Consider the following 88,238-nt stretch of genomic DNA (forward strand, 5'->3'; position numbering starts at 1 on the left):
GCGAGATGCCGTTGTGGGCCAACGGCGGGTATTTCGCGCTGCGGCAGGAGGTGTTCGAGCACCTCCCGGAGAACGGGGACCTGGTCGCAGACGGATGTGCCGAGCTGGCCAAGCGGGGACGGTTGCTGGCGTACCCGCACCGCGGTTACTGGCGGCCCACCGACACGATCAAGGAACGCATCGCGCTCAACGAGGCCTACGCGCGGGGTGAAAAGCCTTGGGCACTCTGGGAAAACGACCGGGTGCCGGTCGGATGACCAGCGCACGGCTGACCGGGCTGGCCAAGGTCGCGGTGCTCGGCGCGCACTGTGACGACCTTGCGATCGGCGCGGGCGGCACCCTGCTGACGTTGTGCGAGGCCCGCCCCGGCGTCGAGATCGAAGCACTCGTCCTTTCCGGCGGCGGCACCGAGCGGGAGGACGAGGAACGGGCCGCGCTGGCCGCGTTCTGCCCGGGTGCGCGGCTCGGGGTCACCGTGCTGAAGCTGCGCGACGGCCGGCTTCCGGCGCAGTGGGAGGAGGCGAAAGAGGCGGTGACGGCCCTGCGCACGCGGATCGAGCCGGATCTGGTGATCGGACCGCACCCCGGCGACGCGCACCAGGACCACCGGGGTCTGGCGAAGCTGATCCCCACCGTATTCCGCGGTCCGCCCGCGCTCGGCTACGAGATCGTCAAATGGGACGGCGACCTCGGCCGTCCTTCGGTGTATCACCCGCTGTCCCCGGCGACGGCGGAGCGCAAGGTCGCGTTGCTGCACGAGCACTACCCGTCGCAGCGGCATCGGCCGTGGTACGACCGGGAGGCTTTCCTCGGGCTGGCCCGGATCCGCGGGATCGAATGCCGGACGCGCTACGCGGAGGCCTTCCACTCCGGCAAACTCACCCTCGACCTCGCGGGAGACTGACCGATGCGGGTACTGCTCACCGGCCACCAGGGTTATCTCGGCACGGTCATGGCGCCGGTGCTCGCCGCGGCCGGGCACCAGGTGACCGGACTCGACTCGGGGCTGTTCGCCGACTGCGTGCTCGGGCCGGAGCCGGTCGATCCACCCGCGGTCGTCGTCGACCTACGCGACGTCACGGTGCACCAGCTGACCGGTTTCGACGCGGTGATCCACCTCGCCGCGCTGTCGAACGACCCGCTCGGTTCGCTGGAGCCGGACATCACCTACGAGATCAACCACCGCGCGTCGACGAGGCTGGCAAGGCTGGCGAAGGCGGCCGGGGTCCGCCGTTTCCTCTACGCGTCGACCTGCTCGGTCTACGGCGCCGGCGGCGACAATCTCGTGGACGAAGACGCGCCGTTGCGTCCGGTCACCCCGTACGCGGAGTCGAAGGTGCGGGTGGAAGACGACCTTGTGGAACTCGCGGACGGTGACTTCACCCCGGTCTTCCTCCGCAATGCGACCGCGTTCGGGTTCTCGCCGCGGCTGCGCGCGGACGTCGTGGTGAACAACCTCGTCGGGCACGCGATCCTCACCGGCGTGGTGCGGGTGCTCTCCGACGGCACGCCGTGGCGTCCGCTGGTGCATGCGGCCGACATCGCGGCCGCGTTCGCCGCTGCCCTGGTCGCACCGCGGGAGGCGGTGCACGCGCGAGCGTTCAACGTGGGAACGGAGCGGAACAACCTTCGCGTGGCGGAGGTCGCGCAGGCGGTGGCGACGGCGGTGCCGGGGTCGGAACTGCTGATCACCGGCGAGGCGGGTAATGATCCGCGGTCCTATCGGGTGGATTTCTCGCGGATCCGGGCTGCGTTGCCGAGCTTCGACTGTCGCTGGTCGGTGCCCGCCGGTGCACTGGAGCTGGCGGCGGCGTACCGGGACTACCGGTTGACCCAGGACCCGTTCGACCGGCGGTTCACCAGGTTGGCGAGGCTGCGGGAACGTGGGGAGAGCGGCAGCGTCGATGCCGCATTGCGTCCGATCGCGGTCGGCTGACGTCGTGGTCAGCCCGGCACTGCAACCGCGGCCCGATCACCCGGCGCTGCGGTGCCGGCACTGCCGTGGCGTGGCGGGGGAGGTGGTGCTCGACCTCGGTGCGCAGCCGGGGTGCGAGCAGTTCGCCGGGGACGACGGGCCGGATCCGGTGTTCGGCCTGCGGATGTGGTTCTGCGTGGGGTGTGGGCTGGCCCAGCTCGCCGAGGATCCCGGCTGGCCGGAGACGACCGCCGGAGTGGAACCGCAGGCGATGCGGGACCAGGCCGAGCGGGTGCTGTCCCGACTTGACGCGGAGGGCTGGTTGCGGGCCGGGCAGACGGCCGCGGAGTACGGCAGCCCGCACGGCGGCGCGTGGCTCCCGCGTGTGGTGCGACGCGGGCTGAAGCCTGCCAATGGACGGGCTGACCTGGTGTTCGACACCTACGGTCTGCTACACGAACCGGAGCAGGCCGAGGCGTTGCTGACTCGGGCGGCGCGGGTGGCGTCCGGCGGGGCGCTGGTGCTGCAGCTGTTCAGCCTGGCCGGTGTGCTGCGGCACGGGCAGTGGGGCGAACTGCGGCACGGGCATCACGCGTACTGGTCGTTGCCGGCGTTGGACCAGGCGTTGCGCCGGTTCGGCCTCGGGGTACACCGGGCCTGGAACTATCCGCTGGCCGGCGAGACGCTGGTGGTGCTCGCCAACCACGATCCGCAGCCGGACGACGAGACCCGCGCGGTGTTCGCCGCCGAACTCGCTGCCGGGGTCACCGAAATCGACGCGCTCCGGACGCTTCAGCACCGCGCGGACACCGATGCGGCCGTGCTCCGGCGTTGGCTGAGCGGGCGGAAACGACGCGTGATCGGGTACGGCGCGGCTTCCCGTTCGGTGCCGTTGCTCTGTCACGCGGGGGTCGAGGTAGACCTGCTCCCCGCGGTCGCGGATGCGTCCCCGGCAAAGCAATGGCGACGGGTGCCCGGCACGCAGATCCCGGTCGTTCCGCCGGAATACCTTGGCCCGGGGCAACCCGCCGATGTGTTGCTGCTCCTGCCGCAGCTGCTCGACGAGGTGCGGCGCGCGCTGCCCGAGGTCGAGGACCGCGGAGGACGCTGGATCAGCGTGCACGACGTGCTGGCCGGGCGCGCGTGAGCACGCCGGAGCTGTCGGTGTTGATGGTGACCTACAACGCCGCCGCACACGCAGAGCGTACGTTGCGAGCGTTGACCGGACCGGCGGCTCCTTCGGTGCCGTTCGAGATCTTGGTGAGCGACAACGGCTCCACGGACGGCGTCGCGGACATTGTGGACGATGTCTGCGGCCGGGGAACCGGGCAGCGGCTGGGCTGGAACAGCGGCTTCGCGCACGGGGTGAACCGGGCGGCCTCGCGTGCTTCCGGGCGGTACCTGCTGTTGCTGAATCCGGACGCCGAGCCGAAACCCGGCGCGATCGATGCGATGCTCGAGCACCTGCGGGCGAATCCGGACCACGGCATTGTCGGCGGCCGCACTCTGGACACGGCCGGGCGGCCGGAGCCACGTAGCTGCTTCGGCCGGATCACGCCGTGGAGCCTGACCTGTTCCGCACTCGGTTTCTCGGTGCTGGCACGGGGTTCGCGGTGGCTCGACCCGGAATCCCTTGGTGGCTGGGCACGCGATTCGGTGCGGCAGGTGGACGTCGTGTCCGGTGGGTTGATGCTGCTCGGCCGGGAGCTGTGGGACCGGCTCGGCGGCCTGGACGAAGGATTCCGTATGTACGGCGAGGACCAGGATCTGTGCCTGCGGGCGCGAAAGCTCGGTGCCCGTCCGTCGATCACGCCGGCCGCTGAAGTGGTGCACGACGTCGGCGCGTCCTCCGGGGGCGACCTCTCCGGCCGGGACGTGCTGGTGCTGGCCGGGCGCGCCGGGGTGGTGCAACGGCACCTCGGGCCGTGGCGGAGGTACGGCCTGTTCGCGATGCAGGCGGGGGTTGCGCTGCGGGCGGCGGCGGAGCGGGTGCTGCGCCGGCGTCCACGGTGGGCGGTCGTGTGGCGGCGCCGGGCGGAGTGGGCGCAGGGCTGGCCGGGGACGCGGATTCCGGAGGGCTCGTGCGGAAGGTGATCGCCGCGGTGGTGCGTTCCGGGACCACTGTGGTGGGTTCGGTTCGCGCGGTCCGTACCGAGCAGCCGCATGCGGTGCTGACTTTCGACGACGGGCCGGATCCGGTGGGCACGGAACGGGTCCTGTCCGCGTTGGCGGCCGGTGGCGCGAGCGCGACGTTCTTCGTGCTGACCGAACGCGTTGCGCGATTCGGCACCCTGCTCAGGGAAACCGCCGCGGAAGGACACGAGATCGCATTGCACGGTCCCGATCACCGTCGGCTGACCCGGTTCGGTCCGCACGAGGTGGCGGCACGGGTGACCGCGTCACGGCGCCGGCTGGAAGACGCACTCGGCACGCCGGTCCGGTGGTTCCGCCCGCCGTTCGGCGCGCAGACTCCGTCGACTTGGCGCGCGATCCGCAGTACCGGCCTGGAACCCGTGCTGTGGGGGCCGACCGCGTGGGATTGGCTCGACGAACCCGTACCGGCGCTGGCCGCTCGCGCGATGGAAGGGTTGACGCGCGGCGCGATCCTGCTGTGCCACGACAGTTACGCCGACGACCCCGACCACCCGTCGGGCGCGGCACCGACGTTCGACCGCGGCGCGCTGACCTCGGCGGTCGTGGACGGCCTGGCGGACCGTGGGCTGCGTGGCGTTTCGTTGGCGGACGCGTTGGACGCAGGTGGGACTGCCGAACGGTGGGCGTGGTTCCGGCGTTGACGATCAGCCGGATTTCGCCGCTACGGCCAGGGTTTCCTCGGCCGCGCGGGACCAGGTGGCGTGCTTGATCACCGCCGGGGCCTGTGCCACGGTGCGTTCGCGCAGTTCGTCGTTCGCGAGCAGGGTGGTGATGAGTGCGGCCAGTTCGGCCGGGTCGTCGGAGGTCACCAACCCGCCGTTGTCGCCGGGGCGGATGATCTCCGGCATCGCGCATCGGTCGCGTCCCACACACGGCAAGCCGTGTGCCAGCGCCTCGACGAAAGCGATCCCGTAACCCTCGAAGTGACTCGGCAGCACGAACAGGTCGTGCGATGGGTAAAGCTCCCGCACGCGTTCGAGCGGGACGCGGCCGAGGAACGTCACACCGTCCGGAATCGCGTCGGGCAGCGGCCAGGTCGCCGGTCCGGCGATGGTCAGTTCCATTCCCGGATCCAGGTCGCGGCGGAGAATTTCCCACGCAGCCACTACCTGTGGGCCGGCCTTGGTGGGGAAATCCTTTCCCACGAACAACAACCGTCGCGGTCGCGTGGACCGGGGCGGCACGGTCGGCGCGGCGGTGGGCAGCGCGTTGCAGCCGGGGTTGACCACGTGCACCTTGTCCGAGGGCAGGCCGGACACGCGAACTAGATGCGCGGCAAGCCATTCGCTCATCGCGAGCACGCCGGCCGCGCCCGCGTAGATCTCCAGCTGACGTTCGCGCAGCTGCTCGATCCGCGCCGCGGACAGATGTGGGAAATGCCGTAGTTCCCGTTCTTCGCGCAGCAGGTCGAAGCTCAGATCCTGGTAGACGAGGTACGGCCTGCGCAGCCGTGCGAGATCGCCGATCTGCAGTACGAGGGCACATTCCGCGGCCGCTTCCGCGCGGCGCAACCGCTGCTGTGCCAGCGATTGCGTGACCGGATGGTGTTTCCAGCCGCTCGTCCACCTGCCGTCGTGGCGCCGTGCGGCGAGCGTCTTCAACGCCAGCCTCGCCGGTTGTGGCCAGCTGAGCCCGAGATCGGCCACGGTGGTCTGCTCCCGCAGTGCGGCACGTAGGTGCCACGGTGTGTACGACCAAGTCGGTTGCGGAGGGTCGTCCCACGCGCACGCGAAGCCGAGCACAGGTCTCGCGACACCAGACGGTGACACTTCTTCTGTCACGTTCAGGCTGCTTTCGTCGATTGACACAACGAGGCGGGTCGGGGTGACCCATCCTGACGGGCGGCGGAAGGGCGGGTCAATGGACCTCTTCGGGATTTTCCGGATCGCGCTGAGGCGGTGGTACGTGCTCGTCGCCGCCCTCGTCGTGACCGGACTGCTGGGGTTCGTGGCGGCGAGTCAGGTTGCGCCCAGCTACTCCGTGGACGGCGTGCTGGTGGTCAACATCCCGTACGCGCAGGACGAGACCGCCGCTGCCCGGCTGGCCGGAAACCCGTACTACGACACCAGGACCGCGGCGTCGGTGATGGGTTCCATCGCGGATTCGCCGGACCTGCGCGACTTCGTCGCAGGTGGCGGCGGAAGCCCGGATTACGTGATCAATGTGGACAGTGGACGGCCACTGCTGCTGATCACCATCACCGCGCAGAGTCAGCAGGCCACACTGAGCACCTACACACTGCTGTGGAAGGAACTCGAACGCCGGATGCAGGCGTTGCAGGACGTCAAGCAGATCCCCGGCCAGTTCCGGGTGACCGTGGACGACGCGTTGCAGCCGAAGGAAGCGGCCGAGTCGACGGGCAGCCGAGCGAAGGTGCTGCTCGCTGCGCTGGCCATCGGCGTCGTGCTGGCGCTGGGCCTCTCGGTGTACGTCGACTACCTGATGCGCCGCCGTGAACTCCGGAAAGCGGCCACCGACCAGCCCGAAGCCGGCGCCGACACCGACATCGACATCGAGGCCGAGGCCGACACCGAGGCCGGCTGGTCCGACGTCCGCACTGAGCACACCGAGACACCGTGGTCCGATCAGCCGACTCGGCAGTTGCGTCCGGTGCCCAACGGCCGTCCGGAGGGCGCGGTCCCGGCCGGCCTGCCTGGCGACGGCGAACGACCGCGGTGAGCCTGCTGCACCGGCCGGAGCTGCGCAGCAGGCTCGGGCTCGGCGAGTTCATCCCGATCGAACGGCGCATCGACCGCCATCCGTGGCTCGCTGCGGTCGCACTCGGCGGCGGGGTGCTCGCGGTGTGCGCCGAGGTGTTCGTGCCGGACCTGGCCTTCCTTGTGTTCACCGTAACGGTGTTGCTGGCCGGTTACGCGTTCTCGCCGAAGGACGAGGTCACCGGGCTGACCTTGTTGCTGTCGGCGACGTTCCTGTTACCGGCGAACCTCGTGCTCGCGCCGCTCGGGCAGGCGGGGGCGCCGAGTGGGCTGTTCGCCGGCGGGTTGCTGCTGGTCTGGTTCTGTCTGCGCTGCGCGCCCGACCTCGGCACCGACCGCGGGTTCCAGCCGCTGCGCGTGGTGGTGCTGTTCGCGGTGGTGAGCCAGCTGGCCAGTTATGCGGCGGGGCAGGTACGTGGGTTGAGCCCGCTGGAAGCGTCCGGTGCGAACGCCGGTCTGCTCGGCGAGCTGGGCGCGATCGGCGTAGTGCTCTACACCGCCGACACACTGCGTGACGTGCGAGCGGTGCGCCGGGTTCTGAGCCGGGTGACGCTGGGCGCCGCGGTGCTCGCGTTCGTCGCGGTACTGCAGTTCTTCGACGTCGTCGACCTGGCGAAGCTGATCCGGCTGCCGGGCCTCACCCTGCACGAGTCGACCGCGGACTTCGTGCAGAGCCGCGACGGGTTCAACCGGGTGGCCGGGCTGGCCACCCATCCCATCGAATACGGCGTGGTGCTGAGCATGGCGTTACCGCTTGCCCTGCAGCTGGCGTTGACCGCGAAGCGGCACAAACCGGCGCGGTGGCTGGTCGTGGCGATGATCGCCGGGGGGATCCCGTTGTCGATCGGCCGTTCTGCGGTACTCGCGACCGGTGTCGCCCTGCTCGTGTACCTGGTTTCCCTGCGGCTGCGGACGATCCTGAACCTGGCGCCGTTCGCGGTCGCCGGTGTGCTGGTGGTGCAGGTGGCCGCGCCCGGATTGCTGTCGAGCATCAAAAGCCTGTTCACCAGCGCGGGCACCGATCCGAGCATCGAGGGCCGCACGGACGACTACGCCGCGGTCTTCGGGCTGTGGCAACACCATCCGGTGTTCGGGATCGGACCGGGCACCTACGTGCCGAAGCTGTACCGGGTGCTGGACAACGAGTACCTGTACGAGCTGGTCACGCTCGGCGTGGTGGGGCTCGCCGTGGGGCTGGCGTTGTTCGCGACCGGCTATTGCCTGGCGAGGCGCGTGCACCGCACCGCACCGGATCCGGACGCCCGCGGCATGGGCCAGGCGCTGGCCGGTTCGATCGCGGCTGCCGCCGCGGCCGCGTTCACCTTCGACGCCTTCGGTTTCGCGATCATGTTCATTACCACGCAGGTGCTGATCGGGTGCGCGGCCGCCTTGTGGCGGGTCTCGGTGCGCGACGTGCCGGAGGCCGACCGGTTGCCGCCGACCTGGATCCGGCGACTGGCGAACCGCACGCTGCGGGTTACCTGACGGGGCCGCGTTCGGTGCCCCACGAGACGCTCCGGCCGCGCGTCCGGCGGAGCGTGTCGAGCACCCGGGCAGCGAGACTCACTGCGGCGAACACCGCCGCGTCGAGCGGCCGGACGGTGCCCTCGCGGGTCAGCCTCACCAGCACACCCAGCCCCGCGGTCCCGTTCTCCGCCGGCAGTCCCAGCTCGGTCAGCTGGCGGTTCCCGGCCCCGACGCGGATTCGCCGCCGGACCATGGCGCGGATCGTTCGTACCGGCGTGACGGTGACTGTCACCTCCGGCACCAGCACGCGCCGAGCCGCACCGATACGGCGTTCCACGTATCCGTCGTCGGCGATGAGTCCTTGCGGCAGCGGGAAGGTGAGCGCGTGGCCGGCTTCGGAAAGCACGTAGACGCCGCGGCCCGCACCGTTGTGCCGTACGCCGGGTAGCTGCTGCCAGGCCGCGAGGTAACGGCGCACCAGCCAGGACGCTTCGGCGGTGCGCAGTTGCAGACCGGGCACCGCGAGCAGTGCGCCCGATTCGGCCAGCGACTCGCCGAGCCGGAGCAGGCCTCCGGCGTCGATGGTCACGTCCGCATCCACGTACGCGCGAGGGAAGGTGGTGCAACTTCCGTCGCCGAGGTTCAGCGCATTCGCCTTACCGGGCAAGGCAGTGTCGAGCACGAGGTCGCCGGGACCGGCGGCGGCCCGCGCGGTTTGCGCGGTGCGGTCGGAGCAGCCGTTGGCCACGACCACGCAACGCACTCGCCGCGGTGGCGACGACCACCGGAGAATTGCTTGCCCGACCACGGATTCTTCGTTGTGCGCAGGGATCACCACGTCCACCGGAGCAGCCTACGGAATGTCACCACGACACCGGAAGACGGGCTCGGGCACAGCTTGATCAAAATACCGTGATCGGTTTACCGAAACTGTGGAAGATCGATTTTCGGTCTCGTGCGCGGGATGATTTTTTTCGCGACGAATACGCTGGTAAAAGCGGGTTTTTACGGGCTGTCACCGGATGGTGCCTTGCCAGGTCGGTCGAGGACATGCATAGTCGTCGTCGTTCCATCACGAAACGATATCGGTTGCATTTCAGCCAGTTCACTGGGAGGTGAGGCGCTCATGCGCCGCATCCTTGTTTCCGCGGGCGGGACGGCTGCCGTGCTGACGGCCGCGTTCGTCGCCGCATCCGGGCTCGTGCCGAGCGCGTCCGCCTCCGGCGGCTACGGCGTGCCCTCCGGCACTGCGCTCAAGAGCGTGCAGGACGTGACCGCCGATCAGCCGGGCCAGGTCCTCGACGCGCTCGACGTGCACGGCACGATCACCGTCACGGCCCCGGACGTGACCGTCAAACGCAGCAAGTTCACCGGTGCCGGCCAGGACTGGGCGGTACGCACCGCCGGCAGCGGTTCGGTGCACCTCGAGGATGCCACTCTCACCGGCGACTACTCGGACGCCGCGATCAGCTACCACAACTGGAGTGCCACCCGGATCGACCTGTCCGGGATGAGCAACGACGGTGGCAAGGTCGGCAACAACGTGTCGATCACCGATTCCTGGATCCACGACTTCACGCCCGCCTCCGGTGCACATTCCGACGGGCTGCAGGTCGTCGAGGACGTCGGCACCATCGTGATCAAGAACAACAAGATCGACATCGGCAAGGCGCCCGGGGTCAACGCGGCGATCTTCCTTTCGCCGGACCTCGGCCCGGAAAACCCGTCGGCGGGCCCGATCAGTGTCGACGGCAACACCCTCGGTGGCGGCGGGTACACCTTCTACAGCGTCAGCGGCCGGGACGGTGCGAAGCTGCAGGACGTGTCGGTGACGAACAACAAATTCGTCAAGGACGCAATTTTCGGTCCGGTGTACCCGACCGAATTCGTCGCGAAGAACGTTTCCGGGAATACCTACACCGACGGCACCGCGGTGAAGATGCCGGCTTGATCGCGATTCCGGTCCGGCGTCTCCCCAACCGGGGCGCCGGGCCGTATCGTCGAATGCGTGCGCCCGGTGAAACTGTTGGTGGCAGCGGCGGTCGTGGTCGCCGCCGCGGTGGTCGTGGTGGCGATGACCGGCCGGGGGAGTGAATCCACACCGCCCCCTTCGTCGTCGCAGCAGGCCGGTTCGATGACCGCGGATCGCGCCGGGGTAGTGCTCAGCGGGCTGGATCTGCACGGCATGCTCACCGTCACCGCGCCGGACGTGGTGGTGCGGCACAGCCGGTTCACCGGCGACGGCAGCACTCCGTGGGCGATCCGCACCGACGGCGCCGGTTCGGTGCGGATCGAGGACACCGTGATCACCGGTGACTACACCGACGCCGGGATCTCGTACGGAAACTGGTCGGCAGTCCGGGTGGAGATCTCGGAGATGACCAACGACGGCGCGAAACTCGGGCCGCACACGACGATCACCGACTCGTGGATCCACGACTTCGCGCCGGCCCCCGGCGCGCATTCCGACGGGCTCCAGCTCACCGAGGACGTCGGCGACATCGTGGTGAAGAACAACCGCATCGACATCGGCACCGGGGAAGGTGCCAACGCGGCGGTATTCCTTTCGCCGGACATCGGTTCGGAAAACCCGTCGGCCGGTCCGATCCGCATCGAGGGCAACACACTCGGCGGTGGTGGCTACACCTTCTACAGCGTCGGCGGGATGCACGGAGCCCGGCTGCAGGACGTGACATTGACTGGCAACACTTTCCGCCGTGACGCTCGGTTCGGCGCGATCTACCCGACGGATTTCGACGCGCACACGGTGTCGGGCAACGTCTACGCAGACGGTTCGTCGGTGCCAGTGCCAGGGTGAACGTGCAGCTTCGCACGGACGGCGGCGAGCAGCGCAGGTGCCGACCGATGCCGGTGGAACGGCAGCTCGAACACCGCCGCGAAGGCACGCGCGAACAGCACGGCGACCGGCGCCGCGATGGCTGTGGTGAGCAGAAATGCGGGAGTTCCCGCGGAGACGTGCGGGCCGAGCAGTAACCGGCTGACCACCGCCACGATCGGCACATGCACCAGATACAGGCTGTAGGAACAGGTGCCGAGGAAACGCAGGGGAGCGCTGTCCAGCATCCGTACCAGCCACGCCGGCCTGCCCTGCGCGATCCCGGCCAGCAGTGCTGCGGTGGGGAACGCGGCGAGCAGGTCGATCCAGAAGTAGTTGCCGACCGTGCGGACCGGACCCAGCGCCGCAATCAGCCCTGCGATCCCGGCACCTCCGGCCAGCGCCAGCCACGGCCACGGCATCCGGCTGGGGTGCCGGATCCCGGCGGTCACCGCGCCGAGCGCGAACAGCACCGCGAACTCGGGCGTCAGGTACAGCAGCGCGGCGAACATCGGCACGTGCCCGGACAACACCTGCACCAGGACGACGCCGGCGAGTACGCAAGCGACCAGAATGGTTGCACCGACGCGCCTGCGCAGCAGCAGCAACAGCGGGAAGAGCAGATACAACTGGGCTTCCACGGCAATGGACCAGAACGCGCTGTTCGGACTCGGCGCGGAAACCGCGTCCTGGACCAGGATTCCGTACACCAGCAGGGATTTTCCGGTCGGCACCACACCTGGTGTCTCGGTCACCAACAGCCGGGCGACGAGGAAACTGAACACCAGAGCGGCCCAGTACGCGGGCAGGATCCGCCACGCCCGGCGGCGCAGGAAGGTGCGGAGGCGGCCGAGTTGCCAATCCCGTCGCGCCGGTGCGACGGCCAGTGAGAAACCGGACAGCACGATGAACACGACCACCGCGAGATGCCCGTAGAGCAGGAAGGACAGCCACCACGGCCCGTTGTCGGCGGGGAACCCGGGATAGCTGAACAACCGGCAATGGTGCAGGACGACGAACACCGCGGCGATCCCGCGGAGTCCGTCGAGTCCGGCGAGCCGGGTGCGGCCGGACACCGCAGGCTTCGGTACCTCGGTCACGCGCACGTCGGTGGCTCCCCGGATAACGATGCTGTCATCACTACATCGGTGCGGCCGGCGTGGCCGTAACGCCGTCCGGTCAATTCCGATTCCGGTGGTGACCGGATCGCGGAGGGCGGCGCAGGCATGGGCGGTGTGGTGAAAGGCGAAGCGGGAACACCGCGGCCGTTGCTGTCGCTGGCGATGCCGGTCCACAACAGCGAGCGGTTCCTCGCCGAGGCGTTGGACAGCATCCGCGCGCAGGATTTTCCCGGATGGCGGTTGCTGATCTGCGACAACGCCTCCACCGACCGGACCGAAGTGATCGCGAAGGAGTACTGCGTACTCGACGAGCGAATTTCGTACGTGCGCCACGAACGCAACCTAGGTGCTGCACGCAACCACAACTACGGGTTTCACCACACCGACGGTGACTACTTCGCCTGGGTGCACGGGGACAACGTCTACCTGCCCACGTACTTCAGCCGCTGCCTGGCGGAGCTGCGTGCGCACCCGGAGGCTTCGTGCGCGCACACCGTCGCAGTGGACATCGACGTCGAAGGCAACCGCACGCACCGCTGGGACGAGCACCTGCGTGCCGACCACGCCGACGTCGCGCTCCGGTTCCGCGATCTGACCGAACGCGACCACATGTGCTTCGCGTGGTTCGGTGTCGTGGACCGCGATCTGCTCGCGCAGACGTCGCTGCATGCGCCGTTCGATTCGGCTGACCGGCTCGAGATCGTGGAACTCGCGCTGCGCGGGCCGATCCGGCTGATCGACGAAGAACTGTTCCGGCACCGTGAGCATCCGGGCCGGATCATGCGGCAGGCACCCACCGCGCGGTCGCGATATCTGATTCTGGACCCGGAGTGGCGCGGGCGGATTCCGTTCCCGGTGCTCAACATCGGACGGCAGTACGTGCTTGCGGTACTGCGCGCCCCACTGCCCACCCGGGACAAAGTACGGTGCCTGCTCCAGTTGCGTGGTTGGTTACGGACCAACTGGAAGCGGATTCTGCGCACGCTCGCCCGTGGCGGATACGAATACGCGAAGCTTGCCGTGCGAGGCAGGCAGTGACGACTGACGCGGAAATATCCCGCTCCACTGCTTCGGCCGCGGCGAAGGGCACTCGGTGGACTCTGGCGGCGATGGTCGTCCGGCAGTTCGGACGGCTGGGTTTCGCAGTGGTGCTGGCTCGCCTGCTTGGCCCTACGGATTTCGGTGTCGCGGCCGCCGCCACGGTCTACATTTCGCTGACCGCGGTGTTGCTCGAGGCCGGGCTGTCGTCGAGCATCGTGCAGAAGCCGGACCTGCGGCCACAAGACGAGGGTGCCACGTTCTGGGCACTGGCCGCGATCGGCCTCGCGATGGCCGGGGTGACCGTGCTGTTCTCCGACGAGATCGCGGCGTTTCTCGACGTGCCCGATCTCGGCCCGGTGCTGGTCGCACTTGCCGCGAGCCCGGTCCTCAAAGGTGTGTCCAATGTGGTCGGTGCGAAACTGCAGCGGGGGTTGCGTTTCCGCGCGATGGCGGTCACCGAGATCAGCGGCACGCTGGCGGGCGGGGTGCTCGGCGTGGTCGCGGCCGAGCTGGGCATGCGGTACTGGGCACTGGTCGTGCAGCAGGTCGGCACCGATCTGATCGTGCTGGTCCTGTGGTTCGCCGCGGCCGGGTTGCCGAAGCTCGTGGTCGACCGGGCGGCGTTGCGGCATCTGCGGACCTTCGCCCTGCCACTGGTGGCCGCGCAGATGATCGGATACGGCTCCCGCAACATCGACAACGTGGTGGTGAGCCGTTTCCTCGGCCAGACCGCGCTGTCGTACTACACGGTGCCGTACCGGATCATGCTGATCCCGGTGAGCCTGCTGGGAAACGTGGCGAACCGGGTGGCGTTCCCGGTGTTCGCGAAGGTGCAGGACGACCGGGACCGGGTGCGTTCGGTGTTCCTGCGGATCACCAGGGTGATCGGTCTAGTGGTGCTGCCGGCGATGCTGGGCGTCGCGGTACTTGCCGACGAGTTCGTGGAAACGGTCTTCGGCGCGCAGTGGCTGCCGTCGGCCCCGGTGGTGCAGGCCCTCGCGGTGACCGGGATCCTGCAGTCCCTGACCACACCGGGTGGTTCGGTGTTCATGGGACTCGGGCGTGCCGACGTCTCGTTCCGCTGGGCCTGGGTGCCCTTGACGTTCGTGGTGCCCGCCTTCTTCCTCGGCCTGCCGTGGGGAGTGACCGGCGTCGCGACGGCTTACACCATCGCGACGGTCGCGCTGACCCCGTTCCTGGTCCGGGCGATCGGCAGGCTGGCCGGGTTCGGGTTGCGGACGTGGGTGCGGTCGGTGCTGCCCGCGTTCATCTCGACGATGCCGGCGGCCGCGGCCGCCTGGGTCGTGCACATCGTGGCGCGGCAGCACGATTTTCCCGCGGTGGCGACCCTGATCGCCGGACTGGCCGTGGTACTGGCCGGTTATCTGGTGTTCCTGCGGGTGTTCTTCCCGCCGTCATTCCGCGAGGGACTGGCCGCGGTGCGGTTGCTCTCGACCGGAAAACTGATGAAGAGCGCGTGATCCGGGCACCGGCGACGGACCCGTGGAGCGGAGGACCCCTTGATCGGACAGTTGCTCGCCTATTTCCTGCTGTGCTTCCACTTCGTGGTCCTCGGCTTCCTGATCTTCGGCGGATTCCTCGCCTGGCGGTGGCCGCGCGTGCTGCTCGCACACTTCCCGCTGGTGGTGTGGGGAGTGCTCAGCTCGGTGTTCCCGCTCGACTGCCCGATCACCGCCGCGGAGAACTGGGCCCGCGGTATCGGTGGTCTCCCGCAGTACGACCGCGGTTTCGTCGAAACCTACCTCGCAGGGGTCGTCTACGACCCGGACCACGTGAACCACTTCCGCGCCGCGATGGCCTTGTTCGTGCTCGCCGGCTGGGCGGGGGCGTGGTGGTGCGCCCGGCGCCGCGCCGCCCGGCGGACCCCGGTTCCCGCCGGAACGGGCAACGGCCGGATCTCGTTGCGGTAGCCCGGAGACGCGCGCCGGATGGACGGCGGAAACCGCCCATCCGGCGCGGGACTCACAACCGGTCCGCCGCCGGGATCACGTCGGTGGCGAAGCGCTCCAGCACGGCCGGGTCCGGTACGCCGTGCGCCCAGCCCGTCGCGGCGTGGAAACCGAGATCGGCGAGCCTGCCGAGTTCGTCCAGCAGCGCACCGGTTTTCTCCCCACGCTCGCCGAGATCCAGCCGCACCGCGGCAGTTTTGGTGATCTCGGCGTAATCCCGGCCGACGTCCTCGCAGTGCTGCTTCAACACGTCGAGCTTGCGCTGCAGGTCGGGCCCCGGCAGCAGATTGCACAGGTCGCCGTACTGCGCGACGAGCCGCAGCGTCTTCTTCTCCCCACTGCCGCCGATCATGATCGGCGGGTGCGGACGTTGCAACGGCTGCGGCACGTTCAGCAGCCGCTCGGCGGTGACGTGGTTGCCGGTGAACGGTTCGGCGCCATCGGCCCACATCTGCCGGACGTAGCGCAGCGTGTCCTCCAGCAGTTCGAACCGCTCCTTCAGCGGCGGGAAGCGGAAGCCGAGGCCACGGGATTCCTCCTCGTTCCAGCCGGCGCCGATGCCGAGGATCGCGCGGCCGCCGGAGAGCACGTCGAGCGTGGTCGCGGTTTTCGCGAGCAGCCCCGGATGCCGGTAGTGCACGCCGCTGACCAGCGTGAGCAGCTTGACCCGCGACGTGTGCGCGGCCAGGAACCCGAGCGTGGTCCAGCCCTCGAGCATATCGTGCTCCGGCGGGCCGTACGCCTGGATCTGGAAGAAGTGGTCCATCACCGACAGGTAACCGAACCCCGCCTCGTCCGCGCCCCGCGCGACCTGTGCCAGGTCGGTGCGGAACCCGGACGGCCCGTTCGGCCAGGTCTGCTGCGACAGGTGCAGGCCGAGCTTCATGAGAGCGCGTTCGCGGCCGGGATGACCTCGGTGCCGATCTTCTCGATCAGCCGCAGGTCGGGAACTCCCGGCACGGCGCCGATCGCCGCGTCCACCCCGAGCCCGTGCAGCCGCTCCAGCTCCTTGACCAGCTCGCCGGTCTTCTCCCCGGACGGGCCGACGTCGAGGATGTGGTAGACGGTCTTGGTGATCTCCTGGTAGTCGCGGCCCTCGTTCTCGCAGTGCTGCTTGAGCACGTCGAGTTTGTGCTCCAGCTCCGGGCTGTTGAAGATGTTGCAGGCGTCGCCGTACTTCGCGACGAAGCGCAGCGTCTTCTTTTCGCCGCCGCCGCCGACCATGATCGGCGGACGCGGGCGCTGCAGCGGCTGCGGAACGTTGAGCAGCCGCTCGGCCTGGAAGTGCTTGCTGGTGAACGGTCCGTCGCCGTCGCCCCACATCTGCAGCACGTACTGGAGGTTCTCCTCCAGCAGTTCGAACCGCTCGGCGGTCGGCGGGAACGGGAAGCCGAGCCCGCGGGACTCCTCCTCGTTCCAGCCGGCGCCGATGCCGAGGATCGCGCGGCCGCCGGAGAGCACGTCGAGCGTGCTGATGGCCTTGGCGAGCAGGCCGGGGTGCCGGTAGAGCACACCGGTGATCACGGTCAGCAGTTTGGCGCGTTCGGTGTGCGCGGCGAGGTAACCGAGTGCGGTGTAAGCCTCGAGCATGTCGTGCTCGCTCGGGCCGACCTGCGGGATCTGGAAGAAGTGGTCCATCAGGGCGAGGTACTCGAACCCTGCCTCGTCCGCGGTCTTCGCAACCGCGGCGAGGTCGGTGCCCAGCGTGGCCGCTCCGCCTGCCCAGGTGAAGTCGGGGATCTGCAGTCCAAGTTTCATGTATTCGACGGTATACCTGGAGTTACCCCAGCTGGGTACTCAGAAATCGCGCACGATGGTGACCGTGCCGTGCAGCGGATCGGTCACATAGACCGCACGGGTCTGCTCGTCCACCGCCACCTCGCCGGGGTTGATGCCGAGGCCCAGTTCGCCGCTCAGCGTCCCGGCCTGTCCATCCACTCGGGACAGACCGTTCTGCCCGCCGTTGGTGTACACGGTTTCGGTGCCCTGGTGCACCGCGACCGAGGACGCTTCACTGCCGAGCAACACGGTCTTGACCTCGGTGCCGTTGACCCCGTCGACGATGGACAGGTGGTGGATCCCCGAGTTCGCCACGAACACCGTGCCGCTCTGCTGGTGCACGGCGATCCCGGTGGGTCCGGCGCCCACCGCGACGCTGCCGGTGAACTTGCCTGCGCCGAGGTCGCAGATCTCCACCGAATCGGTGTCCGGGCTGGTGCAGTAGGCCCGGCGGCGCCCGGTGTCGACGGCGACCCCGGCCAGTCCGGGCTTCGGCGCGGGCAGCAGGGTGCGCTGGGTGAGGCTGACCGTGTCGAGGATCGCGAACGTGCCTGCGCTGTTGCTCACCGCGTAGGCCAGCTGTGCGTCCGGGTCCACTGCCACCGCCGACGCGCCGGCACCCGCGTTGATCACACTCAGTGTGCGATGGGTTGCCCCGTCGATGGCCAGTACAGTGCCGCCGGGCGGGTTGGCGGCGTAGATCCGGTTGGCGGTCGTGTCCACCGCAAGACCGCTCGGCGCGCCACCCACGGTGAGCACTGCCACGACCTTCCCGGCCGTCGGATCGAGCACCGAGATCGAACCGGCCGTGGAATCGGCGGCGTACACCAGCCCGGTGACCGGATTCACCGCGATTGCGGAAAGTTCCCCGCCGACCTGGACCACGGTGACCCGCGGGGCTGCCGTGGCCGGGCTCGCGACCAGACCGGCGGCACCCGCCGCGACCAGCGCGAACAGGCCACGTCTCGGTAACTGCGGACCGCGCATCGCATCCCCTGCCCGGTAGCCGGTCGGTTCGGTTGCTCTCCGACCCTAACCCGGACGAGGATCACGTGAAGGAACTTCGGATCCCCCGGGCGCGTTGTTTCCGGTGAGTAACCGACTGTTGAGCGGACGGAGGCGAGCTGCGTGCACAAGCACCACAACGGGCTGAAGACGGCGCTGCTGCTCGGCCTGCTGTCCGCGGTCATCATCGCGATCAGCGGGCTGTTCGGGCGCGGGGCGCTGATCATCGGCCTGGTACTGGCGCTGGGCATGAACGCGTTCGCCTACTTCAACTCCGAGAAGATGGCGCTGCGGGCGATGCACGCGCGCCCGGTCTCGGAGGTCGAGCAGCCCGCGATGTACCGGATCGTGCGCGAGCTGGCCACCACGGCACGGCAGCCGATGCCTGCGCTCTACCTCAGCCCGACCACGGCGCCCAATGCGTTCGCCACCGGCCGCAACCCGCAGCACGCCGCGGTCTGCTGCACCACCGGCATCCTCGGGCTGCTCGACGAACGCGAGCTGCGGGCGGTGCTCGGGCACGAGCTGTCGCACGTCTACAACCGCGACATCCTGATCTCGTGCGTGGCCGGTGCGCTGGCGAGCGTGGTCAGCGTGATGGCGAACATCGCGTTCTTCTTCGGCGGCGACGAACGCGACGGCAACCCGTTCGTGTCCCTGCTGCTGGTGCTCGTGGGACCGATCGCGGCCGGGGTGATCAAGATGGCGGTGAGCCGTTCGCGGGAGTACCAGGCGGACGCCTCCGGCGCCGAGCTGACCGGCGACCCGCTCGCACTGGCCTCGGCATTGCGCAAGCTGGAGCGGGGCACCAGGGCCGCCCCGCTCGCGCCGGAGCCTGCCGTGGTGTCGCAGTCGCACCTGATGATCGCGAACCCGTTCCGTCCCGGTGCGGGCCTGACCAAGATGTTCTCCACGCACCCGCCGATCGAGGACCGCATCCGCAGGCTGGAGGACCTGGCCCGCGGGCGCTGAACCGGCTCACTCCCAGGTCGCGGTCTCCGGGTCGATCCCGTGTGCCGCGGCGTTTGCGAAGATCACGTCCCGCAGCCAGCCCGCGAGTCCGGGGGCAAGGCCGTCGTAGTAGCTCGCGAATCCCGGGTCGGTGGCGAACTTGCGGCCGAGGCACGCATGCATCGAGTGCGTGCAGTCGAAGTACCGGCCGAGCGACGCGCGGTGCCGCTCGGCCAGCGCATCTGCCTCGGGCGAACCGGGGACGATGCCGGCTCGCCTGGCCGCGGCCAGGTCGGCGTTCAGTGCTTCGTGCTCGTCGGCGACCTGCTGCCAGTCCGCCGGCGTCAGGTCGGCGACCCGCTCGTCGTACTGCGCCCACTGCAGGGTGTCGCCCCACTGTTGTTCGGCCTCCTCGACCCAGGCCGGATCCCAGTCGGAGCCGAAGATCTCGACCTGTTCCTGCGGGGTCAGCCGGATCCCGCGCCGGGTGGCCGCCATCATCCGGTCCACCGCGGAGACCATGTGCTGCAACCGGGAAATGCGGCCGAGCAGTTCCTCGCGCTGCTTGCGGAGGTGGGCCCGCGCGTCCGTGGCGGGATCGTCGAGGAGGCGGCCGATCTCCGCGAGCGGGAAGCCCAGCTCGCGGTAGACCAGCACCCGGTGGATGCGCGCGACGTCGTCGGCCGAGTACACGCGGTACCCGGCCGACGTCCGTGCGCTGGGCCGGGCCAGCCCGATGGCGTCCCAGTGGTGCAACGTCTTCACGCTGACCCCGACGAGAGCTGCCGCCCTGCCGACGGTGAGGCCGTCCTGCTCGGTCACCGCCCCAGTGTTGCAGTTCACGGCCGTGGAATGGCGAAACCCACTGCACGGAGCCGGTCGGCCACCGGACCGTCCGGGTCGATCGGTTGCGCGGCGGTCAGCACGACCTGTGCGCCCTCCGGCGTCCGCACGGTCAGGTCGAGGGAGTTCCACGGTGTCTCGTGCGGCCCGTCCGTGCAGCCCGGCACCAGGTCTTCGCAGCGCTTGCGGATCTCGTCGAGTTCGCTGAGCACGCAGGAGAAGCTGATCATCCCGGGAGCGGCTGCACCGAACCGGCCGGCCGGCCGGAGCAGCACGTCCTGGAACGCCCAGCGACGCAGGTGGACCACCTGGTCCGGAATGCTGAACAGATCGCTGAAGCCGAGCCCGCGGAGCCAGAACTCCTTCGAGGCGGCCAGGTCGGCGGTCGGCACGAGCGGGAACATCGGCATGCCGTAGATGCCGTGGTAGTTGCCCGGCGAGACCGCGTCGAACGCGGGCATCGGCACCGGGCTGCGGTATTCGTCCATGCCCCCGAGCGTGCAGCCTCCGGCAGGGTCAGGGTCAAGCCGCCTCCCCAGCCCATGGCGCGGTCCACACTGGACCCACCCCCGGAGACGTCTCGACCCGGCCGCAGCTGCCGGACGACATCACCCTCGTGGCCGGTTCGTGCTGGTCACGGGGGTGATTTCACTGGTGTGGCAGGTGAGGGATTCGAACCCCCGAAGGCTGAGCCGTCTGATTGCTTCGCCGTGACGGGCGATGTCAGTACGTGCGTTATCACGATGTACACACAACGGCGTCGCGCCGGAGGGTTGTCGGCAAGTTGTGAGGTTTCGACGCCTGACGCAGCAAGCGCACGCGTCTTAGGTTGCCGCTGCAACCGACCAAGGAGGCCCCGTGACCTGCGACAACACCATCGCCTCCGTCGTCTGCACCGTGTGTGGCGCCCGATTCAGCTCTGTCGCCGACAGCATCGGCCATACGCACATGACTGATGCGGCTGGCTGCACGCCTGACCAGCTCGACGAGGCACTGCGCGATCTTGTACGCGGAGCGTGCCGCAGGCTGAGAACCAGCAGGTGAGCGCCGAGGAAGAGACTTCCGCCAAGAAGAAGGCTCTCGACACTCGCACTGCCGAACGATGCGCTACTCAGACCGCAGTGGCGGTCACTGGAGCCCGTTGAGGGTGAGGTTGAGCGCGTCGATCAGGTTGGTTCGGTTGCCAGGGCCCATGTTGGCGTCGGGGCCTCCGTTGTCGGCCTCGCTGGTGAACGCGAGGATTCGGCCGGATCGACTGAGGTCGTACACCGTGAGCGGGGTGCTGCGGATGCGATCGCCGTTGTTGCGGACCGCGGCGTACAGCTTGTGCACGCCAACGCGTTCGGCGCGCATCAGGTGGCGCATCTCGTCGGCAGGCCCGGACATTTCCGAGAGCGGATCGGCGTTCGTACCGTCGAGATAAGCTTGCGGTACCCGCAGTTGAGAGATCCTGGCCGGCCGGTAGTCCGGCAAAGTTTCGACCAAGCTCACTGCCAGGTTTCGCGGCAGAATCGGGTCGAGCTGAATTATCTGGTGGTCGGTGATCAACCGGACGGCGTCCCGGCCGGAAGCGGCGACCTGGATCGCGCCGTCGTTGCCTGGTTGCGGGAAGTTGCTCCACGAGTACAGCTCTCGCTCTGCAGCGGCGAGAACCGTGAGCGTGGCCCGGTATTGCGGGGTGAGCGCACCGTCCGTGCTGGCCAAACCGAGCCGAGTGAGTATGTCGGTGCTGCCTCGCCGCAGTGCGGCGGTGGCCTCGGTGGTCCGGTAGGTCTGGTCCGGGCCCACGACGACCGGTGGTTCGACGAGCCGGGCCAGCTCCCACGACGCGAGGAATACGGGCCGGGGCATTCGCACCGGCTTGTCGATGATGCTCACGGGCTGGGTCAGCCCCCGATGGTCGGGGGAGTGGGCGGTAGCCCGGTTCGCGGGTCGAGCAGCCTGCCGCCATCGTCGTCGGTCAGGCTGAATGCAGAGTCATCGTCCATGCCGTACTTGCGCTGGTGCTCGGCGTCCTCTTCGCTTTTGCCCTTGCCGCCGGCCGCGCCCATTCCACCCATGCCGGACGAGCCGCGTGCACCGGTAGCCCCGCGCCCGGCGGCTGAACCTCGGGCCGTGCCTTCCTCACCGGCACCGATACCCGAGCCGCTACCGATACCCGAGCCACCGGACCGTGCACCACCGCTCAGCCCACGACCGGCTGCTCCCCCTCCTGTACCAGGCGAGCCGCCCGGGCCGAACCCGCCGGTGGTGAACCCGCCAGCCAGGCCGGGAGACCACGACGAACCACCACCGGTGCCTGACGAGGAGCCCGGCATCGAGGGAAGCGGCACCGAGCCGGGACGAGGATCGGGCAACGACGGCGGAACATAGCCTGCAGTCTGTGTCCCTCCTCCGGATTGCCCGTCCTGCCCTGGGGTCGTGGTGCCTGGCGGGACGTAGTGACTGCCCGGCGAAGGCCCGGTGGATACCGGAGAGCTGCTGGGCGGTGTGGCGGTGTACGGCGTGCCGACACTGTCCGAACGCGGCGACGAATGCCCGTTCGTTCCGCCGGTGGAGGTGTGGGCCGAGTGAGAAGTAGCGGAATCTTGTGGGGTGACGGAGACGTCGCCGTCAAACCCGGTCAATTGCCCGTAGTCGGCCTTGAGGCCCTGTCCACTGGTCTGCGTTTGCTGTGCATAGCCGTGGTAGTGGTTGAGGTTGTCCTGCGCCAGCTTGTTGTACTGGTTTATCTGGTCTTCGGTGTCGGTATCCCACCACGACGCCTCGTCCCAGAAGTTCTTGTGCGGCGGCGTGTTCGGCATTGGTTGCAGCGCTTTTTTCATCTCGTCGAACCCATGCGCGGTGTCGGTCAGGTTCTGTCCGTTGCCGGTATAGGTTTGTGCGGCAGCGGTGGTCACGTCCGAAAACGGCTTGATCCGCGCCTGCGCGGCATCCGCACCACCACCGGACCAGGCCGACTCCAAACCGGCGCTCAACTGCTGCACCCGCGAACCGGCGTCATCGTGCTTACCGGCCAGCTTCGTGGCCTGCTCGGCGCCCTGGTGCCAGCTTTGGGCCCCCTTGCTGGCCAGGATCTTCTGGACCAATTCCGGCGCCGGGACCGCCTGGTCGCCGAGGTTCCCGTGCCACGCGTCCTCGACCCATTGCTCCGCGTCGTTGAACCGGTCATTGAGCCACTTCGTACCATCGCCGACCCAGTCGAAGAATCCCATCACGAACCCGCCTTCTGCCGCAGATTCGTGACCACCATGTCGGCTACCCGCGCCGTCAACTCACACGGGTCGGCCTTACCCTGCTTGGCATCACTAAGAGTGAGCGAGGCATCAACCGTCAACTCGTCCGAGACGCCCACGGTCACCGCGCAGAAGCCGGTATCGGTGCCGGAGCTGAACGTCGAATGCGCGACCGCGGGAAACCCTTGAATGGGCGGTAGTTCTTTCCAGACCTTGGCCTGCGGCTTCGTGTTCTGGTACACCGCACTGAGTCCCTGGTGCGTCAACGTCCCGTAGTAGATCGTCACCCCGGCCCCGGAGTCGAGGTTGCTCCAATCGCACTTGGAGCCGATTCCGGGGAGAGTGTCTGGCTTACCTTGCGGCACCATGCCAAGGATCTCCGTGAGCTGGCCCGAGGTGAGTGCTTCCTGGCAGGGCTGCCCGGAGAGCACTGACGAGGGCAGTGGGTGCTCGACCTTCGGGGCACCACTGTGCGGCAGTGCTGCGGCAGTGGATGACGGTGCCTGTGGGGTGCTGGCCGGGGCGGCGGTTGACCCCCCAGAGCACCCAGCGATCACCGATACGGCCGCAGCCGTGCTGAGTACCGTCGTGAGCGTTCGGCGCGTCATCACGCGAACCCCCCGTCCTGCTCGCCGGAGGCCGCGTTTTTGACATCGGCTCCGGCCTGCTCGTCCGAGGACTCGGTGGTCCCTAATGCCTTCTCCAGGCGTTTCACCAGCTCGTCGGCGTAGGCATACAGCTGTTCGACTTGATCCTTGCCCGCGACGAACGCACCCGGCGGCTGACCGTCGTTGACCAGGAGCTTGTTATAGCCGTTGCTGCCCGGCTCGTCCGCCGGTGACGTCAGCCGGGTCAGCTGCTCCGCGTCGGTCCGCATCTCGCGGAAATCTTCACGGACGCTCTTGGCCAGGTTGAGCATGCTCATGGCGTCGTCGCGGCTGAGGGCGAATCCCTGACCCGAGGGTGTGGCTGCTCCGCCGGAGGCTCCGCCTCCGCCGCCTGTTTGGTCGGTGATCGCGAAGCCGAGCCCTTCGAGCCAGCCTGGCTGCTGTGCAGGTTGAGACACTGCGCTTGCCCCTCCGATGACGTATGCCCGCCCTGTAGACAGTCGTCCATGCTGTGGAAATCTGTCCACCGGTACCGTAGCGGAGCGGTCACGCAGGGGTGGCAACCTCACGGAAAGAGATGACCGTCACTAGGGGCGGGCGTCTTTGGGCAGCAGCTCCTGGTGGCGGCGGGTCATGGCCTCGTACTCGACGTAGGCGCGGGAGTTGTCCGGTCCGCCGGCGGCCATCATTTCGTCGTGGGCGATGCTCTGCGCAGCCGTTACGTCAGCCACTTGGCCCATTACCTGCCTCATGTGCACGGCCTCGTCACGCATGTCGGCTGCGCCTGGCGCGCCGTACTCGGCGAGCCTGCCGAACAGGTCGATCACATCGACTTGAAGGTCGGCGGCTCTCCGTGCCCATAGTGCGTGCTGGCGGTAGTAGTTCCCGTAACCCCGATCAGCGTCCTCTCCGGACTCACTCGGTCGGTCCATCTGTCCATGCTGCCACGACGGAGACGCCGAAAGGCGGGTACATCGTTCGTGACGTCCTCAGTTCGGCTGTACGACGAGCTGGTCGTACATGTCGTGACGAAGCACGCTCCGCGTACAAGAACGTCGGCGGCGTGGTTCGGAGGCGCGACAAACACGCTCAGGCGCTCGTATCGGGTGCCGTCAACGTCATGATCCGTCGTTCGAGGTCGCTGTTGCGTGCGGCCAGCGCGTCGTGAAGTGGGTCGAGGGTGTGGAACGCGCGTGACGACTGAAGCCCGTCGACTCCGTCAATCGCTGCGGACGCCAGCGCTGCCCCGGCTGCTTCGCCAGTTGTCGCGTGCAGCGCGGCGAGAGTGACCCGTGCTTGAGCGCCGTCGCGACGCTGCCCTTCGGCCCAAATGCGCACAGACGACGCGGCGAGGTGTTCTGCTTCTTCGAGGTCGCCGAGACGCAGGTGAATCTGAGCCAGCATGTGGTCCATGTCTGGGCGGTCGAACTGGTCGGAAGGGTCTCACCCGTTTCCCGCGGAAGAGATCAGATCGCGTGCCCGGCCGGGGTGGTCGAGCATCGCCAGCGCGTGCGCGGAGTCGACGTCCAGCCAGGCATTGAGAACCTGCGTGCGTTCGTGGCGGGAATCCTGCGTGGTCAAGTTGAACTGCGCGAGCTGGAAGAGCTTGAGCGCCTCGTTGGGCTTGTCGGACTGGACCGTCATGTCGGAGTGGTAGATGGCGTTCACCGAGCGCTACGCATCGCCGGCGGGCGTTGCCAATTCGATCGACCGTGCGAAGTGCGTGCGGATGGTGTCGGCGGGCATGTCCGAGTCGAAGTAGCACCAACCAGCCAACGTGTGCAGCTGGCCCAGCTCGGAGGCCACCGCTCTACGCAATGTGGTACCTCATGTCGCACCTTGGGCCTCGCCGAGGCGAAGCCTGCGGACCGGAGTGGACTGACGCTGCGTTGAAAGCAGAAATTCGGTCCGCGACTGTCGTCCGTCAGTTGATTACGGTGGATGGCCGGACCGTTGAAGACGCCCCGAAGTCGGACGCCGGGCAGTGCATGATCGCACTCGGCGGCGGAGGCGTCGCGGTGCTCAAAGCCCATCGCGCACGACTGTTGAAAGAGCGTCTTGCCTGGGGTGACGCTTGGGTGGACTCGGAAGGTCTTCACCAAGGAAGAGGTTCACCGCTCGACCCGGACTGGATCTCCGACGAGTTCGAGCTGCTCTGCACCCGATCTTTTCGCCGGTCAGACTGCACGATCTACGCCACGGCTCGGCCACGCTGATGCTCGCGGCGGGTGTGGGCATGAAGGTCGGACAGGAAACGCTCGGCCACTCGAACATCTCCGCGACCTCGAACACCTACACCCCGGTCTACCCCGAACTCGCCGCAGCGGCCGCCGACGCGGCGCATGCACTCGTGTCACGCAGGAGCGTCTGAGTTCGTCCGTACGCGCCTACTCGCCGGTCGCGCGAGTGGGGTTGTGCCGGTGACGACGTGCCAGACGCCACGAGCATGCTCAGTGCGCGATCACGTCATACAGAAAGTTGACCACGACGCCTAACGGCACGGAGAACGCCAGGCCCGCGCCGAAGAAAAGCCATTGCTGCTTGGAGCCTTTGCTCGCGGCTTTGCGCTGGGCATCGTTGAGAGTCTTGGACATGACCTCGCGCACAGCGTCTGCCTGAGCTTTGTTCAGCTCGGCGAGGCGCTGGTTCTCTTCGGCTTCGGCACGGATGCGGTCGAGTGCAGTGGTCTGCAACTGCAACTCGGCGTTGATCTCGTCGATCAGGAAAGCCGACGAAGCGAGGTTGTCACGAAGTTCGTTGATTCGATCGTTGAGTGTCGGGCGTTGAGGCTCGTCCCGCTCCTGGCCATTGGACGGCCGCTGTCGGATACCCAGCATCCCCAGAACCAAGCTGACCGCAGCACCCACGGCGGCCTCCAGGATGGGCGCAAGTGCTTCGCGCAGCACACCGAAGAGCAACACCGAACACGCCCTCCAAGTTGTTCGCCGACTGCATCGAGGGATCGCGCCGGGTCCACGTGATGTTGCACGCCAGGAACGCGCACTATCACACGGTGCCTGTGGCCTCGGGAGACGAAAACGCCCCTGACACGTTTTCGCATGTCAGAGGCGGTGTGGCAGGTGAGGGATTCGAACCCCCGAAGGCTGAGCCGTCTGATTTACAGGGAGCCGTCCTCGAGGCCCTGACCTGCATAGACGCAGATTTTGGGCTCGTTGCGTCCGCGCTATGTCCGCGCCGGGCGTGCTGAGCGCCCCCTGGAGCGGCTATGGCGACCGGTGCGCGCCAGTTGTCGCGTGCATGCCCGCTCATGGCTCTGGGGCGATCTGGTAGCCCATCTTCTGCCGTTACGAACGAGAGGAGCCCCACTCAGATGCAGCAAGCGAGCGATCTTCGGCAGCCGGTAGCGTCGAGCGCCATGGAACTCGTGACGGAAGCGCGGGAGATCAGCGAGAGGTTCGTCAAGCCGCTGGGGCGGCGGTGGGACCACGTGCAAGCTGTCGCGGGCCGCGCGCACGAGCTTGACCACGCTGTCTCTGAGGGGGAGCGGCCGGCGCTGATCGCCGCGGCATGGCTGCACGACATCGGCTACGCACCTGCGATCGGACACACGCACTTTCACCCGCTGGACGGTGCCCGGTACCTCAAGGCTGAGGGCTGGCCAGAGGTCGTGGTCAACCTGGTTGCGCACCACTCCGGGGCGAGATTTGAAGCCGAGCAGCGTGGTATGTCTGAGCAGCTTGCGGAGTTTCCGTTTGAGGATAACGCGCTTCTGGACGCGCTAGTAGCCGCTGACCTCACAACCGGCCCAGGAGGGGAACGAGTTTCGTACGACGAGAGGATCTCTGAGATTCTTTCTCGCTACCCGGTTTCTGATCCCGTTCATCAGACTTGGCTGATTGCCGGTCCGGTGATCCGTGCGGCCATTGAACGAACCGAGCACCGCTTGAGCGTAGCTCATCCTAAGTAAGGCTGCCGTCGGTCCGTGTCGAGGGCATGCGCGATTCGCAACCGCATTGACGGATGCATGTTGAGGCTTTTGATCTGCGATGGATGCACCCATTCAACTGCTTTGGTCTCTACTCCGTCCTCCCTGGGCTTGCCGCCGATGGCGCGCCCTTCGAAGCAAAGAGAGAACTGCTGTCGCACCTCTCCGTCGTCATAGGCAATTACATGGTTCGGGTTCGTATACGTCCCTGTAAGTCGGACGATCTCGACGTCGAGGCCGGTCTCCTCCCTGACTTCGCGGACCGCCGTCTGGGTAATGGTCTCGCCGATGTCGTGGCCACCGCCCGGCAGGGCCCACAAATCATTATCGATTTTATGGATAAGCAGAACCTCGCCTTCCATATTGCGTACTACCACGGTCACCGACGGCACCACACTGTTGGCGGGTGGCGCAGAGGGATCGTCCACGTAGTCAGTCCTGCTCATGATTACCTCTCGTCATTCTCTGGTGTGGCGATTTGCCACACCCGTTCAAATGACTTCATGTAGTGCTGCCAAATGCCACCGGACGGCTGGCGTTTGAAATGCATAACGGGACTCTGTCCTGCCAGTGCTCCGTGAGCGTGTGGATTCACGAGAAGCTGGTCGTCAAAACGATATATTGAGTTGTACAGGATTGTGCCGTGCGTGCGCACTTCGACGCCGTCCAGGTTCGCGACGTCGGCGAGATATCGACGCATGAGCTGAATTCGGCCCTCAAGACCGCCTGGTGTTCCCTCGTCGATTGCCCGCTGAATCACCGCTTCCGACTTTTCGTCGCCGACTAGAAGTCGGAAGCGGACGCCTTCCTGTGCCTTTTTCTGGATCAGTGGGATCAAATCGTATTGCTCGACCAGGAACGCGCCGGAGAAGACCAGAACGTCCATCTGCTCTGCGACTCCTGACAGGAGTTCCTGCCAGTTCGCGCCTGTGATCGCCGAGCGCGACGGGTAGAAGTGGACCAGCTCCGTCTCATCGGCCGCTGGCCGGGGCGAGTCTCGAAGCGACGGCCACAGGTCGGCCTCCCGGACGCCCAGCGCCTTGACGATCTGTGCCCTCGTCCCCGGATGCGGCACTCTCTCGCTCCGGATCCAGTGATCCACGCTCTTCGTGTGCTTGCTGACCTTCTCCGCCAGGGTCTCGACGGTCAGACCTGCCGCCAGCATGGCGGTCCGAAGGCGGTCGTTGGCCATGTGGTCTCCCCTCTCTCGCCTGGAACGTTTAGAGCGTTTTCGTGGGACGTTTGCGCTGGCCAAGACGTTCTAAAAGTTCTTCAGAAACGCGGTTACGACGTCCGCTGATCTGCGGTTTTCTGTACTCAGCGCGGCGAACACGCCGCACCGAGTCCCCCAGATCGGAGGCAACCATGATCGCCGAGCCGACCTCACGTCGCACTGGCATCGTCCTCGATTCGCTGGACGCGTTCGGTCAATTCGCGGAGCGAGGCCCGCAGCTCGGCAACTGTCTGCCCGAGCTCTTTCAGCGATGTGGGCGGCGCCTCGTTCGGCGGTTCGTCGGCAACGTAGACGCCGACCGATGCGCGAGTTACCAGCCACCCCTCGTCTTGCAGAAACCCGACGGCTTTTTGGAGCGTCGGCAGCGAGACGTTGTACTGCTCGGCAAGTACGCGATTCCCCGGGAGTCGCGTCCCCGGGGCTAGTTCCCCGCCTGTCACAGCGGCCCGGATGGCCGCAGCGACACGTTCATAAGCCGCGAGTCCTGCAGTTTGGTTCGGCATGCTCGCAAGTCTATCGATCTGACCAGTGCTGACCAATGCTCCACCCGGATGGAGTAGTGACCAGGTGACCAATGCTGACTATGGTCAGTATTTGTCAGGAGCACCACGGAAGGAAAACCACCCATGAGGAATGCACACCCCACCCGCCGCGAGCTGGAGATCAGGTTCGGGGGTCTGGACGAGGCGCTGGATCTGGCTGAGGTGCTGGCTGAGCAGTCGGAGTTCTTGCCGGTGCTGGTTGAGGTCGGTCCGGAGGGCGAGGACTTGGCGGAGTACGCGGAGCTGCTGGCGGACATCGATGGGGAGCTGGCGGCGCATGAGGCGGCGCAGGTCCCGGTTGGTGTGGACGCCGGGGGCTGGGCCGGGGCGGTGGATCTGTTTGACCGGAACTGGCTGGTCGGCGGTGTCCCGGGCCGGGGCAAGAACGTCGTGCATCTGGCCGTGGTGCTGGATGTCGAGGCAGAGAGCGAGGCGGCGTGATGTGCGGGCTGGTGGAGCTGAACGAGTTGCAGGCGGTCCGCCCGGCGGTGGGTGCCCCGGTGGGGGTGGTTGCTGCGTGGCATGAGCGGCGGGCGGTGGTGCTGGAGCACATGGCCGCGGAGGGCAGCGCGATGGCTGCGGGTGCGGCGTTGTCGGCGCACCGCAAGGCCTCCGGGCTGATGGCGGTTCCGGCGGCGGCCTGATCCCTCGAGTTTTTCTGACCTGGTTTCGACGGTTTTCCCACCCTGGAAAGAGGTTTGTGATGCACACCCAGACGTTCTCCCGCCGGTCCCGCTCCTACGGCAAGCACTGGATGATCGCGGTTCTGGCGTCCGAGCGGTTCCTCGACGCGAGCACGGGTCGGCAGCTGGTTCGCCCGGCGTTTATGGAGCCGTTGGTGGACGCGATCGCGAAGCGGCACCGGGCGGGGTGGTCGGTGGGTCGGCTGACGTTGTGGCTGCGGGCGACGCTGACTGATCCGCAGACCGGCGAGGTGTGCGTGGTGGCGCAGCGTTCGTTTGTCGCCTATGTGACCGGGCTGCTGGCCGGGGATGAGGCCACGGCGACGCGGGGCCGTCGTGGCGGCCCGCGCCCCCGCGCTGCTCGGCTGCGGGCCGCGGCGTGAGCCCGGCGCCGGAGAACCCGTGGGACTTGCACGACGCGATCACCACTGATCAGGAACGGATCGCCCGCGAGCGTCGCGAGGCGGCAGAGACGAAGGGGCTTGAGCGATGACCGACACCACCACCGACACGACCGATGACCGGACCCCGGTGTTCTACACCGCCGATGTGGTGCTGTTCGCCATGCGGGGGAACGAGCCGTTGGTGCTGCTGATCGAGCGCGGCTGGGACCCGCACCAGGGCAGGCTCGCGTTCCCGGGCGGTCATGTCGAGCCGGATGAGTCCAGCGAGGCGGCCGCGCGTCGCGAGGCGCAGGAGGAGACCGGCCTGGATTTGGCGGGGATCCCGCTGCGGATGGTCGGGGTGTATGACGAGCCGGGGCGGGATCCGCGGGGCCGGTACGTGAGCGTGGTCTACACCGCGACGCTGGCGAGCCTGCCTGCTCCGGTCGCCGGGGACGACGCGGCCCGCGCGTTCTGGCTGCCGCTGGCGACTGCGCTGCGCGAGGCGCGGGATGGGCGGTTCGCGTTCGACCACGCCCGGATCCTGACCGACGCGAGGGGTTGAGGATGCCCCGGCCCGGCGGCCTGTCCCGCCAAGAACAACGCCCGCCGGGCCGGGCCCTTGTCTGATCACCACGACGGCTTTCAGAAGGGAGCCTTCATGTTATCGAGTTTCGAGTTCGAGTCGCTGTTCCCCCAGGACGATTTCGTGGACGTCGAGATGACCGCCTACCTCAACGGGCTGGCTCCGGTTCCGGCGCGGCTGCTGTATGAGCAGGCCGATCCGTGGGCGGTGACGCTGGTGCTGGACTGCGCCGAGAGGGAGCGGGAGTGGTTGTTCAGCCGGGATCTGCTGGCCGAGGGGATGCTGTTCGTCGCCGGTGAGGGTGATGTGCGGGTGGTCCCGGACGGCGACCGGGTGTGGGTCGAGCTGGATGTGCCGGCCGGGCGTGCGGAGCTGGCGTTCGGCCGCGCGGAGCTGGAGAAGGCGCTGGATGCGGTCGAGGGCCTGGTGCCCTCGGGTGCGGAGGCGGAGTTCTTCGACTGGGACCGCGAGTGGGACCTGTTGACCGGGGAGGCAGCGTGATCCCGGGCCGGTCCGGCTCACGCGCTGCGGTGCGGTGAGCCGCCGGTTCCCGTGGGTGCTGGCGCCGGTGGAGTGGTCGGAGCAGGCCTGGTTCACCCGCGGGGTGTGGCACGCGAAACCGTTGTTTTCCCACCACACGGCCGACCGCACGGTGCTGGCGACGAAACGCCAGCTGCGGGCGATGGGCAAGCGGCCCGGTGGGCAGGACCCGTGCGCGTTCCTGTACTTCCGGTGCCGTAAGGCGGGGAAGCTGGTGTTCGCCAATCTGTACCTGATCGAGAAGGCGAAACCGGTCCGGCCGATGACCCCGGCGCGGCAGGCCGCGCTGGACAAGGCAATGGCCGCGCGCCGCACCTGCCGCGGCTGCGGTGAGACCGGGTGGGCCGAACTGCCGAAAGCGCACCGCACCTGCGAAGCCTGCCTGGCCGAGGCCGGGCTGGAGCCGGATTCGTACCTGCATGACTACCTGGTCGGGGACCCCACCCTGACCGCCGACGAGCATGCCGCGCTCACCGCGGCCATACCGCGGCAGGTCGGTGTCCGTCTCGCCGCCTGAGCACGGACCACGACCGGACGCGCCACCTGAATCTGTTGACGTGCAAAGGAAACCTTGCCATGACCATTGATCCTCGACTGGAAACCCTGGACACGGCCCTGGATGCGGCCTACGGCCGGGTGCGTGCACTGGACGAGTACGGGCGCCCCGCGGGCGGGCGGCTGCTGCCGTCCGACGCCATGGCCGCCGAACTGTACGAGCGGGCTGCGCGGCTGGCCGAAGCACTCGCGGCCGATCTGCGGATGGCTGCCGAGGCGTTCCGCCCGGCGCCGGGCCCGTTCCCGTTGACTTCGCTGTGAAAGGACACCTTCCTCATGAACACCAACTATCGGGTCGAGCCGTTGAACACCGCGCTCAACGCCATCGACGACCGCATCCGTGACCTGACCTACCAGTGGGACCCGGCCGACGGGATGCCCGGCGATGAGCAGATCGCGGAGCTGTATGCGCAGGCGGCCGCGCTGGCTGAGGCACTCGCTGACCGGTTCCGGGCGCTGGATCCCACGTGGCGTCCGGAACCGGCTGCCGTGGATGCGGGGGGCGGTGCGTCGTGACGGTGTCGGAGATCGCGACGCGGCACGGTTCGTGGCGGCTGGCGGGGTTCGCGTTGTCGGTGCTGCTGTTCCTGGCGCTGGGGTTGATCCGGTGGCCGTTGGTGGTGCTGGCCCGGCTGCTGACGTGGGTGCAGGCCGGGCTGGACGCGCGGATCACGGCCAGTTTCGCTGATCCGTTCGTCCCGAAACCCGTGACGTGAAAGGAGAAACGCCGATGGGTGAGATCGAACCCCGTCCCGATGCGCGGGTCGCCCGGGTACCGGGTGCCAGCCGCGCGGAGCGGGCGGTGGGGGTGCTGGGCTGGTGGCTTCCCGAGACCGTCGCGGCCGCCGCGGCGGCCGGGCTGGCTGGCTGGGTCGGCTGGTCGTTTCTGGTGCCGGTGATCGCTGCCGGGCTGCTGGCCCGGATCGCGTGGGAATGGCCGGCGGCCCGCCGCTCGGCGCGGGTGATCACCGCTCTGGTGACCGCGTTGGTGGCCGGGATCCGGCGGGTGCGGCGCCGTCGCCGCGCGCTCGACCCGGCCCCGGCTGCACCGGCCGCGGGCGAGCACGAGCACGTGCGTTCCGGTGAGGTCGCGTCGTGACGGCGGCCGGGCACCGGCGGGAGGAGGTGCGCCAGCACTGTCGGCGGTAAGCCCTGGTCAGGCGCGCTCGGGTTCTTGGCGGAAACGGCGCGCCTGACCAGTTCTCCCTATCCCTGCGAGAGGAATCGGAGTGTCCATTGTCCCTGCTGGGCAAAGTCGGCACGACCGCGGCACTGTTCACCGTTGCCGCGATCGCGGTCGGCTACATGAAAGACGCTGATGCCGGTGCCGGTACCGGCGGGCCCGGGGTGTCCGACATCCCGGGCAGTTACCTGTCCGAGTACCGCGCCGCGGCGGACGCGTGCCCGGACCTGGACTGGGCGCTGCTGGCCGGGGTCGGGAAGGTCGAAACCAACCACGGCCGACTGAAAGCCGCCGGTGTGCGCTCCGGTGCGAACTTCGCGGGAGCAGCGGGACCGATGCAGTTCCTGCCGTCCACGTTCCGCGCGGTACGGGCCCGGCATCCGGGGATCGGATCCGACATCTACGACCCGTCGGACGCGATCCCCGCGGCGGCCTACTACCTGTGCGATTCCGGCCTGTCGGCCGGGAACGAGTACCGGGCGATCTACGCCTACAACCACGCGGGCTGGTACGTCACGAAAGTCCGGAACCAGGCCGCGGCCTACCGCCGCGCCGCCTGACCCGCACCACCACTGCACCACTGCACGACCGCGGAGAGCCCGATGCTGCCGCGGTGTCTCGTCACGTCCATTTCCGTTACGACCCTTGGAGAAAACCATGATCAAGCTCATCGCTGCTGTCGTGTTCGCCCTGTCCGCGTGGCTGGCCTGGGGCGCGGGCAGCCTGCACCAGAAGGACCCCGCCCACTACACCACCAGCCCGATGCTGGCACTCGGCGCGATCGCCCTGATCAGCCTGCTGGTGCTGTTCTTCGGCAAGTCCGGCAGCAAGTCCAAGTCCAAGGCTCGCAGCTGACCCGCCACCGCGACACCGGGGGCCGCACCCACCGTGTGGCCCCCGGTGTCGCGGTAGCCACGTCTCGCATCCTGTTGCCGCGCAACCGAAAGGGCCTCTACGCCTATGCGCTACCTGTTCGCCGTGATCACGTTCGCCGTGCTCGGTGCCCTGCTGCTGTTGTTCCTCGGCTGGCGGGTCACCACCCCGCAGGTCGTGCCACCGCCCGCGCCGATCGAGTCGAACCCCTGCCCGCCCCCGACCACCACGCAGACGGTGCCGGGGCCGACGACCACCGTCACCGTGCCCGCCACACATGCGGTGTGGCTGCAACGCGGCTGCCCCGGCGACGTGCTGCCCAGCTCCTGACCTGCTGACTGACCACTGTGGAGGAACCTATGTCGCCGTATCTGGACAAGGCTGCCGAGCTGCTCGACCGCGTCGCCACCTGGAACGACACGTACTACGGCCGCAACGCCCGGCACCCGGCGTTCACCGCCTACCGGGACAACGTGCTCAAGCTCGCCGAGGCCTACGCGGCGCTGGCCGCGGTCGAGGCCGGTGCGGTCCCGGCCGGGCTGGTGCACACGATCCTCGACGCACTGCCAGACCTGCCCACCGAACAACCCCACCCCGTCTTCCTGCCCGAGGAGTGCTGACCATGACCGACAAGGTCGAACGCATTGCAACCCACATCGGCCAGGGCTTGGTCGAGCTGGATCTGTCCGTGGACGTCGCGACAGTCGAGATTTCCGCATCCGAGGACTACACCACCGCCCGTGTCTCGCTGACCCCGGCTGTGCCCGGTGACAAGGAAGCGGCCCGGCTGATCGAGGCCGCAACCACCGAGTCCCGCGGCGACCGTTTCACGGTGACCGTTCCCGGTTCGCAGGGCGCTGGTGGCGCGACCGTCTTCCGGGGGAAGGGAAACGTGGTTGTCTCCTCCGGGACTGTCACCGGCGAGGTGGTCGGCCTGGTCCTCGGCGGCGTCAACCACGGCGTCACCATCGTCAACGGAGAGGTCATCAGCGGTTCGGGCACGACCGTGCTCGGTACCGCGGGTGGCGGACTGCACCTGTTCGCGACAGTTCCGGCCGGATCGAGGATCGTCCTCACAGGCACAGCGCCGAACCTGACCACCCGCGGCCAGCTGGACCGGGTCGAGGCGGAAACCATCTCCGGGGACCTGTCCATCGCCGCGGCCGACGCGGTGGATCTGCAGACCACCTCGGGGGTCGTGCAGATCGGCGCGTGCGGTGATGTCCGGGCAGATTCCGTGTCCGGAACGGTCAGGGTTCGCGAGCTGCGAGGGGCCGCTTCGGTGCGGACCACCTCCGGGCGTATCGCGGTCACCGCCTACACCGACTCGACGGTCACCGCGGAGACCGTCTCCGGGGACATCGACCTGTCCGCCCCACGCGGTGTCGAGATCGACGCGCGCACCCGCAGCGTGTCCGGCCGTACCAGCAACCGCAGGTGGCCGGAGTGAACACCACGGAGGAGGGCACGCCGCACAGGCTCGACGTGGCGTGGCGACCCGGACGACGACACGGGTTGCTGATGCTCCAGACAAGCGATGCGCCCGAACGGAAGGAGGTACGTCCGTGAGCTGGCAACAGGAAGTCCGGGCGAACAAGGCCGCGAAAGCCGAGCAGGCGCGGCTGGATCAGGCTGCGACGACCGGGGACGAGATCGCCCGCTTGCATGCTGCGGGGGAGGAGACCCGCAAGAACCGTGAGGCCGCGGCGAAACTGGCCGCCGAGGCGGAGGCTGCTCGGCTGGTCGAGCGGGACCGTCGCCGTGGCGAGCGCGCCGCGCGGTGGGCGGCTGTCCGCGGGTTCACCGCGACACATGTGGTGGATGTGCTGATCTACGGGATCGCGGTGGTGTCGTTCGCGATGGCGGCCCCGGCGATGGCTTCCTATGGCGCCGACGTGTACGCCTCGGCGCTGGGCGGGTTGCTGCCGTTGATCACCGAGCTGGGTATGTGGGCGTTCGCGGTCGCGGTCCTCATTTCCCGCGTCCGGACCCCTGGCCGGCCGGTGTGGGGGTTGCAGGCGGGGGTGTGGGTGTTCGGGGCGGTCGCGTGCGGCGCGAACGCCGTGCACGGCCTGAACCGCGGCTGGGGCCCGGCGGTGATCATGGGTGTGGTGTCGGTGGCCGGGGTCATCGCGCACCAGCTGGCGATCGCGTCTCCGCCCCGGTCGCGCACCGAACGCCAGAGGGCCCGTATCGAGCGCCGCGCCGCGGGCAAGGCTGCCGCCGCGGCGCGGGCGGCGGTGCGCACGGCTGCCGCCCAGATCGATGCCGAGGGCCGCGCGCGGCTGACCTACACCCCGGGCACCTACCGGGTCCGCCGGGGCCGCCTGGTCGCGGCCCCGGCGGACCCGGACGTGCCTGGCCCGCCCGACGCGATCGACCGGGAGATCGCCGCGTTGCTGGAGAACGCGGCGACCGGGCCGCGCCCCGGAACCACCGGCGGCGGGGGAGAGCCGATCCACCGGGGACCGGTCGCCACCGCCGAACCCCCGGCCCCCGGCGAGGCCCCCGATCCGGCCCCGGAACCCGGATCCGAGCCGGGACCGGATGCGGGGGACCGCACGGCCGGACCGGCCGGTCCCGACCGTGGTCCGCGCCGGTCCCGCAAACGTGTGGGACCGGCTGGGACCAGCGGCAACACCGGGTCCGGGACACCCCCGCGTCGCAGCAGGGACCGGTTGTGGACCGAGTTGCAGGCCGCGGTCGTGGCCGGGGACATCGACCCCGCGACCGCGAGCGTGGAGGAGGTCCGTAAGACGCTGCGCTGCCGGAAGGAGACCGCGAAACGACTGCACCACGACCTGACCGGAAACGACTGACGCGACGGGGCCCGGGACCATCCCGGGCCCCGCTTCTGCTGGACCGACCCGAAGGGAGCCCTCGTGGCTGAGAACGACACCTCCACACCCGGCACCGTGGTGCCGTTCCGCCGCCCCGATACCCCCGCGGCGATCGAGGGCGAGGTGGTCCCCGCTGGTCCCGACGCCCCCGGGACCGGGCTGGCGGTCACCGAACCCCGGCAGACGTGGGGCACCCGGGTGGTGCGGGGGACCGGGCGGGTCCTGGCCGGCCCGTCGGATGCGACCCGTGCCCGGCTGGCTGAGCGCACCATCGACCTGTCCCACCACACCGGGACCCGGTTGCGGGCCGGGGCCGGGCACAGCAGCCGGGCTCTGGGACGGGCGAAACGGTTTACCGGGCGACACGCCGCGATCATCCGTAAGGGCGCCGACCTCGCCCACCAGCGTCACCGCGCCGACCGCGACCACACCGACGTCAAAACCGCCCGCGTGCTGGCGCGGGAGAAGGGCGACACCGCCCAGGTCGAGGCCCTGACCAAGCAGCTGAACGAGGGCCGTCACGTCCGCGTGGACGCGGCGAAGAAGTGGGCTGAGCTGGCCTGGTCGGCGACCTGGCGGTCCGGGCTGGTGCTGGCCGTGCTGTTCCTCGCTTCGGTGATCGTGGGCGCGGTCAACGGGTTCGGCCACTGGCTCGGTGTATGGAACGCCAACGACGCACTCGCCGTCTGGCGGGCCGTGTTCGGCGGCATGTATCAGGCCGGGGCGCTGCTGTTTCGGTTCTGGTGGTTCATCCCCACTGTCTACATAGGAGTTAAATTGTATCGATTCCACAAGGACGGTTCCCGGCTCGGTGAGCAGATTCTGCCCGCTCACCTGCGCAAACAGGCCAGCTCGACGCAGCAGCGAGAGCTGACCGACGGGATGGTGACCCAGGCGCTGGCCAACATTGGCAACACCCAGCTCAAGGGCTACATCAAGGAGGGATGGCCCAACCGCGACACCGACAACGCCTGGGTACAGCCGCCGATCGGTACCCCCAAGGGCTGGTCGGTGCAGATCCGGCTGCCGCTGGGGGTCGACGTGCCCGCGGTCCGCAAGGCCCACAACGTGCTCGCGCACAACCTCGGGTGCCGGGGTCCGGAACTGTTCCTGGATGCTGCCGAGCAGGACCCGACGGTGCTGGACCTGTTCCGGCTCAACCCCGGGGTCTTGCGGGAACCGGTGGAGGCGTACCCGCTGCTGGAGGACGGGACCACCGACTACTGGACCGGGTTCCCCATCGGGGTCACCCCGCGCGGGAACCCGGTGGTGACGCCGGTGTTCGAACGCAACTTCGTGTTCTCCGGGACCATGGGCTCGGGCAAGACCACGATGATCCTGGACCTGCTCTACGGGGCGATCCTGGACCCGCTGGTGGACATCGACGTGTTCGTGTTCGCCCAGAACAACGACTACGACCTGCTCAAGCCCTGCCTGAACACCTTCTCCGAGGGCGGGACCAGCGGCAACGTCGCGGCGTGCCTGGATCACATGGAGGAGTTGTACGCGGACCTGGCCAACCGCGGGCAGCTGCTGAAAAAGCACGGCATCAACAGCGTGAACCGGGAGGTCGCGGCCAAGGAACCGGGGTTGCGGCCGCGGATCGTGGTGATCGACGAGTGCCAGGCGTTCTTCCGCCAGGACACCCCGGAGGAACGCCGGCGGGTGGTCAACCTGCTGGTCAACTTCTACAGCGCGGCCCGCAAGTACGCGGTCAACGTCGTGTTCGCGACCCCGAACCCGTCGGACCAGTCGCTGCCGCGTGACCTGGTCGCAGTCACCACGAACAAGGCCTGCGGGGCGATCGGCGACAAGACCCGCAACAACGTCGTGCTCGGGGAAAAGGCCTACGAGAACGGCATTTCCGCCCTCGACCTGAAACCGAAAACGAAGACCGCGCTCAACGACACCGGCACGCTGATCACCATCGGGTTCATGGACGAGCCCGGCGCGGTCCGCTCCTACTACCTGACCCCTGACCAGCAGCAAATCCTGGTCGACCGCGCCCTGCACCTGCGCGGCGGCGTTGCCACGGCGGCACCGCAGCTGGTGGCCGAGCGGGACGTGCTCGCCGACATCCTCGCGATCACCAAGGAGGTGCCCGTGCGCGAGGATGAGCCACACCCTCGCGCCGGAGCGATCGCCGCGGCCCTGGCGAGCCGCTGGAACGCCTACCAGGGCTGGCAGATCAAGGACGTGACCGACGCCCTGGCCGAACACGGCTACACCGTTCCGACTACGCAACGTAAGTTCTGGGTTGATCCGGCGAAGGTTGCCGAAGCCCGCGCCCGCCGCGACACCACCGCCGACGAGTGAGCCCGAGCCGCGCCGCCCGCACACCCCCGAAACCGGGGCCTGCGGGCGGCCGGCGAGGCCAACTCACTCGGCTCACTCGGTTCACTTCGACTCACTTCCGCAGGTAGGCCCGATCTCACTCGCGGAATGAGCCAGCTCACTCCGATCCGACGAACTCACTCACCAACGCACTCCCAACTCACTCGCCGCGACCCCGCACGACATGGTCGCGACCCCCAGCCCACAGCCCGCCCGGCAACTACCCACCGTGGTTGCCGGGCGGGCTGTGGGCTGCCCGCCGGGCTCCACCCGTCACCGGCGGCCGACCGTGGAAGGAGCAGCCCGTGACCCGCACGCCCGGCCCGCGTCGCGACTGGCGGGTCGACATGCGCGCCGACTTCGCCGGGTCGGCGCCGATGGAGGTTGATCCGCCGACGCCGAACGGGCGGTGGCAGTTCGAGCTGACCGCCGGCCGGATCGACCAGGACGCCGAGGATTTCTTCGGACGCGGCTACTGCCACTGGCTCGCCGGGGCGATCCACTCGATGACCGGCTGGGAATTGGCCACCGTCGATTCTTCCGGGCCCGACGGGTGGGAACCGGCGCACACCGCGGTGGTCACCCCCAACGGATCGCTGCTGGACATCTTTGGTGAGCGCACGGCCGATGTGGTGCGTGCCGACCACAACCAGGGCGGCAGGGTCGAGACCCGTGTCCGCGACGTGTCCAGTGTGCACATGCCCGGCGATGTGATCACCGGCATCGACGATCTGCGCGGCGATCCGCTGTGGTGGGCCAACATGTTCGGCGACGACGACTCCCGCAGCGTGCTGTTGCACTACGCCCGCCTGGTCCTTCGCCAGAACGGCTACGGCGAGGACATCGCCGAATCCGCCCTGGAATCCACCGCGACATCGGTCGATCCGGCCCCCTCGCACCACCCGAGCACCAGTACCGCACCGTCCACGACGACATCGCCGGGCACCGGCGGAGGAGCAACGATGTCCAGCATTGAAGAGATCCGAGCATTCCTGTTCGGCAGCAACGAGAAAGCCACCGGTCTTCAGGGGCTGCTCGCCCAAGCCGCCGCGGAAGCCCAGGACGTGACGGCCGGGATCCAGACGGCTGCCCAGGGCAGCGCCAACCCCGCGATCCAGGAAGCCGTCAGCATCTACGCACAGATCACGGCCGCGGTTGAGCAGGCCATCGGCATGGTCACCGTCGCCCGCGACACCCTCGGCTCCTACGCCGCAACCCTCTGAACCTGCCCCGCGCCCCGCGGCCACAACCGCAGGGCCCACCTGAGCTCCCACCAAGCCCACCTGCCCGCCGGGTGGGCTTCTCTGTGCTCCCGAAGGGAATTCCTTGACAGTCACGAACATCCCCGGCGCGCTCGACCTGGCCGCCACCGACCTCACGACGTGCACCGGCCTGGACGCGCCGCACGCGTTCTACGACGAACTCGCCGACGCCTGGTACGCGGTCGGCACTGCCGACCCGGCCGCGGCGCTCGCGTTGATCCAGGACGCTGCCGAGGACGGGGGAGGCCCGTACCCGACGGCCGCGGACCTGCCCGCGTTCCGGGAGCGCTGGTTCGCTGACGCCCACCCCGCCGCCACCGGGGACGACCCCGCGGTCAGCGTCGTGGACCCGGCCGTGCCCGGCGCGTTTCCCGCTTTGGTGTGGCGCCCGCACGGCGACGCGCCGCCCGTCAGCCGCGCGGTCGCCGACACCCGCGGCGGATTCCAGCACTGACCCGCCGCCCGCCGACGCCGCCGGGCCGACAGCCGGGACAACCCCTGTCGGCCCGGCGGCACCCATCCCGTTTCTTGGAGGAAGCCCCGTGACGACTCGCCTGATCCTGCCGCCCGCCCCGGGCCGCCCGCCGCGACAGCGGTGGGGCTGCCGTTCGTGCGGTGCCCGCAACCGGATGCGGCAGCGCTGCTGCCACACCTGCCGCCAGATCCGCCCCCGCCGCTAACCCCGTACTGCCACGGAAAGGACGGTCCTGTATGGACACCAACCCTGTTGGTTCGCCTGTGTTCGAGGCGGAGAACCAGTTCCTCGGCTCGGTGCTGTGGTCCGACCTGGCCGGCGCCCGCACGCTGATGGCCGGGATGCGGCCGGATGATTTCGCCCGGCCGATGGCCGCGCACATCGCCCGGCTAGCGATGCAGGTCATGGCCCAGGGCCAGGCCCCCGGCCCGGCGTTGCTGTTCGACCAGGCGACGCAGACCGGGCAGGCCCGCGGCGAGCACCGCATCACCTGGCTCACCCGAGAACTGGCCGACCTCTACGGCCACGCCGCGGGCGCGGTGTTCGGGCCGCGGTTCAAGACCAGCGTGCTCGACGCCGCGTACCGCCGCGCCGCCACCCGCTACGCCCACCGCCTCGCCGAGGCCGCCGCCACCGGCGACGCCGCCGCGATCGCGGCCCGGCTGGACGAGCGCGGAGACCTCGACGCCCTCGCCGAGCGCTACCGCGCCGCGGCGGGGCCCGAGGTGCTTGACCCGCCGGAGATCGTCCGGCCCGCCCCCATCCCGACCTCGACTCGGAGGAGCGCTGCCTGATGAGCACGACCACGAGCATCGAGTGGACCGATGCGTCCTGGAACCCGGTCACCGGCTGCAGCGAGGTGTCCGAGGGCTGCGAGCACTGCTACGCCAAGACGTTCGCCGAACGCTGGCGCGACACGAGCGGGCACTACTTCGCCTCGGGGTTCGATGTGCGGTTGCGCCGCGACAAGCTCGCCGCGCCGTTGCGGTGGCGCACACCGCGGCGGGTGTTCGTCAATTCCATGTCGGACCTGTTCCACACCGACGTGCCGGACGAGTACATCGCCGAGGTGTTCGCGGTGATGGCCGCCTGTCCGCAGCACACGTTCCAGCTGCTGACCAAACGGCCCGGCCGGATGCGGTCGCTGCTGCTCAATGACGCGTTCGCGGACCGGGCGATGGACCGGTCGCTGGTGATCACACCCGTCGCGGCAGGGGAGCGCCCGCACGGCGACACCTGGCCGCTGCCGAACCTGTGGGTCGGGGTGTCGGTGGAAAACCAGCGGTGGGCCGATGTTCGGCTCCCGGTCCTGGCCGGTACCCCGGCCGCGATCCGGTGGGTGTCGGCGGAACCGTTGCTGGGGCCGGTGAACCTGTCGCCGTGGCTGGGCGACGGGTTCGACGCGGACGGGACACCGGCCGGGTGGCGCAGCACGCTGGATTGGGTGGTGGCCGGGGGCGAGTCCGGGTACGGCGCGCGGCCGATGCACCCGGGGTGGGCGCGGTCGCTGCGTGATCAGTGCGCGGCCTCGCGGGTGCCGTTCCTGTTCAAGCAGCGCGGCGCCTGGACGTGGGACGCCCGTTACGGCAATCCCGATGGCACCGGTAGCGACCCGTGGGCCGACCGCGACCCCGACGCCTACGTCACCCGGCTCGACGGCCGCACCGCCGACGTCCGCACCGCGATGGCCGAAGGCGGCGACTGGCACGGCGTCTACCGCGTCGGCAAAGGCCGCGCCGGACGCGACCTCGACGGAACTATCCACGACGACTTCCCCGCTCCGGATCCGCGCTGATGACCGACCGACTGCAAGGAGATCCGCTGATGTCTGATCCTGACCGGCCGCCGGTGGTGTGCCTGTGCGGTTCGACCCGTTTCATGGACGCGATCGCGCACGTCGCGCAGTCCGAGACCCTCGCCGGGCGGATCGTGGTGCGCCCCGAAGTCGTCTCCTCCGCCCGCTCACCACATGGGGCGGTGCTGGATCAGGAGGCGAAGACGGCACTCGACCGGTTGCACCGGGCCAAGATCCGCTACGCCGACGAGGTCGTGTTCGTCGCGCCCGGCGGCTATATGGGGCCCTCGACCCAGGCCGAACTCGTCTACGCCCTCGACCTCGGCAAGCCGATCCGGCTGCTGACCGGCAGCAAGGAGCACCACTGATGCTCACGACGTATCACGAGTTCGCGGGGTTCGGCGGGGACACCATCGGTGTGCTGGCGGTGCCCGGGACCCGCGGGGTACTGGCGGCCAATCACGACGAGAACGCGATCTTGACGCATGCGTTGAATCATCCGGAGATGGACCACTACCGCGGGGACATCGCGAAGGAGGACATCGGGCGTTTCCCGCGGGTCGACTTCTTCGCCGCGACCCCGTCGTGTCCGCCGTGGACGGACGCGCGTGGGGAGAAGCGGGACTTCGACAACACGACCCAAGGGGTGTTGTTCGATCCGGTGACCGGGCCGCGGGCCAGCAACCCGCAGACGGCGCGGGCGCGGGCGTTGATGGAGGAGATCCCGCGGTATCTGCAGGCGATGAACCGGCGCGGCAAACCGGTGCTCGGTGGGCTGGTGGAGAACGTCGTGCAGGTCGTGAAGTGGGACCAGTTCGGCCGGTGGCGCCGGGAGATCGAGGCCGAGGGGTACCGGACGCGGGTGATCGCGCTGAACGCCATGCACGTCACCGGCCCGACGTTGGGGAAGGTCGCGCAGTCGCGCAACCGGTTCCTGTTCGCGTACTGGCACACCAGCCTGGGACGGGATCCGGACTGGGACAAGTGGTTGCGGCCGAAGGCCTACTGCCCGGTCTGTGACGAGGTGGTGAGCGCGGTGCAGGTGTTCAAGGAACCGCGGGTGACGATGGGCGTCTACGGTGCCCGCAACGGCCAGTACGTCTACCGCTGCCCGCATCGTGCGTGCCGCCACCAGATCGTGGAACCGGAGGTGCTGCCCGCCTCGACCGTCATCGACTGGTCGCTGGATCCGGGACAGCGGATCGGGCAACGCGTCGACAAGCACGGACGACCGGATCCGCTGACCCCGGCCACGATCGAACGGATCGAGGCCGGGCTGGCCCGGCACGCGGGGACGCTGCTGGTGTCGTGCGCGGCGCGGGCCGGGGTGCACACGGCGACTTCGGTCGGGCAGCCGTTGCGGACGCAGACCTGCCGCCGCGAAACCGCGGTGGTGGTGCCGCCGTTCATCTCGATCCAGCGCAACGGCGGGTCCGCCAAGACCGCGTACCCGGTGGATGGGCCTATCCCGACGGTATCGGCCGGCGGAAACCACCACGGACTGGTCGGTCCGCCCACCGACCCCGACGGGCTGGCGCTGCTGATGTCCTACTACGGCAACGGTGGTACCCGCGGTACTGACCAGCCGGTGGGGACGCTGACCACCCGCGACCGCTATGCCCTGCTCACCGGGACACCACCGGTGGCACGGTGCACGTTTCGGATGCTGCAGCCGCACGAGGTCGGCGCCGGGATGGGCTTCCCGCCCGGTTACCGGATCCCCGCCACGGTCGCGAAGTCGAAACGCAAGACGGTCCGCGGCTACGGCAACGCCCTGCCCCCGGCGATGGCCGAAGTCACCGCCAGCGCCGTGATCGAAGCCATCACCGGCGAACCACTCGAACCCGCCACCTGAGGAGGCCGACCGTGACTGACCAGTGGCACGACGACATCGGTGACGACTGGCACGACGATGAGCTGCTCGGCGCGCCGAAGCTGGAGCCGGAGTGCTTCGACTGCAACGACGCCGGCTGCTCCCGGTGTAACCCGACGCGGTGGCAGGCCTGGTGGCGGCGCCACACCGGGCGGCGCGTCGAAGCCTTGCGGCGTCGCGTCCGTCGCCGCGGCACCGCCGCGGAACCCGGCGAACCACCGTTCTGACCGACGCGTCCACCTGACCTCACAGCCGCGCCGTCCCGATTTTGTCGGGACGGCGCGGCGGCATTTCGGCCGGCTGGATCCGGACCGCCCAATGCTGCACGTCAAGCAGAGGAGCACGACTGATGACGCAGCCTGCCCGACCTGTCCGACTGCTGCGCGAACCCGTGGTGCCCACCGACGTCGACGCCGCCGAGGCTGAAGCGATCGCGCAGGTGGCGCGGGGACGCGCCGAACTGCCGACGCTCGACCCCGCGGTGATGGACTGCTACCTCGGGCACCTCGTGCACAAGGTCGAGGCGACCAGCGAGGCCGATCCGGTGGCGGTGCTGGCATCGCTGCTGTGTTTCGCCGGTGTCCACCTCGGACAAGGCCCGCACGTGCGGGCCGGGGACGACCCGCACCCGCTGCTGGTGTGGCCGCTGATCGTCGGCCGCACCAGCGCGGGCCGCAAAGGCACCTCCTGGTCGACCGCGAAACGGCTGATCACCGCGGCGGACACCGCGTTCACCCACCACAACATCAAGTCCGGGCTCTCGTCCGGGGAAGGGCTGGCCGAACGGTTCGCACTCGACGACGACGAACAACAGCTCGACGGAGCCGACACAGGACGGGACTTGCGGCTGATGGTGATGGAAGCCGAGTGGGCGGGGGTGATGGCGAAGATGAAGCGGGAAGGCAACTCGCTCTCGGCGATCCTGCGTTCGGCGTGGGAAGGCGGTGACCTGTCGACCCTGACCGTGGCCGCCCGGGTGGCGCCCAGCTCGCACGTCGGGATCCTCGCGCACATCACCCCCGCCGAGTTCCGCGACAAGGTCTCCGCATCCGACATGGCCGGTGGCACCTACAACCGGTTCCTGCCGCTGGCGGTGTCCCGGTCGAAGTTCCTGCCGTTCAGCCAGGGCGCACCCACCGACATCGTGGCCGGACTCGGCAACGGGTTCGCCGACCGGCTCGACGAGGGCGCCCGGCTGGGCACCCTCGGGTTCACCGGCCCGGCCGCGGACCTGTGGCGGGCGCTGTACATCGAGTTCGCCACCGACCACGGCGACATCGCCGTGGTCGAGCAGTTCGTCTCCCGCGCCGTGCCGAACTGCCTGCGGATCGCCGCGATCCACGCCGCACTCGACGGACAACACGCCATCCACCCCGAACACCTCACCGCGGCCGCCGCGCTCGTGCGGTACTCCATCGCCTCCGCCCGCGCGATCTTCACCGACAGTTCCGTGCTGGCGAAGCTCGCCGCGTGGATCGGCGCTGACGACCAGGGCCGGACCAAAGCAGCGATCACGAGCGAGTACTTCCGCCGCAACACCCCCGCCGACGAGATCAACAGGATGCTCCACAAGCTGCTCGCCGCCGGGCAGATCCAGGTCACCAAGATCCCGCCCGCCAGCGGCCGGGGCCGTCCGACCGAGGTCTACACCGCCGCCACGCCCCAGCACCCCGCGAAAGAAACGAAGTAACGAAGTAACTCGCTGACCAGCACAAACACCGGGGACTTACCTCGACTTACTTCGTACCTACGAAATAAGTCCCGAGAAGAACCCCAGGTCAGGCACATCTTTCGTTACTTCGTTTCCTTCGCGCCCCAGCCAGCCAACGGCACCGCCTCATGCCGCCCACCCACCGGCCACCGCCGATCACCCGGAAGCGAGACATCTACCCGCACCGCCCGCTGCCCCGCACTGCACACGGAAGGGTCATTGCCGCATGGCCAACGCCAACAGCAAGCTGCTCACGCTCGCCGAAGTCCTGGAAGAACTTGGCGGTGTCGCCATCTCGACGTTCTACGACTGGCGTGCAAAGGGTAAAGCGCCTATGTGCGTCAAACTGCCGAACGGCGACCTTCGTTTTCGCCGGTCGGACCTCGAACGCTGGATTGAAAGTCGCGTGGAGAAGAAGGCTGCCTGATGCCGAGTTCGTACAACGTCAAAGTCTGGAACACGCAGCGTCGAAAGCACCGGAGTGGAAATTGGACTTATCGTGCACGATGGACAGTGAGCGGAAGAGAGTTCAACGAGCCGTTCCGAACTTCGGCTCTCGCTGATAGCTTCCGATCAGACCTTGTTGCTGCCACGCGCAAAGGTGACGCGTTCGATACGGAATCAGGTCTGCCGAGATCGATGGAGAAGAAGCCCGCAATGGCGATCTCCACCTTCGCGTTAGCGTGTGAATACGTCGACATGATGTGGCCGAGCGCGTCACCGAAGTACAGAAAGTCGATCGCCGGATCACTGACTAAGCTGACCTTAGGTGCGGCCAAGCGCTCGCTCCCGAAAGACGGCAAGTTCCGCCGGGCGCTCACGGGCGCGTTCAATGCGAAGTTGCGGTTGAAAGCCGACCTGGATGAGTCGATGGACATCGTCTCGAAGTTGCGTACAGCCGGATACTCGGCAGAAGTGGTTGATTGTGCCGACGTAGCAGAATCAAGCAGCCGTCGAGCGTCGGAGTTCGCCAGGCCCGACGTGCTGCGCGCGGTGTTGAACAGCTTCGAGAAGAACCTCGACGGATCACGGGCGGCTGTCGACACGGTACGGATTCGTCGTGCCGCTTTTCGCGGGTTCCTTGACTACGCAGTGGAGCGAGGTGCTTTGGATTCAAACCCGCTGGATGAGGTGAAGGTGAAGAAGCGGACCTACGAACTGAAGGAGGTCGACCCTGCCGCGGTCATCAATCCGATGCAGGGGCGCATGTTGCTTGCCGCGGTAGCAGAGCGCGATCCGGCTCTAGAAGCCTTCTTCGGAGTGATGTACTACGCCGCTCTCCGTCCAGAAGAAGCTGCCAACCTCAACAAGCGCAACCTGTCGATCCCGGAACAGGGGGCGGGATGGTTGGTCCTCGAGGCAGCACGTCCCGAAATCGACGCCGAATGGACCGACTCTGGCGAGGCCTCGGAGGAGGGGCCGCTGAAACATCGGAACGCAAAGTCGAGTCGGCCCGTCCCGTGCACACCGCAGCTGACTGAGTTGCTCCACAGGCACATCGCCCGCCACGGCACCGCGCCTGATGGCCGGCTGTTCCGTGGCAGCCGGAACTCCGGCCGGATCAGCAGCTCGGTCTACGGTCGAGCGTGGGCGGCAGCACGGGCAGCCGTGTTCACGGAAGAGGTGCAGGCCAGGCCGATCGCCAAACGGCCTTATGACCTCCGCCACGCAGCTGTGTCCACGTGGCTGTCCAGCAACGTGGAGCCCACCAAGGTCGCCAAGTGGGCGGGGCACAGCCTCGGGGTGCTGATGCGCGTTTACGCGAAGTGTCTAGACGGTGGCGAGCAGGCCGCGATGGACCGGATTGAGCGCGGCTACACGGGCTACTGAGCTTGCGTCCGTGATGCGTCCGTGGATCGGCCAAATTATCCGGAGTCAGCTGGAAGCAGCCGGAAGTTACAAGATCACCCTCGTGACCGGTTCGTGCTGGTCACGGGGGTGATTTGGCTGGTGTGGCAGGTGAGGGATTCGAACCCCCGAAGGCTGAGCCGTCTGATTTACAGTCAGATCCCTTTGGCCGCTTGGGTAACCTGCCTTGGCCGGGTGACCGGCCGGGCAAAAGGATACCCAACCGGCCGGGGCGGGGGTCAACCGGGATGGCCGGGGGTGGTCAGGGGCTAGGCTGGTGGCCCCTGACGAGCGAGTACGAGGTGTGAGGACACGTGGCGGATCCCTCTTTCGACGTGGTGAGCAAGGTCGACCGCCAGGAGGTGGACAACGCGCTGAACCAGGCAGGCAAGGAGCTGGGCACGCGGTTCGACTTCCGCGGGACCGGGACCGGCATCAGCTGGGCGGGCGAAGAAGCCATCACGATCGAATCGGAAACCGAGGAGCGCGCGCTCGCCGCCGTGGAGGTCTTCAAGGAGAAGCTGATCAAGCGCAACATCTCGTTGAAAGCCTTCGAAGCGGGCGAACCCGCCGTCTCCGGCAAGACCTACAAGATCAACGGCAAGATCCTGCAGGGCATCGCCTCGGACAAGGCGAAGCAGATCGCCAAGTTCATCCGCGACGAGGGTCCGAAGGGCGTACAGGCCCAGATCCAGGGCGACCAGCTGCGGGTGTCCGGCAAGAAGAAGGACCAGCTGCAGGACGTGATCGCCCTGCTGAAGGGTGAGGACTTCGAGATCGCGTTGCAGTTCACCAACTACCGCTGACGCACCCGTGTTGACCTGCGGGTATCGCCGCCGGCTGCGGCTTGGCCGGGGCCCGGCGGGCTGGCGCCCCGAACGGGTGGAATCCGCAGGTCGGCCGGTGGGACGGTGCGGTGCTCCGCCGGGCGCGTGATGTAATCGCGCGCGACCGGTCGTGAGAGAGGGTTCTGGATGCGCCGTTGGACTCCCGTGATCGCCTTCCTCACGTCGGTGGTGGTGCTCGTCGCCGGGTTCACGCCTGCGACTGCGGTTGCCGACAAGAAGCAGCTCGTGCCCGGGTTCGGGTCCTATCCGCGGCTGGTGCGGCTGGAGCACTCGTCGTTCGGGCGCGGGCACATCATCGCCGCGCTGACCAGTGCGGACGCCGAGGGCAAGTTCACCCCGGTGATGGAGAGCACCGACGAGGGCGCCAGCTTCCACCAGCTCGGCGAGATCCGCGATCCGGATGCCAAGCTCGGCCAGTGCTGCGGCACGCTGTTCGAACTGCCCCAGCAGGTCGGCGGGCTGGGTGCGGGGACTCTGCTGTGGGCGGCCAGCTACCGCCAGGACGCCGGCGCGCAGCGGCGGATCGGCCTGAAGATCTGGGCCAGCCGGGACGGCGGCCGCCGGTGGACGTTCCTCTCCGAGGCGGCGCGCTCGCACAACCACGACGGCATCTGGGAACCCGAGTTCTCCGTCGACGCGGGCGGCACGCTCTGGCTGCACTACGCCGACGAAACCCAGGCCCCGAAGTACGCCCAGGTGCTCAACCGGGTCGGCTCCACCGACGGGCTGCACTGGGGGACCAAACAGCTCACCATGGCGATCCCGCCGGACCGGGTGCGCCCCGGCATGCCGATCGTCCGCCGTCTGCCGGACGGCCGGTACTGGTTCAGCTACGAAATCTGCAACTACGGCGACCGCTACTGCGATCCGTACTACAAGATCTCCGCCGACGGCGCGAACTGGGGTGATCCGGCCGATCCCGGCACCAGGGTGGTCACCGCCAACGGCGACTACTTCCAGCATGCGCAGACCATCACGCTGTTCCCCGGCGGCCCGCACGGCGTGCGGCTGGTCATGGTCGGCCAGATCTACACCGACGCACAGGGCACCCCCCGGCCCGGCAACGGGCAGACCCTGCTCGTGAACGACGAACTCGGCCAGGGCAACTGGTACCCGATGCCGGGCCCGATCCGGATCAACGGGATCTACAACGACTTCTGCCCCAACTACTCGTCCACCCTGCTGCCGGTCGACGGTGCCAAGAACGTGCTCGAGATCGGCACCGAGAACAACGACGGCTGCAAGGCGTACTTCGGCAAGGGCCCGCTTTTCTGATCTTCGCGCGCCCGCGGACCTCACTCGGTACGGTGAACGCCGGACCGAGTGGCCGACGAAGGGCGAGGGAGCGGACGTGAAGGGCATCGTGCTCGCGGGAGGCAGCGGTACGCGCCTGCACCCGATCACCCAGGCCGTGTCGAAGCAGTTGCTGCCGGTGTACGACAAACCGATGATCTACTACCCGATCTCGGTGCTGATGCTCGCCGGGATCCGGGAGATCCTGATCATCTCCACGCCTGCCGACCTGCCGAATTTCCGCCACCTGCTCGGCGACGGCAGCCAGTTCGGGCTCTCCTTCTCCTTCGCCGAACAGCCCAGCCCCAACGGGCTGGCCGAGGCGTTCGTGATCGGCGCGGACTTCGTCGGCGACGATTCGGTGGCACTGGTACTCGGCGACAACATCTTCTACGGACAGGGTTTCTCCACCACCCTGCGCACCGCCGCGACCGACCTCGACGGCTGCGTGCTCTTCGGCTACCAGGTCAAGGATCCGGAACGCTACGGCGTCGGGGAGGTCGGCCGGAACGGCAAGCTGCTGTCCATTGAGGAGAAACCGGCCCGGCCGCGGTCGAACAACGCGATCACCGGACTGTACTTCTACGACAACGAGGTACTGGAGATCTCCCGCGACCTCAAGCCGTCCACCCGCGGCGAACTCGAGATCACCGATGTCAACCGCACCTACCTGCGGCAGAATCGCGCCGACCTGATCGAGCTCAGCCGCGGTTTCGCCTGGCTCGACACCGGTACACACGATTCCCTGCTGGAGGCGGGCCAGTTCGTGCAGGTGCTGGAACACCGCACCGGCGTGCGGATCGCCTGTCTGGAAGAGGTGGCGTTGAAGATGGGCTTCATCGGCGCGGACGAGTGCTACGCGCTCGGCACGAAGCTGGCGAAGTCGGGCTACGGCGAGTACGTGATGAACGTGGCACGGACCGCGGGCGCCACCGGCTGAGCCGAGCAGGCCAGCACTCGCCTGCTGGCTCTTGAGCGATCGGGTGCCCGGCCACCAGCATCGCCGGCATGGTGATCTCGACGGCAGCGGCGGCGGGTATGGCGTTGACCGCGCTGGGCATGGTGCTCACTCCCGGCCCGAACATGGTGTATCTCGTGTCGCGCAGCATCGGCCAGGGACGGGTGGCCGGGTTGGTTTCGCTGGCCGGTACGGGGGTCGGGTTCGTCGGCTACCTGGTCATGGCGAATCTCGGGCTGGCCGTGGTTTTCTCCGTGGTGCCGTGGCTGTACATCGGGGGCAAAGCCGCGGGTGTCGGATATCTGGCGTACCTGGCCTGGCAGGCGTTGCGGCCCGGCGGGCGGGGACTGTTCGAACCGGCGGAACTGGCCGGTGATCCGGCGGGAAAGCTGTTTCGGATGGGGCTGCTGACGAACCTGCTCAACCCGAAAGTGGCGATCATGTACCTCGCGCTGATCCCGCAGTTCGTCGATCCGGCGCTGGGAAACCCGACCGCACAGGGATTCGCGCTCGGCAGCGTGCAGATCGTGGTCAGTCTCGCGGTGAACGCGGTGATCGTGCTCACCGCGGGATCCGTGGCCGGGCTGATCAGGCGCCGGCCGGCCTGGGCCGTCTGGCAGCGGCGGATCACCGGGACGCTGCTCGGCTGCGTCGCGGTGCTGCTTGCCAGGGAAGTGCCTGCCAGGGCCCGGATCTGACGGCGCCCGGGTGGAAAACCCGGGCGCCGTCACGGTTCACGCGGCCTGCGGCAGTTCCGCCGATGCCGGGGTCAGTGCCAGTTCCAGGACCTCCCTGACGTTCGCCACCGGGTGGACGTCCAGCTGGGACAGCACTTCGGCCGGCACATCGTCCAGGTCCGGTTCGTTGCGCTGCGGGATGATCACCGTCTTCATACCGGCCCGGTGCGCGGCCAGCAGCTTCTGCTTCACCCCGCCGATCGGCAGCACGCGGCCGGTCAACGAGACCTCGCCGGTCATCGCGACGTCGGTGCGCACCATACGGCCGGACAGCAGCGACGCCAGTGCGGTGGTCATCGTGACGCCCGCCGACGGGCCGTCCTTCGGCACCGCACCCGCCGGAACGTGCACGTGGATGCCACGGTCCTTCAGATCGCTCACCGGAAGCTCCAGCTCCGCGCCGCGCGAACGCAGGTAGGACAATGCGATCTGGGCAGATTCCTTCATCACCTCACCCAGTTGCCCGGTGAGCTGCAGTCCGGTGGACCCGCTTTCCGGATCGGCCAGCGACGCCTCGATGTAGAGCACGTCACCACCCGCGCCGGTCACCGCCAATCCGGTGGCCACACCAGGAGTCGAGGTGCGCTGGGTCGATTCCGGCAGCGACGACTCCGGCACGTGCCGCGGGCGGCCGAGGTAGGTCTCCAGGCCATCCGCGTCGACGGTCACCGGCAGCGCGAGCTCGTCCAGTGCGACCTTGGTGGCGATCTTGCGCAACACCTTGGCGATGGTCCGGTTCGCGTCGCGCACGCCCGCTTCACGGGTGTACTCGGCGGCGATCCGGCCGAACGCCTCGTCGGTGAGCGTCACGTCGCCGGACGTCAGCCCGGCGCGCTCCAGCTCACGCGGCAGCAGGTGATCGCGTGCGATGGTCACCTTCTCGTGCTCGGTGTACCCGTCGAGGGTCACCAGCTCCATCCGGTCCAGCAGCGGGGCGGGAACGGTCTCCAGCGCGTTGGCCGTGGCCAGGAACACCACGTCGGACAGGTCCAGCTCCACTTCGAGGTAGTGGTCGCGGAACGTGTGGTTCTGCTCCGGATCCAGCACCTCGAGCAGCGCCGCGGTCGGATCGCCGCGGTAGTCGGCGCCGACCTTGTCGATCTCGTCCAGCAGCACGACCGGGTTCATCGAACCGGCCTCCTTGATCGCCCGCACGATCCGGCCCGGCAGTGCACCGACGTAGGTCCGGCGGTGTCCGCGGATCTCCGCCTCGTCGCGGATGCCGCCGAGCGCGACCCGCACGAACGTGCGGCCCATCGCCTTCGCGACCGATTCGCCCAGCGACGTTTTGCCGACCCCGGGCGGACCGGCGAGGGCCAGTACGGCACCGGAACGCCGTCCGCCGACCGGGCCGAGACCCGACTCGGCACGGCGCTTGCGCACGGCGAGGTACTCGATGATGCGTTCCTTGACGTCGTCGAGGCCGGCGTGGTCGGCGTCGAGCACGGCCCGTGCGGCGGCGATGTCGTAGCTGTCCTCGGTGCGTTCGTTCCACGGCAGCTCCAGCACGGTGTCCAGCCAGGTGCGGATCCAGCCGCCCTCCGGCGACTGCTCGGACGTGCGCTCCAGCTTGTCGACCTCGGCCAGCGCCGCCTTCTTCACCGCCTCCGGCAGTTCAGCGGCCTCGACGCGGGCGCGGTAGTCGTCGTCCTCGGCACTGCCGTCCAGCTCACCGAGCTCCTTGCGGATTGCTTCGAGCTGGCGGCGCAGCAGGAATTCCTTCTGCTGCTTGTCCATGCCTTCCTGGACGTCCTTGCGGATGGTGTCGGTGACTTCCAGCTCCGCCAGGTACTCGCGGCTCCACTCGAGGGCCTTCTCCAGCCGGGCGCTGACGTCGAGCGTGGTCAGCAGTTCCAGCTTCTGCTCGGTCGTGAGGTAGGGCGCGTTGCCGGAGAGGTCGGCGACCGCGGAGGGCTGCTCGATCTGCTGGACGGCGTCGATCATCTGCCAGCCGCCGCGTTGCTGCAGCAGCGAGATCACGACCGCCTTGTACTCGGTCGAGAGCTGGCCGGAGCGGTCGTCGGTGCTCTCGGAGACGTCGTCGGCGTGCACCCAGCGGGCGCCGCCGGGACCGTCGGCGATCCGGCCCACCGCAGCACGGCCGGTGCCGCGCAGCAGCACCGCGGTCTTGCCGCCGGGGACCCGGCCGACGCGTTCGACGGTGGCGACCGTGCCGAGCTCGGCGTATTCGCCGTGCACGCGCGGCACGATCAGGACCTCGGCCTTGTTCGCCGCACCGGAGCGGATGCCGGGCAACGACGTCGTGGCCGGCGTCCTGGCTTGTGCGGACTCCACTGCGGCCCTGGTGTCGCCCTCGTTCAGGTCGAGCGGGACCACCATGCCCGGCAGCACGACGTCGTCATCGAGCGGGAGCACGGGCAGGAGGCGGGTGTCGGACATGTGCACTCCTCGGTTAGTTGAGTCTGTCTTGCTCAACTCTCCGAAGGGTGGGTTTGTTTCCCAGGGAGTGTTCGCTGGCAGCGATCAGGGTTTGCGGGCGACCCCGCACCAGGCGAACGGCGTGGCCGCCGCCTCGACCGCGTTCAGCTCCCGCTCCGGGCGCCAGTCCGGGAGGTGCGTGATGCCGGGCTCCAGCAGCGGCCAGCCGCCGAAGAACGGCTCGATCTCCTCGCGGTCGCGCATCCAGACCGGGTTGCTGGTCTTGCGGTACTGCTCCACGAACCAGCGCAAGCCCGCCAACGCCTCGCCGCTGCCGTCGCCCTCGCTCATCTGCGAAATGGCCAGCCAGCTGCCCGGTGCGAGTGCGTCGCGGTAGGTGGCCACCAGCTCGTCCGGATGGTCGTCCGGGCCGACGAAGTGCAGCACCGCCATCATCATCACGCAGACCGGCCGGCCGAAGTCGATCAGCTCGACGGTGCGCGGGTGCCGCAGCACCGCCTTCGGGTCCCGCATGTCGGCCTGCACGATGCCGGCCCAGTCGGTGGCCGCCTCGTCCTCGAGGATCAGCGTCGCGTGCGCCACGGCCACCGGCTCGTAGTCGACGTACACCACGGCGGCGTGGTCCTCGTCGTCCAGCTCGGCCTCGATCACCTCGTGCACATTGCCCGCGGTCGGCACCCCGGACCCGAGGTCGATGAACTGCCGGACACCCGCGGCGAGCGCGGCCCGCACGACCCGGTTCATGAACTCGCGGTTCTGCTGGGCCCCGGGCCGGACGAGCGACCACTGCTGTTCCACCCGACGGCCGAATTCCCGGTCGACGGCCCAGTTCTGGGAGCCGCCGAGGTACCAGTCGTAGACCCGCGCGGCCGACGGCTTCTCGGTGTCGACGCCTTTGGGTGCTCTCGGTGCGGCATCCGGTTGCTCGGTCACGGTGACTCCCCTCGTCCCGGAACCACCTTAACCGGCAACGGTCAGCGCACCGCCGGTCGTCGCTGCCATCCGGTCCACAACGGACGGTAACCCTGCGCGTACCAGAACGGCGTGGACCGCGGGTTGGCCACCGCACTGTGCAACAGCACGACGTCCGCGCCGGCTTCGTCGAACACCTGGTGCGCGTGCGCGGCCAGCGCGGAACCGACCCCGGAGGAGCGGGCCGTCTCGGACACCGCGAGCGAGGACAGGTAGCCGATCCGGGAAGCCGCCACGCGGTGGCTGATCCAGCCCGTCTCGTCCGGCATTTGCAGCAGCGCGATACCGAGCGGCTGTCCGTACAGTTCGGCGATCCACAGCTGCGGCTCCGGGCGTTCGAGCTGGCGCAGCAGTTCCTTCTCCAGCAGTTCCCGGATACCCGGCCGCACCGTCACCTTGCCGAACTGCGCGTCGTAACGCTGCAGCTCCAGCATCAGCCGCACCGCGGTGCCGAGATCGTCCGGCGTGGCGTGCCGGATGCAGACGCCCGGGGTGGTGGCCGGGCCCGGCGCGGCCATCCGCGCGGCCGGGCGGACCGCGATCACGCCGACCGGGGCGAAGCCGTGCCGCAGCAGTTCGGTCGCCCCGGCGGTGTCCCGGCTGGGCCGCGACAGGACCGCGGCACACTCGGTATCCCCCGGCCGGGCGATGCCCTGCAGGTGTTCATTCCATCGAGTGAGAAGGGCGTCCAGTCCGGCCGCCGGATCCGGTCCGGCGAGCTGCACCTCGAGCCGGTGTTCGGTCAGTGCCCGCCAGACCGACTGCGGACTGTCCGGGCCCAGCTCGGTCTGCGAGGCGAGGCCGGCCGCACTGGTGTCGCCGACCTGTGCGGTGAGCAGCGTGTCGTCCCCGTGTGCGGAGAACGGCAGTGGCGCGGGAAGCAGGGCGTCCACCGTGGCGATGCGCGCCGCATGGCCGGTGGCTGTCACGTCGTTGTGCATGTCCCCATTGTGATCCGTGCCGGGTGGTCCGGACCCCAGAACACACCCCGGCTCGGCAGATCGGGCACGAAGAGAGCCTTTCACTCCTTGGTCCACGCAGGTCAGCACTGGCCGCCCATTGTTAACCGTGGGGTGATCTCCTACTGTCTCGAAAGGGACGCAGGTACGCCCTACGGGGTAAGGTACGGCGCTGGTCCACACCTGACGTCACTGACGAGCGCGACCGGGCTGCCGGGAAGGAAGGTCGGATGCCGGACAGCAACGCCCACCCCGGTACCGCACCAGGAGCGAAGGACAAGGAGGGCGCCGTGTCCGGGACCGTCACCGGGTCCCGCACGGACGAAAGCCGGTTCCGCGTCTACACCTTCGTCGTACTGGGCCTCGGTGTGCTCGCCGCGCTCGCGGTCGGCTCGTGGCTGCCCTTCCACAGCTCGCCCAGCCTGTGGTGGATCGGCCCGGTGCTCGCACTGGCCTTCCTGCTGGCCGAGCAGCTGGGCATCAACGTCGACGTCCGCAGCGGTATTTCCTGGACCATCTCGTTCACCGAAATACCGCTGGTAATCGGTTTCTTCGTGGCGCCGTTCGAGGTCGTGCTCGCCGCGCACCTGGTGGCGGGCATCGGCACGTTGCTGGCCCGCAAGGTGGCCGGCCGGGTCCTCTACAACGCGGGTGCGTTCCTGCTCGAGATCACCGGCGCGTTCGCAGTGGCCGGTCTGGTGCAACAGGCCATGCACGCCGGCACCATGCCGTGGGTCGCCGCGCTCGCGGGCACGCTCACCGCGCCGCTGGTGAGCACGCTGCTCGCGCTGGCCGCAGTGCGCGTGCTGCGCCGTCGGATGCGGGTCAGCACCGCGATCCGGCTGACCGGGCGCATCCTCGTCGTCGGCTTCGTGAACGCCTCGGTCGGGTTGTCCGGCTACCTCGTGATCGCGGCAACCCCGCAGGCGTGGCCGCTGGTTCTCGCGGTCTTCCTCGGGCTGACCGCGCTGTACTGGGCGTATTCCGATCTGCTGCGGGAACAGCGGGACATGGAAGCGCTCTCGGACGTGAGCCTGATGGTCGCCAGATCGGGGCAGCAGGCCGCCGCCCGTCCGGCGAGCCGTGCCGACGAACTCGTGGGTGGCGTCGACGTGCGCGAGTGGGCAACGATCGCGGAACGGATCAAGGACCAGCTCGCGGCAGGCCGGGTCGTGCTGCGGCTGCGGCTGGAGGCCGACGATCCGATGCGCGTGGTGGTCGCGGGCGACGATCTGCCTGCGGCCGACCCGAACCACGACGATCCGCTGCTGCGCCTGCCCGGCGCGCACGTCCGGCACTTCCGCATCACCGAGGCGAACCCGGACGTCCGTGCCGCGCTGCTCGACCGGGGTGCGCAGGAAGTGCTCGTGGTGCCGTTGCGCAGCGCGAACCAGCTGCTCGGGGTGGCCGAGGCGCACGACCGGCTGTCCCGCTGGCGCGGGTTCGGCAAGTACGACGTGCAGCTGCTCGGCACGATGGCCAGCCACTTCGCGACGTCGCTCGACAACCGCAGGCTGCTCGCCACGCTCCGCCACGACGCCTACCACGACCCGCTCACCGGGCACCTCAACCGGCCCGGCTTCCAGCAGGTCGCCAGGGACCCGTTGCGCGAATCCGAAGAGGTCGTGGTGCTGCGCATCGACCTCGACGTGTTCTCCACGGTCAGCGACGCACTCGGCTACTCGTGGGCGGACCGGATGGTGATCGCGGCAGGCCGCCGGATCCGTGACGCGCTCGGTTCGGACGTCCCCCTCGCCCGGCTCGAAGGCGCCTCCTTCGCGGCCCTGCTGGTGGGCTCCACGAACGACGACGCGCACCTCGTCGCCGAGCAGCTGCGGGTGCAGCTGTCCGCGCCGTACCCGGTGGACCGGCTCTCCGTCGAGGCCAACGCGATGATCGGCTACGCCAGCTCCGCGGACGACGCCGGCGAAGTGGACGTCGACGGCATGCTGCAACGGGCGGACGTCGCGGTGCGCGCCACCCGCGGCGGCGAAGAGGTGCGCGGCTACGTGCCGAGCATGGGCCAGATCTTCCTGCGCCGTTTCCAGATGGTCACGCAGTTCCGCCAGTCGCTCGAAGACGGGCACGTCTCGGTGCACTACCAGCCCAAGGTCACCCTGCCGAACCGGCAGGTCCAGGGCGTCGAGGCGCTCGTGCGCTGGGTGCACCCGGAGTTCGGCAGGCTCGGCCCGGACGAGTTCGTGCCCGCGATCGAGGCGGCGGGCCTGATCGGCGTGCTGACGTCGTTCGTGCTGGAGGAATCGCTCAAGCGGGTGCGCAAGTGGCTGGACGAGGGCCTGCGGATCTCCGCGGCGGTCAACCTGTCCGTGCGGAACCTCGCCGACGAGGAGTTCCCCGCGAAGGTCCAGCGCGAACTGGAACGCTTCGACGTACCCCCGGAGCTGCTCACGTTCGAGCTCACCGAGTCCGGCGTGATGTCCGACCCGCAGAAGGCGCTGCCGATTCTGCGGGAGCTGCACTCGCTCGGTATCGAGCTGGCGGTGGACGACTTCGGCACGGGGTACTCGTCGCTGGCCTACCTGCGGCAGCTGCCGGTGGACCAGGTGAAGATCGACAAGAGCTTCGTCCTCGGCATGGGTACCGACCTGGGCGACCTCGCGGTGGTGCGCTCGATCGTCGAGCTGGGCCACTCACTGGGACTCACCGTGGTCGCCGAGGGCGTCGAGGAGGACGTCGCGCGCGATCAGCTGGAGGCGATGGGCTGCGACGTGGCACAGGGCTACCTGATCTCCCGGCCACTGCCGGAGGACCGCCTGGAGGCCTGGCTGCAGGCCCGCACGGCGCGGTCGCCAGGACGGCACTCCGAGACCGTGCTGACCTTGCTGACCTGAGGTTTTGCGGTAACGGGACCCCGGCTGCGCGACCGGGTGAACGCCCTTGCTAACCTTTCCTGGTCCTCGCGAGAGGCAAGGCCCCTTTAGCTCAGTCGGCAGAGCGTCTCCATGGTAAGGAGAAGGTCTACGGTTCGATTCCGTAAAGGGGCTCGCGAGTAGGCGAGCTGTGCTTGCGGAAAACGCAAGCTTGGCTCGCTTCGCGGCGTCTATCTGGGGGTCGGACCCCCAGGCCCCCGCCAGGCGGGCTTCGCCCCCTGGACCCCCACACCGGGGGGTTAAGTTGGGGGTGGGCGTTGGTTAGGGCGGTGTAGCTCAGTTGGCAGAGCAAGCGGCTCATAATCGCTGTGTCGCCGGTTCAAGTCCGGCCACCGCTACGCGGTAACGACGGGGCTGGCCCCCGGATCTGAGAGAGAAGGAAACGCTGTGGCTGCCACCGACGTGCGACCCAAGATCACGCTGGCGTGCGAGGAGTGCAAGCACCGCAACTACATCACCAAGAAGAACCGGCGCAACAACCCGGATCGCCTTGAGATGAAGAAGTTCTGCCCGAACTGCGGTACGCACCGGACTCACAAAGAGACCCGCTGACGCACACCCGTTCTCGTTGTGCAGGAGCCGCCCCGGCCACGTGCCGGGGCGGCTTTTCGCTGTTCGTCCCAGTCGCCCGGGTCGGCCCGGGGTTCGGCTAGCCTCGTCGGGTGCCTTTGGACCAGACGTTCACCGGACGGAGCTACCCGCCCGTCGATCAGTACCACGTGAGCCGGGAGAAGATCCGGGAGTTCGCCGACGCGATCGGTGACGCCAACCCGCTCTTCCACGACTCGGAGGCGGCTCGTGCGGCAGGCCATCCGGACGTGCTCGCGCCCCCCACGTTCCTCACGCTGCTGAACCTGCCGAAGATCAACGGCATCGTCTCCGACCCCGCGCTCGGGCTCGACTACTCGCGGATGGTCCACGGCGACCAGGGGTTCCGCTACGAACGCCCGGTGTACGCAGGCGACGTGCTGGAGATCGCTGCCCGGATCGACAGCATCATGGCCAGGGCGGGCAACGACTTCATCAACCTCCGCGCGGAGATCACCGACGCCGACGGCAAGCTCGTGTGCGCGACGCGTGCCCAGCTCGTGGTGCGAGGGGCGGACGCGTGAACGTCGGCGACGAACTGCCCCCGCTGCAGGTGCAGGTCACCCGCGAACAGCTGATCCGCTACGCCGGTGCCTCACTCGACTTCAATCCGATCCACTGGAACGAGCGGTTCGCCACCGACGTCGGCCTGCCGGACGTGATCGCGCACGGCATGCTCACCATGGCGCTGGCCGGGCGCATCGTCAGCGACTGGCTCGGCGACCCCGGCAGGCTGGTCGACTTCAGCGCCCGCTTCACCCGCCCCGTCGTGGTCCCGGACACCGAGGAAGGCGCGCTGGTCGAGGTCACCGGCAAGGTCGGCGCGCACACCGACGACGGTCTCGCCCGCATCGACCTCGTGGTCAAGTTCGAGGGCAAGACCGTGCTGGGCAAGCCGCAGGCGCTCGTGCGGCACTGAGGCTTCGCGCCTCAGGAACCGACCAGGGACTCCACCACGTCCGCCATACCGTCCTCGCCACGGGCGTTCGGGTGCAGGGCGGCGGCGGGCGAGGTGGGCACGAGACCCTCCACCCAGCGAGTGCCCGAGCTGGTGCACACGTCGTGCCCCTTGCTCGCCGCGGCTGTGTCGGCGAATCCGGCGTCGTGGTCCTTGGCCTGGTCGGCCAGCGCGTCGTTGAGCTTGTCCAGTTCGTCCCGCAGGTACGCGACGTCACCCGAGCCGATCGGCAGCGACGGCCAGCAGCCGTCGCCGTTCGGAAGCACGGTGGGGTAGCCGACCACGATCACGCGGGCCTTCGGCGCCTTGTCGTGGATGCGGTCGAGCACCGCGCCGACCCGGCTCGCCGCGGTGTCGATCCGGTCGGCGAGCTGGTCGTGGCCGCCGGTGGTCAGCCGGGTGCGGCACGGTGCGCCGCCCGCGTGCGAGGTCACGCAGCTCGGGGCCAGCTCGATGAAACCGACGTCGTTGCCGCCGATGCCCAGGGTGACCAGCGTGGTGGCGGACGTGACGGCGTCGAGCTGCGGCGGGTTCGTGCCGCTTTGCGTCGACTGGGCGGAGGTGAGGTCCGCAGTGGTCGCGCCACTGCAGCTGACGTCCGCGAACTGTGCCGGCTTCACCTTCGCCGAGACCACGTGCGGGTAGTTGTTGTCCGAACGGTCGCAGCCGGCCGGCGTACCCGCGCGCTTGCCGGTGTGCGGCGCGGACGTGTACGAGTCGCCGAGCGCGACGTACCGGCCCGAACCGCCGCCGGTGTCCGCACCGGACGGGGGAGCGGCAGACGAGTCGTGCTTGGACTTGTAGTAGCCGAACCCGAGCAACCCGGCCACCACGACCAGCACCAGTAACCCGCACCCACCACTCTTCTTGGCCGCCACGACACGTTTCTACCGGTACCGGAGCCCGGCGACGACCCGCTTCCGGGTGATCAGGGGTACGCACCGGGCCGCTGAGCGCGTTCGATCCCAGGTGAGCGGGTTTCGTGGCGTTTGCCGCGCCGATGAGCGCGACGAACGGGTCGACGAACCGGGCGCACTTCGGCGGGGGTCGTTCCGCGGTGCCGCCCGACAGGTAGCGGTGCGACCGGGCAAGTGACCGGTCGGCCCATCCACCGCTGGGCGTAGCCGGGCTCCTCGGCCGCGGTGGCGGATCCGGCGACTGCGGTGGGCCGGCGAGGGGTCGCGTATTGCGGCAGAGCGGCCGAGTCGGAGCGTGGTCGGCCGGTCTCCTTGCCTGTCGTTTGCCTTGGCGTGCAACGGTGCTCGCCTGTGGTCACGGATGTCTTCACACGGGCGTGAGGAAATCCGGTGGGGTCGAGCTGATTTCGCTTGCTCGGCAAGGCTTTCAGGTGAGGACGGCGCGGTGGCGGTGTGGCTGCCGAGGCCATGCTGCCGACCGGCTTGCGATTAATCCCGGGCCGGCGCGGGGGCCCGTACTGGCCTGATCGAAGGTGTCTCGCCGGTCTGCCGGGGCGGGGCCGGTCGGCGGTCGGGAGGGCGCGGTTGCGGGTCGCCAACCGGCTTGCCGTAGACTTCTGAACTCGGAACGCACTACGGTCATCCCCGCTGGATGGTGGGGACGATGGAATGCGTCCTCCGGAGCCCGGGTGACCGGGCTCCACAGGGGTGTAGCTCAACTGGCAGAGCAGCGGTCTCCAAAACCGCAGGTTGCAGGTTCAAGTCCTGTCACCCCTGCGTACGGGAACTGGTGAAGCGGAGGAGTGGTCGTGAGCGACAGCGACGCCAGCGGCGAGCACGAGCGGGACGAGTCGGACAGCAAGCCCGACACCGAATCCCGCCCGACGTCCGCCGCGGCTCGACGCGAGCGCCGCGGCACCGCTCGACCGGCAGGCAAGTCCGAGGCCCGGCCGGGCTCGACCCGGCCGTCCGGAAAGGCGGGCGACAAGGTCGCGAAGCCCGCGCCGGATGCCAAGGGTGCGCCGACCCCCAAACGGGACCAGAAGCCGAAGAAGGCCTCGGTCTTCGCCCGGATCGTGCGTTTCATCCGCGAGGTCTGGGCGGAGCTGCGCAAGGTGATCTGGCCCAACCGGAAGCAGATGGTCACCTACACCGCGGTCGTGCTGGTGTTCGTGGTGTTCATGGTGGCCCTCGTCAGCGGGCTCGACCTGGGCTTCAAGCAGCTCGTCGGGCTGGTCTTCGGCTGAGGAGCGCAGATGCGCGCCGCGCGGGCCGGCCTGCCCGAGCCCGGCAAGTGATCAACTGAGAGGACGGAACGTGACCTCCGACAACGGCACAGGAGCCGGTCGCGACCTGACCGAGCTTTCCGACGAGCAGGTGCACGCGGCACTCGGCGACGAGGAGTCCGCCCACCTCGAGCCCGTCGAGGTGCCCGCCGCGGCTGACGAGGTCGACGAGTCCGCCACCGACGAGGACGGCGGCGAGACCGCCACCGAGGCCGACGACGCGGAAGCGGAAGCCGACGACGCCGGGGCAGGCGACGCGGAAGACGCCACCTCCGAAGCCGACGCGGTGGACGAGGCGGAGCCGGTCGCCGCCGGGGAACCGGCTGCCGAGGCGGACGACCCGGTCGCCGCGCTGCGCGCCGAACTGCAGGCCGCACCCGGCGAGTGGTACGTGGTGCACTCCTACGCCGGGTACGAGAACAAGGTGAAGACCAACCTCGAGACCCGGACCACGACACTGGACGTCGAGGACTACATCTTCCAGATCGAGGTGCCGACCGAAGAGGTCACCGAGATCAAGAACGGCCAGCGCAAGCAGGTGCAGCGCAAGGTGCTGCCCGGCTACGTCCTGGTCCGGATGGACCTGAACGACGCCTCGTGGAGCGCGGTGCGCAACACCCCCGGCGTCACCGGGTTCGTCGGTGCCACCTCGCGGCCGTCGCCGCTGACCGTGGACGAGGTGCTCAAGTTCCTCGCGCCGCAGGTCGAGAAGGAGGCCCCGGCCAAAGCCGCGAAGGGCGAGGCCGCCGCGGCCAGCCCGGCAGGCGCCCCCACCGTCGAGGTGGACTTCGAGGTCGGCGAGTCGGTCACCGTCATGGACGGTCCGTTCGCCACGCTGCCCGCCACGATCTCCGAGGTCAACATCGACGGGCAGAAGCTGAAGGTCCTGGTGTCGATCTTCGGCCGGGAGACCCCGGTCGAGCTGTCGTTCAGCCAGGTCTCCAAGATCTGACGGCCGGGAATACCGGCCGGCAGTCCCCGCGTACTGGCAGGTGTGCGGGGGACTCACGTCAGTAAGAAGGACACAAGGTAATGCCACCCAAGAAGAAGAAGCTTGCGGCGATCATCAAGCTGCAGATCAAGGCTGGTGCCGCCAACCCGGCACCGCCGGTCGGCCCGGCGCTGGGTCAGCACGGCGTGAACATCATGGAGTTCTGCAAGGCCTACAACGCCGCGACCGAGTCGCAGCGCGGGGACGTCGTCCCGGTCGAGATCTCCGTGTACGAGGACCGGTCGTTCGACTTCAAGCTGAAGACGCCGCCGGCCGCGAAGCTGCTGCTCAAGGCCGCAGGCGTGGAGAAGGGCTCCGGCGAGCCGCACAAGACCAAGGTCGCCAAGGTCACCTGGGACCAGGTCCGCGAGATCGCCAAGACCAAGGAGACCGACCTCAACGCCCAGGACATCGACCAGGCGGCGAAGATCATCGCAGGCACCGCCCGCTCGATGGGCATCACGGTCGCGGACTGACCGTACCGCGAGATCGCGCCGGTTTCCGGACTGAGCGATTCGATCGGCCACCAGGCCGGGCGCATCGGGAGGGAAGAAACCGGCTGAAGGCGATCTCGCCGCCGCGGCGAAGCCACGGCAATCAACCACTGTGGGAGAGCCAGTGCTGGCTCAGCCACCACAACTGATCCGCTCAAGCTAAGGACAGAAGCATGACCAAGCACAGCAAGGCCTACCGCCAGGCCGCGGAGCTGATCGACAAGGCGCGGCTGTACGCGCCGCTCGATGCGGTGAAGCTGGCGAAGGAGACCACCAAGTCGAAGATGGACGCGACCGTCGAGGTCGCGATGCGTCTCGGGGTGGACCCGCGCAAGGCCGACCAGATGGTCCGCGGCACCGTGAACCTGCCGCACGGCACCGGTAAGACCGCCCGCGTCATCGTCTTCGCCGTCGGCGACAAGGCCGTCGAGGCCGAAGCCGCAGGCGCGGACGCGGTCGGCACCGACGAACTGATCGAGCGCATCCAGGGTGGCTGGCTCGACTTCGACGCCGCGATCGCGACGCCGGACCAGATGGCCAAGGTGGGCCGCATCGCCCGCATCCTCGGCCCGCGTGGCCTCATGCCGAACCCGAAGACCGGCACGGTGACCCCCGCGGTTACCAAGGCGGTCGCGGACATCAAGGGCGGGAAGATCAACTTCCGCGTCGACAAGCAGGCCAACCTGCACCTGGTGATCGGCAAGGCCTCCTTCGACGTCGAGAAGCTGGTGGAGAACTACGCCGCCGCACTGGACGAGATCCTGCGCGCCAAGCCGTCCTCGGCGAAGGGCCGCTACGTCAAGAAGGTCACCTTCACCACGACGATGGGCCCCGGCATCCCGGTCGACCCGCAGCGGACCCGCAACCTCCTCACCGAGGAAGCGGCCGTCTGAGTCGGACATCACGAGAAAGGGTGGTCACGCTTTGTGCGTGACCACCCTTTTTTCGTGTCTCATGGAGGCATGCCGACGACGTTCACCGCTCCCGACGGGCTCCCGCTGAGCTACACGGTGTGGGAGGGGGACGGACGGCACCGTCGCCCGGTGGTGCTGCACCACGGGTTCGCCGCCGATTCCGAGGTCAACTGGGTGCGCCCAGGGGTGGTGAACACCCTGGTCGACGCCGGGTTCACGGTGATCGCGCTGGACGCGCGCGGCCACGGCGCCTCCGCCAAACCGCACGATTCGGCCGCGTACGGCGAGTCCGTGATGGCCGCCGACCTGTCCGCGCTGCTGGACGAGCTGAAGCTGGACGAGGTGTGCCTGGCCGGGTACTCGCTGGGCGCGATCGTCTCCCTGCTGGTCGCCACGAACGACCGGCGCGTGCGCTGCCTCGCGGTGGGCGGGGTCGGCGCGGGCATCGTGGACTTCGGCGGCGTGGACACGCGAGTGGTGGACCGCGAACAGATCGCGGCGGGCCTGCTTGCCGAGGACCGCGCGGACGTCTTGCCCGCGGCCCGCCCGTTCCGCAGGCTGGCCCGCCGGGCCGGTGCCGATACGGTCGCACTCGCCGCCGTGCTGCGCGCCCCTTCGCACGGGCCCTTCCGGCTGTCCGCGCTTTCCGTACCGACCCTGGTGCTGGCCGGGGAGTCCGACCAGCTGGCCGCCGAACCGGAACGCCTGGCGGCCGCCATCGCGGGCGCCCGCCTGGTCCGCGTCCCCGGAGACCACATGGCGGCAGTGGCCGACCCGGCGTTCGCGACCGCGCTGGCGGACTTCTTCGCGTACACCGACACCGGCGAGTCCCGGCTGGCGATCGGCTCGCCGGTCTGACCGGAGGTCAGCGCGGGGTGGCACTCGTGGCCGGCGCGGTCCGGCACTTCTGCGGACCGGGCGAGTGACCGGTGATCAGCCACTGCCCCTTGTCGACCTGCTTCACGGTGAAGTCCCCAAGCGCCGGGCCGCCGGTGATGGTGAAGTCGCACGAGCTGATCACCACGGATTCGCCCGGCGGCCAGCCGGAATGCTTGGAGATCGACTCGGCGTAGGCGTCGACCGAACCAGGAGTGGGGTCGAGTTTGCGGTGCAGCCCGTCCACAGCCGCATCGCAGCTCGGGTAGTCGAGATCGGTTGCGAACTTCTGCTGGGTCGCCTGGTCGAAGAGACCGCAGACGTGATCGACCATGCTGCGCTGACCGGGGCCGTGCTGGGCGATGCCGTCGTACACGCGACGCACCGACTCATACGGCGAAGCGGTCGTGAGGATCTGGTTCGTGTGGTAGGTGCCGCCCCCCTCGGCGGCGATCTGGGCTGAGGACTTGCCTTCGTCGCTGGGGAAGAAGTGGTGGTAGGCCCAGGTGCCGGCAAGGCCGAGCAGGACGAGGACCAGCACCCAGCCGAGGATCTTGCCGCCGAGGCGTTTCAGCCAGCGGGGTACCGGGCGGCGGGGGCGGGGTGGTTCCTCGTACCGGGCCACGGTGCCCGGCTGGTTGGGTGGTGCCGGGGGATATCCGCCGCCCTGCTGGGTATCGGGCCGGCGGGTGCCGGCCGGGACGAGTGCGGCGTCGGTGACCGGGGCCGGTTCGTTGCCCTGTTGTGCCTGGGTGAAGCGGAGGTACTCCTGGAACCGCTGGAACTCCTGGAACTGCCGGTACTGCTCCGGGTCGATCTCCGGAGTGCCGGACGGGTTTCCCGGAGTGCCGGACGGGTGCGGTGCCGGTGGTTGCGGTGGGCTCAGCGGTTGCGGCAGGTTCACCTGCCCGCCCGCGGGGTCGCCGGTGGGGTGGTTGTCGAACGGCTGTCCGTCATCACGCTGCTCCGCCACGTCACCATGATGCCCGCCTGCGCGGTGATTTCCAGAGGCAGGGCAGGTCGTCGCAGGTCAGTGCGGGGTCCGTGCGATCGGCTTCGACGGCTGCGGTATGCTGATCCACGGTTCTACCGAAGACCGCTGGTTTTCCCCAAGCCGCAAGGTGCCGGGGAGCGAAGGTCCCGCGAGATGACGTGGGCGGCCCGCGCAGGAGGAACGAGGCTTGAGCAGTTGCTGCTCGCTACGCCCCGCGCCCTGCTGCGTGTGGGCGTTTTGTCGCATCAAGGGCTCCTTCGTGGCCAGTGGAAACACTAGCCAAGAGAGGAGGCGACCCATGGCGAAGCCCGACAAGGTGGCGGCCGTCGCCGAGATCGCGGAGAGCTTCCGCACCAGCTCGGCCACCGTTGTCACCCAGTACACCGGCCTCTCCGTGTCCCAGCTGTCCCAGCTGCGCCGCGCTCTCGGCACCAGTGCCAAGTACCGGGTCGCGAAGAACACCCTCGTCAAGCGTGCCGCCGAGGACGCAGGCGTCGAGGGGCTCGAGGACCTGTTCGTCGGTGCCACCGCGATCGCCTTCGTCAAGGGCGAGCCGGTCGACGCCGCGAAGGCGCTTCGCGATTTCGCGAAGGACAACAACGCGCTTGTCATCAAGGGCGGCTACATGGACGGCAAGCCGCTGTCCGTGGACGAGATCGGCAAGATCGCCGACCTCGACAGCCGCGAGGTGCTGCTCTCCAAGGCGGCAGGCGTGTTCAAGGCGAAGCTGTCCCAGGCCGCCGCGCTGTTCCAGGCGCCGGCGTCCCAGGTTGCCCGCCTGGCTGCCGCGCTGGAGGAGAAGCAGCGCGACGGCGCCGGTACCGAAGCAGCCGAAGCACCCGCCGAGAGCTGAACCACCCCACCCCCGAACGCCTAGTTCGTTTTTCTGAGAGGAAGCCATCATGGCGAAGCTGAGCACCGCCGAGCTGATCGACGCCTTCAAGGAGCTGACCCTCCTCGAGCTGTCCGAGTTCGTGAAGGAGTTCGAGGACACCTTCGACGTCACCGCCGCCGCCCCGGCCGCCGTCGTGGCCGCCGCCCCCGGTGCCGCGGGTGCCGCCCCGGCCGCCGCCGAGGAGCAGGACGAGTTCGACGTCGTCCTCGAGGGCGCAGGCGACAAGAAGATCCAGGTCATCAAGGTCGTCCGCGAGGTCGTCTCGGGCCTGGGCCTGAAGGAGGCCAAGGAGTTGGTCGAGGCCGCTCCGAAGGCGCTGCTGGAGAAGGTCGACAAGGAGGCCGCCGAGGCCGCCAAGGAGAAGCTCGAGGCCGCGGGCGCGCAGATCTCCATCAAGTGATTCCGGGCGCGCAGCGCCTGTTCGTACCGCCGAGGGGGCGGGCAGCCGGATGGCTGCCCGCCCCCTTCGCTGTGCTCGCCCAGCGTTCGTGCAGGTCACGGTCACTGCTCCAGTGGTGTGACGGCAAAGGGGCCAGGTGGCTCTGCGTCCTGACGTGACGTGGACTACCGTGCTGCCAGCGGTCACCGAACCGACCTCGAACGGGTGAGGCACCGACGGGGCTGGCCAGGGAACGAAACTGGTGAGTAACCTGTTCGCGCTCAGCTCGTTGCACCTGGTTGACGCGGAGATCGTGGCGTGCACTCGGGCGCCGGTCCTCCCCGCCAGTGGCGCGGGGCGGCAGTGCGCGACGACGCGGAACAGCTCCTGGAGGTGCGATGGGTGCCGAGGTGGTCATCGAAGGTCTCACGAAGTCCTTCGGAAAGCAGACCATCTGGCGGGACGTGACGCTGACCCTTCCGCCCGGTGAGGTGTCGGCCATGCTCGGTCCGTCCGGAACCGGTAAGTCGGTGTTCCTCAAGTCGATGATCGGCCTGCTCAAGCCCGACCGCGGGCGGTGCGTGATCAACGGCGTCGACATCGTCACCTGCTCCGAGCACAAGCTCTACGAGGTGCGCAAGCTCTTCGGGGTGCTGTTCCAGGACGGCGCGCTGTTCGGCTCCATGAACCTCTACGACAACGTCGCGTTCCCGCTGCGGGAGCACACGAAGAAGTCGGAAACCGAGATCCGCCGGATCGTGCTGGAGAAGCTCGACATGACCGGCCTCGCCGGGGCGGAGAAGAAGCTGCCGGGGGAGATCTCCGGCGGTATGCGCAAGCGCGCCGGTCTGGCGCGGGCGCTCGTGCTCGACCCGGAGATCATCCTGGTCGACGAGCCGGACTCCGGTCTCGACCCGGTCCGCACCACCTACATCTCGCAGCTGTTCCTCGATGTGAACGCGCAGATCGACGCGACCTTCCTGATCGTGTCGCACAACATCAACCTCGCCCGTACGGTGCCGGACAACCTCGGCATGCTCTTCCGCAAGGAACTGGTCATGTTCGGCCCGCGCGAGGTGCTGCTGACCAGCGAGGAGCCGGTGGTCGAGCAGTTCCTCAACGGCCGCAAGCTCGGTCCGATCGGCATGTCCGAGGAGAAGGACAGCGCCACCATGGAGCGCGAGGAGGCCGAGGCCGCGGCCGGGCACGGGGACGGCGGGCTGAACGAGGACGTGCGCGGCGTCGTGCCGCAGATGCAGGTCAGCCCCGGTGTGCCGGAACGCGAGGGGGCCAAGCGCCGGATGGACCGCGTGATGCGGATCCTGCACACGCTGCCGCCGGCCGCGCAGGAGGGCATCATCGCCTCCCTCACCCCGCAGCAGCAGGCGTACTACAACGTGCGCCCGCACGCGGCCGCCGCCCCCCGCTACTCCGGCCCGGAGGAAACCCAGCAGTTCCCCGCGGTCGGCGGTCCGGTGCCCGATCAGCACCAGGGTCAGCTGCCCGCGGACCAGGTCGCCCGTATTCCCGGCACCGCAGGTGGTCCGCCACGGCACGGGCAGGGTGGCGCGTGAGTTCTCCTGCCGGCTCGGCGAAGATCCCCGGTTACGGCATGCTCCGGGAGACCGGGAACCTCTTCGCGCTCGGCCTCGACATCGTGCGGGGCCTCTTCCAGCGCCCGTTCCAGTTCCGGGAGTTCATCCAGCAGGCCTGGTTCGTGGCGAGCGTGACGATCCTGCCGACGGCACTCGTCGCGATCCCGTTCGGCGCGGTGATCTCGCTGCAGTTCGGCGCACTCGCCCGCCAGCTCGGCGCGCAGTCCTACACCGGTGCCGGTTCCGTGCTGGCCACGGTGCAGCAGGCCAGCCCGCTGGTCACCGCGCTGCTGGTGGCAGGCGCGGGTGGCAGTGCGGTCTGCGCGGACATCGGTGCCCGCACCATCCGCGAGGAGATCGACGCGATGGAGGTGCTGGGGGTATCCGCCGTGCAGCGCCTGATCGTGCCCCGCACGCTCGCCATGATGCTCGTCGCGCTGCTGCTCAACGGCATGGTCAGTGTGATCGGCGTGCTCGGCGGGTACTTCTTCAACGTCGTGCTGCAGGGCGGCACGCCCGGTGCCTACCTGTCGAGCTTCTCCGCACTGGCGCAGCTGCCCGACCTGTGGGTCGGGGAGATCAAGGCGCTCATCTTCGGCTTCATCGCCGCGGTGGTCGCCGCTTACCGCGGGCTGCACCCGAGCGGTGGTCCGAAGGGCGTCGGGGACGCGGTGAACCAGGCAGTGGTCATCACGTTCCTGCTGCTGTTCGTGGTGAACTTCGTGATCACGCTGATCTACCTGCAGATCGTGCCAGGAAAGCTGGACTGACCATGACGTTCATCTCGGGCGCGAAGCGGATCGCCAACCGGCCGCTGGAGACGCTGGACACCCTCGGCGACCAGATGTCCTTCTACGGCCGCGCGCTGCTGTGGACGCCACGCACGCTGCGCCGGTACATGAAGGAAGTACTGCGGCTGCTGGCCGAGGTCAGCTTCGGCTCCGGCTCGCTGGCGGTGATCGGCGGCACGGTCGGCGTGATGGTCGGCCTGACACTGTTCACCGGTGTGCTCGTCGGTCTGCAGGGCTATTCGGCCCTGAACTCGATCGGCACCTCGGCGTTCACCGGCTTCCTGACCGCGTTCTTCAACACCCGCGAGATCGCGCCGCTGGTCGCCGGGCTCGCCTTGAGCGCGACGGTCGGCGCCGGTTTCACCGCGCAGCTGGGCGCGATGCGCATCTCCGAGGAGATCGACGCGCTCGAGGTGATGGGCGTGCCGAGCCTGCCCTACCTGGTCACCACCCGGATCATCGCCGGGTTCGTCGCGGTGATCCCGCTCTACATCATCGGCCTGCTCAGCTCGTACGTGGCTTCGCGGCTGGTGGTCATCTACATCTACGGGCAATCCGCGGGAACCTATGATCATTACTTCGATCTGTTCTTACCACCGCAAGACGTGCTCTACTCGTTCATCAAGGTGCTGGTGTTCAGCGTCCTGATCATTCTTTCGCACTGCTACTTCGGCTACCGCGCCTCGGGCGGACCGGCCGGGGTCGGCGTGGCCGTCGGCCGGGCCGTGCGGCTTTCCATCGTCACGGTCTCGATCGTGAACTTCTTCATCGGTTTCGCCATCTGGGGGACCGACGTCACGGTGAGGATTGCCGGATGATCACTCTTCGGCGCAGGTTGCTGGGCCTGCTGCTGGTGGCGTTGCTGGTGGGCGGGATTGCGCTCAGCATCGCGCTGTACAACAAGTCGTTCAGCAAGTTCGTCACGGTGAAGCTGGAGGCCGACAAGATCGGCAACCAGCTGCTCACGCAGTCCGACGTGAAGGTGCGCGGGCTGATCGTCGGCTCGGTGCAGAACATCAGCGCCACCTCGGACGGCGCCGAGCTGACCCTCGCGCTGAACCCGGATTCGGTGAACCTGATCCCGGAGAACGTGTCCGCGCGGTTCCTGCCGAAGACGCTGTTCGGCGAACGCTACGTGTCGCTGCAGATCCCGCCGAACCGCTCGGCGAAGACCCTCGCCGACGGCGACGTGATTCCGCAGGACCGCACCTCCGGAGCCATCGAGCTGGACCAGGCACTGGAGCACCTGATGCCGGTGCTGCAGGCGGTGCAGCCGCAAAAGCTCTCCAGCACGCTCACCGCGATCTCCACCGCGCTCGAAGGCAGGGGCAAGCCGCTCGGTGACACGCTCTCGCAGCTGGGGAACTACATCGGCGAGCTGAATCCACACGAACCCGAGCTGCAGCACAACCTCAAGGCGCTCGCGGAGTTCTCCGACCACCTGAACTCCTCCGCACCGGACCTCGTGCAGAGCCTGGACAATCTGAGCACCACCACCCGCACCGTGGCCGACGAGCAGCAGAACCTGGCGAGCCTCTACGGCAACCTCACCAACGCGTCACAGGATCTGCAGTCGTTCCTGGAAGCGAACTCGCAGAACATCATCAGCCTCGCGGACACCGCGCGGCCGACCGCGGAGCTGCTGGCCAAGTACGCGCCGGAGTACCCGTGCGTGATGGGCCAGATGGCGAAGATGGTGCCGGTGATCGACAAGGCGCTGGGCAAGGGCACCGGGCAACCGGGCCTGCACGCGAACCTCGAGGTCACGGTGAACCGGGGCGCCTACAAACCGGGTGAGGAACCGCGGTTCGACGACAAGCGCGGCCCGCGCTGTTACGACCTGAACCCGGCGCCGGACCCGTTCCCGCAGGAGCCACCGGACGGCCCGTTCAAGGACGGCACGAAGCACACCACGGCACCGAACACGGCGGGCCAGGGCGTGAACCCCGGCAACTTCAAGGCCGACGCGGGCGGGGTCAACGGCGGTGGCGCGGCAGGCGGCAACCCGGCCAACACGGCCGCGGAGAACGACTTCCTCGGCGCGCTGATCGGTCCCGAGGTCGGCATGTCGCAGAACCAGTTCCCCGGCTGGGGCTCGCTGCTGGTGGGACCGCTGTACCGGGGCGCGGAGGTGACGGTCAAGTGAGGGGCTTCGTCGCGCCGCTGATCAAACTGGGCATCTTCCTGGTGGTCACGGTGCTGCTCACCGCGGTACTCGGGATCAGCATCGCGAACATCAACACCACCGGCACCAGCGATTACTCGGCTCGGTTCACCGACGCCACGCAGCTGCTGCCGAATGACGACGTGCGCATCGCCGGCGTCCGCGTCGGCCAGGTCAAGGACGTCAGGATCGTCGACAAGCGCCAGGCCGAGGTGGACTTCGAGGTGGACGCCGGGCGGAAGCTGCCCGCCGGGGTCACCGCGCAGATCAAGTTCCGCAACCTCGTCGGACAGCGCTACGTCGCACTCGGCGAGGGCACCGACAGCTCCGGTGCCACGCTGCCGTCCGGCGGCAGCATCCCGCTCGAGCGGACCACGCCCGCACTCGACCTCACCGAGTTGTTCAACGGCTTCAAACCGCTGTTCACCGCGCTCAACCCGGACGACGTGAACAAGCTGTCCTACGAGATCATCCAGGTGCTGCAGGGCGAGGGCGGCACGGTGGAGAGCCTGCTGTCGCACACCGCGTCGCTCGCCACCACGATCGCCGGCAAGGACCAGGTCATCGGCGAGGTCATCGACAACCTCAACACGGTGCTGGACACGGTCAACGCGCACACCCCGCAGCTGAACACCCTGATCGTGAACCTGCAGCAGCTGGTTTCCGGCCTCGCCGCCGACCGCAAGCCGATCGGGGACGCGATCGACAGCCTCGGCGGCCTCGCCGACACGACCGCCGGCCTGCTCAGCGACGCACGCCAGCCGCTCAAGGAAGACATCACCGCACTGGGCGACCTCACCACGAAGCTCAACAAGAACGAGCCACTGGTGGAGCACTTCCTGCAGTTCCTGCCGAAGAAGGTCAGCGCGCTCACGCAGACCGCGGACTACGGCTCGTGGTTCAACTTCTACGCCTGTGAGGTGAAGGGGAGCGTCTCCCTGCCGCCGCTGGTCAACCAGGAGATCAACGTGCCGCTTCTGCCCTCCAACCGGGAGAGGTGCACCGGATGAAGTCCTTCCAGAAGCGCAACCCGATCCCGATCGCGCTGATCGGCATCGCGGTACTGGCGCTGGGCATCATCGCCGCACTCAACTCCGAGGACCTGCCGGTGATCGGCGGCGGCACCACCTACAGCGCGGAGTTCTCCGAGGCCGCCGGGCTGCAGGCGGACAACGATGTGCGCGTCGCCGGGGTCAAGGTCGGCAAGGTGTCCGACATCGCACTGGACGGTGCGAGCGTCAAGGTGTCGTTCAAGGTCAAGGACGCCTGGCTCGGCGACAAGACGACCGCGGCGATCAAGATCAAGACCCTGCTCGGCCAGAAGTACCTGTCGCTCGACCCGCAGGGTGGCGGCACGCTGAATCCCGGCCAGCCGATCCCGCGGGATCGCACGATGTCGCCCTACGACGTGCTCGACGCCTTCCGCGGGCTGTCGCAGACGGTCGATGACATCAACACCGACCAGCTGGCGCAGAGCTTCGACGCGATCAGCCAGACCTTCGCGAACACCCCGCAGGACGTGAAGGGCGCGCTGTCCGGGCTGTCGAAGCTGTCGGACACGATCGCCAAACGGGATTCGCAGCTCTCGACCCTGCTGTCGAACACCCGTCAGGTGTCGCAGACGCTGGTCGACCGGGACGCCGAGGTGCAGAAGCTGCTCACCGACGGCAACAAGCTGCTCGACGAGATCACCAAGCGGGAACAGGCGATCCATACGCTGCTCGATGGCTCCCGTGAGCTGGCCACCCAGCTGCAGGGCCTCGTCGACGACAACGACAAGCAGCTCGACCCGGTGCTCACCCAGCTCGATCAGCTGAGCTCGATGCTGCAGCGCAACCAGGACTCACTGGCGCAGGGGCTGACCAAGTTCGCCCCGTTCATCCGGACCTTCAACAACACCATCGGCACCGGGCACTGGTTCGACAACTACATCTGCGGACTGGTCCTGCCCTCGGTCGGCCCGGTCAACCCGAAGGGGTGTTACGACAAATGACCGACACCCGCTTCGGCCAGTCACTCACGCGCGGCGTGACGATCGCGATCGTGCTCGCGCTCGTGGTCGCCGGTGGTCTCTGGTGGACCCTCAAGGACGCCGGCCGCAACCACCTGACCGCCTACTTCTCCGGCGCGGTCGGCCTCTACGAGGGCAACAGCGTGCGGATGCTCGGCGTGGACTTCGGCACGGTGACCAAGGTCCAGCCGATGGGCAACCAGGTCAAGGTCGACCTCGAGTACGACCGTTCGGTTGCGGTGCCTGCCGATGCCAAGGCACTGATCGTGGCCCCGTCGCTGGTCAGTGACCGCTACGTGCAGCTCGCCCCTGCCTACACCGGCGGACCGCGGATCTCCGACGGTGCGGTGATCGGTCTCGACCGCACCGAGGTGCCGCTCGAGGTGGACCAGCTCGCGGCCAGCCTCGCCAAGGTGAGCGAGACACTCGGCCCGAACGGCGCCAACAAGAACGGCTCGCTGGCAGACCTGCTGAACACCACGGCGAACAACCTGGACGGCAACGGACAGGCCCTGCACGACACGATCACCAAGCTCGGCCAGGCGTCCGGCACGCTGGCCGGGAACAAGGACGATCTCTTCCAGACCGTGCAGAACCTCGGCCGGTTTTCCCAGACGCTGGCCAACAGCGACGGCCAGGTGCACCAGTTCGAAAACCAGCTCGCCGACGTGAGCGGGTTCCTCGCCGGGGAGAAGGACGACCTCGCGGCCACCGTGCAGCAGCTCGGCACCACCCTGCAGACGGTGCAGGGCTTCATCGAACGCAACCGCGGCCGGTTGAAGTCCAATGTGGACAAGCTGGCCAGTGTGACCAAGGTGCTGGTGGACCAGCGCAGCTCGCTCGCCGAGATCCTCGACATCGCACCGGTCGCGCTGTCCAATGTGGTGGGCGCCTACAACGGCTCCTCCGGCACGCTCGACGAGCGCCCGTTGCTCAACGAGCTGACCCAGCCGCCGCTGGTGATGGTCTGCAGTCTGCTCAAGCAGACCGACGCGACCAAGCAACTGCTCGGCAACACGTGCGATTCGATTTCCGGGGTGGTGGACAAGCTGGTACCGCTGCCCTCGGTCGCGCAGGCGCTGGAGTCCATCCAGAACGGCAAACTGCCGCCGTTGCCGCTCCCGTTGCAGGGCCAGGTCTACGGGACGGGGAGCTGACGTGAAGCGACTGACGAGGCTCTCCGCCGCCGGCGTGGTCTGTTCGGTGTCCGCGCTCGTGCTGAGCGGCTGCGGCTTCTCCGGCATCTACGACGTCCCGCTGCCCGGTGGTGCGGACCTCGGCGGCCACCCGTACGAGCTGAAGATCCAGTTCCAGGACGTGCTCGACCTGGTGCCGCAGTCCGGGGTCAAGGTCAACGAGGTCCCGGTGGGCCAGGTGAAGTCCATCGGCCTCACCCCGGACGGCTGGCACGCCGAGGTGACCGTGGAGGTCAACGGCGACGTCAAGCTCCCGGCGAACGCGCTGGCCAACGTGAAGCAGTCGAGCCTGCTCGGCGAGAAGTACGTGGAGCTGGCCGCACCCGGCGACGGCCAGGCGCAGGGGCAGCTCACCAGCGGTGCGACCATCCCGCTCGCCCGTACCGGCCGCGACGTCGAGGTCGAGGAGGTGCTCGGTGCGTTGTCGCTGTTGCTCAACGGCGGTGGTGTCGAGCAGCTCAACACCATCACCAAGGAGCTCAACAACGCCACCTCCGGCCGGGAGCCGGACATCAAGGCGCTGCTGGACAACGCGAACCGGCTCGTGACGAACCTCGACGAGCAGTCGGCGAACATCACGCACGCGCTCGACGGGCTGGACCGGCTGTCGATGACACTCAACGACCAGAAGGACAAGCTGGTCGGTGCCGTGGACAACCTCGGGCCGGGGATCGGCGTGCTGGAACAGCAGCGCGGTCAGCTGGTGACCATGCTGAACGCGCTGAACAACCTCTCCGGCGTCGCGACCGACACGGTGAACAAGAGCAAGGCGGACCTGGTGGCCGACCTCAAGGCGCTCACGCCGACGCTGCAGAAGCTCGGTGAGGCAGGCAACGATCTGCCGAAGGCACTGGAACTGCTGCTCACCTACCCGTTCACCGACCAGGCCTACAACGACGTCAAGGGCGACTACTTCAACCTGTTCCTGAAGGTCGACCTGAACCTCAAGGACATCATCGACAACCTCGGCCGCAGCAGGCAGAACGGGCTGAACGGCGTGCTGCCGACGCCGGGGCTGACCGGCGGGGTCGACGGGACACCGTCGGACCAGCCGCCGCCGCTGCCCATCCCCGGTCAGTCCGGGGCGGGGCAGAACCAGCCGAACTCGACCGGCGGGCAGGGCGGCGGTCAGCCGTCGCAGAACAACGGGCTGTCCGGTCTGTTCGGCGTGCTTTCCGGAGGTGCTGGCTGATGCTGGTGCGCAGGACGAGGATCCAGCTGGTGCTGTTCGCGCTCATCTCGATCGTGGCGGTGGTCTACGCGCTGATCCGGTTCGCCGGGCTCGGCCAGGTGTTCGGCAGCAGCGGTTACACGGTCAAGCTCGAGCTCAACGAATCCGGCGGTATCTTCACCAACGCCGAGGTGACCTACCGCGGGTTCAACATCGGCCGGGTCGGGCAGCTGCGGCTGACCGAGACCGGGCTGGAAGCCGACCTGGACATCGACCCGTCCGCGCCGCGGGTGCCGACGGATCTCGACGTGCTGGTGGCGAACCGGTCCGCGGTCGGTGAGCAGTACGTGGACCTGCGGCCCAAGCACGACCAGGGGCCCTACCTCGCGGGTGGTTCGGTGATCCCGGCCGCCAAGGCGAGCACCCCGGTCAGCACCGATCGGCTGCTCGGCGACCTGGACTCGCTGTCCGCCTCGGTGCCGACCGACTCACTGCGCACCGTGGTCGACCAGTCCTACGACGCCTTCCGCGGCACCGGCGGCGACCTGCAGAAGCTGCTCGACACCGCGCGCAGCTTCACCACCACCGCGCAGCAGTACCTGCCGCAGACCGTGCAGCTGCTCGACGCGGGCGGTCAGGTGCTGGACACGCAGAACGAGGAAGCCTCGAACTTCGCGGACTTCTCCAAGAACCTGAACCAGCTCAGCGGCACGCTGAAGGACTCCGACGCCGACCTGCGCAAGCTGATCAGCGTCACGCCGCAGGTCGCGAACCAGATCACCGAGGTGGTCAACGACACCGGTCCGGGGCTGGGTGCGCTGGTGGCGAACCTGCTGACCACGTCGAACCTGCTGGTGACCCGGCAGGACGGGCTGGAACAGGCGCTGGTGACCTATCCGGCGCTGGCAGGCGCGGCCCCGTCGGTGGCGCCCGGCGACGACACCGCGCACCTCGGGCTCGTGCTGAACCTGTTCAACCCGCCCCCGTGCACCAAGGGCTACCTGCCCTACAGCCAGTACCGCCCCGGTTCGGACGACGCACAGCGGGATCCGGATTCGAAGGCCTACTGCGCCGAGCCCAAGGGCAGCCCGATCAACGTGCGTGGATCGCAGAACGCGCCGTACAACGGGGTTCCGGTGGCGCCGTCCCCGCAGGACGTGTCGCAGAACGCGAACCGCCCCGCGCAGCAGCTGCAGGAGATGCGTGACTCGCAGGTGCCCGGCGTCGTCGGCAGCCCGGGGGTGTCGATGAACAGCCTCGGCTCGCTGCTCGGCGTCAGCTGACGCCGATTTCATGACCATTACCTACTCTGGAGTGCTATGAGTTCCGACCCAGCCGTCGCCGAGGAAGAGGTGCCGGCCGCACCTCCGCCGCCGCCGGCGAAGCGGAAGCTGCCCGGATCACCGCGTACGTGGCTGTTCGGTGCCGGTGCGTTCGCACTCGCTGCGTTCGTGGTCGCGGTGGTTTTCGGCATCATGTGGTGGGCGGCGTCCACCGACGACAACGCCGACCTGGCACGTTCGCGCGATGACGTGCGGCAGGCAGGCTCCGCCGCGGTGCTGGCCTACACCGAGGTCGACTACGAGCACCTCGACGACTACTTCACCAAGCAGAAATCCGTGTCCACCTCCGATATGGCCCAGCAGATCGACCAGGCACGGCCGAACTACTCGAAGGCGCTGACCGACCAGAAGGTCAAGGTCACCACCAACATCCAGGACACCGCCGTCGAGGAACTCGACGACCACGAGGGCAAGGCCAGCTTCCTGGCCGCGATCACCACCGACACCACCGCGGGCGGGCAGCACGGCACCAAGGCCCTGCGCCTCGAGGTCTCGATGACCCGCGTCGGCAGCGAGTGGAAGCTGTCCGGGATCGACAACGTGCCCCTCGTCGCCGCCGGCCAGTAGCTTCACCGCAGATCGGAGTTCCGCAGTGCCCCCCTCTCGTCGCCAGCCGCCCCGCAGCAGCACGCCGCCGGCCCGCAGGCCGAAGGTGGCCGGGCTGCGCAAGCCGTCGAACGCGGACGCGGACCCGGCCACCCCGCCGCCGACCCCGAAACCGGCCACCCCGCCGGCCTCGAAGCCCGCCACCCCGTCTGCGGCCAAGCACCGGCCGCGCTCGCGGCTCGCCGACGTGGACCCCACCGAGGTGACCCAGGAGATCCGGCTGAGCCGGGAGGCCCGTGCAGCGTTGCGGGCCGAGCCGGAGACCGCAGCGGCTTCGGAGACCGAGGAAACGGCCGCCGAAGAAACCGCCGAGGAACCGGACCCGGCCGAGCAGGCCCCCGAGACGGCCGAGGCCGGCGAGGTCGACGCGCTCACCGGCGAGGCAGTCGAGCAGTCCCCCGTGGCGGCGCGGCCCAGTCCGCGGCGCAAACGCCGGGACGCGGGCCGGGCGAAGCCGGTGGACGTCGAGGAAGCGGAATCCCAGACGCGGGAAGAGACCAACGAGGCCGCCGGAGACCCCCCGAAGCGGTCCGCGGCGAGCCGCACCACCGTGTTGACCTGCGTGCTGCTGGTCGTCGGCCTGGTGCTGGCCGCGGCCGCGGTGATCTTCCAGATCCAGTACCGGACGGTGGCGGACTCGACCAGCAACACCGCGCTGCTGGACGTGGCGAAGACCGCGCAGGCGAAGGACGCGGTCTCCAAGGCCACCGAGACGCTGTTCTCCTACGACTACAACAACATCAAGAAAACCGAGGACGCGGCGAACTCGCTGCTGGCCAACGACGAGGTCAAGTCCCGCTACAACGCGCTGATGGGCCAGGTGAAGAAGCTCGCCCCGCAGCAGAAGATGGTGGTGACCTGCAAGGTCAGCCGCAGCGCGGTGATCATGCTCAACGGCGATCTGGCCAGGGTGATGGTGTTCGTCGACCAGACCTCCACGCGCGCGGACACCAAGCAGACCGCGGCGGGCACCGCGCAGCTGCACGTCGACGCGCAGCTGCAGGGCGACACCTGGAAGATCACCGACCTGGACACCTACAAGGCTGCCCAGTCGCCGCAGCAGCTCGCACCTTCCTCGTCCGCGCCGGCACCGCCGCCGAGCAAGTGACTTCGCGGGTGCTCGCCGGAGCTGCTGCCGAGTAAGCAGCTTTCGCCGTCTGCGGGGGCCAGGGTGCTCGCGTTGGCCGCGGTCGGGTGGGTAGCTCTCGCGGATCGCGGATCGCGGATCGCGGATCGCGGGTGGCCCGGGTGCTGGCCGGGGCCGTCCGCGGTCCTGCTCGCTGAGCGAACTACCCACGTTGGTTATGGCTCTGCTCGGCGGTGTGGGCGAATCTGATCGGGCTTGGCACGTGGAGGCGCCTGCCGCTCGGCAGTGCCTCCCGGCTTCCACGGGTCCGGCATCTGTCGTCCGCGATCGGTGAGGAAGTCCATGCGACAGCTCGAAGTGGCACTGATCGGTGCCGGCCTGATAGCCCGGTTGCACTTGGCAGCGTGGCTCGGCGCCGGGGCTGCGGTCCGGGTCTACTCCGACGACGGCCGCGGCGTGGACGTGGCACGCGAGTTCGGTGCGCAGGCTGCCGGCTCGCTGACCGAGGCGCTGGACGGCGCGGATGCCGTGGACATCTGCACCCCGACGGGCAGCCACCACGAGATCGCCATGGCCGCCATCGCCGCCGGAGTCGGTGTGGTGTGCGAGAAACCGCTGGCGGCCACCACCGAGGAGGCCGAGCAGATCGTCGCCGCGGCGCAGCGTGCCGGGGTGCGCCTCTACCCGGCGCACGACGTGCGGTTCGCCCCCGCGTTCGCCCGGCTCCACGAGCTGGTGGCGAGCGGCGGGGTGGGTGAATGCGCGGTCGGCCGGTTCTCGTTCTCCGCATACCATCCGCGACCGTGGACCGGGCACGCGTCCGCGCGGTCGGGCGGAATTCTCACCGATCAGCTGCTGCACGGTGCTGACCTGGCCTACTGGGTCTTCGGAGACGTCGTTCGGGTGCATGCCTGCTACCAAGGCGAGATAGCCACGCCTGCGCCGGAGGGCGCGGTCGCGGTCGGGACTGCGGTACTCACGCACGCCGGCGGCGCGGTCAGCCAGGTCGTGAGCCGGTGGACGGCGACGCCGCGGCCGCCCGTGCGGGTGGCGTTCCACGTCTCGGGTACCGGCGGGACCGTGCGCTACGACTCCGAGTGGCCCCAAGAGGTCCGCGTCGCCGACGGTGACGGCGAAAACTTCGGTTACGCCGGGGAATCGGTGTTCTCCTCGGAAATGCGTGAGTTCGCCACCGCCTTCGCGGGCGGTCCGGAGCCGCGCATCGGTGCCAGGGACGCGCTGGCCGCCGTCCGGATCACCCACGCCGCTGCGGAGTCCGCGTGGACCGGGCGTGCCGTGGAACTGTCTGTGGAGGGAGCCGCGTGAAGGTTGCCATTCTGTCGTTCGCGCACGAGAACGCCGAAACCTACGCCCGGCTGTTGCGCGACCTGCCGGGGATCGAGCTGGTCACCGCGGATCCCGACGGCACGCCGGAAGACCAGGCGCGGGACCGGGCCACGGCTGAGCGACTTGGTGTCTCCTATGTGGACAGCTGGGACGAGCTGCTCGCGCCGCCTCCGGCGGCGGTGGTGGTCACCGGCGAGGTCGAGCGCCGCGTCGAACTGGTCGAGCGCGCGGCCGAGGCGGGTGCACCGGTGCTGTGCGAGTACCCGTTGGCTGTCAAGGAAACGGACTTGAAGTCCATGGTGGACGCCTGCGACCTCGGCGGCGTCCGGCTCACGCTCGCGTCGCCGGCTTGCTACAGCGATGCGTTCGCCACTGTGCGCAAGGGGATCGCCGATGGCGTGGTCGGCGAGCTGACGACCGTCCACGGTTCGTACAACACCCGGCCGGGCAAGGACGGCGGCGCGCTCGGCGCCAACGCACCGTACCTGCTCGACCTGGTGGACTCGGTGCTCCACGGGGAGCCCGCGGAGCAGGTCTACGCACAGACGAACACCGTCCTCAGTGGACGTTCGGGCGTCGAGAGCGCGGCGGTTGTCACCGTGCGGTACCGAAGTGGGCAGGTTGCCTCGTTCGACTGCAGTTGGAGCCTGTCGGGGGCAGCCGGCCCGCCAACCGTCACCTTCATCGGCGACAAGGCGAGTGTGGAGTTCAACGCCACTCCGCAGCTGCTTCGCGGATTCGACGCTGCCACCGGTGGTGAGCGGTGGGAACCGGGCGGGGGAGAGCTGTATTCGTCGATGCTCAAGGATTTTCTCGGCACGGTCGAGACCGGCGCGGGAATCGGCCCGGACGGTGCGGCCGGCCTGCGTACGATGCGGATCGTCCAGGCGGCCCACGAATCGGCGAACACCGGACGGCCGGTTGATCTGGTCGTGCCATCCGGGCATTGAAGGGCCGATCCTGCTTCGACGTGCAGGGGCTTTCCTCTCGCAATAAGGGAGGAGAGCCCCTTCGTCTGTGCGCGATGCCCACACGAAGGGCTCTACCAGGCTGAGGGATGTCGCCAGGACATGGCCCGCCTACTCTGAATTGAGAATTCGAGGATCGGGCATGTGCGCTGGGAAAAGTCCGAATAGGTGGACCGACATCGTCCAGATGTGGAGATCGCGATGAGTGTTGCGCAAGTGAAAATCGCGTTGAGCGGTGGACCGGCCGAGTTGACGGCGACCGATCGCAGCATCCGGGTGGCCGAGTTGGACCGGACACTCAAGATCCGTCGTGGGGCGGGGTACGAGCATTTCGTCCACGACGGGCAGGCCGTGGACGGATCCGGGATCGCGGTGTTCCGGTGGACACATCGCACGAAGATCGCCGAGTAAAAGGCGCTCCGGGTACCCGCACGATCTGGCAACGGGAAGGTTTCCATGACCGACGCAATACCCTTTGAGGTGCCGTGGGCGCGGACCGACAAGTTCGATCCGCCCGCGGTATTCGACTCTCTGCGCGAAGAACGTCCACTCGCGAAGATGGTTTACCCGGATGGGCACGTCGGCTGGATCGTTTCCAGCTACGAACTGGTGCGCGAGGTGCTCAGCGATCCGCGGTTCAGCCACAGCTGCGAAATCGGGCACTTCCCGGTGACGCATCAGGGGCAGGTGATCCCGACCCATCCGCTGATCCCCGGAATGTTCATCCACATGGACCCGCCGGGGCACACCCGGTACCGCCGTCTGCTGACCGGTGAGTTCACCCTCCGCCGGACGAGCAGGCTGACCTCGCGCGTCGAGGCCGTTGCCGCAGAACAGATCGAAGTCATGCGTGCGCGCGGGGCGCAGGCGGATCTGGTGGCCGACTTCGCGCAACCACTCGTGCTGCGGATGCTGGGCGAGCTGGTCGGGCTGCCCTATGACGAACGCGACCGGTACGTACCCGCGGTGACCCTCCTGCACGACGCCGATGCGGATCCGGCGGAGGCCGTGGCCGCCTACGAGCAGACCGCGGTCTTCTTCGACGAGGTCATCGAGCGGCGTCGCAAACAGCCGGAAGACGACCTCATCAGCGCGCTCGTCGAGGACGAGGAGCTGACCGGGGAAGAGCTGCGCAACATCGTCACGCTGCTGCTCTTCGCGGGTTACGAGACCACGGAGAGCGCACTGGCGGTCGGCGTCTTCGCGCTGCTGCACCACGCCGACCAGCTGGCGGCGCTGCGGGCGGAGCCGGCCAAACTGGATGCGGCGATCGAGGAACTGCTCCGCTACCTCACCGTCAACCAGTACCACACCTACCGGACCGCGCTGGAAGACCTCAAACTGGACGGTGAGCTGATCAAGAAGGGTGACACCGTCACGGTGTCGCTGCCCGCGGCCAACCGTGATCCGGCCAAGTTCGAATGCCCGGGGAAGCTGGACATCGATCGTGAAACCTCCGGGCACGTGGCGTTCGGCTTCGGCATTCACCAGTGCTTGGGGCAGAACCTGGCGCGGATCGAGCTCCGCGTCGGGCTCTCCGCGCTGCTCCAGGCGTTCCCGGACCTCCGGCTGGCGGTCGCGGCTGACGAGGTTCCGTTGCGGCTCAAAGGATCCGTCTTCGCGGTGAAGAACCTGCCCGTCTGCTGGTGAGCGTTTTTCCCCGCTGAATCGCCGAAAGGATTTGCGGCACAGTGCGCACCGATCTCATCAAGCCGCTTCCCGTCGCACTCCTCGAGCACGCGACCCGTTTCCCCGGCAAGATTGCGTTCGCCGACGACCGCCGGACGGTCACCTACCGCGATCTGGCGGCGCGTACCCGGAGGCTGGCCGGGCACCTGGCGGCACTCGGCGTCCGCCGCGGGGACCGGGTGGCGATCTGCCTCGGCAACAGTGTGTCCACTGTGGAGAGCTACCTTGCGATCGTGCGCGCCTGTGGTATCGGCGTGCCGCTCAACCCTGCCTCGGCGCTCGCCGAGCTGGAGCACCTGCTGACCGACAGCGGTGCCACGGTGGTCATCACCGATGCCGAGCAGGCGGGACGGCTCCGGCTCGCGCCGGACGTCACGCTGCTGGTGACGGGTGACGCTCCGGAGGGCACCTACTCCTACGACGAACTCGCCGGCACCGAACCGGCCGAAGCTGCCGGCGACGACCTCGGCCTCGACGAACCGGCCTGGATGTTCTACACGTCCGGCACGACCGGCAGGCCCAAGGGCGCCCTGTCGACGCAGCGCAACTGCCTCTGGTCGGTGGCCTCCTGCTACGTGCCGATCCCGGGGTTGACCGACGAGGACCGGGTGCTCTGGCCGCTCCCGCTGTTCCACAGCCTCTCGCACATCGCCTGCGTCCTTTCCGTCACGATGGTCGGCGCCACCGCGCGGATCATGGACGGGAGTTCTGCCGACGACGTGATCCGGCTGATCGGTCTGGAGAACTCGACCTTCCTCGCCGGGGTGCCCACCACGTACCACCACCTGGTGCGGGCCGCCCGGCAGAACGGGTTTTCGGCACCCAGCCTGCGGATCGGCCTTGCCGGGGGAGCGGTGCTCGGCGCCGGGCTGCGCCGGGAGTTCGAAGAGACCTTCGGGGTCCCGCTGATCGACGCGTATGGCAGTACCGAGACCTGCGGTGCGATCACCATGAACTCGCCGGACGGCGCGAGGGTCGAGGGATCCTGCGGCCTGCCGGTGCCGGGTGTGGAGGTCCGCGTCGTCGACCCGGACACCGGGCTCACCGTTCCCGCCGGACAGGAGGGGGAGGTGTGGGTCCGCGGGCCGAACGTGATGCTCGGCTACCACAACAGCCCGGAGGCGACGGCCGCGGCGATGCAGGACGGCTGGTTCCGGACCGGCGACGTGGCCCGGTGCGACGAGGACGGCTACTTCACCATCTGCGGCCGCATCAAGGAACTCGTCATCCGCGGCGGGGAGAACATCCACCCCGGGGACATCGAGGCGGTACTGCGCACCGTCGAGGGCGTCGCCGACGTGGCGGTCGGTGGTGTGCCGCACGAAACGCTCGGGGAGGTGCCGGTCGCGTACGTGCTCCCCGGACCGTCCGGATTCGATGCCGAGGCGCTGATCAGCCGGTGCCGCGAGCAGCTTTCCGCGTACCAGGTGCCGGAGCAGATCCACGAGATCGCCGAGATCCCCCGGACCGCGTCCGGCAAGGTCAAGCGGCGTCTGCTGGCCGAACAGCCCGGCCGGTTGGTGTACACCGCAAGTGAAAACCATCAACCGTCGACCAGTGTCGAGCCTGACGAAGCCGTCACGGCGGCTCTGCGTGCGCGGCTGTCCGCATTGGACGAACGTGCGCAGCTGGCACTGCTGGAAGGTCTGGTCCAGGCGCTGGCCGCGGATGTGTTGCAGCAGCCGGTCCCGGCCGGACATGCCTTCCGCGACCTGGGCTTCACCTCGATGGCCATCGTCGAACTGCGTAACCGGCTGACCAAGAGCACCGGCCGGTGGCTGCCCACCAGTGTCGTCTTCGACCATCCCACCGCGGAAAAGCTGGCCGCACGGCTGCGTGAGGAGGTTCTCGGGATCACGCGCGTGGTGGCTGAGCCGACGACGGTGGCCAATGCGGGTGATCCGATCGCGATCGTCGGGATGGCGTGCCGGTTGCCGGGTGGCGTTGCTTCGCCGGAGGACCTGTGGCGGCTGGTGGCCGAAGGGGCCGACGCGGTCTCCGACTTCCCGGACGATCGTGGCTGGGATCTGGCGAGCTTGTTCGATCCGGATCCGGAACGGACCGGCACTTCCTACGCCAGCAAGGGCGGTTTCCTTCACGACGCAGGGCATTTCGATGCCGGGTTCTTCGGGATCTCGCCGCGGGAGGCCCTGGTCATGGACCCGCAGCAGCGGCTGCTGCTGGAGACTTCGTGGGAGGCGCTGGAAAACGCCGGGGTCGACCCGGTCTCGTTGAAGGGCACCGATGCCGGGGTGTTCTCCGGCCTGATGGGACAGAGCTATGGGGCCGGTGCGACCGCACCGGAACTGGAGGGCTTTGCCGCCACGGGATCCGCGTCGAGTGTGGCGTCCGGCCGGGTGTCCTATGTGCTTGGTCTCGAGGGTCCTGCGGTCACGGTGGACACGGCGTGCTCGTCGTCGCTGGTGGCGATGCACCTTGCCGCGCAGGCGCTGCGGCAGGGCGAGTGTTCGATGGCGCTTGCCGGTGGCGTGACGGTGATGGCGTCGCCCGGTTCCTTTGTGGAGTTCTCCCGCCAGCGTGCGCTGGCCCCGGACGGGCGGTGCAAGGCGTTCGCTTCGGCGGCGGACGGCACCGGGTGGGCCGAAGGCGTCGGTGTAGTGGTCTTGGAGCGATTGTCGGTGGCGCGCGAACGCGGCCATCGGGTCCTGGCGGTGGTGCGTGGCAGTGCGGTGAACCAGGACGGTGCGTCGAACGGCTTGACCGCGCCGAACGGCTTGTCGCAGCAGCGGGTGATCCGCAAGGCGTTGGCCGGCGCCGGGCTCACTTCGTCCGATGTGGACGTCGTGGAGGGACATGGGACGGGTACGACGCTCGGCGATCCCATCGAGGTGCAGGCATTGCTGGCCACCTACGGGCAGGACCGGGAAACCCCGTTGTGGCTGGGTTCGCTGAAGTCGAACATCGGGCACGCGCAGGCGGCTGCCGGTGTCGCGGGTGTGATCAAGATGGTGCAGGCGCTTCGGCACGGGGTGCTGCCGCGCACGCTGCACGTGGACGCGCGCACTCCGGAGGTTGATTGGTCGGCTGGTGCGGTGGAGTTGTTGGTGGAGTCGCGTGAGTGGCCGCGGGGTGGTCGCCCGCGCCGGGCGGGTGTGTCGTCGTTCGGGGTCAGTGGGACGAATGCGCATTTGATCGTGGAGGAGGCGCCGGAGGAAGCGCCGGTGGTGGAGCTGGAACCGGTTGTTGAGGTGCCGGTGCCGGTGGGTGTGGTGCCGTTGGTGGTGTCGGCGCGCAGCACTGCTTCGTTGGCGGGGCAGGCGGGTCGGTTGGCGGATTTCGTTGGGGGTGGCGGTGATGTGTCGTTGTCGGATGTGGCTGGTGCGTTGGTGTCGGGTCGTGCGGTGTTGGGTGAGCGTGCTGTGGTGGTGGCTGGTTCGGACACCGAGGCGTTGGCGGGGTTGCGTGGGTTGGTGAATGGGGAAAGCTCGGCTGGTTTGTGTGTTGGTAGTGCGGGTGTGCCGGGTCGGGTGGTGTGGGTGTTTCCGGGTCAGGGGGCGCAGTGGTTGGGGATGGGTCGGGAGTTGTTGGAGTGTTCTCCGGTTTTTGCTGCGCGGGTTGAGGAGTGTGCGGTGGAGTTGGAGCGGTGGGTTGAG

Annotated in this window: 98 protein-coding genes and 4 tRNA genes (1 of these 102 only partly in view); 77 read left to right on the forward strand and 25 right to left on the reverse strand. The window is 68.6% G+C overall.

Features of this window, described 5'->3' with window-relative positions:
* The 6 genes in view from ABD793_RS20545 to ABD793_RS20570 are tightly spaced (at most 4 nt apart) and all read left to right on the forward strand, a layout consistent with a single transcriptional unit that may run on beyond the window.
* Window positions 1-257: the 3' portion of a sugar phosphate nucleotidyltransferase gene (locus ABD793_RS20545; RefSeq protein ID WP_344862286.1), read on the forward strand. 532 nt of this gene lie to the left of the window's left edge; the window shows 257 of its 789 coding nt (coding positions 533-789); the start codon falls outside the window, past its left edge; it ends in the stop codon at window positions 255-257.
* Entirely contained in the window at window positions 254-904 is a 651-nt protein-coding gene (locus ABD793_RS20550; RefSeq protein WP_344862288.1) for a PIG-L deacetylase family protein, read from the forward strand. Before ABD793_RS20545 ends, ABD793_RS20550 begins: the two co-directional genes overlap by 4 nt.
* A 3-nt stretch (window positions 905-907) precedes the next feature.
* On the forward strand, window positions 908-1,936 hold the full coding sequence (locus ABD793_RS20555) for an NAD-dependent epimerase/dehydratase family protein (RefSeq protein WP_344862290.1): 1,029 nt from the start codon (window positions 908-910) through the stop codon (window positions 1,934-1,936).
* 4 nt (window positions 1,937-1,940) lie between these two features.
* Complete coding sequence (locus tag ABD793_RS20560; protein ID WP_344862292.1) at window positions 1,941-3,062, forward strand: methyltransferase domain-containing protein; 1,122 nt, start codon at window positions 1,941-1,943, stop codon at window positions 3,060-3,062.
* The gene (locus tag ABD793_RS20565) at window positions 3,059-4,009 is read left to right on the forward strand and encodes a glycosyltransferase family 2 protein (RefSeq protein ID WP_344862294.1); all 951 of its coding nucleotides are present in this window, start codon (window positions 3,059-3,061) and stop codon (window positions 4,007-4,009) included. Before ABD793_RS20560 ends, ABD793_RS20565 begins: the two co-directional genes overlap by 4 nt.
* Window positions 3,997-4,710 (forward strand): polysaccharide deacetylase family protein, encoded by a 714-nt coding sequence (locus tag ABD793_RS20570; protein ID WP_344862296.1) that lies wholly within the window; start codon window positions 3,997-3,999, stop codon window positions 4,708-4,710. The genes ABD793_RS20565 and ABD793_RS20570 overlap by 13 nt, the downstream gene beginning before the upstream one ends.
* A gap of 3 nt (window positions 4,711-4,713) precedes the next feature.
* Here ABD793_RS20570 and ABD793_RS20575 read toward each other — a convergent pair whose 3' ends face one another.
* On the reverse strand, window positions 4,714-5,715 hold the full coding sequence (locus tag ABD793_RS20575) for a glycosyltransferase family 4 protein (protein WP_344862298.1): 1,002 nt from the start codon (window positions 5,713-5,715) through the stop codon (window positions 4,714-4,716).
* Between the two features lie 214 nt (window positions 5,716-5,929).
* Between ABD793_RS20575 and ABD793_RS20580 the strand changes: the two genes are divergently transcribed.
* Entirely contained in the window at window positions 5,930-6,748 is an 819-nt protein-coding gene (locus ABD793_RS20580; RefSeq protein WP_344862300.1) for a YveK family protein, read from the forward strand.
* Window positions 6,745-8,271, forward strand: a complete 1,527-nt coding sequence (locus tag ABD793_RS20585) for an O-antigen ligase family protein (RefSeq protein ID WP_344862302.1) — start codon at window positions 6,745-6,747, stop codon at window positions 8,269-8,271. The genes ABD793_RS20580 and ABD793_RS20585 overlap by 4 nt, the downstream gene beginning before the upstream one ends.
* Here ABD793_RS20585 and ABD793_RS20590 read toward each other — a convergent pair.
* A complete protein-coding gene (locus ABD793_RS20590; protein WP_344862304.1) occupies window positions 8,264-9,097 on the reverse strand; it encodes a glycosyltransferase in 834 nt (277 codons plus the stop codon). The genes ABD793_RS20585 and ABD793_RS20590 overlap by 8 nt on opposite strands.
* Before the next feature lie 282 nt (window positions 9,098-9,379).
* Between ABD793_RS20590 and ABD793_RS20595 the strand changes: the two genes are divergently transcribed.
* The gene (locus tag ABD793_RS20595) at window positions 9,380-10,204 is read left to right on the forward strand and encodes a hypothetical protein (protein WP_344862306.1); all 825 of its coding nucleotides are present in this window, start codon (window positions 9,380-9,382) and stop codon (window positions 10,202-10,204) included.
* Between the two features lie 57 nt (window positions 10,205-10,261).
* A complete protein-coding gene (locus ABD793_RS20600; RefSeq protein ID WP_344862308.1) occupies window positions 10,262-11,071 on the forward strand; it encodes a right-handed parallel beta-helix repeat-containing protein in 810 nt (269 codons plus the stop codon).
* Here the strand turns inward: ABD793_RS20600 and ABD793_RS20605 are convergent.
* Complete coding sequence (locus tag ABD793_RS20605) at window positions 11,035-12,189, reverse strand: acyltransferase family protein (protein ID WP_344862310.1); 1,155 nt, start codon at window positions 12,187-12,189, stop codon at window positions 11,035-11,037. The two genes, ABD793_RS20600 and ABD793_RS20605, sit on opposite strands and share 37 nt — an antisense overlap.
* Window positions 12,190-12,315: 126 nt before the next feature.
* On the opposite strand from ABD793_RS20605, the gene ABD793_RS20610 reads away from it, so the two are divergent.
* Genes ABD793_RS20610 through ABD793_RS20620 form a run of 3 tightly spaced genes read left to right on the forward strand, consistent with a single transcriptional unit; the run spans window position 12,316 to window position 15,182 of the window.
* Window positions 12,316-13,248 carry a glycosyltransferase family 2 protein gene (locus ABD793_RS20610; protein ID WP_344862312.1) on the forward strand — a complete coding sequence of 311 codons (933 nt, stop codon included), beginning with the start codon at window positions 12,316-12,318 and terminating at the stop codon, window positions 13,246-13,248.
* Window positions 13,245-14,732 (forward strand): lipopolysaccharide biosynthesis protein, encoded by a 1,488-nt coding sequence (locus ABD793_RS20615; RefSeq protein WP_344862314.1) that lies wholly within the window; start codon window positions 13,245-13,247, stop codon window positions 14,730-14,732. The genes ABD793_RS20610 and ABD793_RS20615 overlap by 4 nt, the downstream gene beginning before the upstream one ends.
* A gap of 39 nt (window positions 14,733-14,771) precedes the next feature.
* The gene (locus ABD793_RS20620) at window positions 14,772-15,182 is read left to right on the forward strand and encodes a DUF2784 domain-containing protein (RefSeq protein ID WP_344862316.1); all 411 of its coding nucleotides are present in this window, start codon (window positions 14,772-14,774) and stop codon (window positions 15,180-15,182) included.
* 52 nt (window positions 15,183-15,234) lie between these two features.
* Here the strand turns inward: ABD793_RS20620 and ABD793_RS20625 are convergent, their stop codons facing one another.
* The 3 genes from ABD793_RS20625 to ABD793_RS20635 are packed head-to-tail and all read right to left on the reverse strand — an operon-like array spanning window position 15,235 to window position 17,987.
* Window positions 15,235-16,107: an LLM class F420-dependent oxidoreductase gene (locus ABD793_RS20625; RefSeq protein ID WP_344862317.1), complete on the reverse strand. Its 873-nt coding sequence runs from the start codon at window positions 16,105-16,107 to the stop codon at window positions 15,235-15,237.
* Window positions 16,104-16,979, reverse strand: a complete 876-nt coding sequence (locus ABD793_RS20630; protein ID WP_344862320.1) for an LLM class F420-dependent oxidoreductase — start codon at window positions 16,977-16,979, stop codon at window positions 16,104-16,106. Before ABD793_RS20630 ends, ABD793_RS20625 begins: the two co-directional genes overlap by 4 nt.
* A gap of 39 nt (window positions 16,980-17,018) precedes the next feature.
* Complete coding sequence (locus ABD793_RS20635; RefSeq protein ID WP_344862322.1) at window positions 17,019-17,987, reverse strand: YncE family protein; 969 nt, start codon at window positions 17,985-17,987, stop codon at window positions 17,019-17,021.
* 141 nt (window positions 17,988-18,128) lie between these two features.
* On the opposite strand from ABD793_RS20635, the gene htpX reads away from it, so the two are divergent.
* Window positions 18,129-18,977 carry a zinc metalloprotease HtpX gene (gene htpX, locus ABD793_RS20640; protein WP_344862324.1) on the forward strand — a complete coding sequence of 283 codons (849 nt, stop codon included), beginning with the start codon at window positions 18,129-18,131 and terminating at the stop codon, window positions 18,975-18,977.
* A gap of 6 nt (window positions 18,978-18,983) precedes the next feature.
* Here htpX and ABD793_RS20645 read toward each other — a convergent pair whose 3' ends face one another.
* From ABD793_RS20645 to ABD793_RS20685, 9 genes are all read right to left on the reverse strand, one after another.
* Entirely contained in the window at window positions 18,984-19,778 is a 795-nt protein-coding gene (locus ABD793_RS20645; RefSeq protein ID WP_344862326.1) for a MerR family transcriptional regulator, read from the reverse strand.
* Between the two features lie 17 nt (window positions 19,779-19,795).
* Window positions 19,796-20,287: a VOC family protein gene (locus ABD793_RS20650; RefSeq protein ID WP_344862328.1), complete on the reverse strand. Its 492-nt coding sequence runs from the start codon at window positions 20,285-20,287 to the stop codon at window positions 19,796-19,798.
* Between the two features lie 640 nt (window positions 20,288-20,927).
* On the reverse strand, window positions 20,928-21,677 hold the full coding sequence (locus ABD793_RS20655; RefSeq protein WP_344862330.1) for an ESX secretion-associated protein EspG: 750 nt from the start codon (window positions 21,675-21,677) through the stop codon (window positions 20,928-20,930).
* A gap of 8 nt (window positions 21,678-21,685) precedes the next feature.
* Window positions 21,686-23,014, reverse strand: coding sequence for a WXG100 family type VII secretion target (locus tag ABD793_RS20660; RefSeq protein WP_344862332.1), 1,329 nt, complete (start codon window positions 23,012-23,014; stop codon window positions 21,686-21,688).
* Window positions 23,014-23,643, reverse strand: coding sequence for a DUF3558 domain-containing protein (locus tag ABD793_RS20665; RefSeq protein ID WP_344862334.1), 630 nt, complete (start codon window positions 23,641-23,643; stop codon window positions 23,014-23,016). The genes ABD793_RS20660 and ABD793_RS20665 overlap by 1 nt, the downstream gene beginning before the upstream one ends.
* The gene (locus ABD793_RS20670; protein ID WP_344862336.1) at window positions 23,643-23,960 is read right to left on the reverse strand and encodes a hypothetical protein; all 318 of its coding nucleotides are present in this window, start codon (window positions 23,958-23,960) and stop codon (window positions 23,643-23,645) included. Before ABD793_RS20670 ends, ABD793_RS20665 begins: the two co-directional genes overlap by 1 nt.
* Window positions 23,961-24,230: 270 nt before the next feature.
* A complete protein-coding gene (locus tag ABD793_RS20675) occupies window positions 24,231-24,575 on the reverse strand; it encodes a hypothetical protein (RefSeq protein WP_344862338.1) in 345 nt (114 codons plus the stop codon).
* 157 nt (window positions 24,576-24,732) lie between these two features.
* Entirely contained in the window at window positions 24,733-25,056 is a 324-nt protein-coding gene (locus tag ABD793_RS20680) for a hypothetical protein (protein ID WP_344862340.1), read from the reverse strand.
* A gap of 30 nt (window positions 25,057-25,086) precedes the next feature.
* Window positions 25,087-25,287 carry a hypothetical protein gene (locus tag ABD793_RS20685; protein WP_344862342.1) on the reverse strand — a complete coding sequence of 67 codons (201 nt, stop codon included), beginning with the start codon at window positions 25,285-25,287 and terminating at the stop codon, window positions 25,087-25,089.
* Between the two features lie 430 nt (window positions 25,288-25,717).
* Here ABD793_RS20685 and ABD793_RS20690 point away from each other — a divergent pair, with 430 nt between their 5' ends.
* The gene (locus tag ABD793_RS20690; protein WP_344862344.1) at window positions 25,718-26,014 is read left to right on the forward strand and encodes a tyrosine-type recombinase/integrase; all 297 of its coding nucleotides are present in this window, start codon (window positions 25,718-25,720) and stop codon (window positions 26,012-26,014) included.
* 79 nt (window positions 26,015-26,093) lie between these two features.
* Here ABD793_RS20690 and ABD793_RS20695 read toward each other — a convergent pair whose 3' ends face one another.
* The gene (locus tag ABD793_RS20695) at window positions 26,094-26,564 is read right to left on the reverse strand and encodes an SH3 domain-containing protein (protein ID WP_344862345.1); all 471 of its coding nucleotides are present in this window, start codon (window positions 26,562-26,564) and stop codon (window positions 26,094-26,096) included.
* A gap of 410 nt (window positions 26,565-26,974) precedes the next feature.
* Between ABD793_RS20695 and ABD793_RS20700 the strand changes: the two genes are divergently transcribed.
* Window positions 26,975-27,571 (forward strand): HD domain-containing protein, encoded by a 597-nt coding sequence (locus ABD793_RS20700; RefSeq protein WP_344862347.1) that lies wholly within the window; start codon window positions 26,975-26,977, stop codon window positions 27,569-27,571.
* Here ABD793_RS20700 and ABD793_RS20705 read toward each other — a convergent pair.
* From ABD793_RS20705 to ABD793_RS20715, 3 genes are all read right to left on the reverse strand, one after another.
* The gene (locus ABD793_RS20705; protein WP_344862349.1) at window positions 27,559-28,035 is read right to left on the reverse strand and encodes an NUDIX hydrolase; all 477 of its coding nucleotides are present in this window, start codon (window positions 28,033-28,035) and stop codon (window positions 27,559-27,561) included. The genes ABD793_RS20700 and ABD793_RS20705 overlap by 13 nt on opposite strands.
* Window positions 28,036-28,037: 2 nt before the next feature.
* A complete protein-coding gene (locus ABD793_RS20710; RefSeq protein WP_344862351.1) occupies window positions 28,038-28,781 on the reverse strand; it encodes a helix-turn-helix domain-containing protein in 744 nt (247 codons plus the stop codon).
* A gap of 191 nt (window positions 28,782-28,972) precedes the next feature.
* Entirely contained in the window at window positions 28,973-29,326 is a 354-nt protein-coding gene (locus tag ABD793_RS20715) for a GntR family transcriptional regulator (RefSeq protein WP_344862352.1), read from the reverse strand.
* A gap of 123 nt (window positions 29,327-29,449) precedes the next feature.
* On the opposite strand from ABD793_RS20715, the gene ABD793_RS20720 reads away from it, so the two are divergent.
* The 27 genes from ABD793_RS20720 (at window position 29,450) to ABD793_RS20850 (ending at window position 48,288) form a co-directional block, all read left to right on the forward strand.
* Window positions 29,450-29,806, forward strand: a complete 357-nt coding sequence (locus tag ABD793_RS20720) for a hypothetical protein (protein ID WP_344862354.1) — start codon at window positions 29,450-29,452, stop codon at window positions 29,804-29,806.
* The gene (locus ABD793_RS20725; RefSeq protein WP_344862356.1) at window positions 29,806-30,009 is read left to right on the forward strand and encodes a hypothetical protein; all 204 of its coding nucleotides are present in this window, start codon (window positions 29,806-29,808) and stop codon (window positions 30,007-30,009) included. The genes ABD793_RS20720 and ABD793_RS20725 overlap by 1 nt, the downstream gene beginning before the upstream one ends.
* 59 nt (window positions 30,010-30,068) lie before the next feature.
* Entirely contained in the window at window positions 30,069-30,431 is a 363-nt protein-coding gene (locus tag ABD793_RS20730) for a hypothetical protein (RefSeq protein WP_344862358.1), read from the forward strand.
* A gap of 106 nt (window positions 30,432-30,537) precedes the next feature.
* Window positions 30,538-30,996, forward strand: a complete 459-nt coding sequence (locus ABD793_RS20735) for an NUDIX domain-containing protein (RefSeq protein WP_344862360.1) — start codon at window positions 30,538-30,540, stop codon at window positions 30,994-30,996.
* Window positions 30,997-31,092: 96 nt separating this feature from the next.
* On the forward strand, window positions 31,093-31,518 hold the full coding sequence (locus ABD793_RS20740; RefSeq protein WP_344862362.1) for an SsgA family sporulation/cell division regulator: 426 nt from the start codon (window positions 31,093-31,095) through the stop codon (window positions 31,516-31,518).
* Between the two features lie 34 nt (window positions 31,519-31,552).
* Window positions 31,553-32,074: an RRQRL motif-containing zinc-binding protein gene (locus tag ABD793_RS20745; RefSeq protein ID WP_344862364.1), complete on the forward strand. Its 522-nt coding sequence runs from the start codon at window positions 31,553-31,555 to the stop codon at window positions 32,072-32,074.
* Window positions 32,075-32,133: 59 nt separating this feature from the next.
* Entirely contained in the window at window positions 32,134-32,373 is a 240-nt protein-coding gene (locus ABD793_RS20750) for a hypothetical protein (RefSeq protein ID WP_344862366.1), read from the forward strand.
* Between the two features lie 15 nt (window positions 32,374-32,388).
* Window positions 32,389-32,628: a hypothetical protein gene (locus ABD793_RS20755; protein ID WP_344862368.1), complete on the forward strand. Its 240-nt coding sequence runs from the start codon at window positions 32,389-32,391 to the stop codon at window positions 32,626-32,628.
* On the forward strand, window positions 32,625-32,828 hold the full coding sequence (locus tag ABD793_RS20760) for a hypothetical protein (RefSeq protein WP_344862370.1): 204 nt from the start codon (window positions 32,625-32,627) through the stop codon (window positions 32,826-32,828). The genes ABD793_RS20755 and ABD793_RS20760 overlap by 4 nt, the downstream gene beginning before the upstream one ends.
* A 14-nt stretch (window positions 32,829-32,842) precedes the next feature.
* The gene (locus ABD793_RS20765; protein WP_344862372.1) at window positions 32,843-33,211 is read left to right on the forward strand and encodes a hypothetical protein; all 369 of its coding nucleotides are present in this window, start codon (window positions 32,843-32,845) and stop codon (window positions 33,209-33,211) included.
* A gap of 137 nt (window positions 33,212-33,348) precedes the next feature.
* Window positions 33,349-33,855 (forward strand): lytic transglycosylase domain-containing protein, encoded by a 507-nt coding sequence (locus ABD793_RS20770; protein WP_344862374.1) that lies wholly within the window; start codon window positions 33,349-33,351, stop codon window positions 33,853-33,855.
* Window positions 33,856-33,952: 97 nt separating this feature from the next.
* Window positions 33,953-34,150 (forward strand): hypothetical protein, encoded by a 198-nt coding sequence (locus ABD793_RS20775; RefSeq protein WP_344862376.1) that lies wholly within the window; start codon window positions 33,953-33,955, stop codon window positions 34,148-34,150.
* Between the two features lie 105 nt (window positions 34,151-34,255).
* Window positions 34,256-34,498: a hypothetical protein gene (locus tag ABD793_RS20780; protein WP_344862377.1), complete on the forward strand. Its 243-nt coding sequence runs from the start codon at window positions 34,256-34,258 to the stop codon at window positions 34,496-34,498.
* Between the two features lie 29 nt (window positions 34,499-34,527).
* Window positions 34,528-34,788, forward strand: a complete 261-nt coding sequence (locus ABD793_RS20785; RefSeq protein WP_344862379.1) for a hypothetical protein — start codon at window positions 34,528-34,530, stop codon at window positions 34,786-34,788.
* Window positions 34,789-34,790: 2 nt separating this feature from the next.
* The gene (locus ABD793_RS20790) at window positions 34,791-35,618 is read left to right on the forward strand and encodes a DUF4097 family beta strand repeat-containing protein (protein ID WP_344862381.1); all 828 of its coding nucleotides are present in this window, start codon (window positions 34,791-34,793) and stop codon (window positions 35,616-35,618) included.
* Window positions 35,619-35,733: 115 nt separating this feature from the next.
* Window positions 35,734-36,987 carry a hypothetical protein gene (locus tag ABD793_RS20795; RefSeq protein WP_344862383.1) on the forward strand — a complete coding sequence of 418 codons (1,254 nt, stop codon included), beginning with the start codon at window positions 35,734-35,736 and terminating at the stop codon, window positions 36,985-36,987.
* Window positions 36,988-37,050: 63 nt separating this feature from the next.
* The gene (locus ABD793_RS20800; RefSeq protein WP_344862385.1) at window positions 37,051-39,324 is read left to right on the forward strand and encodes a zonular occludens toxin domain-containing protein; all 2,274 of its coding nucleotides are present in this window, start codon (window positions 37,051-37,053) and stop codon (window positions 39,322-39,324) included.
* 323 nt (window positions 39,325-39,647) lie between these two features.
* The gene (locus ABD793_RS20805; protein ID WP_344862387.1) at window positions 39,648-40,565 is read left to right on the forward strand and encodes a hypothetical protein; all 918 of its coding nucleotides are present in this window, start codon (window positions 39,648-39,650) and stop codon (window positions 40,563-40,565) included.
* 103 nt (window positions 40,566-40,668) lie between these two features.
* Window positions 40,669-41,058, forward strand: a complete 390-nt coding sequence (locus ABD793_RS20810; RefSeq protein ID WP_344862389.1) for a hypothetical protein — start codon at window positions 40,669-40,671, stop codon at window positions 41,056-41,058.
* Between the two features lie 257 nt (window positions 41,059-41,315).
* Window positions 41,316-41,873 (forward strand): hypothetical protein, encoded by a 558-nt coding sequence (locus ABD793_RS20815; protein WP_344862391.1) that lies wholly within the window; start codon window positions 41,316-41,318, stop codon window positions 41,871-41,873.
* The gene (locus ABD793_RS20820) at window positions 41,873-42,874 is read left to right on the forward strand and encodes a DUF5131 family protein (RefSeq protein ID WP_344862393.1); all 1,002 of its coding nucleotides are present in this window, start codon (window positions 41,873-41,875) and stop codon (window positions 42,872-42,874) included. Before ABD793_RS20815 ends, ABD793_RS20820 begins: the two co-directional genes overlap by 1 nt.
* A 29-nt stretch (window positions 42,875-42,903) precedes the next feature.
* On the forward strand, window positions 42,904-43,242 hold the full coding sequence (locus tag ABD793_RS20825) for a hypothetical protein (protein WP_344862395.1): 339 nt from the start codon (window positions 42,904-42,906) through the stop codon (window positions 43,240-43,242).
* Window positions 43,242-44,729: a DNA cytosine methyltransferase gene (locus tag ABD793_RS20830; protein ID WP_344862397.1), complete on the forward strand. Its 1,488-nt coding sequence runs from the start codon at window positions 43,242-43,244 to the stop codon at window positions 44,727-44,729. The genes ABD793_RS20825 and ABD793_RS20830 overlap by 1 nt, the downstream gene beginning before the upstream one ends.
* Before the next feature lie 11 nt (window positions 44,730-44,740).
* Complete coding sequence (locus ABD793_RS20835; RefSeq protein WP_344862399.1) at window positions 44,741-44,974, forward strand: hypothetical protein; 234 nt, start codon at window positions 44,741-44,743, stop codon at window positions 44,972-44,974.
* 122 nt (window positions 44,975-45,096) lie between these two features.
* Entirely contained in the window at window positions 45,097-46,437 is a 1,341-nt protein-coding gene (locus tag ABD793_RS20840; protein ID WP_344862400.1) for a DUF3987 domain-containing protein, read from the forward strand.
* 247 nt (window positions 46,438-46,684) lie between these two features.
* Window positions 46,685-46,885, forward strand: a complete 201-nt coding sequence (locus ABD793_RS20845; RefSeq protein WP_344862402.1) for a helix-turn-helix transcriptional regulator — start codon at window positions 46,685-46,687, stop codon at window positions 46,883-46,885.
* 230 nt (window positions 46,886-47,115) lie between these two features.
* Window positions 47,116-48,288, forward strand: coding sequence for a tyrosine-type recombinase/integrase (locus tag ABD793_RS20850; RefSeq protein ID WP_344862404.1), 1,173 nt, complete (start codon window positions 47,116-47,118; stop codon window positions 48,286-48,288).
* Between the two features lie 123 nt (window positions 48,289-48,411).
* On the opposite strand, the gene ABD793_RS20855 is transcribed toward ABD793_RS20850, so the two are convergent.
* A tRNA-Tyr gene (locus ABD793_RS20855) sits at window positions 48,412-48,493 on the reverse strand.
* 127 nt (window positions 48,494-48,620) lie between these two features.
* Here ABD793_RS20855 and ABD793_RS20860 point away from each other — a divergent pair.
* The 4 genes from ABD793_RS20860 (at window position 48,621) to ABD793_RS20875 (ending at window position 52,103) form a co-directional block, all read left to right on the forward strand.
* Window positions 48,621-49,112 carry a YajQ family cyclic di-GMP-binding protein gene (locus ABD793_RS20860; RefSeq protein ID WP_344862406.1) on the forward strand — a complete coding sequence of 164 codons (492 nt, stop codon included), beginning with the start codon at window positions 48,621-48,623 and terminating at the stop codon, window positions 49,110-49,112.
* A gap of 168 nt (window positions 49,113-49,280) precedes the next feature.
* Window positions 49,281-50,429 (forward strand): sialidase family protein, encoded by a 1,149-nt coding sequence (locus ABD793_RS20865; RefSeq protein ID WP_344862408.1) that lies wholly within the window; start codon window positions 49,281-49,283, stop codon window positions 50,427-50,429.
* Window positions 50,430-50,505: 76 nt separating this feature from the next.
* Window positions 50,506-51,387: a glucose-1-phosphate thymidylyltransferase RfbA gene (gene rfbA, locus ABD793_RS20870; protein ID WP_344862410.1), complete on the forward strand. Its 882-nt coding sequence runs from the start codon at window positions 50,506-50,508 to the stop codon at window positions 51,385-51,387.
* Window positions 51,388-51,455: 68 nt separating this feature from the next.
* A complete protein-coding gene (locus ABD793_RS20875; RefSeq protein WP_344862412.1) occupies window positions 51,456-52,103 on the forward strand; it encodes a LysE family translocator in 648 nt (215 codons plus the stop codon).
* Between the two features lie 36 nt (window positions 52,104-52,139).
* On the opposite strand, the gene lon is transcribed toward ABD793_RS20875, so the two are convergent.
* From lon to ABD793_RS20890, 3 genes are all read right to left on the reverse strand, one after another.
* A complete protein-coding gene (gene lon, locus ABD793_RS20880; RefSeq protein WP_344862414.1) occupies window positions 52,140-54,542 on the reverse strand; it encodes an endopeptidase La in 2,403 nt (800 codons plus the stop codon).
* An 84-nt stretch (window positions 54,543-54,626) separates the two neighbouring features.
* Window positions 54,627-55,475 carry an SAM-dependent methyltransferase gene (locus ABD793_RS20885; RefSeq protein WP_344862416.1) on the reverse strand — a complete coding sequence of 283 codons (849 nt, stop codon included), beginning with the start codon at window positions 55,473-55,475 and terminating at the stop codon, window positions 54,627-54,629.
* A 41-nt stretch (window positions 55,476-55,516) separates the two neighbouring features.
* Window positions 55,517-56,455 carry a GNAT family N-acetyltransferase gene (locus ABD793_RS20890; protein ID WP_344862418.1) on the reverse strand — a complete coding sequence of 313 codons (939 nt, stop codon included), beginning with the start codon at window positions 56,453-56,455 and terminating at the stop codon, window positions 55,517-55,519.
* A gap of 248 nt (window positions 56,456-56,703) precedes the next feature.
* Here ABD793_RS20890 and ABD793_RS20895 point away from each other — a divergent pair, with 248 nt between their 5' ends.
* The 6 genes from ABD793_RS20895 to ABD793_RS20920 all read left to right on the forward strand — a co-directional run bounded on the left by ABD793_RS20895 (window position 56,704) and on the right by ABD793_RS20920 (window position 60,871).
* Entirely contained in the window at window positions 56,704-59,325 is a 2,622-nt protein-coding gene (locus ABD793_RS20895; RefSeq protein WP_344862420.1) for a putative bifunctional diguanylate cyclase/phosphodiesterase, read from the forward strand.
* A gap of 80 nt (window positions 59,326-59,405) precedes the next feature.
* A tRNA-Thr gene (locus tag ABD793_RS20900) sits at window positions 59,406-59,478 on the forward strand.
* Window positions 59,479-59,629: 151 nt separating this feature from the next.
* A tRNA-Met gene (locus ABD793_RS20905) sits at window positions 59,630-59,702 on the forward strand.
* Window positions 59,703-59,751: 49 nt separating this feature from the next.
* Window positions 59,752-59,916, forward strand: a complete 165-nt coding sequence (rpmG, locus tag ABD793_RS20910) for a 50S ribosomal protein L33 (protein ID WP_005152047.1) — start codon at window positions 59,752-59,754, stop codon at window positions 59,914-59,916.
* Window positions 59,917-60,026: 110 nt separating this feature from the next.
* The gene (locus ABD793_RS20915; RefSeq protein WP_344862422.1) at window positions 60,027-60,476 is read left to right on the forward strand and encodes a MaoC family dehydratase N-terminal domain-containing protein; all 450 of its coding nucleotides are present in this window, start codon (window positions 60,027-60,029) and stop codon (window positions 60,474-60,476) included.
* A complete protein-coding gene (locus tag ABD793_RS20920) occupies window positions 60,473-60,871 on the forward strand; it encodes a MaoC family dehydratase (protein ID WP_344862424.1) in 399 nt (132 codons plus the stop codon). Before ABD793_RS20915 ends, ABD793_RS20920 begins: the two co-directional genes overlap by 4 nt.
* Window positions 60,872-60,882: 11 nt before the next feature.
* Here the strand turns inward: ABD793_RS20920 and ABD793_RS20925 are convergent, their stop codons facing one another.
* A complete protein-coding gene (locus ABD793_RS20925; RefSeq protein WP_344862426.1) occupies window positions 60,883-61,788 on the reverse strand; it encodes an SGNH/GDSL hydrolase family protein in 906 nt (301 codons plus the stop codon).
* Window positions 61,789-62,531: 743 nt separating this feature from the next.
* Between ABD793_RS20925 and ABD793_RS20930 the strand changes: the two genes are divergently transcribed.
* The 6 genes from ABD793_RS20930 to ABD793_RS20955 all read left to right on the forward strand — a co-directional run bounded on the left by ABD793_RS20930 (window position 62,532) and on the right by ABD793_RS20955 (window position 66,370).
* Window positions 62,532-62,604: transfer RNA gene (locus ABD793_RS20930), tRNA-Trp, on the forward strand.
* Between the two features lie 26 nt (window positions 62,605-62,630).
* Window positions 62,631-63,074 carry a preprotein translocase subunit SecE gene (gene secE, locus ABD793_RS20935; RefSeq protein WP_344862428.1) on the forward strand — a complete coding sequence of 148 codons (444 nt, stop codon included), beginning with the start codon at window positions 62,631-62,633 and terminating at the stop codon, window positions 63,072-63,074.
* A 70-nt stretch (window positions 63,075-63,144) separates the two neighbouring features.
* Window positions 63,145-64,065: a transcription termination/antitermination protein NusG gene (gene nusG, locus ABD793_RS20940; protein WP_344862430.1), complete on the forward strand. Its 921-nt coding sequence runs from the start codon at window positions 63,145-63,147 to the stop codon at window positions 64,063-64,065.
* 80 nt (window positions 64,066-64,145) lie between these two features.
* Window positions 64,146-64,580: a 50S ribosomal protein L11 gene (rplK, locus tag ABD793_RS20945; RefSeq protein ID WP_344862432.1), complete on the forward strand. Its 435-nt coding sequence runs from the start codon at window positions 64,146-64,148 to the stop codon at window positions 64,578-64,580.
* Between the two features lie 191 nt (window positions 64,581-64,771).
* Entirely contained in the window at window positions 64,772-65,491 is a 720-nt protein-coding gene (gene rplA / locus ABD793_RS20950; protein ID WP_344862434.1) for a 50S ribosomal protein L1, read from the forward strand.
* A gap of 69 nt (window positions 65,492-65,560) precedes the next feature.
* Window positions 65,561-66,370 (forward strand): alpha/beta fold hydrolase, encoded by an 810-nt coding sequence (locus tag ABD793_RS20955; RefSeq protein ID WP_344862436.1) that lies wholly within the window; start codon window positions 65,561-65,563, stop codon window positions 66,368-66,370.
* 7 nt (window positions 66,371-66,377) lie between these two features.
* Here ABD793_RS20955 and ABD793_RS20960 read toward each other — a convergent pair whose 3' ends face one another.
* Window positions 66,378-67,361: a hypothetical protein gene (locus ABD793_RS20960; protein ID WP_344862438.1), complete on the reverse strand. Its 984-nt coding sequence runs from the start codon at window positions 67,359-67,361 to the stop codon at window positions 66,378-66,380.
* Window positions 67,362-67,680: 319 nt separating this feature from the next.
* On the opposite strand from ABD793_RS20960, the gene rplJ reads away from it, so the two are divergent.
* From rplJ to ABD793_RS21050, 18 genes are all read left to right on the forward strand, one after another.
* Window positions 67,681-68,235 carry a 50S ribosomal protein L10 gene (gene rplJ / locus ABD793_RS20965; RefSeq protein ID WP_344862440.1) on the forward strand — a complete coding sequence of 185 codons (555 nt, stop codon included), beginning with the start codon at window positions 67,681-67,683 and terminating at the stop codon, window positions 68,233-68,235.
* Window positions 68,236-68,284: 49 nt separating this feature from the next.
* A complete protein-coding gene (gene rplL, locus ABD793_RS20970) occupies window positions 68,285-68,677 on the forward strand; it encodes a 50S ribosomal protein L7/L12 (RefSeq protein WP_344862442.1) in 393 nt (130 codons plus the stop codon).
* 377 nt (window positions 68,678-69,054) lie between these two features.
* Window positions 69,055-70,230 (forward strand): ABC transporter ATP-binding protein, encoded by a 1,176-nt coding sequence (locus tag ABD793_RS20975; protein ID WP_344862444.1) that lies wholly within the window; start codon window positions 69,055-69,057, stop codon window positions 70,228-70,230.
* A gap of 38 nt (window positions 70,231-70,268) precedes the next feature.
* Window positions 70,269-71,021: an MlaE family ABC transporter permease gene (locus tag ABD793_RS20980; protein ID WP_344862499.1), complete on the forward strand. Its 753-nt coding sequence runs from the start codon at window positions 70,269-70,271 to the stop codon at window positions 71,019-71,021.
* A 2-nt stretch (window positions 71,022-71,023) separates the two neighbouring features.
* Window positions 71,024-71,860: an MlaE family ABC transporter permease gene (locus ABD793_RS20985; RefSeq protein ID WP_344862446.1), complete on the forward strand. Its 837-nt coding sequence runs from the start codon at window positions 71,024-71,026 to the stop codon at window positions 71,858-71,860.
* The gene (locus ABD793_RS20990) at window positions 71,857-73,188 is read left to right on the forward strand and encodes an MCE family protein (protein ID WP_344862448.1); all 1,332 of its coding nucleotides are present in this window, start codon (window positions 71,857-71,859) and stop codon (window positions 73,186-73,188) included. Before ABD793_RS20985 ends, ABD793_RS20990 begins: the two co-directional genes overlap by 4 nt.
* Window positions 73,185-74,216, forward strand: coding sequence for an MCE family protein (locus tag ABD793_RS20995; protein ID WP_344862450.1), 1,032 nt, complete (start codon window positions 73,185-73,187; stop codon window positions 74,214-74,216). The genes ABD793_RS20990 and ABD793_RS20995 overlap by 4 nt, the downstream gene beginning before the upstream one ends.
* Window positions 74,213-75,199, forward strand: coding sequence for an MCE family protein (locus ABD793_RS21000; RefSeq protein ID WP_344862452.1), 987 nt, complete (start codon window positions 74,213-74,215; stop codon window positions 75,197-75,199). Before ABD793_RS20995 ends, ABD793_RS21000 begins: the two co-directional genes overlap by 4 nt.
* The gene (locus ABD793_RS21005) at window positions 75,196-76,374 is read left to right on the forward strand and encodes an MCE family protein (RefSeq protein ID WP_344862454.1); all 1,179 of its coding nucleotides are present in this window, start codon (window positions 75,196-75,198) and stop codon (window positions 76,372-76,374) included. The genes ABD793_RS21000 and ABD793_RS21005 overlap by 4 nt, the downstream gene beginning before the upstream one ends.
* Before the next feature lies 1 nt (window position 76,375).
* On the forward strand, window positions 76,376-77,605 hold the full coding sequence (locus ABD793_RS21010) for an MCE family protein (RefSeq protein WP_344862456.1): 1,230 nt from the start codon (window positions 76,376-76,378) through the stop codon (window positions 77,603-77,605).
* Complete coding sequence (locus ABD793_RS21015; protein ID WP_344862458.1) at window positions 77,605-78,867, forward strand: MCE family protein; 1,263 nt, start codon at window positions 77,605-77,607, stop codon at window positions 78,865-78,867. Before ABD793_RS21010 ends, ABD793_RS21015 begins: the two co-directional genes overlap by 1 nt.
* A gap of 36 nt (window positions 78,868-78,903) precedes the next feature.
* Entirely contained in the window at window positions 78,904-79,494 is a 591-nt protein-coding gene (locus ABD793_RS21020; RefSeq protein ID WP_344862460.1) for a hypothetical protein, read from the forward strand.
* A gap of 25 nt (window positions 79,495-79,519) precedes the next feature.
* Complete coding sequence (locus ABD793_RS21025) at window positions 79,520-80,641, forward strand: hypothetical protein (protein ID WP_344862462.1); 1,122 nt, start codon at window positions 79,520-79,522, stop codon at window positions 80,639-80,641.
* 321 nt (window positions 80,642-80,962) lie between these two features.
* Window positions 80,963-81,946, forward strand: a complete 984-nt coding sequence (locus ABD793_RS21030) for a Gfo/Idh/MocA family protein (protein ID WP_344862464.1) — start codon at window positions 80,963-80,965, stop codon at window positions 81,944-81,946.
* A complete protein-coding gene (locus ABD793_RS21035) occupies window positions 81,943-82,917 on the forward strand; it encodes a Gfo/Idh/MocA family protein (protein ID WP_344862466.1) in 975 nt (324 codons plus the stop codon). The genes ABD793_RS21030 and ABD793_RS21035 overlap by 4 nt, the downstream gene beginning before the upstream one ends.
* A 219-nt stretch (window positions 82,918-83,136) precedes the next feature.
* Window positions 83,137-83,346 (forward strand): DUF5988 family protein, encoded by a 210-nt coding sequence (locus ABD793_RS21040; RefSeq protein WP_344862468.1) that lies wholly within the window; start codon window positions 83,137-83,139, stop codon window positions 83,344-83,346.
* A 45-nt stretch (window positions 83,347-83,391) separates the two neighbouring features.
* Entirely contained in the window at window positions 83,392-84,585 is a 1,194-nt protein-coding gene (locus ABD793_RS21045) for a cytochrome P450 (protein WP_344862470.1), read from the forward strand.
* A 41-nt stretch (window positions 84,586-84,626) separates the two neighbouring features.
* A partial coding sequence (locus ABD793_RS21050) for a type I polyketide synthase (RefSeq protein ID WP_344862472.1) occupies window positions 84,627-88,238 on the forward strand: 3,612 nt, incomplete at its 3' end.

Origin of the sequence: Amycolatopsis ultiminotia (genome assembly GCF_039536925.1) — a bacterium.
Taxonomy (GTDB): domain Bacteria; phylum Actinomycetota; class Actinomycetes; order Mycobacteriales; family Pseudonocardiaceae; genus Amycolatopsis; species Amycolatopsis ultiminotia.

Excerpts from the sequence above, each read along its gene's own strand:
- ABD793_RS20635 (WP_344862322.1), bottom strand. The coding sequence starts at position 17,987 with ATGCGCGGTCCGCAGTTACCGAGACGTGGCCTGTTCGCGCTGGTCGCG.
- rplA (WP_344862434.1), top strand. The coding sequence starts at position 64,772 with ATGACCAAGCACAGCAAGGCCTACCGCCAGGCCGCGGAGCTGATCGAC.
- rplK (WP_344862432.1), top strand. The coding sequence starts at position 64,146 with ATGCCACCCAAGAAGAAGAAGCTTGCGGCGATCATCAAGCTGCAGATC.
- ABD793_RS20985 (WP_344862446.1), top strand. The coding sequence starts at position 71,024 with ATGACGTTCATCTCGGGCGCGAAGCGGATCGCCAACCGGCCGCTGGAG.
- ABD793_RS20665 (WP_344862334.1), bottom strand. The coding sequence starts at position 23,643 with ATGACGCGCCGAACGCTCACGACGGTACTCAGCACGGCTGCGGCCGTA.
- ABD793_RS20785 (WP_344862379.1), top strand. The coding sequence starts at position 34,528 with ATGTCGCCGTATCTGGACAAGGCTGCCGAGCTGCTCGACCGCGTCGCC.
- ABD793_RS20975 (WP_344862444.1), top strand. The coding sequence starts at position 69,055 with ATGGGTGCCGAGGTGGTCATCGAAGGTCTCACGAAGTCCTTCGGAAAG.
- ABD793_RS20865 (WP_344862408.1), top strand. The coding sequence starts at position 49,281 with ATGCGCCGTTGGACTCCCGTGATCGCCTTCCTCACGTCGGTGGTGGTG.
- ABD793_RS20630 (WP_344862320.1), bottom strand. The coding sequence starts at position 16,979 with ATGAAACTTGGACTGCAGATCCCCGACTTCACCTGGGCAGGCGGAGCG.
- ABD793_RS20765 (WP_344862372.1), top strand. The coding sequence starts at position 32,843 with ATGGGTGAGATCGAACCCCGTCCCGATGCGCGGGTCGCCCGGGTACCG.
- ABD793_RS20775 (WP_344862376.1), top strand. The coding sequence starts at position 33,953 with ATGATCAAGCTCATCGCTGCTGTCGTGTTCGCCCTGTCCGCGTGGCTG.
- ABD793_RS20820 (WP_344862393.1), top strand. The coding sequence starts at position 41,873 with ATGAGCACGACCACGAGCATCGAGTGGACCGATGCGTCCTGGAACCCG.
- ABD793_RS21005 (WP_344862454.1), top strand. The coding sequence starts at position 75,196 with ATGACCGACACCCGCTTCGGCCAGTCACTCACGCGCGGCGTGACGATC.
- ABD793_RS20850 (WP_344862404.1), top strand. The coding sequence starts at position 47,116 with ATGGCGATCTCCACCTTCGCGTTAGCGTGTGAATACGTCGACATGATG.
- ABD793_RS20595 (WP_344862306.1), top strand. The coding sequence starts at position 9,380 with ATGCGCCGCATCCTTGTTTCCGCGGGCGGGACGGCTGCCGTGCTGACG.
- ABD793_RS20845 (WP_344862402.1), top strand. The coding sequence starts at position 46,685 with ATGGCCAACGCCAACAGCAAGCTGCTCACGCTCGCCGAAGTCCTGGAA.
- ABD793_RS20815 (WP_344862391.1), top strand. The coding sequence starts at position 41,316 with ATGGACACCAACCCTGTTGGTTCGCCTGTGTTCGAGGCGGAGAACCAG.
- ABD793_RS20955 (WP_344862436.1), top strand. The coding sequence starts at position 65,561 with ATGCCGACGACGTTCACCGCTCCCGACGGGCTCCCGCTGAGCTACACG.
- ABD793_RS21000 (WP_344862452.1), top strand. The coding sequence starts at position 74,213 with ATGAAGTCCTTCCAGAAGCGCAACCCGATCCCGATCGCGCTGATCGGC.
- ABD793_RS20720 (WP_344862354.1), top strand. The coding sequence starts at position 29,450 with ATGAGGAATGCACACCCCACCCGCCGCGAGCTGGAGATCAGGTTCGGG.
- ABD793_RS20750 (WP_344862366.1), top strand. The coding sequence starts at position 32,134 with ATGACCATTGATCCTCGACTGGAAACCCTGGACACGGCCCTGGATGCG.
- ABD793_RS20550 (WP_344862288.1), top strand. The coding sequence starts at position 254 with ATGACCAGCGCACGGCTGACCGGGCTGGCCAAGGTCGCGGTGCTCGGC.
- ABD793_RS20730 (WP_344862358.1), top strand. The coding sequence starts at position 30,069 with ATGCACACCCAGACGTTCTCCCGCCGGTCCCGCTCCTACGGCAAGCAC.
- ABD793_RS20780 (WP_344862377.1), top strand. The coding sequence starts at position 34,256 with ATGCGCTACCTGTTCGCCGTGATCACGTTCGCCGTGCTCGGTGCCCTG.
- ABD793_RS20990 (WP_344862448.1), top strand. The coding sequence starts at position 71,857 with ATGATCACTCTTCGGCGCAGGTTGCTGGGCCTGCTGCTGGTGGCGTTG.
- ABD793_RS21040 (WP_344862468.1), top strand. The coding sequence starts at position 83,137 with ATGAGTGTTGCGCAAGTGAAAATCGCGTTGAGCGGTGGACCGGCCGAG.
- ABD793_RS20890 (WP_344862418.1), bottom strand. The coding sequence starts at position 56,455 with ATGCACAACGACGTGACAGCCACCGGCCATGCGGCGCGCATCGCCACG.
- ABD793_RS20705 (WP_344862349.1), bottom strand. The coding sequence starts at position 28,035 with ATGAGCAGGACTGACTACGTGGACGATCCCTCTGCGCCACCCGCCAAC.
- ABD793_RS20980 (WP_344862499.1), top strand. The coding sequence starts at position 70,269 with ATGCTCCGGGAGACCGGGAACCTCTTCGCGCTCGGCCTCGACATCGTG.
- ABD793_RS20710 (WP_344862351.1), bottom strand. The coding sequence starts at position 28,781 with ATGGCCAACGACCGCCTTCGGACCGCCATGCTGGCGGCAGGTCTGACC.
- ABD793_RS20790 (WP_344862381.1), top strand. The coding sequence starts at position 34,791 with ATGACCGACAAGGTCGAACGCATTGCAACCCACATCGGCCAGGGCTTG.
- ABD793_RS20740 (WP_344862362.1), top strand. The coding sequence starts at position 31,093 with ATGTTATCGAGTTTCGAGTTCGAGTCGCTGTTCCCCCAGGACGATTTC.
- ABD793_RS20715 (WP_344862352.1), bottom strand. The coding sequence starts at position 29,326 with ATGCCGAACCAAACTGCAGGACTCGCGGCTTATGAACGTGTCGCTGCG.
- rplJ (WP_344862440.1), top strand. The coding sequence starts at position 67,681 with ATGGCGAAGCCCGACAAGGTGGCGGCCGTCGCCGAGATCGCGGAGAGC.
- ABD793_RS21045 (WP_344862470.1), top strand. The coding sequence starts at position 83,392 with ATGACCGACGCAATACCCTTTGAGGTGCCGTGGGCGCGGACCGACAAG.
- ABD793_RS20735 (WP_344862360.1), top strand. The coding sequence starts at position 30,538 with ATGACCGACACCACCACCGACACGACCGATGACCGGACCCCGGTGTTC.
- ABD793_RS21020 (WP_344862460.1), top strand. The coding sequence starts at position 78,904 with ATGAGTTCCGACCCAGCCGTCGCCGAGGAAGAGGTGCCGGCCGCACCT.
- ABD793_RS20625 (WP_344862317.1), bottom strand. The coding sequence starts at position 16,107 with ATGAAGCTCGGCCTGCACCTGTCGCAGCAGACCTGGCCGAACGGGCCG.
- ABD793_RS20650 (WP_344862328.1), bottom strand. The coding sequence starts at position 20,287 with ATGGACGAATACCGCAGCCCGGTGCCGATGCCCGCGTTCGACGCGGTC.
- ABD793_RS20755 (WP_344862368.1), top strand. The coding sequence starts at position 32,389 with ATGAACACCAACTATCGGGTCGAGCCGTTGAACACCGCGCTCAACGCC.
- ABD793_RS20660 (WP_344862332.1), bottom strand. The coding sequence starts at position 23,014 with ATGGGATTCTTCGACTGGGTCGGCGATGGTACGAAGTGGCTCAATGAC.
- ABD793_RS20875 (WP_344862412.1), top strand. The coding sequence starts at position 51,456 with ATGGTGATCTCGACGGCAGCGGCGGCGGGTATGGCGTTGACCGCGCTG.
- ABD793_RS20580 (WP_344862300.1), top strand. The coding sequence starts at position 5,930 with ATGGACCTCTTCGGGATTTTCCGGATCGCGCTGAGGCGGTGGTACGTG.
- ABD793_RS20840 (WP_344862400.1), top strand. The coding sequence starts at position 45,097 with ATGACGCAGCCTGCCCGACCTGTCCGACTGCTGCGCGAACCCGTGGTG.
- ABD793_RS20555 (WP_344862290.1), top strand. The coding sequence starts at position 908 with ATGCGGGTACTGCTCACCGGCCACCAGGGTTATCTCGGCACGGTCATG.
- lon (WP_344862414.1), bottom strand. The coding sequence starts at position 54,542 with ATGTCCGACACCCGCCTCCTGCCCGTGCTCCCGCTCGATGACGACGTC.
- ABD793_RS20830 (WP_344862397.1), top strand. The coding sequence starts at position 43,242 with ATGCTCACGACGTATCACGAGTTCGCGGGGTTCGGCGGGGACACCATC.
- ABD793_RS20670 (WP_344862336.1), bottom strand. The coding sequence starts at position 23,960 with ATGAGCATGCTCAACCTGGCCAAGAGCGTCCGTGAAGATTTCCGCGAG.
- ABD793_RS20825 (WP_344862395.1), top strand. The coding sequence starts at position 42,904 with ATGTCTGATCCTGACCGGCCGCCGGTGGTGTGCCTGTGCGGTTCGACC.
- ABD793_RS20680 (WP_344862340.1), bottom strand. The coding sequence starts at position 25,056 with ATGGACCACATGCTGGCTCAGATTCACCTGCGTCTCGGCGACCTCGAA.
- ABD793_RS20895 (WP_344862420.1), top strand. The coding sequence starts at position 56,704 with ATGCCGGACAGCAACGCCCACCCCGGTACCGCACCAGGAGCGAAGGAC.
- ABD793_RS21015 (WP_344862458.1), top strand. The coding sequence starts at position 77,605 with ATGCTGGTGCGCAGGACGAGGATCCAGCTGGTGCTGTTCGCGCTCATC.
- ABD793_RS20610 (WP_344862312.1), top strand. The coding sequence starts at position 12,316 with ATGGGCGGTGTGGTGAAAGGCGAAGCGGGAACACCGCGGCCGTTGCTG.
- ABD793_RS20685 (WP_344862342.1), bottom strand. The coding sequence starts at position 25,287 with ATGACGGTCCAGTCCGACAAGCCCAACGAGGCGCTCAAGCTCTTCCAG.
- ABD793_RS21030 (WP_344862464.1), top strand. The coding sequence starts at position 80,963 with ATGCGACAGCTCGAAGTGGCACTGATCGGTGCCGGCCTGATAGCCCGG.
- ABD793_RS20725 (WP_344862356.1), top strand. The coding sequence starts at position 29,806 with ATGTGCGGGCTGGTGGAGCTGAACGAGTTGCAGGCGGTCCGCCCGGCG.
- rplL (WP_344862442.1), top strand. The coding sequence starts at position 68,285 with ATGGCGAAGCTGAGCACCGCCGAGCTGATCGACGCCTTCAAGGAGCTG.
- ABD793_RS20675 (WP_344862338.1), bottom strand. The coding sequence starts at position 24,575 with ATGGACCGACCGAGTGAGTCCGGAGAGGACGCTGATCGGGGTTACGGG.
- ABD793_RS20700 (WP_344862347.1), top strand. The coding sequence starts at position 26,975 with ATGCAGCAAGCGAGCGATCTTCGGCAGCCGGTAGCGTCGAGCGCCATG.